General features: G+C 46.2%; 105 protein-coding genes and 1 tRNA gene (2 of these 106 only partly in view). 44 read left to right on the top strand and 62 right to left on the bottom strand.

The genetic code is table 11. The features are described 5' to 3' along the window. Both rdgC and LG272_RS04655 read left to right on the top strand, forming a co-directional pair. Positions 1-751, top strand: the 3' portion of a protein-coding gene (rdgC, locus tag LG272_RS04660) for a recombination-associated protein RdgC (protein WP_404409834.1). 155 nt of this gene lie to the left of the window's left edge; only the last 751 of its 906 coding nucleotides appear in the window; its start codon lies beyond the left edge, outside the window; it ends in the stop codon at positions 749-751. Then, positions 748-2,421: a Zn-dependent hydrolase gene (locus tag LG272_RS04655; protein ID WP_404409833.1), complete on the top strand. Its 1,674-nt coding sequence runs from the start codon at positions 748-750 to the stop codon at positions 2,419-2,421. The genes rdgC and LG272_RS04655 overlap by 4 nt, the downstream gene beginning before the upstream one ends. A gap of 56 nt (positions 2,422-2,477) precedes the next feature. On the opposite strand, the gene LG272_RS04650 is transcribed toward LG272_RS04655, so the two are convergent. Next, positions 2,478-3,188 carry a tRNA1(Val) (adenine(37)-N6)-methyltransferase gene (locus tag LG272_RS04650; protein WP_404409832.1) on the bottom strand — a complete coding sequence of 237 codons (711 nt, stop codon included), beginning with the start codon at positions 3,186-3,188 and terminating at the stop codon, positions 2,478-2,480. A gap of 55 nt (positions 3,189-3,243) precedes the next feature. On the opposite strand from LG272_RS04650, the gene srmB reads away from it, so the two are divergent. Then, positions 3,244-4,461, top strand: coding sequence for an ATP-dependent RNA helicase SrmB (gene srmB, locus LG272_RS04645; protein WP_404409831.1), 1,218 nt, complete (start codon positions 3,244-3,246; stop codon positions 4,459-4,461). Position 4,462: 1 nt separating this feature from the next. On the opposite strand, the gene LG272_RS04640 is transcribed toward srmB, so the two are convergent. Next, on the bottom strand, positions 4,463-4,831 hold the full coding sequence (locus tag LG272_RS04640; protein ID WP_404409830.1) for a VanZ family protein: 369 nt from the start codon (positions 4,829-4,831) through the stop codon (positions 4,463-4,465). Positions 4,832-4,887: 56 nt separating this feature from the next. Next, entirely contained in the window at positions 4,888-6,375 is a 1,488-nt protein-coding gene (thiI, locus tag LG272_RS04635; RefSeq protein ID WP_404409829.1) for a tRNA uracil 4-sulfurtransferase ThiI, read from the bottom strand. A 126-nt stretch (positions 6,376-6,501) separates the two neighbouring features. Here thiI and LG272_RS04630 point away from each other — a divergent pair, with 126 nt between their 5' ends. From LG272_RS04630 to dxs, 3 genes are read left to right on the top strand one after another with little or no spacing between them, the layout of a single operon-like run. Continuing rightward, the gene (locus tag LG272_RS04630; RefSeq protein WP_404409828.1) at positions 6,502-6,738 is read left to right on the top strand and encodes an exodeoxyribonuclease VII small subunit; all 237 of its coding nucleotides are present in this window, start codon (positions 6,502-6,504) and stop codon (positions 6,736-6,738) included. After that, entirely contained in the window at positions 6,735-7,622 is an 888-nt protein-coding gene (ispA, locus tag LG272_RS04625) for a (2E,6E)-farnesyl diphosphate synthase (protein WP_404409827.1), read from the top strand. The genes LG272_RS04630 and ispA overlap by 4 nt, the downstream gene beginning before the upstream one ends. A 3-nt stretch (positions 7,623-7,625) precedes the next feature. After that, entirely contained in the window at positions 7,626-9,506 is a 1,881-nt protein-coding gene (gene dxs / locus LG272_RS04620; RefSeq protein ID WP_126760286.1) for a 1-deoxy-D-xylulose-5-phosphate synthase, read from the top strand. On the opposite strand, the gene LG272_RS04615 is transcribed toward dxs, so the two are convergent. Genes LG272_RS04615 through yajC form a run of 10 tightly spaced genes read right to left on the bottom strand, consistent with a single transcriptional unit; the run spans position 9,468 to position 17,382 of the window. Beyond that, a complete protein-coding gene (locus LG272_RS04615) occupies positions 9,468-9,941 on the bottom strand; it encodes a phosphatidylglycerophosphatase A (protein WP_404409826.1) in 474 nt (157 codons plus the stop codon). The genes dxs and LG272_RS04615 overlap by 39 nt on opposite strands. Positions 9,942-9,944: 3 nt before the next feature. Then, positions 9,945-10,943, bottom strand: coding sequence for a thiamine-phosphate kinase (gene thiL, locus LG272_RS04610; RefSeq protein WP_404409825.1), 999 nt, complete (start codon positions 10,941-10,943; stop codon positions 9,945-9,947). A gap of 11 nt (positions 10,944-10,954) precedes the next feature. Further along, a complete protein-coding gene (nusB, locus tag LG272_RS04605; RefSeq protein ID WP_126760289.1) occupies positions 10,955-11,374 on the bottom strand; it encodes a transcription antitermination factor NusB in 420 nt (139 codons plus the stop codon). 11 nt (positions 11,375-11,385) lie between these two features. Continuing rightward, positions 11,386-11,850 (bottom strand): 6,7-dimethyl-8-ribityllumazine synthase, encoded by a 465-nt coding sequence (ribE, locus tag LG272_RS04600; protein WP_126760290.1) that lies wholly within the window; start codon positions 11,848-11,850, stop codon positions 11,386-11,388. Between the two features lie 50 nt (positions 11,851-11,900). Further along, positions 11,901-12,509 carry a lysophospholipid acyltransferase family protein gene (locus LG272_RS04595; RefSeq protein WP_126760291.1) on the bottom strand — a complete coding sequence of 203 codons (609 nt, stop codon included), beginning with the start codon at positions 12,507-12,509 and terminating at the stop codon, positions 11,901-11,903. 6 nt (positions 12,510-12,515) lie between these two features. Continuing rightward, positions 12,516-13,388 (bottom strand): DUF3014 domain-containing protein, encoded by an 873-nt coding sequence (locus LG272_RS04590; RefSeq protein WP_404409824.1) that lies wholly within the window; start codon positions 13,386-13,388, stop codon positions 12,516-12,518. An 18-nt stretch (positions 13,389-13,406) separates the two neighbouring features. Further along, positions 13,407-14,189 (bottom strand): peroxide stress protein YaaA, encoded by a 783-nt coding sequence (gene yaaA / locus LG272_RS04585; RefSeq protein WP_404409823.1) that lies wholly within the window; start codon positions 14,187-14,189, stop codon positions 13,407-13,409. Positions 14,190-14,219: 30 nt separating this feature from the next. Then, positions 14,220-15,167, bottom strand: a complete 948-nt coding sequence (secF, locus tag LG272_RS04580) for a protein translocase subunit SecF (RefSeq protein WP_404409822.1) — start codon at positions 15,165-15,167, stop codon at positions 14,220-14,222. Between the two features lie 12 nt (positions 15,168-15,179). Continuing rightward, the gene (gene secD / locus LG272_RS04575; RefSeq protein WP_126760295.1) at positions 15,180-17,027 is read right to left on the bottom strand and encodes a protein translocase subunit SecD; all 1,848 of its coding nucleotides are present in this window, start codon (positions 17,025-17,027) and stop codon (positions 15,180-15,182) included. 19 nt (positions 17,028-17,046) lie between these two features. After that, on the bottom strand, positions 17,047-17,382 hold the full coding sequence (yajC, locus tag LG272_RS04570) for a preprotein translocase subunit YajC (RefSeq protein WP_404409821.1): 336 nt from the start codon (positions 17,380-17,382) through the stop codon (positions 17,047-17,049). A gap of 187 nt (positions 17,383-17,569) precedes the next feature. On the opposite strand from yajC, the gene LG272_RS04565 reads away from it, so the two are divergent. Both LG272_RS04565 and LG272_RS04560 read left to right on the top strand, forming a co-directional pair. After that, complete coding sequence (locus LG272_RS04565; RefSeq protein ID WP_126760297.1) at positions 17,570-18,196, top strand: trimeric intracellular cation channel family protein; 627 nt, start codon at positions 17,570-17,572, stop codon at positions 18,194-18,196. A gap of 17 nt (positions 18,197-18,213) precedes the next feature. Beyond that, entirely contained in the window at positions 18,214-21,576 is a 3,363-nt protein-coding gene (locus LG272_RS04560) for a PAS-domain containing protein (protein WP_404409820.1), read from the top strand. On the opposite strand, the gene LG272_RS04555 is transcribed toward LG272_RS04560, so the two are convergent. Both LG272_RS04555 and LG272_RS04550 read right to left on the bottom strand, forming a co-directional pair. Beyond that, positions 21,554-22,252, bottom strand: a complete 699-nt coding sequence (locus LG272_RS04555; protein ID WP_404409819.1) for a response regulator — start codon at positions 22,250-22,252, stop codon at positions 21,554-21,556. The genes LG272_RS04560 and LG272_RS04555 overlap by 23 nt on opposite strands. A 72-nt stretch (positions 22,253-22,324) precedes the next feature. Further along, positions 22,325-24,553, bottom strand: coding sequence for a TonB-dependent receptor (locus LG272_RS04550; protein ID WP_126760299.1), 2,229 nt, complete (start codon positions 24,551-24,553; stop codon positions 22,325-22,327). Between the two features lie 233 nt (positions 24,554-24,786). Between LG272_RS04550 and LG272_RS04545 the strand changes: the two genes are divergently transcribed. Genes LG272_RS04545 through LG272_RS04535 form a run of 3 tightly spaced genes read left to right on the top strand, consistent with a single transcriptional unit; the run spans position 24,787 to position 28,949 of the window. Next, the gene (locus tag LG272_RS04545; RefSeq protein WP_126760300.1) at positions 24,787-26,082 is read left to right on the top strand and encodes a GntP family permease; all 1,296 of its coding nucleotides are present in this window, start codon (positions 24,787-24,789) and stop codon (positions 26,080-26,082) included. Positions 26,083-26,109: 27 nt separating this feature from the next. After that, entirely contained in the window at positions 26,110-27,777 is a 1,668-nt protein-coding gene (locus LG272_RS04540; protein WP_404409818.1) for a long-chain fatty acid--CoA ligase, read from the top strand. Further along, positions 27,774-28,949, top strand: a complete 1,176-nt coding sequence (locus LG272_RS04535; protein WP_126760302.1) for a homoserine O-acetyltransferase — start codon at positions 27,774-27,776, stop codon at positions 28,947-28,949. The genes LG272_RS04540 and LG272_RS04535 overlap by 4 nt, the downstream gene beginning before the upstream one ends. A 52-nt stretch (positions 28,950-29,001) precedes the next feature. Here LG272_RS04535 and LG272_RS04530 read toward each other — a convergent pair whose 3' ends face one another. Both LG272_RS04530 and LG272_RS04525 read right to left on the bottom strand, forming a co-directional pair. Then, entirely contained in the window at positions 29,002-30,786 is a 1,785-nt protein-coding gene (locus tag LG272_RS04530) for a TIGR03545 family protein (protein ID WP_404409817.1), read from the bottom strand. A gap of 6 nt (positions 30,787-30,792) precedes the next feature. After that, positions 30,793-31,299, bottom strand: coding sequence for a TIGR03546 family protein (locus tag LG272_RS04525; RefSeq protein ID WP_404409816.1), 507 nt, complete (start codon positions 31,297-31,299; stop codon positions 30,793-30,795). Positions 31,300-31,484: 185 nt separating this feature from the next. Between LG272_RS04525 and LG272_RS04520 the strand changes: the two genes are divergently transcribed. Beyond that, entirely contained in the window at positions 31,485-32,948 is a 1,464-nt protein-coding gene (locus tag LG272_RS04520; protein ID WP_404409815.1) for a RimK family protein, read from the top strand. Then, positions 32,948-33,439, top strand: coding sequence for a GNAT family N-acetyltransferase (locus LG272_RS04515; protein ID WP_126760306.1), 492 nt, complete (start codon positions 32,948-32,950; stop codon positions 33,437-33,439). The genes LG272_RS04520 and LG272_RS04515 overlap by 1 nt, the downstream gene beginning before the upstream one ends. Here LG272_RS04515 and glpQ read toward each other — a convergent pair. From glpQ to rcsF, 3 genes are read right to left on the bottom strand one after another with little or no spacing between them, the layout of a single operon-like run. Next, a complete protein-coding gene (gene glpQ / locus LG272_RS04510; protein ID WP_404409814.1) occupies positions 33,417-34,481 on the bottom strand; it encodes a glycerophosphodiester phosphodiesterase in 1,065 nt (354 codons plus the stop codon). The genes LG272_RS04515 and glpQ overlap by 23 nt on opposite strands. Beyond that, a complete protein-coding gene (locus tag LG272_RS04505) occupies positions 34,478-35,521 on the bottom strand; it encodes a cysteine synthase A (protein WP_126760307.1) in 1,044 nt (347 codons plus the stop codon). The genes glpQ and LG272_RS04505 overlap by 4 nt, the downstream gene beginning before the upstream one ends. 25 nt (positions 35,522-35,546) lie before the next feature. Then, positions 35,547-35,909, bottom strand: a complete 363-nt coding sequence (gene rcsF, locus LG272_RS04500) for an Rcs stress response system protein RcsF (RefSeq protein WP_404409813.1) — start codon at positions 35,907-35,909, stop codon at positions 35,547-35,549. Positions 35,910-36,232: 323 nt separating this feature from the next. Here rcsF and LG272_RS04495 point away from each other — a divergent pair, with 323 nt between their 5' ends. The 3 genes from LG272_RS04495 to cfa all read left to right on the top strand — a co-directional run bounded on the left by LG272_RS04495 (position 36,233) and on the right by cfa (position 38,937). Next, positions 36,233-36,571, top strand: a complete 339-nt coding sequence (locus tag LG272_RS04495) for a P-II family nitrogen regulator (protein ID WP_126760309.1) — start codon at positions 36,233-36,235, stop codon at positions 36,569-36,571. A gap of 10 nt (positions 36,572-36,581) precedes the next feature. Next, positions 36,582-37,754, top strand: coding sequence for an ammonium transporter (locus tag LG272_RS04490; protein WP_126760310.1), 1,173 nt, complete (start codon positions 36,582-36,584; stop codon positions 37,752-37,754). 73 nt (positions 37,755-37,827) lie between these two features. Continuing rightward, positions 37,828-38,937 carry a cyclopropane fatty acyl phospholipid synthase gene (gene cfa / locus LG272_RS04485; RefSeq protein ID WP_404409812.1) on the top strand — a complete coding sequence of 370 codons (1,110 nt, stop codon included), beginning with the start codon at positions 37,828-37,830 and terminating at the stop codon, positions 38,935-38,937. A gap of 23 nt (positions 38,938-38,960) precedes the next feature. On the opposite strand, the gene LG272_RS04480 is transcribed toward cfa, so the two are convergent. Further along, complete coding sequence (locus tag LG272_RS04480; RefSeq protein ID WP_126760312.1) at positions 38,961-40,001, bottom strand: AI-2E family transporter; 1,041 nt, start codon at positions 39,999-40,001, stop codon at positions 38,961-38,963. A gap of 65 nt (positions 40,002-40,066) precedes the next feature. Here LG272_RS04480 and LG272_RS04475 point away from each other — a divergent pair, with 65 nt between their 5' ends. Continuing rightward, a complete protein-coding gene (locus LG272_RS04475; protein WP_404409811.1) occupies positions 40,067-40,558 on the top strand; it encodes a DUF962 domain-containing protein in 492 nt (163 codons plus the stop codon). Positions 40,559-40,733: 175 nt separating this feature from the next. On the opposite strand, the gene elbB is transcribed toward LG272_RS04475, so the two are convergent. Further along, complete coding sequence (elbB, locus tag LG272_RS04470; RefSeq protein ID WP_404409810.1) at positions 40,734-41,384, bottom strand: isoprenoid biosynthesis glyoxalase ElbB; 651 nt, start codon at positions 41,382-41,384, stop codon at positions 40,734-40,736. 8 nt (positions 41,385-41,392) lie between these two features. Beyond that, positions 41,393-42,400, bottom strand: coding sequence for a hypothetical protein (locus tag LG272_RS04465; RefSeq protein WP_404409809.1), 1,008 nt, complete (start codon positions 42,398-42,400; stop codon positions 41,393-41,395). A 103-nt stretch (positions 42,401-42,503) separates the two neighbouring features. Here LG272_RS04465 and LG272_RS04460 point away from each other — a divergent pair, with 103 nt between their 5' ends. The 4 genes from LG272_RS04460 to LG272_RS04445 all read left to right on the top strand — a co-directional run bounded on the left by LG272_RS04460 (position 42,504) and on the right by LG272_RS04445 (position 45,596). Next, complete coding sequence (locus tag LG272_RS04460) at positions 42,504-43,145, top strand: c-type cytochrome (RefSeq protein WP_404409808.1); 642 nt, start codon at positions 42,504-42,506, stop codon at positions 43,143-43,145. A gap of 20 nt (positions 43,146-43,165) precedes the next feature. Beyond that, positions 43,166-44,167: a c-type cytochrome gene (locus LG272_RS04455; RefSeq protein WP_404409807.1), complete on the top strand. Its 1,002-nt coding sequence runs from the start codon at positions 43,166-43,168 to the stop codon at positions 44,165-44,167. 78 nt (positions 44,168-44,245) lie between these two features. After that, positions 44,246-44,788 carry a DUF3750 domain-containing protein gene (locus LG272_RS04450; RefSeq protein ID WP_404409806.1) on the top strand — a complete coding sequence of 181 codons (543 nt, stop codon included), beginning with the start codon at positions 44,246-44,248 and terminating at the stop codon, positions 44,786-44,788. Positions 44,789-44,936: 148 nt separating this feature from the next. Continuing rightward, positions 44,937-45,596, top strand: a complete 660-nt coding sequence (locus LG272_RS04445) for a LiaF domain-containing protein (protein WP_126760319.1) — start codon at positions 44,937-44,939, stop codon at positions 45,594-45,596. Here the strand turns inward: LG272_RS04445 and LG272_RS04440 are convergent. Next, entirely contained in the window at positions 45,590-45,802 is a 213-nt protein-coding gene (locus tag LG272_RS04440; protein ID WP_126760320.1) for a hypothetical protein, read from the bottom strand. The two genes, LG272_RS04445 and LG272_RS04440, sit on opposite strands and share 7 nt — an antisense overlap. A 107-nt stretch (positions 45,803-45,909) precedes the next feature. On the opposite strand from LG272_RS04440, the gene LG272_RS04435 reads away from it, so the two are divergent. Then, on the top strand, positions 45,910-48,096 hold the full coding sequence (locus LG272_RS04435; protein WP_404409805.1) for an OsmC domain/YcaO domain-containing protein: 2,187 nt from the start codon (positions 45,910-45,912) through the stop codon (positions 48,094-48,096). Positions 48,097-48,156: 60 nt separating this feature from the next. Here the strand turns inward: LG272_RS04435 and LG272_RS04430 are convergent, their stop codons facing one another. After that, entirely contained in the window at positions 48,157-49,074 is a 918-nt protein-coding gene (locus LG272_RS04430) for a tetratricopeptide repeat protein (protein ID WP_404409804.1), read from the bottom strand. 102 nt (positions 49,075-49,176) lie between these two features. Continuing rightward, complete coding sequence (locus LG272_RS04425; RefSeq protein ID WP_404409803.1) at positions 49,177-50,718, bottom strand: S10 family peptidase; 1,542 nt, start codon at positions 50,716-50,718, stop codon at positions 49,177-49,179. A gap of 215 nt (positions 50,719-50,933) precedes the next feature. Here LG272_RS04425 and LG272_RS04420 point away from each other — a divergent pair, with 215 nt between their 5' ends. The 3 genes from LG272_RS04420 to LG272_RS04410 all read left to right on the top strand — a co-directional run bounded on the left by LG272_RS04420 (position 50,934) and on the right by LG272_RS04410 (position 53,601). Next, positions 50,934-51,434, top strand: coding sequence for a DUF4468 domain-containing protein (locus tag LG272_RS04420; RefSeq protein ID WP_404409802.1), 501 nt, complete (start codon positions 50,934-50,936; stop codon positions 51,432-51,434). A 284-nt stretch (positions 51,435-51,718) separates the two neighbouring features. Then, on the top strand, positions 51,719-52,258 hold the full coding sequence (locus LG272_RS04415; protein WP_404409801.1) for a PH domain-containing protein: 540 nt from the start codon (positions 51,719-51,721) through the stop codon (positions 52,256-52,258). A 383-nt stretch (positions 52,259-52,641) separates the two neighbouring features. Then, a complete protein-coding gene (locus LG272_RS04410; protein WP_404409800.1) occupies positions 52,642-53,601 on the top strand; it encodes a hypothetical protein in 960 nt (319 codons plus the stop codon). Between the two features lie 117 nt (positions 53,602-53,718). Here the strand turns inward: LG272_RS04410 and LG272_RS04405 are convergent, their stop codons facing one another. From LG272_RS04405 to rpsU, 10 genes are all read right to left on the bottom strand, one after another. Then, positions 53,719-54,255 (bottom strand): phage integrase N-terminal domain-containing protein, encoded by a 537-nt coding sequence (locus tag LG272_RS04405; protein ID WP_404409799.1) that lies wholly within the window; start codon positions 54,253-54,255, stop codon positions 53,719-53,721. 539 nt (positions 54,256-54,794) lie between these two features. Then, positions 54,795-57,119 (bottom strand): AAA family ATPase, encoded by a 2,325-nt coding sequence (locus LG272_RS04400; protein WP_404409798.1) that lies wholly within the window; start codon positions 57,117-57,119, stop codon positions 54,795-54,797. Then, complete coding sequence (locus LG272_RS04395) at positions 57,100-57,777, bottom strand: ABC-three component system middle component 1 (RefSeq protein ID WP_404409797.1); 678 nt, start codon at positions 57,775-57,777, stop codon at positions 57,100-57,102. Before LG272_RS04395 ends, LG272_RS04400 begins: the two co-directional genes overlap by 20 nt. Beyond that, positions 57,770-59,032 carry an ABC-three component system protein gene (locus tag LG272_RS04390; RefSeq protein ID WP_404409796.1) on the bottom strand — a complete coding sequence of 421 codons (1,263 nt, stop codon included), beginning with the start codon at positions 59,030-59,032 and terminating at the stop codon, positions 57,770-57,772. Before LG272_RS04390 ends, LG272_RS04395 begins: the two co-directional genes overlap by 8 nt. Positions 59,033-59,726: 694 nt before the next feature. Next, positions 59,727-59,802 (bottom strand) — tRNA-Ile (locus tag LG272_RS04385). 93 nt (positions 59,803-59,895) lie between these two features. Next, entirely contained in the window at positions 59,896-60,690 is a 795-nt protein-coding gene (locus LG272_RS04380; protein ID WP_404409795.1) for an amidohydrolase family protein, read from the bottom strand. Between the two features lie 130 nt (positions 60,691-60,820). Continuing rightward, positions 60,821-62,665 carry an RNA polymerase sigma factor RpoD gene (rpoD, locus tag LG272_RS04375; RefSeq protein WP_404409794.1) on the bottom strand — a complete coding sequence of 615 codons (1,845 nt, stop codon included), beginning with the start codon at positions 62,663-62,665 and terminating at the stop codon, positions 60,821-60,823. A gap of 160 nt (positions 62,666-62,825) precedes the next feature. Continuing rightward, complete coding sequence (locus tag LG272_RS04370) at positions 62,826-63,212, bottom strand: DUF3192 domain-containing protein (protein ID WP_126760326.1); 387 nt, start codon at positions 63,210-63,212, stop codon at positions 62,826-62,828. Between the two features lie 171 nt (positions 63,213-63,383). Then, positions 63,384-65,135 carry a DNA primase gene (dnaG, locus tag LG272_RS04365; RefSeq protein WP_404409793.1) on the bottom strand — a complete coding sequence of 584 codons (1,752 nt, stop codon included), beginning with the start codon at positions 65,133-65,135 and terminating at the stop codon, positions 63,384-63,386. A 185-nt stretch (positions 65,136-65,320) separates the two neighbouring features. Then, positions 65,321-65,536 carry a 30S ribosomal protein S21 gene (rpsU, locus tag LG272_RS04360; protein ID WP_034733010.1) on the bottom strand — a complete coding sequence of 72 codons (216 nt, stop codon included), beginning with the start codon at positions 65,534-65,536 and terminating at the stop codon, positions 65,321-65,323. A gap of 398 nt (positions 65,537-65,934) precedes the next feature. Between rpsU and LG272_RS04355 the strand changes: the two genes are divergently transcribed. Next, positions 65,935-66,564 carry a MarC family protein gene (locus tag LG272_RS04355; RefSeq protein ID WP_126760328.1) on the top strand — a complete coding sequence of 210 codons (630 nt, stop codon included), beginning with the start codon at positions 65,935-65,937 and terminating at the stop codon, positions 66,562-66,564. Here LG272_RS04355 and tgt read toward each other — a convergent pair. The 7 genes from tgt to LG272_RS04320 form a co-directional block, all read right to left on the bottom strand. Continuing rightward, entirely contained in the window at positions 66,557-67,672 is a 1,116-nt protein-coding gene (gene tgt, locus LG272_RS04350) for a tRNA guanosine(34) transglycosylase Tgt (RefSeq protein ID WP_404409792.1), read from the bottom strand. The two genes, LG272_RS04355 and tgt, sit on opposite strands and share 8 nt — an antisense overlap. Before the next feature lie 52 nt (positions 67,673-67,724). Beyond that, positions 67,725-68,771 carry a tRNA preQ1(34) S-adenosylmethionine ribosyltransferase-isomerase QueA gene (queA, locus tag LG272_RS04345; RefSeq protein ID WP_404409791.1) on the bottom strand — a complete coding sequence of 349 codons (1,047 nt, stop codon included), beginning with the start codon at positions 68,769-68,771 and terminating at the stop codon, positions 67,725-67,727. Positions 68,772-68,901: 130 nt separating this feature from the next. Further along, the gene (locus LG272_RS04340; RefSeq protein WP_404409790.1) at positions 68,902-69,798 is read right to left on the bottom strand and encodes a hypothetical protein; all 897 of its coding nucleotides are present in this window, start codon (positions 69,796-69,798) and stop codon (positions 68,902-68,904) included. Positions 69,799-69,820: 22 nt separating this feature from the next. Next, a complete protein-coding gene (locus tag LG272_RS04335; RefSeq protein ID WP_404409789.1) occupies positions 69,821-70,384 on the bottom strand; it encodes a hypothetical protein in 564 nt (187 codons plus the stop codon). Beyond that, entirely contained in the window at positions 70,381-70,923 is a 543-nt protein-coding gene (locus tag LG272_RS04330; protein ID WP_404409788.1) for an RNA polymerase sigma factor, read from the bottom strand. Before LG272_RS04330 ends, LG272_RS04335 begins: the two co-directional genes overlap by 4 nt. A gap of 113 nt (positions 70,924-71,036) precedes the next feature. Continuing rightward, positions 71,037-72,305, bottom strand: coding sequence for an inorganic phosphate transporter (locus LG272_RS04325; RefSeq protein WP_404409787.1), 1,269 nt, complete (start codon positions 72,303-72,305; stop codon positions 71,037-71,039). 15 nt (positions 72,306-72,320) lie between these two features. Further along, positions 72,321-73,001 carry a TIGR00153 family protein gene (locus tag LG272_RS04320; RefSeq protein WP_126760332.1) on the bottom strand — a complete coding sequence of 227 codons (681 nt, stop codon included), beginning with the start codon at positions 72,999-73,001 and terminating at the stop codon, positions 72,321-72,323. A gap of 170 nt (positions 73,002-73,171) precedes the next feature. On the opposite strand from LG272_RS04320, the gene LG272_RS04315 reads away from it, so the two are divergent. Beyond that, on the top strand, positions 73,172-73,918 hold the full coding sequence (locus LG272_RS04315; RefSeq protein WP_126760333.1) for a TerC family protein: 747 nt from the start codon (positions 73,172-73,174) through the stop codon (positions 73,916-73,918). Between the two features lie 23 nt (positions 73,919-73,941). Here the strand turns inward: LG272_RS04315 and LG272_RS04310 are convergent, their stop codons facing one another. From LG272_RS04310 to LG272_RS04275, 8 genes are all read right to left on the bottom strand, one after another. Then, entirely contained in the window at positions 73,942-74,736 is a 795-nt protein-coding gene (locus LG272_RS04310) for a YdiY family protein (RefSeq protein ID WP_241968020.1), read from the bottom strand. Positions 74,737-74,827: 91 nt separating this feature from the next. Further along, positions 74,828-75,892: a class II fructose-bisphosphate aldolase gene (fba, locus tag LG272_RS04305; protein ID WP_126760334.1), complete on the bottom strand. Its 1,065-nt coding sequence runs from the start codon at positions 75,890-75,892 to the stop codon at positions 74,828-74,830. Between the two features lie 36 nt (positions 75,893-75,928). After that, positions 75,929-77,113 (bottom strand): phosphoglycerate kinase, encoded by a 1,185-nt coding sequence (locus LG272_RS04300; protein ID WP_126760335.1) that lies wholly within the window; start codon positions 77,111-77,113, stop codon positions 75,929-75,931. 34 nt (positions 77,114-77,147) lie between these two features. Then, positions 77,148-78,173: a glyceraldehyde 3-phosphate dehydrogenase NAD-binding domain-containing protein gene (locus LG272_RS04295; RefSeq protein WP_126760336.1), complete on the bottom strand. Its 1,026-nt coding sequence runs from the start codon at positions 78,171-78,173 to the stop codon at positions 77,148-77,150. Continuing rightward, the gene (tkt, locus tag LG272_RS04290) at positions 78,170-80,182 is read right to left on the bottom strand and encodes a transketolase (RefSeq protein WP_404409786.1); all 2,013 of its coding nucleotides are present in this window, start codon (positions 80,180-80,182) and stop codon (positions 78,170-78,172) included. Before tkt ends, LG272_RS04295 begins: the two co-directional genes overlap by 4 nt. Before the next feature lie 79 nt (positions 80,183-80,261). Continuing rightward, complete coding sequence (gene metK / locus LG272_RS04285) at positions 80,262-81,410, bottom strand: methionine adenosyltransferase (RefSeq protein ID WP_126760338.1); 1,149 nt, start codon at positions 81,408-81,410, stop codon at positions 80,262-80,264. Positions 81,411-81,504: 94 nt separating this feature from the next. Then, entirely contained in the window at positions 81,505-82,560 is a 1,056-nt protein-coding gene (locus tag LG272_RS04280; RefSeq protein ID WP_404409785.1) for an NAD(P)-dependent alcohol dehydrogenase, read from the bottom strand. A 9-nt stretch (positions 82,561-82,569) separates the two neighbouring features. Then, a complete protein-coding gene (locus LG272_RS04275; protein WP_404409784.1) occupies positions 82,570-84,384 on the bottom strand; it encodes a M1 family metallopeptidase in 1,815 nt (604 codons plus the stop codon). 163 nt (positions 84,385-84,547) lie between these two features. On the opposite strand from LG272_RS04275, the gene LG272_RS04270 reads away from it, so the two are divergent. From LG272_RS04270 to ruvX, 4 genes are read left to right on the top strand one after another with little or no spacing between them, the layout of a single operon-like run. Continuing rightward, complete coding sequence (locus tag LG272_RS04270; RefSeq protein ID WP_404409783.1) at positions 84,548-85,285, top strand: 16S rRNA (uracil(1498)-N(3))-methyltransferase; 738 nt, start codon at positions 84,548-84,550, stop codon at positions 85,283-85,285. 37 nt (positions 85,286-85,322) lie between these two features. After that, positions 85,323-86,270: a glutathione synthase gene (gene gshB / locus LG272_RS04265; protein ID WP_404409782.1), complete on the top strand. Its 948-nt coding sequence runs from the start codon at positions 85,323-85,325 to the stop codon at positions 86,268-86,270. Positions 86,271-86,309: 39 nt separating this feature from the next. After that, positions 86,310-86,876: a YqgE/AlgH family protein gene (locus tag LG272_RS04260; RefSeq protein WP_126760343.1), complete on the top strand. Its 567-nt coding sequence runs from the start codon at positions 86,310-86,312 to the stop codon at positions 86,874-86,876. After that, positions 86,873-87,283 (top strand): Holliday junction resolvase RuvX, encoded by a 411-nt coding sequence (gene ruvX / locus LG272_RS04255; protein WP_126760344.1) that lies wholly within the window; start codon positions 86,873-86,875, stop codon positions 87,281-87,283. Before LG272_RS04260 ends, ruvX begins: the two co-directional genes overlap by 4 nt. On the opposite strand, the gene LG272_RS04250 is transcribed toward ruvX, so the two are convergent. After that, the gene (locus tag LG272_RS04250; protein ID WP_404409781.1) at positions 87,280-88,665 is read right to left on the bottom strand and encodes a PhoH family protein; all 1,386 of its coding nucleotides are present in this window, start codon (positions 88,663-88,665) and stop codon (positions 87,280-87,282) included. The genes ruvX and LG272_RS04250 overlap by 4 nt on opposite strands. A gap of 158 nt (positions 88,666-88,823) precedes the next feature. Here LG272_RS04250 and LG272_RS04245 point away from each other — a divergent pair, with 158 nt between their 5' ends. Continuing rightward, positions 88,824-91,502, top strand: coding sequence for a helicase-related protein (locus LG272_RS04245; protein ID WP_404409780.1), 2,679 nt, complete (start codon positions 88,824-88,826; stop codon positions 91,500-91,502). Next, complete coding sequence (locus LG272_RS04240; RefSeq protein WP_404409779.1) at positions 91,499-92,155, top strand: pseudouridine synthase; 657 nt, start codon at positions 91,499-91,501, stop codon at positions 92,153-92,155. Before LG272_RS04245 ends, LG272_RS04240 begins: the two co-directional genes overlap by 4 nt. Here the strand turns inward: LG272_RS04240 and djlA are convergent. The 3 genes from djlA to LG272_RS04225 are packed head-to-tail and all read right to left on the bottom strand — an operon-like array spanning position 92,133 to position 94,596. Continuing rightward, entirely contained in the window at positions 92,133-92,918 is a 786-nt protein-coding gene (gene djlA, locus LG272_RS04235; protein ID WP_126760347.1) for a co-chaperone DjlA, read from the bottom strand. The genes LG272_RS04240 and djlA overlap by 23 nt on opposite strands. Beyond that, entirely contained in the window at positions 92,915-93,583 is a 669-nt protein-coding gene (murU, locus tag LG272_RS04230; RefSeq protein WP_198678617.1) for an N-acetylmuramate alpha-1-phosphate uridylyltransferase MurU, read from the bottom strand. The genes djlA and murU overlap by 4 nt, the downstream gene beginning before the upstream one ends. Before the next feature lie 8 nt (positions 93,584-93,591). After that, positions 93,592-94,596, bottom strand: coding sequence for an aminoglycoside phosphotransferase family protein (locus LG272_RS04225; protein ID WP_126760349.1), 1,005 nt, complete (start codon positions 94,594-94,596; stop codon positions 93,592-93,594). Positions 94,597-94,743: 147 nt separating this feature from the next. Between LG272_RS04225 and LG272_RS04220 the strand changes: the two genes are divergently transcribed. From LG272_RS04220 to LG272_RS04195, 6 genes are read left to right on the top strand one after another with little or no spacing between them, the layout of a single operon-like run. Further along, complete coding sequence (locus LG272_RS04220) at positions 94,744-97,020, top strand: LPS-assembly protein LptD (protein WP_404409778.1); 2,277 nt, start codon at positions 94,744-94,746, stop codon at positions 97,018-97,020. A gap of 9 nt (positions 97,021-97,029) precedes the next feature. Then, positions 97,030-98,316, top strand: coding sequence for a peptidylprolyl isomerase SurA (gene surA, locus LG272_RS04215; protein WP_404409777.1), 1,287 nt, complete (start codon positions 97,030-97,032; stop codon positions 98,314-98,316). Between the two features lie 8 nt (positions 98,317-98,324). Then, complete coding sequence (pdxA, locus tag LG272_RS04210; protein WP_404409776.1) at positions 98,325-99,305, top strand: 4-hydroxythreonine-4-phosphate dehydrogenase PdxA; 981 nt, start codon at positions 98,325-98,327, stop codon at positions 99,303-99,305. Further along, complete coding sequence (rsmA, locus tag LG272_RS04205) at positions 99,302-100,111, top strand: 16S rRNA (adenine(1518)-N(6)/adenine(1519)-N(6))-dimethyltransferase RsmA (RefSeq protein ID WP_126760353.1); 810 nt, start codon at positions 99,302-99,304, stop codon at positions 100,109-100,111. Before pdxA ends, rsmA begins: the two co-directional genes overlap by 4 nt. Next, on the top strand, positions 100,104-100,472 hold the full coding sequence (gene apaG, locus LG272_RS04200) for a Co2+/Mg2+ efflux protein ApaG (protein WP_198678613.1): 369 nt from the start codon (positions 100,104-100,106) through the stop codon (positions 100,470-100,472). The genes rsmA and apaG overlap by 8 nt, the downstream gene beginning before the upstream one ends. Positions 100,473-100,474: 2 nt before the next feature. After that, positions 100,475-101,302 (top strand): symmetrical bis(5'-nucleosyl)-tetraphosphatase, encoded by an 828-nt coding sequence (locus LG272_RS04195; RefSeq protein WP_404409775.1) that lies wholly within the window; start codon positions 100,475-100,477, stop codon positions 101,300-101,302. On the opposite strand, the gene tyrS is transcribed toward LG272_RS04195, so the two are convergent. Then, a complete protein-coding gene (tyrS, locus tag LG272_RS04190) occupies positions 101,299-102,501 on the bottom strand; it encodes a tyrosine--tRNA ligase (RefSeq protein ID WP_126760356.1) in 1,203 nt (400 codons plus the stop codon). The two genes, LG272_RS04195 and tyrS, sit on opposite strands and share 4 nt — an antisense overlap. A gap of 190 nt (positions 102,502-102,691) precedes the next feature. On the opposite strand from tyrS, the gene LG272_RS04185 reads away from it, so the two are divergent. Together LG272_RS04185 and LG272_RS04180 are read left to right on the top strand one after the other, a co-directional pair. Beyond that, positions 102,692-103,999, top strand: coding sequence for a peptidoglycan DD-metalloendopeptidase family protein (locus tag LG272_RS04185; protein ID WP_404409972.1), 1,308 nt, complete (start codon positions 102,692-102,694; stop codon positions 103,997-103,999). Next, a complete protein-coding gene (locus tag LG272_RS04180) occupies positions 103,999-105,123 on the top strand; it encodes an anhydro-N-acetylmuramic acid kinase (protein WP_404409774.1) in 1,125 nt (374 codons plus the stop codon). The genes LG272_RS04185 and LG272_RS04180 overlap by 1 nt, the downstream gene beginning before the upstream one ends. A 14-nt stretch (positions 105,124-105,137) precedes the next feature. On the opposite strand, the gene pepQ is transcribed toward LG272_RS04180, so the two are convergent. From pepQ to LG272_RS04165, 3 genes are read right to left on the bottom strand one after another with little or no spacing between them, the layout of a single operon-like run. Further along, positions 105,138-106,451: a Xaa-Pro dipeptidase gene (gene pepQ / locus LG272_RS04175; RefSeq protein ID WP_404409773.1), complete on the bottom strand. Its 1,314-nt coding sequence runs from the start codon at positions 106,449-106,451 to the stop codon at positions 105,138-105,140. Between the two features lie 59 nt (positions 106,452-106,510). Next, positions 106,511-106,858 carry an iron-sulfur cluster insertion protein ErpA gene (erpA, locus tag LG272_RS04170; protein WP_092858575.1) on the bottom strand — a complete coding sequence of 116 codons (348 nt, stop codon included), beginning with the start codon at positions 106,856-106,858 and terminating at the stop codon, positions 106,511-106,513. A gap of 58 nt (positions 106,859-106,916) precedes the next feature. Next, positions 106,917-107,627: a DUF6776 family protein gene (locus LG272_RS04165; protein WP_126760360.1), complete on the bottom strand. Its 711-nt coding sequence runs from the start codon at positions 107,625-107,627 to the stop codon at positions 106,917-106,919. Between the two features lie 84 nt (positions 107,628-107,711). Here LG272_RS04165 and hemJ point away from each other — a divergent pair, with 84 nt between their 5' ends. The 3 genes from hemJ to hemL all read left to right on the top strand — a co-directional run bounded on the left by hemJ (position 107,712) and on the right by hemL (position 110,544). Next, entirely contained in the window at positions 107,712-108,137 is a 426-nt protein-coding gene (hemJ, locus tag LG272_RS04160; protein WP_126760361.1) for a protoporphyrinogen oxidase HemJ, read from the top strand. Between the two features lie 79 nt (positions 108,138-108,216). After that, complete coding sequence (locus LG272_RS04155; RefSeq protein WP_126760362.1) at positions 108,217-109,233, top strand: aspartate carbamoyltransferase; 1,017 nt, start codon at positions 108,217-108,219, stop codon at positions 109,231-109,233. Positions 109,234-109,260: 27 nt separating this feature from the next. Then, positions 109,261-110,544 carry a glutamate-1-semialdehyde 2,1-aminomutase gene (hemL, locus tag LG272_RS04150; protein WP_404409772.1) on the top strand — a complete coding sequence of 428 codons (1,284 nt, stop codon included), beginning with the start codon at positions 109,261-109,263 and terminating at the stop codon, positions 110,542-110,544. On the opposite strand, the gene mrcB is transcribed toward hemL, so the two are convergent. The 3 genes in view from mrcB to pepB are tightly spaced (at most 4 nt apart) and all read right to left on the bottom strand, a layout consistent with a single transcriptional unit that may run on beyond the window. Beyond that, complete coding sequence (mrcB, locus tag LG272_RS04145; RefSeq protein WP_404409771.1) at positions 110,536-112,821, bottom strand: penicillin-binding protein 1B; 2,286 nt, start codon at positions 112,819-112,821, stop codon at positions 110,536-110,538. The genes hemL and mrcB overlap by 9 nt on opposite strands. After that, on the bottom strand, positions 112,818-115,256 hold the full coding sequence (hrpB, locus tag LG272_RS04140) for an ATP-dependent helicase HrpB (protein ID WP_404409770.1): 2,439 nt from the start codon (positions 115,254-115,256) through the stop codon (positions 112,818-112,820). The genes mrcB and hrpB overlap by 4 nt, the downstream gene beginning before the upstream one ends. Before the next feature lie 4 nt (positions 115,257-115,260). Further along, a protein-coding gene (pepB, locus tag LG272_RS04135) for an aminopeptidase PepB (protein ID WP_126760365.1) crosses the window boundary here: on the bottom strand, positions 115,261-115,343 show its 3' portion. It continues 1,204 nt past the right edge of the window; the window shows 83 of its 1,287 coding nt (coding positions 1,205-1,287); its start codon lies off the right edge, out of view — the gene reads right to left on this strand; it ends in the stop codon at positions 115,261-115,263.

Here is a 115,343-nt window from a genome sequence, read left to right as displayed (position 1 = left end):
AGTTCTATTTCATCAAGTTGGTAACGCTTATTTATTTTGTGCGCGCAAAGAAGAAAAAGTACTGCCCGCCGCCGTGGTAAGCGCTGAACTTGATGAAGCGGTTAATCAGATTGAAGCAGAACAAGGTCGTAAGGTTGCTGGTAAAGAGAAGCAAAATCTTAAAGAAGACATTATTCATCGGTTGTTACCGCAAGCATTTACGCGCTTTCGCCTAACTTGGGGCTTACTCGATACCGATTTGAATATTGTTGTCGTGGATGCATCAGCTGCGAACCGCGCTGAAGACTTCCTTGGCATGCTCAGAAGCAGTTTCGGTTCTCTGCCAGTGAAACCATTATTTAGCGAGAACCCAAGCGAGCTTTATTTCACTCAGTGGTTAAAAGACGGGAAAGCACCGGGCAACTTCGATTTCGGTGATGAAGTTGAATTGCGAGATAATAGTGACGACGGCGGCATTGTCCGTGTGCGTCAACATGCGTTGACAGGTACTGAAATTGAAACTCATCTTGCGCATGGTAAACAAGCGACAAAAATAGGTTTAGACTGGAACGAACGTCTCACTTTTGTGCTAGAACATGATCTAGCAGTAAAACGTTTCAAGCCAACAGACTTATTAGTTGATGAACAAGATAAGCTTGTTGATGCGACCCCTGAACAAAAAATTGATGCTGATTTTGCTCTCTTGGCTGGAGAGATCCGTGCATTTTATCCAGACCTCGTGGGCTTATTTGCCGAAAGGAACGAACAATGATTAAAACAATTCGCTTTCCATTAACTGCTCTGGCAGTGAGTTTAACCCTGTTCGGTTGCAGCCAAGAACCTGCACCAGTAGAGCAAGCGCAATCTGAAGCGCCAGCAGTTGAGTTAGTTGCCGATGCTAAATCACGACTCAATATATACTACCCAATGGATTTGACCGCTGATTTGAGCCACCTGTCTGATCGCCAGCGCCATGTGGTTGAGTTGCTCATTGAAGCCTCCGAAATCATGGACGACTTATTCTGGCAGCAAGCATATGGTGCCAGTGCAAGTAGCCTGCTTGACCGTATTAACGACGAGAGTGTGAAGAACTTTGCGGCAATCAATTACGGCCCATGGGATCGTTTAAATAACGACAAGCCGTTCTTAAGCGGTTTCGGTGAGAAACCAGCAGGCGCCAATTTCTATCCCGCCGATATGACCAAAGAAGAGTTCGAACAAGCCGAGTTTGAGGGCAAAATCGATCTTTACACCCTGGTTCGTCGCAACGATCAAGGTGAGCTGTATGCAGTACCGTACAATGAAGCATATCGTGCACAATTAGAAAAGGCCGCTGATTTATTGCGCGAGGCCGCGGAATTTGCTGAAGACGAAGGCTTCAAAAACTATCTGACGATGCGGGCGGAAGCGTTTTTGAGTAATGAATATCAGCCTTCTGACTTCGCTTGGATGGATATGACCAACAACGATATCGATGTGGTGATTGGTCCGATTGAAAGCTACGAAGATCAGCTCTACGGTTATCGTGCCGCCTTCGAATCTTATGTGTTGATTAAAGATCTCGAGTGGAGTGAAAGATTAGCCGTGTATGCGCAATACTTGCCTGAGCTACAGCAGAACCTTCCAGTGCCAGCTGAGTACAAAGCCGAAGTGCCTGGTGCAGGTGCACAGCTCAATGCTTATGATGTGGTTTATTATGCCGGTCACTCGAATGCCGGAAGTAAGACTATTGCCATCAACTTGCCAAATGACGAAGAAGTGCAGTTACAAAAAGGCACGCGTCGACTGCAGTTGAAAAACGCCATGCGCGCGAAATTCGATGCGATATTGGTGCCGATTGCCGATGAATTGATTGTAGCTGAGCAACGCCAGCACATTACCTTTGATGCGTTCTTCGCTAACACCATGTTCCATGAAGTTGCGCATGGTCTTGGTATCAAAAACCTTGTTCGCCAATCTGGCACGGTACGTGAAGCGCTCAAAGAACATGCTTCAGCGTTAGAAGAAGGCAAAGCCGATATTTTAGGCTTATACATGGTGACCCAGTTGCTTGAAGCTGGCGTGATTACCGAAGGCGCTCTTGAAGACTACTACACCACGTTCTTAGCCGGCATTTTCCGCTCGGTTCGTTTTGGCGCCTCAAGTGCACACGGCAAAGCAAACATGATTCGCTTTAATTACTTTGAACAAGCTGGTGCGTTTTCACGCAACGAGCAAGGTCAGTACTCGGTGAATATGGATGCGATGCGCGCCGCCATGAATAGTTTGTCAGAGAAGATTTTAACCCTTCAAGGTGACGGCGATTACCAAGGTGTTGGCGAACTATTTGATACCATGGGCAACATTAGTCCGCAGTTACAGGCTGATTTAGATCGCTTGTCCGCTGCCGACATTCCGGTGGATATTACTTTCCGCCAAGGTAAGAGTGTACTAGGTCTTTAATGTATTGAAGGGAGCCAAGATATCTGGCTCCCTTTTCCTTCTGAAACGAATTACAACTAAAAGTTTAAATAAAAGTCTTTTGTTATATGTTTAAAGCCCGCCGTGTATTTGCCTGCATCATCACGAATTACTAGTTTTTCGAACTTCGTAGATTCCTCTTTTGAAGCGCTAATAAACTCCAATAAGATTAAATAAGGTGCTTTTTTCGGGGTGCTCTGAACCTTGCATTGGCGCGCCAATTGCAAGTTCATGGAGGCTAATTCAGCAACAATTGAGTCCTGCGCTTGTATTGGTGCAACCACGGCAATTCGGCCGTTTGGTGCAAGTAACTTTGCGGCCCGTTGTAACCACGCTCGCCAAACATTGCCTGTGCCCTGGCGTGCTAACTCACGCTCTTTGCTGGCGCTCGCCAAATGATTGGCGAAGTACGGTGGATTCATGACAATGAGATCATACTGATTCTCTCGATAAGCCGCGGTTGTGACATCACCTTGTGTAATCACAATTTTATCTGGCCATGGCGATGCCAATACATTCTGCTGCGCTTGTGTTGCAGCGTTGGTGTCGAGTTCAATCGCCTCAATTTTTGCTGTTGCCGCGCTTCGCTGCGCCAGCATTAATGCCAGAATGCCACAGCCGGTGCCCATATCCAGTATGCGTTGTGCCATATCTATCTCAACCCAGGCTCCGAACAGCAGGCTATCAGTGCTAACTTTCATCGCACATTGGTCATCTTTCAGGTAAAATTGCCGGCATTGAAAGCCCATAGGCTTCTCCGTAAGAATTTAGCGTACTACTTATCCGTAACGACAGGAACTAAGCATGACACCCGATTGGGAACAATTAGAACTGGATGATGAACTCATCGATGTTCTCAAGGCTGCTGACATTAACAAGCCAGCGAAAGTACAGCAAGCGGTTATTCCGGCAGCTCTGGATGGTCAAGACTTACTAGTCAATTCACCAACAGGTACCGGTAAAACGCTCGCATTTTTGTTGCCGGCTATCCAGCACCTCTTGGACTTCCCTCGTCGCCAACCTGGTTCGGCACGCATTCTTATTTTGGCACCAACTCGCGAACTGGCACAGCAAATTGCTGAACAAGCCGACGCTTTTGGTGAAACCACCGAACTCAAAACGGTACTCATTACCGGCGGCGTAAATTACGGTTCGCAGCATCAACAACTCCAAGCTAGCCACGATATCTTAGTCGCAACGCCAGGACGTTTGCTTGATTTGATTGGCGCTGACCAGTACGAGCTTGAAAACGTCGAGTGGCTGGTTATCGATGAAGCAGATCGTATGCTCGACATGGGCTTTAGTAGTGCCGTAAAGCAGTTGGTTAATGAAGCGCGTCACCTGAAACAAACATTACTGTTTTCTGCCACGCTTGAAAGTGCTGGGGTAAAACGGTTCTCTGCCGAAATTCAAAAAGAGCCGCAACACATTACGGTGGAGCCGCCGAAACGCGAGCGCGGTAAAATCTTACAGCGTTGGTATCAAGCCGATACTGCTGAGCACAAGTTTAAGCTGCTTGAGCGCGTGTTAGCGGAAAATACTGGACGCCGAATTATCTTCGTTCGTACCCGTGAGCGCGTTGAAGAACTATCAGGCAAGTTACAGTCGGCAGGTATTAAAACCCTCACGCTGCGGGGCGATATGCCGCAATCAGACCGTCAGCGCATTATTGCACGCATGGAAAAGTTTGCAGATAGCACCCTAATCGCAACGGATGTAGCTGCTCGCGGTATTGATGTTGAAGATGTCGAACTCGTGGTCAATTACGATTTACCGAAAACGGCTGATGTTTATTTACACCGTATCGGTCGTACGGGTCGCGCTGGCAAATCTGGTTTAGCTATTGCTTTGGTTGAAGCACACGACGCTGAATTGCTTGGCCGCATTGAACGCTATCAGAAAGCCAAACTTGAGCGTCGCGTATTCGACGATTTAAGGCCGCAATATAAATTCCCAACGCCAGGGAAAGCGAAGAAGAAAAAGGCGAAGAAAAAAGAAGCGAATAAAAAGAAAGCGAAGTAATTTACTTCGCTTTCTGCTTTTGACGAGATTGGCTACGGCGAAAGCGCCAGTAAGCCCATGCATAATACGTTGAAGCTCCGGCTGCGTCGGCAATTAAGTCACCGACGCTCGCGCTTCGATACGGCAACATTCCTTGAACCCACTCAATCGCGACGCCGTATAACGTAAGAACAATCAACGCCGCCCAAATTGGCATTGGGAAAGCGCGATGAAACGTCAATGCCAAAACAAAGAACGCTCCAAAATGTACTGCCTTGTCAGCATGCTCAAAGCGCGGAACTTGATTGCTTGATACTTGCATTAAAAATGCAGCGGACAATCCAATCAGTACAATTAAAAATATAAGCCGCGCGATGTTTCTTGACGTCATTCACTATCCTTACTGCTTTATCTAGCTTATTTGGTTCAATTCTGGCTAGCCCTAGCTTACTTCAAAGACGGCTGATATACCGCCACGTTCTCATAGCCTTGCTCTTGTAAATAAAGCGCCTGTAATTTACTCATGACACCTTTCTCACAATACAACAAATAGGTTTTACTATTATCCAGTTCGGCAAACGCTGTCGCCAGTTTAAAAAACGGAATATGTCGGACCACAATATCGTCATTTGGTGCGATAAATGGCTTATTTTCCACTTCATCATGACTGCGAATATCGATGATTTCGTGGGTTGTGCTCGTTACATTCTGCACCGCATCCACTTTTTGCACGCGCTGCTCAGTAGTTTCGCCAATTTGACTCACATCCTCAACACGCGATTGGCGCACTACCTGCTTAATCAGTTCGCTGTCGAGTTGGCTCTCCGCTTCAGCCAACGCATCGCGTTGTGCTTTCACAGTTGGCTTGTTCGAAATCACACCACAGTATTCTGGCATACTTCGCGCAAAGTCGGCGGTACCAATTTGTTGCGCAATGTTAATGATTTCTTGCTTATCCATGGTGATTAACGGGCGCAGCACCAATTTATCGGTGGCCTCATCAATCACACTTAAGTTACTTAAGGTTTGGCTTGAAACCTGACCTAACGCCTCACCCGTTACAATGGCTGCTGTATGTAGATTGTTAGCGACAATCTCAGCGGCTCGCAGCATTTGGCGTTTCAACACCACGCCCATCAAGCCGTTATCAACTTTGGTCAGTATTTCCTCAACCACCGGCGCAAAATCAATGCTAATAAACTTTAACGGATGTGAGCTGGCGTATTGTTGCCATAAATAATAGGCCGTTTGCCGAACACCTGTTTCGTGCTGTGCTCCACCTAAGTTAAAGAAGCAAAAGTGCACACGAGCACCACGGCGAATTAATTGAAAACTCGCCACGCTTGAGTCAAAACCACCAGAGAGCAAGCTCAGCACAGTTTCTTGTGTTGGCAACGGGAAGCCGCCTAATCCTTGCTCTTTGTGGCCAAATACTCGAACCACCTCGTGGTCAATTTCAACGCGAACTTCCACGTCAGGCTTCTTCAAGTTCACCCTACTACCAGCGCAGTGTTTCAATATGGCGCCACCTAAATAACGCTCTAAATCGAGTGAGCGAAACGGATGCTCACCTTTGCGTTTCACCCGAACCGCAAAGCTCTTGCCTGGAATAATATCCTGCCAACACGCCAACACTTCATCCATGATTGGCGTGAAGTCGGTCGGATCGCCCTCTGGCAGCGGTAACTCGTGCGAACGGCTGAACCATGAGATACCCGGTATTTTTTGTAAAATCTCACTGACCTGATTCGCATCTTGCTGTGCGTCATCGGCCACAACGACTTCAATTCTATCCCAACACCAAACCACCTTGGCGTTAACGTCGTTGCGTCGCAAGATACTTTTCAGATTATTTACCAGTACCTTGCCATAGCGTTTCCGAACGCCTTTACTTTTAATGGTGATTTCTGCGTGCAATCGAACTATAAATTTCATGAGATTATTTGATGCCGTTACTGTTACTGAGTGTAAAAAGGCGGCATTATACCTGATTTGACCACACTGCGGAATCAAGGTAACTTGTGCGCCATTACTCCACGTAGCTACTGGATACCAAGCCTTATGAGTGATTTGTCATTTGAACAAGCGATGCAGCAACTTGAAAAAATTGTTGTGCAGTTAGAACAGGGTGAGTTGCCACTTGAACAAGCCTTGGAACAATTCGAGCAAGCGGTGAAGCTATCTCGACTTAGCCAACAAAAATTGCAGCAGGCAGAACAAAAAGTTAGCCAACTACTGCAACAACAAGGGCAAGAAACACTCGCGCCATTTCAATCTGATGCTGAGGATGACGCGTGAATCTAGCGCAACAACTTAGCACAACCAAAGAGCGCATTAACCAATACCTATCTCGCTTGTTACAGGAGCGCACGGTAATAGCTCCGCGCCTGAACGAAGCAATGCATTATGCCTTGGTATTGGGTGGCAAGCGTGTTCGCCCATTCTTAACCCTGCAGGTTGGCGCTTTATGCGGTGCTGATCAGCATAGTTTAGAGCGCGCGGCGGCAGCGGTTGAGTGCGTTCATGCTTATTCATTGGTGCATGACGATTTACCCGCCATGGATAATGATAGCCTGCGGCGTGGGCATCCAACCTGTCACATCGCTTTTGACGAAGCAACGGCTATACTTGCCGGTGATGCATTACAAACTATCGCTTTCGAGTTATTGAGTAGTCCGGATAAAAAATTAAATGCTGCGCGCCAACTTGAAATGATTCATGTATTGGCCGATGCAAGCGGCGATCGCGGTATGTGTGGAGGTCAGGCGCTCGATTTAGCCGCAACTGGCAACGCCGTACCGGAATCTGAATTGGCACAAGTACATATTCATAAAACTGGTGCGCTTATTCGTGCTGCGGTGCAATTAGGCGTTCTCGCCGGTCATGACGATGCGCAACTTTATCGGGCGCATTTTGATGCCTTCGCTCATTACTTAGGGCTTGCCTTTCAGGTTCGCGACGACATTTTGGATGTCATCGGTAATACCGAATCCTTGGGTAAAAACCAAGGCAGTGATATTCAAGCCAATAAATCTACTTACGTTAGTTTGCTTGGCTTGGAAGGCGCACAGCAGCGCTTGCACGATTTACACCACAAAGCGCTTCATGCGCTGGGCAAAATTCCTTACAATACCCAATTATTGGAAGCATTCGCAGATCATCTGCTGAACCGGGATCATTAATACATGTCGTTATCAAGTAGTCACTCAGCCGCTTCAACACCTTTGTTGGACAGCATCAATACACCGGCAGACTTGCGTTTATTGAATGAACGTCAGTTGCCGCAGTTATGTGCAGAAGTGCGCGAGTTTCTATTAAACTCGGTGAGCCAAAGCAGCGGTCACCTTGCTTCAGGCCTAGGTACTGTTGAATTAACCGTGGCACTTCATTACGTCTACTCGACGCCTCATGATCAGCTTGTGTGGGACGTTGGCCATCAAGCCTACCCACATAAAATTTTAACCGGTCGCAAAGACCGCTTACATACCATTCGTCAAAAAGATGGCTTGCACCCGTTTCCCTGGCGTCCTGAAAGTGAATACGACACGCTGAGCGTTGGTCATTCAAGTACATCCATCAGTGCTGCTTTGGGTATGGCAATTGCTGCGCAACGCAATAATACGCAGCAAAAAGTCGTGTCAATTATTGGTGACGGTGCAATCACCGCTGGCATGGCGTTTGAAGCATTAAATCATGCCGGCGACATCAAGCCCGATATGTTGGTGATTCTGAACGACAACGACATGTCAATTTCTGAGAACGTCGGCGCACTGAATAATCATTTGGCACGCGTACTTTCCGGAAAAGTGTATACCTCGATTCGCGAAGGTGGCAAAAAGCTGCTGCAAGGCATGCCTGGTATTTCGCATCTGGCTAGCCGTGCCGAAGAGCACATGAAAGGCATGGTTGCACCAGGTACCATTTTTGAAGAGCTTGGCTTTAATTACATTGGCCCAATTGATGGGCATGATGTGAACTTGTTGGTTGATACATTGCGCAATATGCGCAGTTTGAAAGGCCCGCAATTTTTGCATATCGTCACGCGCAAAGGGAAAGGCTACGCACCGGCTGAAAACGACCCTATCGGTTACCACGGGGTACCGAAATTTGACCCTTCGCAAACCTCTTTGCCAAGCAAGAAAGCGGCAACGCCATCGTATTCTAAGGTGTTTGGCGATTGGCTCTGCGAGATGGCCGCTATCGATGAAAAACTCATGGCCGTGACGCCAGCAATGCGCGAAGGCTCCGGCATGGTTGAGTTTTCACAGAAGTTTCCGCATCAATATTTTGATGTCGCTATTGCCGAGCAGCACGCAGTCACCTTCGGCGCTGGCTTAGCCATTGGCGGCTACAACCCTGTTGTGGCTATCTATTCGACGTTCTTGCAGCGTGGCTATGACCAGTTGATACATGATGTGGCACTGCAGAATTTACCCGTATTGTTTGCTATTGACCGTGCCGGAATTGTGGGGGCTGATGGCCCAACCCATCAAGGTGCATTTGATATCAGCTATATGCGTTGTGTGCCGAACTTAGTCATTATGACACCAAGCGACGAAAATGAATGTCGTAACATGCTATTTACCGGTCATCTGCATCAAGGCCCAGCAGCGGTTCGTTATCCGCGTGGCAATGGTACTGGTATTGCCATGGATGAGCAGATGCAGAAACTCGAAATTGGTAAAGGACGAATGGTTCGCGAAGGCAAGAAAGTTGCGATATTAAACTTCGGGACACTCTTAAGTGAGGTGATGAGCTGTGCCGAAGGCATCGACGCTAGTGTTGCTGATATGCGCTTCGTAAAACCTCTTGATACCGCATTGATCGATGCTTTAGCGGCAGACCATGACTTACTAGTTAGTGTTGAAGAAAACGTCATCGCAGGTGGTGCTGGTAGCGCGGTCAGTGAATATTTAGCGCAACACGGTAAAACGGCGCAAATGCTTCATATCGGCTTACCTGATGAATTTATTAAGCACGGTAGTCAGGAAGAGATTCGTGCCGAACTCATGCTTGATGCAGCAGGCTTAGAGGCTCAAATCAAGCAGCGCATGGACACCATGTAACACAATGGCGCTGGCCGCTCCGGCCAGCAAGTCATCCACCATAATTCCTGCCCCGCCTTTTAAGTTACGATCACACCAACCGATTGGTCCTGGCTTCACGATGTCAAAAAAGCGAAAGAGCACAAACGCGGCTAGCACATTGTACCAAGTGAATGGCAAAGCAATCATCGCGATCATATAGCCAGCTATTTCATCCCAAACAATGGCCGGATGGTCATGAACGCCCAATGTTCTTGCGGTATAACCACAAATCCATAAACCGGCAACCGCTGCGATAATCGTGATCAGGGTGTATGTTAGCAATCCAGTAAACTGCATCGCGAACACGATAGGAATAGCCGCTAGTGTACCAAATGTACCGGGAGCTTTTGCTGCGAGCCCACTACCAAAACCAAAAGCTAAGCAATGAATGGGATGCAACAATAAACGTTTCATGGATTACTCTGCGGAAGTATCTGCTAAGGGACGGAAATGTTCGAATCCGTAGGGGGTGTCAGGTAGTTGCCAAGGTTCGTCATTATGCAACAACTGAACTACTTCGGCTTCATTCGTGATGCGGCCAATACAAACTGGTTTACTTGGGCTATGCGCTGTTACTGTATCAAACAAGCCGCGTTGAGCTTCCGGAACGGTGAAAAGTAACTCATAGTCATCGCCGCTGGTTAACGCGTACGCCAATGCTTGCTCTTCTGAAAGACTCTCAGTTAATGCCAGTGAAAGTGGTACTTCATCCACACTTACCCGAGCGCCGACGTGTGATGCCTTCAGAATATGTCGTAAGTCGGCAAGTAAGCCGTCAGATACATCAATTGCGCTGCTGGCGATGCCACGAAGCGATTGCCCTAAAGCAACGCGAGGAGATGGAAAATAAAGACGCTCAGTGAGTTTACGTTGGTAATCTGGATTCAATTGCTGCCGATGCTGACGCGCAGCTAAAGCCAACCCTGCGTCGCCCAATGTACCGCTCACATAAATCCAATCGCCTGGTTTTGCGCCACTGCGGCGCAATGCTTTACCCGTTGGCACGAATCCATGAGCAGTCACCGTTACTGACAAAGGCCCCTGCGTTGTATCACCACCAATCAATTGGCAGTTGTAATAATCGCAAATTTCGCGCAAACCGTGGGCAAAACCAGCTAACCACTCTTCGTTAATTTCAGGCAAGGTAATGGCAAGACTAATCCAAGCGGGTTCAGCGCCCATTGCGGCTAAATCGCTCAGATTAACTGCCACAACTTTATGACCTAAGGCGCGGGCTGGTGTTTCGCGATCAAAGTGAACGCCTTCAACCATGGTATCGGTGACAATCACTAGCTCACTGTTTTCTGGAACTCGTGCAATTGCACCGTCATCGCCAATACCTAAGTCAACGTCATCACGCTGAGGTAGACGATGCGTGAAATAGGTTTCAATAAGATCAAACTCGCCAAAGGCCATAGTGATAACGCTTACTGTCGTGCAGCACGTAATGAGTCAATGGCTTTATCAAGAACTCCGTTAACAAAACGATGACTGTCATCGGCACCAAACGCTTTCGCCAACTCAATCGCTTCGTTTATCGCCACTTTATAAGGAACATCGAGACGCTCACGTAATTCGTAAGCGGCCAGGCGCAACACCGCTCGCTCAACCTGATCGAGATCTTTTAACGGGCGATCCAAAAATGGTTCAAGAACCTCATCCAACGTTGATGACTGCCCAGCAACACCACGTACTAACGCCAGAAAGTAATCAACGTCCACTTTACTGGTGTCGTTGTCAGTTAAGAACTGGGCTTCGATATCGCTCATGCTGTTCTGCGACAATTGCCATGAGTAAATAGCCTGAACGGCAAGTTTTCTTGCCTTACGGCGTGCAGCTGGTTTCATGAATAACTCTCTTAAATTTGACTCAGAACGTTAACCATTTCGAGTGCACTTAGTGCGGCCTCAGAGCCTTTATTTCCGGCTTTGGTACCGCTACGCTCAATGGCTTGTTCAATGCTGTCGGTAGTAATGATGCCAAATGCCACCGGAACTTCATGCTCTAGCGCAACACGACCTAAGCCACTATTGCTTTCACCTGCAACGAAATCAAAGTGTGGTGTACCGCCACGAATGACCGCACCAATCGCGATAATCGCATCGTATTTACCTGATTTTGCAAGCTTCTTCGCTGTTAACGGTATCTCGTAAGCGCCAGGAACCCGCACCACTGTAATGTCGTCGGCGTTCACTTGACCATAGTGCTTAAGCGTGGTTAAAGCGCCTTCAAGCAGGCTATCAACGACAAAGTGATTAAACCGAGAAACAACAATCGCAAACTTTTTACCTGGGGCGGCAATTCCGCCTTCAATTACGTTCATGGTTGGATCCTTTTCTAAAAATCGGCGGGATAATAGCACAATTTTGCCAATCAGGCATGTTCTGGATATTTTCCTACAGCGTGAGCAACGGCTGCTTTTACTCGCTGTAATTCTTCGTCAATGTTTCCAGTGATCATAAATGCCGGCGTTATTTCGACGACTTTTCTGGAAAAATCGAGTGCGATAGGAACAACAGGTACCTGCGCTGCTTGCGCTATGTGAAGAAAGCCTTTCTTCCACTCGTTTACTTTCTTGCGCGTGCCCTCTGGTGAGAGGGCAAGAATTAATTCATCGCGCTGTTGAAACTGCGCAACCATTTGTTCGACCACACCACTCGCTGCACGTCTATCGACAGGAATACCACCTAACCAGCGCAGTAACCCATTCACCGGAAAACGAAAGATAGTGTGCTTACCGAGGTAACTTAAATTAAGGCCTAGCGCTAACATCGCAAATACCCCAATAAAGAAATCCCAGTTCGACGTGTGCGGTGCCACAGGAATGATGGCTTTCTTAACTTGTGGCAGGTCGCCAACTACGCGCCAGCCACCCAGCAGACGTAAGCCGACTCGTCCTACCCAACGACTAAAGGCATTCCCGCGTAACGGAAATGCCCCTTTTATGTGGTCAGGTATCGACGCTGAATGAGCTGTTGTCATTAGTTGTTACTGAGTTAACGCTTCTTGAATTGCTTCAAGCTTAAGTTTAATTCGACGAATGTTATCTGGACCAGTACGCAACATTTGTTTTTGCGCTGCTGGCAGAGCTTCAAGTGTCGGATCGGCATAACGATACATCACACTATCATCATTTAACTCAATAACCGTTCCAACCGATGGCGTTTCAAGTAACACGTTGATGGCTTCTAACAGCATTTCGTTCGGATCTTGGTCAGGATAACCGATTTCTCCAAGCGCCTGTTTAACGAGCGGCTGATAGCGTTCAAACAGCGACACGAGTACTTCAGTATCGAGACTTACAAACCAATCGACCATAGGGTTGTAGCGATCATAACTACGCGGGTCGATATAAATTTTGCCGTTTTGCTCAAGCACTCGAAACGCTGCCGTCGGACCGGCGATAAGTGCTTTCTCTCGAATCACTAAGCCTTGGCGTAAGTTATCAACAAACACGACTGTATCGCGAATTAGTTGTTGACCAGTAATTGGCTCTACGTTCTGTTCTGCGGCCTTAAGTTCGTCTAACACCGCGCTTGTGCTTTCTGCCATCTCGGGCAACGGTTGTTCTGGCTCAGCTTCTGGCTCAGGCTCTAATTCGACCGTTTCACTAATTTCAGGAATTGGCTCATCTAGTTCCGTTGACTCTTTCGGATCGGGCTCAGGTTGCGCCTCTTTTGATTCCTGAGCCGTTGGTGCAGGTTGTTTGATCTCTGGTTTTTGAGCACTTTCTTGTTGCTTTGCAAGATAGAACACCACCGCAATAGCTATCGCTAGCAAAACAATAACACTGATAATCAGCTTGCCTTTGTGCGTAGACGTTGTCGCTGCTGGTGATGGATCTTGCCCAAAATCTCTCATTGCTTGCCCCTTGCTCGATTATTTTTGATCGCGCTCAGCGCGATAAAAAACCAATTCCGTATCGGTCGACTCATCGGCATTAAAGCGATAGCCTCCTGCATTGAACTGGCGCAATTCAGTCACGGACTTCGGTTGTTCGGTCATAATAAAGCGTGCCATCATGCCTCGCGCTTTCTTAGCCCAGAAACTAATCACCTTAAATTCTCCGTTCTTCTCATCCTTGAAAACAGGCGTTACGACTTGTGCATTTAAGCGTTTTGGTTGCACACTCGAAAAGTATTCTTGTGACGCCAAATTAACCACAAGCTCCGAATCAATGGCTTCCAAATCTTCATTGAGCATGTCAGTAATTTCATCACGCCAAAACTCATACAAATTGTGCCCGCGAGCCGTATCGAGTTTCGTACCCATTTCCAGACGGTAAGGTTGCATTAAGTCCAATGGTCTCAATACACCATATAGACCAGACAATATGCGTAAATGTTCCTGAGCATAGGCAATTGCATCAGCTGATAATTTTTCAGCGGCCAATCCGCTATATACATCACCGTCAAATGCATAAATAGCAGGGCGCGCATTATCTTTAGTAAATGGGGTATGCCACTCGGCAAACCGAGCGGCATTTAACCCCGCCAACTTGTCACTAATTTTCATCAGTTGACTGAGTTGCTGTGGAGACAACGCTTGGCATCGATCGACTAACTCTTGCGCCCGTTCGAGCATACGCGGTTGCGTGTACTCTTCGGTTGGCAATGGGCTGTCGTAATCCAAGTTCTTTGCTGGTGAAATAACTACAAGCATTGTTTTCTCCACGGTTGAGAAGAATTATCCCTATGGTAGTGGGTCTAAATCTTCACCCTCTTTTTCAACTTCTGGTGGCATTAAATCTTCACGACTTACGCCTAACGCTAGCGCAAGTGAGCTGGCAATATACACCGATGAATAAGTACCAATAATCACACCGAATAGTAACGCGGTAGCAAAACCATGAATCAACTGACCGCCTAAGAAAAACAGCGCAATTAAAACAAGGATTGTAGTTAATGACGTGACTACGGTTCGGCTCATGGTATCAGTTAGGGCACCGTCAATCGTTTCCTCTGAGGTGCCTTTATGGTACTTACGAAAGTTTTCCCGAACTCGGTCACAAACAACCACGGTATCGTTAATTGAATAACCAATAACCGCCAACAATGCTGCCAATACCGTTAAATCAAACTCTAGACCAAGAACTGAAAATAGCCCAAGCGTGATAATCACATCGTGTGCAAGAGCGCCAACAGCACCCAAGGCCAAGCGCCATTCAAAGCGCAGAGCAATGTAGATGAGAATACAGATTAACGCTGTTAGCATCGCCAGTCCGCCCTGCTCAGTCAGCTCATCACCTACTTGCGGACCGACAAACTCAATGCGACGCATCTCAACTTGCCCATCAGAGTCCGACTGCAACAAGGCAAGAATTTCGTTTCCTAGCTCCTGCGCTTTAACCCCTTCGCGCGGCTCAATACGAATCAATACGTCTTGCTGGGTACCAAAGTTCTGCACCACCGCACCGCCAAAGCCGTTAGCATCAAGGGTTTTACGAACCGCAGGTAAATCGGCTGCAGTTTCATAACCGACTTCAATAACCGTGCCGCCAGTAAAATCGAGGCCCCAATTAAGCTGGTTGACACTCAAACTAACAATTGAAGCAACAATCAATAAACCACTAATTAGCCACGCAACCATGCGATAGCGCATGAATGGGATGGTTTTATCTGTTTTAATAATTTCGTGCATAGCTGTCCCCTTTTATACCGACAATTTATCGATGCGTTTGCCACCCCACACAGCATTGATAACTGCACGGGTACCGACAATTGCGGTAAACATCGAGGTGATGATGCCTATTGCTAACGTCACTGCGAAACCTTTCACTGGCCCAGTACCGACAGCAAACAAAATAACAGCGACAATTAACGTGGTAATATTCGCATCCATGATGGTTGAGAATGCACTATCGTAACCATGGTGAATGGCTTGCTGCGGGCTACGCTTGGCTTTAATTTCTTCGCGTATTCGCTCGAATATCAGCACGTTTGCATCAACCGCCATACCAACGGTTAAAACAATACCAGCCATACCTGGCAAGGTTAATGTCGCGCCTGGAATCATCGACATGACACCAATGATTAAAACGAGATTGGAAGTCAGTGCAAGATTTGCAACCAAACCAAACTTTTTGTAATACAGCACCATGAAAATTACGACGAGTACGAAGCCCCAAACGATGGCTTGTGTACCCAGTGCAATGTTTTCTTTACCGAGGCTTGGCCCGAGGGTGCGTTCTTCCACTATTTGAATTGGCGCGATCAGGGCACCCGCTCGAAGTAGCAAGGCTAAATTCTGAGCTTCCTGCTGCGAGCTAATTCCTGTAATACGGAAGTTACTGCCCAAGCGCGCTTGAATAGTCGCCACGTTGATAACTTCAGCATGACGCTCAAACACAATACGGTCATTTTCGTCGCGCTCGCCTGTGGCCTTAAACTCGATAAACAAGGTTGCCATTGGTTTACCGACGTTATCACGAGTGGCCAATGACATTTTATCGCCACCTGCACCATCTAACGAAATACTCACTTGCGGACGCTGGTTTTCATCAAAGCCCGAAGTTGCATTCACAATATGGTCACCGGTAAGAATTACGTCTTCGCGTAACAGCGTGTTCCCACCGTTACGGTTTGGAAATAATTCAGAGCCAAATGGGACACGACCCATTTCTGCATCACGAAGACTGTTTTCGTCGTCAACTAAGCGGAATTCTAAGGTTGCTGTTGCGCCCAAAATTTCTTTCGCACGCGCGGTATCTTGAACACCCGGTAGTTGCACTACAATACGTTCAGCGCCTTGACGCTGAACGACTGGCTCTGCAACACCCAGCTCGTTCACACGATTACGCAAAATAGTGACGTTTTGTGAAATGGCATAATCTTGTGTTTCTTTCAGCTTCGCTTCCGTCATACGCAAGCGGAGTGTTTGCGTCGCTTCTTCTTCAATCAGCGTATAACCAGGATAACGGTTATCTAAGTATTGCTCTGCCGCAGCGTAATCTTCTGCTGTACGAAGTTCTATCACCACATCAGAATCTTGACGACGAATACTCGTTGAACGAATGCGCTCTTCACGAAGTTCAGCTCGAACGGTATCTCGCTGTTGATCTTGAATTTTACGCACGGCTTCTTGCATGTCCACTTCCATTAAGAAGTGCACACCACCGCGCAAATCAAGACCTAACTTCATTGGTGTTGCACCAATGCTAGCGAGCCAATCTGGTGTTGCCGGCGCTAGATTCAACGCAACAATGTAATCAGTACCGAGTTCACGTAGTAGCGCATCGCGTGCTTGCAGTTGCTCAACATCAGAATTCACCCGAACAAGAATTTGATCATTCTCGAGTGATACACCTTTCGCGGCGATCTCAAGTTCTTCTAATGTTTGCTCAACACGACCAAGCGTATCGGTATTCACAGTCGCGCTCCGGCTGGCAGAGATTTGTACGGCGTAATCTTCGCCATAAATATTAGGTAGCGCGTACAAGGCAGCTATCGCCAAAATGACGATAACCATCAAGTTTTTCCAGAGCGGAAACTTATTTAACACGTTAAATCCTTATCTCTTATTACAGAGACTTCATCGTACCTTTTGGCAGTACTGCAGTAACCGCTGATTTTTGAACAGTGACTTCCATACCTTCTGCGACGGTGATCACCATAAAGTCTTTATCTTCTGAAATTTTGCTGATACGGCCAACAAAACCGCCGTTCATCAATACTTCGTCACCTTTGCTGATACTTGAAACAAGCTCTTTATGTGCTTTGACGCGTTTTGCTTGCGGACGGTAAATCATGAAGTAAAAAATTAAGCCGAACATGACCAGCATGAAAACAAGTTCCATACCGCCACCTTGTGGTGCTCCAGCTTCTTGTGCGTATGCTGTTGGAATTAAGAAATCCATGAATATCCCCTTACTGTATTTTTAAGTTATTGAGATTAGAGATGGGGCTGAATATATTGCAAACAAGCCCAATTTTCTAATTTTTAATGAATGGCGGGCATTCTAACGAATTTCTGCTTAAATAGGGAGTAAATTGACGTAAACTGCTATTTAAGCCAGTACAAATAATAGGATAAATAAAAACAACATGGATCTCGTCACGCTATTCTATTGGATTGACCACCTTGGTGTCGCCGTTTTCGCGGTCTCGGGCACATTACTGGCGTTTCGTAAAAACATGGACGGCTTTGGCGTGATTGTACTGGCAACTGTGACCGCCATTGGCGGCGGCACCACACGCGACCTTATTCTCGATATGCCGGTATTTTGGGTGTACGACCCCCAATATCTTTATACCGTTGCTCTTGCTGCATTGAGCACGATTCTGTGGTTACGTTACAAAGATTATATTCATCAAAAGACCCTACTTCTAGCCGATGCCGTTGGGGTTGGATTTTTCACTGTGATGGGTGCGCTTAAAGCATCAGAAGCTGGGTTTTCACCACTTATTTGTATCATTATGGGTACCATGACCGCATGTTTCGGCGGCATGCTACGCGATGTCCTTGCTCGCGATGTACCCATGGTATTAAAAGGTGAGCTATACGCTACGACCTGTTTAATAGGCGCCTCCGTATTTGTCTTGATTGAACCCTATTCGCAGTTAGCGGCCATTCTCGTTGGTGGCGCAACAACGCTACTTATTCGTCTTGGTGCCATTCGCTGGCAATGGTCATTGATTGTGTTTCATGAACACCACGACGGGCATCGCTAACCATGCTCAGTACCGGCATGGCAATACTCATTGCGGTTATCTACATCGCTGTTCTATACAGCATAGCCTACCGCGGTGAACGCAAGCCGCCGAATCAGATCAAACCTTATCGCTACGCTCTGGCTCAGGGCATCCACTGCACCACATGGGCGTTCTACGGCACCATTACCCAATCGGCTTATTACGGTTGGTCGGTTGCACCCACCTATGTCGGTGCCATGCTGGTGTTTTTGTTTGCTCATCGCATTCAAATGCGACTTCTACACGTATGTAAGCAGCAGAACCTGACATCTATTGCCGATGTTATTAGCCACCGTTATGGCAAATCACCGACACTCGCTGTCACTGTCGCGTTAATTGCGTTAATTGGCATTGTGCCGTACATCGCATTGCAATTACGCGCTGTAACGGGGAGTTTTGCTGCCGTCACTGGGCTCGCAGATAAACCTTTGCCATGGTTTGGTGATGTGGCTGCCCTCGTTGCGCTTGCCATGATGATGTTTGCTATTTTATTCGGTACCCGTCGAATGAGTTTGGCCGAACAGCATTCGGGCCTAATGGATGCCGTTGCATTCGAATCGGTAGTAAAATTATTAGCGTTCATGGGCGTTGGTGCGTTCGTTAGTTATGCGATGTTCGACGGCCTTGCCGACGTCTTTATACAGGCCTCTCAAACTGCCGAAATCAGTACCATTCTCGCAGGGCGTGAGCAAGGTGCATTTGTTTATGTTACCCACATTTTGCTGGGTGCAATCTCGATGTTCTGTTTACCTCGCCAGTTTCACGTTAGCTATATTGAGAATACTGACCCTGAGGAATTAAGAACCGCACGCTGGGCTTTTCCGCTTTATTTGTTTGCCATCAACTTATTTATTTTACCAATCGCATTAGCTGGCCTTTTGTTAGTACCTGAAGCGGCACAAACTGATACCTTTATGATCACCTTGTTGCTTGAGGCTGATCAGCCCCTTGTGACCACTGTCGCATTTGTTGGTGGCTTAGCATCAGCCACCAGTATGGTCATCATCGCCACGTTAGCGCTCAGTATTATGATGTCGAACGATGTCGTTATGCCATTTTGGCTAAAAGCGACCAAAAGAAAATTACGCAATGTGTCGTTTACGTCGCAACGAATCCTGGCCATACGCCGCACCACCATTGCCATCATTATTATTCTAGCTTTTGGCTTTCATAAACTTACCGAAGCGAATTTGCCGCTGGTTAATGCTGGTCTTCTCTCGTTAGCGCTACTAGCTCAGTTAGCGCCTGCGCTGCTAGGAGGAATTGTTTGGCAACGTGGCAACTATGCTGGTGCCAGTATTGGTATTGCCGCCGGCACCGCTTTGTGGCTGTGGTTATTGTTTTTACCATCAATTCAGTTAAACCGTGGACTTTCTGACACCGAGCTTAGCTTTGGTGTGCTCGTGAGTTTGGGGCTTAATTTGCTCATTTATGTGCTGGCTTCGCTCGGTATTAAATCGAGTGACGTTGAACAACAGCAACGCCGTTTATTTACCGATCCAACCGGCGGACATGCTGAGCTTTATCAACATCAACCTATTTCTTGGGGCCGTTTACGTCAGCTGCTAGCGCGCTTCTTTGATTCGGTTGAGCTCGAACGGTTAAGCGAACGATTAAATCATGATTTAACCATTGACCATGCTGAGGAACTTGTTCCTGGCGTGCTTTTAGCGCGCATTGAGCGCGAATTGTCGGCGGTGATTGGTAGTGCAGCGAGTCGGATTCTATTGGATACCGTGACGCAGCAACCATCAGTGCCCATAGCCCAAGTAGTGACTTGGGCCACTGAAGCTTCACAATTGTACAAGTTTAATCGCGAATTATTGCAAGCCTCTGTTGAGAATATTCCTCAAGGCATTAGCGTTATAGATCAAGATTTAAGATTAGTAGCTTGGAATCATCGCTATGTTGAAGTATTCGATTATCCTCCTGGTTTTTTACAGGCTGGTATGCCGGTAGCCGATTTACTCCGCTATAACGCGAAACGCGGCTTGATTCATACCGGAGCTGATAGCGATCTCGATGATGAAGTTGAAAAACGTTTGAATTATCTTCGTCAAGGCAGTGCCTACCGTTATCAACGTCAGCAAGGCGACCACGTGATCGAGCTACAAGGTGCACCGATGCCAGGTGGCGGTTTTGTTACTACCTACACCGACATCACCGAGCTCGTTGAGGCGCAACGCGCGCTTGAAAAAGTAAATCTTGAATTAGAGCAGCGTGTTGCTGATCGAACCGCTCAGTTGCTTGAAGCAAAGCAAGCGGAAGAACGTGCGCACCAAAGTAAATCACGATTTTTTGCCGCAGTGAGTCACGATTTAATGCAACCATTTAATGCCGCAACATTATTTTGCGACATGCTTACGCAACGCTTAGACGGCGATTCGGCGAAGCTCTCTCGACAGATTCAGCAATCGTTACAAAATGCGGAAGAACTTCTGACCATGCTGCTGGAAATGACGCGACTTGAGGCTGGTAATTTACCAGTTACGAAACAACACATTGCACTTCATGACGTTATTCAGCCCCTGGTGGAAAGCCAGCGCATTATTGCTGCTGAGAAAAACCTCGAAGTTCATTATGTCACGACGCATGCACAGCTATACACTGATCGAAAAATGATTAGTCGCATTATTCAAAACTTACTTTCTAATGCCGTTCGTTACACCGATAAAGGCAAAGTTTTAATTGGCGTAAAACGTTATGGCGATACGGCTCAGTTGAAAATCTTTGATACGGGACGCGGTATACCTGCTGATCAACGAGATAAAATATTCCGTGAGTTTCATCAAGTGAGTCATCACGGTGATAACCCCGGACTCGGCCTTGGGTTAGCCATTGTTGAGCGGATGTGTCGGCTGCTTGGAATTCCTTTATCTCTTGAATCGACGGTGAACAAAGGAACGGTATTCACATTATCTCTCAGTCATGTCACCTGGCAAAAAGCGATACCTTCTGCGCCACGACAGCATGCAACAAGTACCGAACGTTTCTTAGATAACACGGTAGTTTGGTTACTCGACAATGATGCACAAGTACTACAAGCCATGGAGCAACTGTTTTCGCATTGGGGGGCCAATGTATTTGTCGCGACGAACCGTGATCAGTTACCGTGGCAAAGCCATCAACCTGATTTGCTGGTATTTGATTATCACTTAGACAATCAGGATACCGGTATTGCAGTACTTGAAGCTGTTCGCGAGCATTTTGATGATGCTAACATTGCAGCAATTATCAATTCCGCAGACCCTGACGAAACGGTGCGCGAGCAAGTGATTGCTAAATCTGCTTTATTTACACCAAAACCGATAAAAACCGCCGCCTTGAAACGCCTGATTAAACGTCTGATACGTCGCTAAACTCACTCGCATTGAGCATTTGTTTAAAGAGGATGCCTGCTTGTGTACGGTTGATCACGTTGAGCTTTCTCAAGATTGCCGACACGTGTTGTTTGATTGTCGTTTCTTGCACATTCAGCTCAAAGGCTATTTGCTTGTTCAGTAGCCCATCAGCTAGGCACTCCAAAACGCGAAACTGCTGCGGCGTTAGTTGCTCTAATCGTTGTGCGAAATCAACATGTTGCTCAGAAGCTTCAGCTTCTACCGCATCACGCAAATGTTCAGGAAGCCAAGTATCACCAGCTAATACAGTATGAACAGCTTGTTGCAACTCGACGAGAGGCATCGATTTCGGAATATAAGCACTTGCACCAAAGGCCATGGCTTGCCGAATCGTTTGTAATTGTTCATTCGCTGAAACAATCACCACAAGAATATCAGGGTAACGGCTTCGTAGTGAGGTCAGTCCGGTTAAACCGCGATTGCCTGGCATGGTCAAATCCAAAAGCACCAACTCAACTTGCGGTTGCTGTTCTATGGCTTCAAGTAATTGGTCAAACGAGGCAACTTCCAAAATTGGAGCTTCGAGAGTTTCGAGCAGGGCTTGCTTTAAAGCTGCTCGAAATAATGGATGATCATCTGCAATGATTGCTCGCGCCATGGTGAAACCTATGGAATTTTTTACTGATGTAGCCATGCTAGCGCGTCCGCAGAGAAAAGTCAGTGGTTACCTGCCTTATCCTGCAGGTAACCACTGCGTGGGGTTGGATTAAAACTTATACCCCACAGCCAGGGAAACAGTACGTGGATCACCGTAATAACCGACAACAGCATCATCGCCGAAGGTTGGTCCAAAGTTGTAACCACCAACACGATATTCTTCGTCAGTTAAGTTCTTTCCGTGTAAACCAACATTCCAGTTGCCACTATCAGAGTACCAAACCACGCTGGTATTCAATAAACCGTAGCCATCTTGATCAAGCGGTGATGGTGCTTCAAACATCTGCACGTCATCACGATAAGCATAGTTTGCTGACCAAACAATTTCGCCAACCGCTGTTTCAAAGGTTTTATTGAAACCGAGGCTATAAGTTAGCTCAGGTGTATTCTGGAACGACCAAGCGTCGGTAACATCTGTGGTTTCACCGGTTGCCGGCTCTTCATAAACCACCGAGTCGAATTCGGCGTCGATATAACCAAGCATCGCGGTGAAGTTTAAGGTGTCGGTTGCCGCAAATACGGATTCAACTTCAAAACCTTTTACCGTTGATTCACCAGCGTTTAATACTTGTGACGAAATACCTGCCGGCACAACACGTTGCACGGTAACTTGCATGTCTTGATAATCAGAATAGAAGATAGCGCTGTTCAAACGCATACGACCGTCTAATAATTCAGACTTCACACCGAATTCAACAGTATCAACAATTTCAGGATCATACGGTTCGTTGATGGTTGGGTTTAATGATTGATCGGCACGCATATCCACGCCACCAGATTTGAAACCATTACTGTAACTACCATATACCATCACATCGTCAGAAACTTTATAGTTCAAGGCAACATGTGGTGAGAACCGGCTCCAATCGGCTTTGGTGGTGAACTCTGAGTTCACAGCAAATGGGTCGCCAAAGCTATCAGCTGGATCACGGTTGATGAAGTGCACACCCAAATAGGTGTAACGGTATACGTCCGCTTCTTTTTCATCTTTGGTGTAACGACCGCCAACCGTCAACGTCAGGTCATCGGTCATTTGATAGTTACCTTGGCCAAACACAGCAAAACTATCGGTTTGAACGCAGCCGCCGTTATCAACCGTCACCCCGCCTAAAGCTTCTAGGTACATTGGTAATACGGTACCGAACACACCGCAAGCTTCGCCATCATAGAAATACACCCCACCGACAAAATCGAAGTTGTCGTTGTTGGTGTAGCTTACTTGGAATTCTTGGGTAAATTGCTCGTCTTCATAAATGGCCGGAACCATGAAAATAGGCTCACCAGTCGAGTTAAAATCGATGTTGGTATTGGTGTAACCTTCGCGACCAGCAGTAACCGATTTGAAGCCCCACTCTGCATTGATATCCCAGTTATAAATCAACGACCAGCCTTCAGTTTCCACTAGGTTATCGACCGGCATAGCAGTGTTCGAATCGTACACATTATCCAGTGGCTCTTGACCAGTCACAGTACTTGTCAGTAAGCGATGTGCACCCTTCGAATTCGATTCATCTTCTGTGTTGTCGTACGAGAATTTCAAATCCATGGTCTCGTTGATCAACCATTTCGCAGATAATCGATAGGTCAGTAAGTCTTTGTTGTAGTTCTCGTCGCCGGTATTTAAATACGTACCAAAACCGTCGCGTTGCAATGATGCAATGGCACCACCAACAAAGAAGTTATCAGTGAGAGCCGTCTGACCTGAGATTTTTAGATCGCGCTGGTTATAGCTGCCAATGGCACCCTGTACCGACAACTCGTTATAACCCGTTAATTCCTTGGTGACATATTTTAACGCGCCACCAATGGTATTTTTTCCATACAGCGTACCCTGCGGACCACGCAATACTTCAATACGCTCAATATCAAACACTTCAAGCACCGCACCCTGAGGACGGGCAATATAAACATCATCAATGTATACCCCAACGCCTGGCTCAAAGCCCCATAACGGATCTTGCTGACCGACGCCACGAATGTAGGCGGTAAGCGTTGAATTCGTACCGCGGCTGACCTGAATTGTGGCATTTGGAATGCGCTGTTGGAGTTCGGTGATATCTTCAACACCGATTTCTTCAAGGTCACCAGCACCAAATGAAGATACCGATACCGGAACTTCTTGCAGACTTTCAGTTTTACGACGCGCAGTTACTTCAATGCGTTCAAGGCCTTGCATTTCGTCTTCATTGGCCTGTTCTTGCTGCGCATAGGCTGGCATCGCCATTACCGAAGCAATGGTCATCGCAAGTAATGAGCGGCGAAAAATGGGTTGACTCATGATGTCGTTCTCCCGGATTGTTAAGTTGTTTTGTATGCTGTTTGTTTTAATAATTTTCAGTGCAACGAAAGCTAACTGTTGTCATGGCCTATGTACCCTAGCCTAAAGTTTTGCTTTTGTATTCTGTACGTTAGTACTATGTAAAAAAAAGTGCGCTTGCAGCATGATACGTCACATCAATGCAGCAGTTCAGGTCATGGCACTCCTGAAACCAACCTTTAAAGAGGTAATGCATGTTAAGCATGATAGGACTAGTTGGGGGCTTAACCCTGCTCATCATTCTGACTTTGCGAGGAATGAACTTATTTATTAGCGCACCACTTTGCGCTGTGCTTGTTGCGCTTTGTAGCAACGTGCCCTTATTTCAGGGCGATTTAAATTTCGTGAGCGCTTATATGAGCGGCTTTTCAGGCTTTGTGGCCTCTTGGTTTTTCATGTTTTTGCTGGGGTCTATTTTCGGCAAGTTTATGGAAGATACCGGTGCTGCCGACAGCGTGGCCAAATGGATCATTGATAAACTTGGTCGCAAGCAGGCCATGCTAGCGGTTGTACTTGCCTGTGCCATTTTGACTTACGGTGGCGTGAGTGTGTTTGTGGTCGCCTTTTCTGTCTACCCAATGGCTCTTTCGTTATTTAAAGATGCCAACTTACCGCGGCGCTTTATTCCTGCTGCATTAGCTTTTGGTTCAGTAACGTTTACCATGACCTCAGCTGGCTCGCCAGAAATTCAAAACTGGATTCCGATTGAGTTTTTAGGCACCTCGCCCTATGCCGCGTGGGAAGTTAGTTTATTCGTTGCAATTTTGATGGCATTGTTTGGGTACTGGTGGCTGAATAAACTGATTCGCCGCGCCGTGGCAAATGGCGAGTGTTTTGAGGCACGCCATGATGATCCGAAGAATCTCGAGCGCAAGTTACCTAGTCCTATCAGTGGGTTGGTGCCTTTAATAGTGGTACTCGCTTTGAGCTTTATGTTTCACGAAGAACTGAAACAAAATGCATTGATTATTGCGCTTTCAGGTGGCGTGCTCGCCATCGCCATTATCAACCATAAGTACTTCCAGAATATTTCCCAAGCGCTCACTGAGGCTTCAACCGGTGCTTTAGTTGCAATCGGTAATACGGCAGCAGTTGTTGGCTTTGGTAGCATCGCAAAAGTGACGCCAGCCTTTGAACAAGCGGTTGCCATGATGACGAGCCTGCCCGGTAATGAGCTTGTCGGTGCAGCGGTTGCCGTGAGTGTAATTGCCGGCTTAACCGGTTCTGCCTCTGGTGGTCAAGCCATTGCTCTGCCGGTACTTGGTCCGCATTATATTGATGCTGGCGTGAATCCTGACCAATTGCACCGCATTGTCGCGATCTCTTCCGGCGCGCTCGATTCGCTGCCGCACAACGGTTACGTCGTCACCACCATTCGCGGTATCTGTAAAGAAACCCATCAAGCCGCCTATTGGCCGGTCGCCGCAGTGACCGTCGTGGTTCCGTTTGTCGGGTTAGCGGTCGCTATTGGTCTGTTCATATGGTTCTAATAAACTCGTTCATCACTGAGGCTTGTTATGTTTGAAGTATCGACCAGCACCGCTTCTCATTTACATGGTGACGTTCAACATAGTCAGTTAATGATCATTGACTTGCTACGTCATGCCATACGTCGCCACCCACAACAAGAGATTGTGTCGCGGCGCCTTGAAGGTGACATTCATCGCTACACTTATCATGATTGTTATAAACGAACCTGCCAGCTTGCGCATGCGCTGAAAGGTCTTGAGATAGAAGCGGGCGATCGTGTTGCGACACTGGCTTGGAATACCTATCGACATGTTGAGTTGTATTATGCGGTGAGCGGTATTGGCGCAGTGATACATACCGTGAATCCGCGACTCATTGCCGAGCAGATTAAATGGATTTTGGATGATGCCGAAGCGAGTTGGCTATTCGTTGATTCAAGCTTTGTCCCCTTGCTTGACGAGTTTGCCAACGACCTTAAAACCGTTAAAGGTGTTGTGATTCTTAGCGATGCAGAGCGGCAACCGCAGCTCGATCATATTTGGCTACCGGTTCACAATTACGAAAACTTGTTAGCAAACCAAACTTCGCAGTTTGATTGGCCTGTTTTTTCGGAAAATACCGCAGCGCTGCTGTGTTATACCTCGGGCACCACGGGCAATCCGAAAGGCGTTTTAACCTCGCATCGCTCGACCGTTTTACATGCACAAGCAACGATGAGCGCTGAGCTCTTAGACCTGCGAACCGACACAGTATTGATGCCAATGGTGTCGATGTATCACGTTGGCGCTTGGGGTGCCCCTTACGCCGCGCCATTAGCCGGGTGTAAATTGGTGCTTCCGGGCGCCGGCATGAGCGGTGCCGACATGCATGAACTCATCAGCAAAGAAAAAGTCACTGTTGGTTTGGGCGTGCCGACTATTTGGTTAACGCTTCATAACTTCCTGAGCGAACACCAGCTTGATGTTCCTTCACTTGAGCGGGTTTGTGTGGGCGGTGCTGCGTCCCCCCTAGGTCTAGTGAAAACCTACGACGAAAAATACGATGTGTATTGGCAACCCATTTGGGGCATGACCGAAACCGGACCGCTTGCCTGTTCAGCGCCGCCTACGGCTGAATTGAAGGCGCTACCGGCTAGCGAGCGTTATACCATTCAAACCACCGCCGGACGCGCTTGCTTTGGCGTGGATATGGAAATATTTGATGCGGCAGGTCAACCGCTTCCACACGATGGCGTGGCGTCTGGGGAGTTGAAAGTTCGCGGCCCCTGGATTGCCAGCAGCTACTACCGTCGTGATGACCCAGAGGTATTTGCTGACGGATGGCTTGCTACCGGCGATATCGCCGTCATTGACGCTCACGGCTACATGAAAGTGGTTGACCGGAAAAAAGATGTGATAAAGAGCGGTGGTGAATGGATTAGCTCACTTGATATCGAGAATATTGCCAGCCAACACGCCGCTATCAATGAGAGTTGTGTGATTGGGGTCAAGCACCCCAAATGGGACGAGCGCCCGTTGTTACTCGTAGTACCCAACAAGGGCCACGACATTGACAAGCAAGATATCTATAAGTTTTTAGAAGGCAAAATTGCCAAGTGGTGGATGCCTGATGACATTGTTGTTGTCGAGAGTTTACCGCACACCGGAACAGGTAAACTCATAAAAAATGAACTGCGCAAGCAGTATCTCAACTATTTACTGGAGCAATCAGCATGATTCGGTTGATTACACTGATTTTAATCGTTGCGGTTTCTTCAATGAGCTCAGCTCATTCGAGTGAACTTTTAGTGCAGAAGAAAAGCTTTACGACAAAAGATTTTGCCACAGTTAGCGGTGAGGTTATTCCTGAAGTAACCGTTGGTTGGGAAGCCTACGGCGAACTCAACGAAGCAAAAGATAACGTGATTCTGATTACTCATTTTTTCTCGGGTAACAGTCATGCGGCCGGCAAATATACCCCCGACGATCCGCAGCCTGGTTATTGGGACGCTATTATTGGTCCCGGGAAAGCCATCGATACCGATAAATATTATGTGCTTAGCTCTGACACCTTAGTCAATGCATTCCCGCACTTGCCTCACGTAACTACTACCGGCCCTGCCTCAATTAATCCCGAGACAGGTAAACCTTATGGGTTAGATTTTCCAGTGGTCACGATTCGTGATTTTGTCAATGTCCAACATGCGCTGCTCACAAGTTTAGGCATTGAAAAACTGCATGCAGTAGTTGGCGCTTCGATGGGCTCGCTACAGGCACTTGAATGGGCGGCGGCGTATCCAGACATGGTAGAACGGATGGTTTCTGTGATTGGTGCCGGCGCGATGGATGCGTGGACTATTACTGCCTTGGAGCATTGGGCTCGCCCCATCAAACTCGACCCGCACTGGAATAACGGCAACTATTACGAGGGTGAAGCACCATTGCAAGGCTTAGCCAATACGCTCACGATGATCACTCAGCAAGCCATGCATCCGGTTGCGTTCAATCAATCATCACCGAAACAAGATACACTTCCTGCAGCTGCACTCGAAAGCGTAACCAATGGCTTACCGGCAACCGATTTTTGGTTTGGGGCCGCAGCTAAAAATGCACCGCTAGCCGATGCGAATCACATTTTGTATCTGGTTAGAGCCAACCAGCTTTTTGTCGCTGGTCATGAAGAAGATCTTGCTAAAGGTTTAAGCAAAGTGCGCGCCAAGACATTATTTCTGCCAGCTAAGAATGACTTGTTACTGCAGCCATACCTAGCGAAACAGGCGGTAGAAACACTTAAAGAGCAAGGCAAATCACCGCAGTATGCGGAAATTGATGGCAATTTTGGTCACCTAGACGGTGTCTACAATATTCAGTCCAAAGCCACTGAACTTGCCGACTTTATAAATAATTAAGTTGTTAGAAAAAAACACCGGCTGCAGCCGGTGTTTTTTCTGGTGTTTTTGATTAACCGCCCAAGACGCCTTTTAAGCGGTCTTTGAGTTTATCTTCTAGCTGATTTTCAAATTTCGCTTTCAACATTTCTTGTAATTTCGCATCACGCTGGTTGGCATCACCCAGTACCGACGATAAATTCTCTAAAACATCTTGGTTTTCGCCAAGGAAGCCACCAGATTGCTCCTGCAACTTAGACTTTAACCCTGCTAACTCGGTTTTACCTGCATCAACAGCTGCGGCTTGCAGAGCACTACCTAGTTGACGATCAAGATCAGAACTGAACAAGAGCTCAGGGGCGTTTAGTGAGCCCTGAATATCAGCGTTGATATCCAAGCGATTCAACTGCCGAAGTGCCGAAGCGATGACTTCAGTCCAGCGGTTTTGTGCTTTCGCTTCCACTTGCATATTCGCAAGACGAACCGTGGCGCCACCATCAAACAGATTATCTCGCAGCGATACTTCACCTTCCGAATCAAGCAAAGCCGCCGCTAAGGTGGCAATAAATTCAGCTTGCTCGCTAAGTTTCAGATTATCAAGTTGAATGCCTTTTACTTGCCACTGCTGTTTAGCGTCAATACCTGCTGCAGTCAGCGCCAGCTCTCCGTTTAAATTCAAGGCTTGCCATAAACTAGAATTGTCTGCGCGTGCCATAAATGTTGTTGGCTGGCCAAGTTGTTCATGCTGATGGGTAATATTCGCCCAATTCACATCAAGTACGGTTTCGCCCCAAGCAAACTCTGTTTTTGCTTTTTTAATCAAAAACGACGGCGGCTCGTTGGCATCACTAAACTCAAACCAGATACCTTCACCACGTTGCGGCTTTACCAGAGTCTCATCAGCTGAACGCGCTAGCATTGGCGCCAACTGTTCATATGCCAGCAACATGTATTGACTCCACTGGCGCATCTGTTCGCCAAACAACACAGCAGTAATTTCACTTAGGCCTTCGCTATTTAACTGCATCAGTTGCTGAGCTCGCTCTAAATCTTGCTGCGGCGCATTTTTGACAGTCTCAAAATCGGCTTTCAAGGTATCAAGCGCTGTCGAGGCGCGCGCTTTAATCTCTTTCACTCGAGCTCTGTCGGCTTCAAATTTTTCTTTTAGAGCGTTGAACTCTTCCCGCTTTTCTTGGAACTGCTGCGGCGTTTTTATTTCAGCTTCAGTGATTTTTTTCAATTCAGCTTCATAGGCTTTTAAGTCTTCCGCACTGGGTAAGCTATTCCGAGCCTCCTCTAACACCGCTTTTTGTTCAGCAATGCTTGCTTTTGCCTGATCAATTGCAGCAGGGGTTTGCAGATCAATGCGCGCAATAATGTCGTCAACATTTGGCATTGATAGATTCAATTTAGCTAAGCCACCTTTGGTCCAATCTTTAACATCTTGCTTGTCGGGTAGCTGATAAACTTCACCCGGCGTCGAACGTTGTTGATGAACGCGAATACCGCTACTGACAACATTTTCAAAATGGAAACGACCAAGCAGTAATTGTTCGACGTTTATCTCGCCAGTGACATCGCCGATTACCAAACGGTTAAACTCTGGTTCTGCAGGATCTGTTACCTGAATACCGGTAATTTTCAAACCCAGCGGGCTCCAGCGATGTTCAACTTGACTAATGTTTACTTCCGCACCGTTTAATGTGCCAATAGAGCGCTCTAAGGTCCATTTGATAATGGTATCGAGCAGAAGCCAGGAGAACGCCATTAACAATGCGCAAATAATGATAAAAGCACTTAGCCCAGTCCAGCGAATGGCACTCGGACGAACTGTATTCTTCTGTGTTTTTGTAGGCATACCAGCTTACCCCCGCAAATCTGAGTAAATGGCCCAAAAACGGTTCGCTTTTAGCATTTGCACCAGCTTCAATTTATTAAACCAAGTTTGGATGCGCGAACGATACTGGGTGATGATGAAGAAACTCGTAATCAATAGAAATGGCGCAAAGGCAAGGCTGATAATAAAGCTGCCCAAGGTTATGCTGTGATGGAATTGCAGCACGCGCCAAAACGCTGACTGATACATGGATTGCCACAGCGGTTGCCAACTCTCGCTGGAGAGCAAGTAAAAACCGAATTGGTGGAACCAAGGATCAAGTAAATACGCAATTCCTGAACAAATGACAAAACTTAAAATAAATCCGGTAAGGTTAATGCGAAACAGTAATGCAATAAGCAGTATTGCTAGATTATGCAGGCGCCAAAGTGGCGTAAAGCCCATCATCATACCGAGGACAAAGGCAAAAGCTAATGCCCAAGCTCCGGACTCAGAGTTGAGCGCCTTTAAAAATTTTGCCAGTAATGTAAGCATAACAACATACTCCGAACTATATTTGTAAGCACAAGAATAGCTTACCTAAATTAATTCGGCTATTTTTCAACGTCTTTTTTACAAAAAAAGAGATGGAAAAAATTACAAAAATATATCTCTCGAAACTATTGTAATTTGCTCAAAATAGGCATAAAAATGCGCGGCAATTTCGCTCTGGAGCCACTATGCAAAACGCAGCTTTAATCATTCTTGACGATATCACCGATTGGCAACCGTACTACCCGAGCCAAGCTACGGTTACCGCAAGTGAATACTTACTACAGTCATCTAGCAAAAGTCGCACACAAATTTTAAATTTGTGCGGTGATTTAAGTTATTTGTCGACCGGCTATTACGTCAGTTTGTTAGCTGAGGCGCGAGGCCAGCGAGTTCTGCCGTCTGTAACAACCATCAACGACTTAGCGAACTTCAGCCACTACCAGTTGTTGCTTGCGAATTCGGATAAGCAGCTGAATAAATTTTTAACGAATGCTGACAAATCATTACCTGTACGCATTCTTATTTGCTTTGGTCAAACCGAAGAACCTCTTTTAAGCAGTTTTGCGCGCCAAATGTTTGACCGTTATCCGTGTCCGATAATGTGGGTTGAGTTCAGCTATCAAGGCCGTTGGTTCATCAATCAGTTAGTTGCCGGTGCACTACCTGAGTTGTCCGATGCGCAACAGACGTTTTTTGGTGATGCACTCGATAACTTCAGCAAACGAGTATGGCGCAAGGCTCGAGCACCGAAAGAATACCGTTACGATTTAGCGATATTGCATGACCCAGACGAGCCGATTCCGACCAGTGACAAAAAAGCGCTGCAGAAATTTATCAAGGCAGCCAAAGAGGCTGACATTGATGCCGAATTGATTACTGCGGATGATTACAACCGTTTGTTAGAGTTTGACGCGCTATTCATTCGTGAAACAACACGCATTAACCATTACACCTATCACTTTGCCAAAAAGGCAGAAGCAAACGGCATGGTAGTTATTGATGCGCCACACTCGATTCTACAGTGCGCGAATAAAGTCTTTCTGAAAGAGTTACTTGATAAACACGGTATTCCAACGCCACGTACTGAGTTGTTATTAAGTCAGCAAGACATTGATTACGGCGATATCGGTAAACGCCTCGGTTATCCGGTTGTATTGAAAATTCCAGATGGCTCGTTCTCTATTGGTGTAGAAAAAGCAGAATCAGAAGAAGAATTGAAAAAAGTTGCAGCAGAGCTATTTAACAAATCGACGATTTTGTTAGCCCAAGAATTCGTTAAAACAGATTTTGACTGGCGCATTGGCATATTGAATAACCGCCCTATTTACGCCTGTAAGTACTTCATGGCGCGTAATCATTGGCAGATTTACAATCATGCGAGCACCACCAGTCGTGCGAAGTCCGGTGGCTTTGAAACGGTTGGCGTGCATCAAGTACCAAAAGATGTTGTGAAAACCGCCTTGCAGGCAACACGTTTAATTGGTGATGGGTTATATGGTGTTGATATGAAAGTCACAGACAAAGGCCCAGTCATCATCGAAATTAACGATAATCCATCGATTGATTCAGGCGTTGAAGACTTATTATTAGGCGATGAGCTTTACCACATCATTATGCGAGATTTTGCGCGCCGACTGGATGAAAAATAATGAGCGACACAGGCCCTCGTTGGCACATTCGCGCGGCAACTTTAGATGATGTTCAGAGCCTTGTTGGATTAGAAGAGCGCTGCTTTGATTACAGTCGAATGGGCGCTCGGAGCTTTCGGCGTCTGCTGAAGGGAACGAGTGCGCATATTTACGTTTGCACTAGCGAAAATGGCCAACTGATTGGTTATTACCTCCTTCTAACCCGCAAAAACAGCCGTCGATGGCGGCTCTATTCAATTGCGGCGGCGCCTGAGGCACGTGGTTCAGGGCTTGGTCGCGTGCTGTTGGAGCATGCGATTCACACTGCGCAAAAACACGGTGCGATAAGTCTGGGCCTCGAAGTTAAGGTGGATAATAGTGCCGCGATACGGCTGTACGAGAAATTAAACTTTGCCGTAATTGATTTGCTGCCGGGGTATTATGACGATGGCACCGACGGTTATCGAATGCGCGTGAGCTTTACCGACGCTACAAATCAGGAAAATCGGTAAAAACGCCATCAACGCCTAAGTCGGTTAACCACTGTTTTAGTTGCTGATAACTTTCGACACCTTCAGGTAAGTCGTCAGCACGCAAGGTATACACGTGAACCTTTAACCCTGCCTCTTGGGCATGCTGAACAACATTTGAGAATTTAGGCTCGCCCTGTTCATCAAGCCCTAAGTAAATGTGATTTAGCCATATGCCAACGCCATCAGCATAGCTTCGCAGCGTTTCCAATCCGGCCGCTGTGAGCATGGTGTTGTAATCAATATCACTCTCGTTCCAGCTATTCTCGGCAACCAACTGTATCAGCGGCAACGTCGTCATAAACTCACGTTTCAAACGACGTAACACTTCGGGATCAAAGCTTTGAAGAAAAATAGGTGCAGGGGGAATAGCTTCATTGAATCCATAGCGAGCCAAAAGACCTAAGGTAGCTTGAACCACGTCATAATCTTGGTCTTTGTGCCACCGCGCCGCTTTAAATTCGACGTAGAGCCCCGTATTCATATTTCGCGTTCGGTTTAAACCCAGAATTAATTCAATTTGTTGTGCCAACGACATAATTCGAAAATCACCGCTATTCATTGCGAAACGCTGCGGATAACGTTGCTCACCATCCTTGTTCTTACGCTCAGTCAGCTTCAGTTTCTGTAGCTCAGAAAAGGTAAAATCAACCACATAGTAGTGGCCATTTGGACGGTGCTTTTCTGGATAAACTTCTTTGACGTTGGTGACTTTATCTAAAATGATATCGTGCAATACAACGGGAATATGGTCACGCGTTAACACGACATCTTGCTCTATGTAGTTCGCATTCTGTGCATGAGCTAAAGCAACTGCAACGGCTGAATGTTCAGGAGCATAAGCCGATGCCCCACGGTGAGCGATAATGAGCGGTGATTTGGTTGGGTCTTCAGTGGCAATTGCTTCGCTGAGCGGTTGCTCTGGCATTTCATTTTGCGCAGATGAATCTTGTTGTGCCCAACCAACTGAGCTCAATAATCCACCGCAGATAACTAAAACGCCGAAGCCTGTACTAATTTTCATGGTGCGCGATACCAAACCTTGTCGCCTTGATTCTGATAACGGCGGAGTAATTCAGATATCGCTTCGGGTTCGGTACGAACGCCACGCTGCTGCAAATAATCTTCGTTGTACAACTTGCTGGCCGAACGCTCGCCGAGGTCACAAGCAAACGTCACAATTGATTTACCGGGCCCTTGTAGAACCGCGGCCTGCAATGCGCCAGCCACGTTTAAGCATGAGCTGCTCCCAAGTACTAAGCCCTCATGATTTACTAAATAGCGAGATAACGTTACTAAATCGTCGTCTGGTAAGTTTACCGCCGCATCAATACGTGCCTGTTTAAAGTTCTCAACCAACCGCATAATACCAATGCCTTCGGTAAATGAGCTACCGTGACTCACGTATTCTCCAGTTTTCAGATAGCTGTATATACCTGAGCCATCTGGATCTGTTAACCAAACTTGAATGTCAGGGTTCTGTTCTTTCAGAAACATTGAGCACCCAGCAATGGTACCCCCTGTACCGGCAACGGAAACAAGAATATCGACGTTGCCGTTGGTTTGCTGCCAAATCTCAGGACCCGTTGTAAGGTAATGTGCCCGCGCATTGCTGGTGTTTTCAAATTGATTCGCCCACCAATACTCGTCATTTTGTTCAGCCAATCGCCGCGCGGTATGATAGAAGTGGTTTTCGTTTTTAAACGGAACTGGGTCGACCGTCTTTAGTTGCGCACCATGCAGTGTAATCATGCGCTCTTTTTCTTTGCTTTGGTCATTCGGCATCACCGCCAGCATATTCAAACCAAACGAACGCGCCACAACAGCTAAGCCAATACCTGTATTTCCAGCTGTCCCCTCAACAATGGTCATGCCAGGCTTAAGCTCACCTTTGTCCATGGCATCTTTTATCATTTGCAGTGCCGCACGATCTTTTATTGAACCACCAGGGTTCTGCGACTCCAGTTTTACCCAGATATCACATCCGGTTAGCTCTGAAAGTGAATTTAATCGCAATAAATCTGTTTGCCCGATTAGTTCTGCAGAACGCTTAGCAACTTGCATGACGACTCCTTCTACAATAATTCACTTAATGTAACGGCTGTGATTGATGTGCGTCACCAGTGCAAATCCAGCGAGCACGGCACTCATCGGTTTGGTCTTGTTGGCAGCGACGTAGAATCACACGATTTGCGCCGAGCTCTGCCGCAGCGACTTTCATGCGCAATAATGCCTCTTGTTGGGTTGGCTTGCTCGAGAAAACATTGGCTTGGCATGATTCGCCTTGCACTCGGCCCAAACTGACAAAGCTTACATCGTTACGGGACAGCTCATAGGGACGCATAAACTCCACCGTTTCTGCCGCAGCAATATCCACTTCATTCACTGGTGACTGATTTGTCGCACAACCAGCGATAATAAACAGGACTGCGACTAAGGATAGAGATTTCATAACGATACCTTTGTTTTCTTTTGCTTAACATTACGGAGCTTACAGCCTCTTGTAAAGATTCAATCATTATATGTTATCCCCGCATAAACCGCATGCGTCAGAGCTTCCCCCCAAGTCATCGCGGCTCAATGCCTACTAACAGTGCAAGATTTAGCCTACTGATAGAAAACTGCACCAATGTAGTGCAAAAATCCTGCATTTTCACTGATGTTAGCGTCTTAATTAACGAATTTCTTGGCATGGCATTTGCTTATTTTTAAAGAGACGTTGACCAACAGACTACTAACGACCAAATCAGGTCATCTTTCGATCAAGGAGCAACCATGCAACTAGTTATCGCCATAATTAAACCAGCCAAGCTCAATGATGTGCGTGAAGCACTAGAGCAAATTGGCTGCCAGGGCATGACCATCACCGAAGTTCGTGGCTTCGGTCGTCAAAAAGGCCATACCGAACTTTATCGAGGTGCCGAGTACCGCATCGATTTCCTTCCCAAAATACGCATTGATATTGCTGTTACCGATGAACAACGAGAAGCGGCAATTGATGCTATCCGTGATGCCGCCCATACCGGCAATACCGGCGACGGAAAAATCTTCGTAACACCACTTTCAACGGTAATTCGAATTCGTACCGGTGAAGTTGATCAATTCGCGATATAAGGAGTTAGAAATGACAATTACCGAATTGGGTTATGCTTTAGATACATTATTTATTTTACTAAGTGCGGCGCTAGTCATGTGGATGGCAGCAGGATTTTCTATGCTGGAAGCTGGACTCGTCCGCACCAAGAATACGACCGAAATACTCGTTAAAAATATCTTACTGTACGCGCTTGCGTGCCTTTGTTACTTATTCATTGGTTATCACCTAATGTATGGTCAAGCTGAAACTACCGACTATTCCTCTAATGCCTTCTTGTTTTTTCAAATGGTGTTTGTTGCAACGGCTATGTCAATAGTATCTGGTGCTGTCGCTGAGCGAATGAAATTATCTATGTTTCTGGTTTTCACCGTGGTTCTGACAAGTATCATTTATCCGCTTGTTGGCAACTGGACTTGGGGCGGTGGATTTTTAAACGCCATGGGATTTACCGATTTCGCCGGTTCAGGTGTGGTGCACATGGCAGGCGCATCGGCGGCCCTCGCCGGGGTAATTATTCTCGGACCTCGCAAAGGTAAATATGGTCATAGCGGCGCTATTTACCCAATTCCCGGCGCCAATATGCCGCTGGCAGCACTCGGCACGCTTATTCTTTGGTTTGGCTGGCTCGGTTTTAATGGTGGCTCACTCCTGAGTATTCATAATGCCGAGAATGCAGACACTGTTGCCAACATCTTTCTCAACACCAATTTGTCGGCTGCTTCAGGAGCCGTTTGTGCCTTCATTATTACTCGTCTAGTTTGGCGCAAAGCCGACCTCACCATGATATTGAACGGCGTTCTGGCAGGGCTTGTTGCCATTACTGCAGAACCAGCAGCGGCAACCACAATAAGTTCTGTACTGATTGGGGGCGGCGCTGGAGCCATTGTGGTTATATCCATTGTGTTGCTCGATCGTTTAAAGATTGATGATCCAGTAGGTGCCATTTCTGTTCATGGCATAGCGGGACTTTATGGCCTGCTATGTGCAAGTTTTACATCAGCAACCGCAACCTTATCTATTCAGTTACTTGGCGCCGTTATTATTTTTCTCTGGGTGTTTATTACTAGTTTAGTGTTGTGGTGGTTGTTGGCGCGAGCATTCGGTATTCGTCTCGAAATGGAGCATGAATATATCGGCGCTGATATTTCTGAATGCGGCGTTGAAGCCTATCCAGAATTTGTCGCATCCAAGTCTCGCTAAGGCTACGCCGTCCATCGTGCAAAAGCAGTGATCTTGACTACACTTGTGCATAAATCGTGTTACTGGAGGTAGCATGGCGAACGCACAAATGTTTGTTAGCGATTTACTAGCCTTGGCCGATATCCAAATTAACGGGAATCGGCCTTGGGATATGCAGTTGCGCGACGCTTCTTTTTTTGAGGACGTGTTAACACGTGGCAATCTCGCCCTTGGTGAAGCCTACATGGCAGGCGATTGGGAGTGCGAGCAGTTGGATGTGTTTTTTTGTCGGTTGCTCGCGAGCCGCATTCACGATCGTGTTCGACCCTCCCGGCTTATTTGGCACTACCTCAAAAACCGAATACTGAACTTACAATCCCCCCAACGTTCATGGTTGGTTGGTCAGCATCATTATGATCTCGGTAACACGTTGTACCAAGCCATGTTAGATAAACGCATGGTTTATACATGTGGCTATTGGGAAAATGCGCAATCTCTCGAGCAAGCGCAAATTGATAAGCTCGAGCTGGTTTGTAAAAAGCTACAATTAAAGCCAGGCATGCGCATTCTCGATATTGGCTGTGGCTGGGGTAGCTTCATGAAATATGCCGCTGAGAATTACGGCGTTGAATGTGTCGGAGTAACAGTTTCTAAGGAGCAAGTAGCACTTGGCAAGCAACTTTGTGAGAATTTGCCGATAGAGTTTCGATTGCAGGACTATCGCACGCTCAACGAATCGTTTGACGCCATTGTTAGCCTAGGAATGTTTGAGCATGTTGGCCACAAAAACTATCGCCGCTACATGGAGGTTGTAGCAAATTGCCTTCAACCTAGCGGCCTATTTTTATTGCACACTATTGGTCGCAATCGCGATGTGCGTGGCACTGATCCTTGGATAGCTAAGTATATTTTCCCGAATGGCGAGCTACCGTGCTTAAGTCACATCGACACTGCCTCTCGCGATCTTCTCTGTGCCGAGGACATCCATAATTTCGGCGCTGACTACGACCCCACTTTGATGGCCTGGCACGAAAACTTCGAACGCGCTTGGCCAGATCTCAGCGAACATTACGACAACACATTTTATCGCATGTGGCGATACTATTTGTTGTCTTGCGCAGGCGCTTTTCGCGCCCGCGACTTACAGGTTTGGCAATGGGTGTTTAGCAAACCCAATCTGATTGGTGGTTATCGACGTCCATAAGCGCACGAGGTTGACTCGTTTTGTTAATGATTAAAGTCGGTCATAAATATTTGCCAGACCGCCATGAACAGTGCGGCTACTAGTGGTCCAATTACAAATCCGTTTATACCAAAAAGGGAAATACCACCAATTGTCGAGAACAGCACAATGTAATCAGGTAGCTTCGTATCTCGCCCCACTAAGATTGGACGCAATACATTATCTGCTAAGCCAATAATGATAGCTCCGTAAGCCATTAAGATCGTTGCGCTAATCCATTCTCCAGTTGCATACAAATAAAGCCCCGCAGGAAACCAAACCAGTGCCGCGCCAACAGCTGGAATCAGCGACAAAAACGCCATAATCACACCCCACAATAACGGGGCTGGAATATCTAATATCCAGAAAATAAAGCCACCAAGCGCGCCTTGCACAATCGCGACAACCAAGTTGCCTTTCACTGTCGCTCGAGTCACTTCAACAAATTTTTTAAACAACGCATGTTCTCGTTCATCGCCGATAGGAAGCGCCTTAATCAGTAAATCACGCAAGTGTGAACCATCACGCAACAGGAAAAATGTGAGATACATCATCAAGGCGAGGCTCACTAAAAAGCCAAACGTATTCTGGCCAATGGTCAGTGTTTCTCTGGCTAAAAACTTTGAAGCACCCTGCACGGCGCTTATCACTTGCTCACGAATATCGTTGGGATTGACGCCAAACTCCTGAAGAAGCTGATCGACGATAGGAAACGCGTCGCGCAATTTTATTAACATTGCGCGCGGATCAATGTCACCGGAATCGAGACGTTGATAAAACTGAATGCCTTCTTGTACAAATGCTGTTGCGATAAACATGACTGGAATTACAACCACCAGCATACACACGAGCAGTGTAATCAATGCATTCAGATTAGGGTGTTCCCCCCACTTCCGCTGTAGCAATTGTTGCAGCGGAAAAAAGATAACCGAAACCGCACAGGCCCAAAAAATAGCTGACCAAAATGGCTCAAGTATAAAACCAAAAGCAATGGTCACCGCTGCCAGTAGAATTAGAAAAGCACGACGTTCGAGTTGTTCCCGCATGGGTTGTCCTTGTTCTTTATTAGAATCAGGTTAATATTGGCAATAAAACAATAGGTGAGCAAGCCATGAAAACAATTACAGAACATTTAGCTGGATACGCCGCATATCATCGCGACCGCCGAAATATTATGACCCACCTCGTGGGCATTCCTCTTATAGTGATTGCGATTGAAATTCTATTATCACGACCGACTTGGTTTGTTGCAGAATTTATGCTCTCACCGGCAATTATTGTGAGCGCAATTGCCGCATTGTTTTACCTCAAACTTGACTTGGTCTTAGGTATCTTAATGACCCTGTTACTCGGATTGGCGGTGTGGCTTGGTAGCCATGTCGCGATGTTCGAAACCGCTGTTTGGCTTAGCTGGGGTATCGGACTATTTGTGGTCGGTTGGATCTTTCAATTTATCGGTCACTATTTCGAAGGTCGCAAACCCGCTTTTGTTGATGACATCATGGGTCTCGCTATCGGTCCATTATTTGTCGTTGCCGAAGTTGTGTTCATGCTCGGGGGTAAAAAGAAATTGCACCAAGCCATCGAAGCAAAATTTAAATAAGAAAACACCCTCACAAACTTGCAAATGAGAACCATTCTCATTAATATGCTTATTAAGTTTGTGGGGGTGTCTTCATGCGACGAGCAAAAATTAAATTAACTTTATTCTTTTTAATGGCGCTGCCATTACTATTTAACTTACTTTTAGTTACCGGCAGCTTATTGCTCGGCGCCGGTTAAACCATCGCGAGTACGCGCTCTACCAGCTTGCTGATACCTTTCTCTGCGGCAGCTAACGATTTAGCTAACATGTAGGCAGGTGTAGTGACCACGCGATGATTCTCGTCGACAACAATGTCATCAACTGCGCAATCGACATGCTCACCACCAAGTTTTTCAATGGCTGCCGCAGTTTCTGCATCATTGCCGACAGTGACGCGTACGCCCTTGCCATAAATCATAGGCACCATCACTGGCGCGATACACATGTAACCAGCCGGTTTATTTGCATCTTTAAACGCTGAGCAAGCAACTTTCACATCATTATTCAACTTAGCGCTTGCGCCATTCACAGCAAAATCACACAAGTTTTTTGCGGCGCCAAAGCCACCCGGTAAAATCAATGCATCAAAATCAGCAGCATTGAGTTCCGCTAGCGGTTTAATTTCACCACGAGCAATACGCGCAGCTTCAACCAGCGTATTTCTCGATTCATTACTCACCTCACCGGTAAGGTGGTTGATAACATGGTGTTGCTCAACATTTGGCGCAAAACATTGATAACTCGCGCCAGCTTTTGAAAGATGCAATAACGTTAATACTGCTTCATTGATTTCGGCACCGTCGTAGACACCACTACCGGATAAAATAACCGCAACTTTTTTCATGATTCCTCCTAGAAATTCCACATCGTCCAAATGCCAATTTCGTTTTGCTCTTGCTCAATCACAAGACTATCAACGTGACTTTGTTTTGCAACGAAGGCAATTGTTAGGAAGTTGGTCGCATTCCAGTCTAAACCAACTTGAAAGTAGTCACGTTCTAGGTCAGGACTTAAACGACGACTTGGATGTACCCAATCATAGCGCACAAATACTGAGTAGTCTGGCAGTAAGCGGTTACTCGCCCAGATACTCCAGCCATCGCTGGCATCTTCTTCCATTTTGTTCACTTGCATCCAATTATCATTGTAAGCGTATTCAATGCCAACTCGCGTGCCTTTTAATTGGTAGCTTAGTGCAATATTCCAACGTTGAGCGACATGATACTTGGGGTTCTCATCTTTATCTTGAGTTCGTGTGCCTTCATACCAGCCTGTTGCAAGATCAACCGCATTCGAGATATGCCATACAGCAGCCAGCTCAATATCTACTTGATCACCAACTCGAGGTTTTTGAAAACCACCACCAGTAATTGCTGAAACCGCAAAAGAAAAATCTTGATTAGTGAAGCCATAGTGAAGCCCAAGATCAGTTGGTGCGGCTAGTTTATTCTTTGGGTTTAGGCTCGGATCGATATAACGATAACCAACGCGGCGAGCTGCATAATCTATCCACGGCAGTTCGGCAACACCCAATTTAAACTGATTGTGTTTGTCCATTTGATAAGCGATATAAGCGTGGCGAAACCAAACGTCGGTTGGATCTTGCTGGCGATGCCATTGCACATCGGTTGTGACTTTTAACTTCCACTGATCACTCCAGCCGTGATCGAGATCAAGATAGAAGCGTTTTAAATCAGGCTGCCACCCTTCTGTAGCTGCTTGATGGTCATCGATTTGGAGATTGCTGAAGTTAACAAAAATTTGGCTCGAAAGCTTTGTATTATTGGCGACTGCAACGCTAGGCATACCCCATAATAAACTTGCAACCAGTACACATTGACAGGCGAAAGCTCGTTTCATCACATCTCCTTGAAGATATTTCCTTACATTTATTATGGATTATATATTAGAATGTTCTAAAATATTATCTGCTTCGTCAATTTAATGGAAATAAGGATTCGCCATGAAGCTCAAACCAATTGTAATGATTGTTGCATCATCACTTCTCATTCCGTCTGTGTTCGCGGCAAGTGATGCTCAGCGCGGACAGCAACTCGCCATGCAAGGTGATGGTAGTGGTGCGCCATGTTTAGCTTGTCATGGCGCGAACGGTGAAGGCAATGCAGCAGGTGCGTTTCCGATGCTAGCTGGACTCGATGAAGGATACTTGTTCCGTACCATGAAAGCTTATCAAGATGGTACTCGCGTGAATCCAGTAATGAGCATGAACATTGATAACTTTAAAGAGCAAGACTTACGCGACCTTGCCGCTTATTTCTCTCAGCTTTCAGTACCAAAACCTTCGGCTCCATCAGCGACAACTGAACTTCTCGAAGCCGGCGAGAAGCTTGCAACACTCGGTAATTGGGATGCCTATATTCCGCCGTGCAGCAGTTGCCATGGTCCAAACAATCAAGGCGTGGATGAGAATTTTCCTCGTATTGCCGGTCAGCACGCTAGCTACATTGAACAGCAGCTAAAAGCGTGGCAGCAAGGTCAACGCACGTCTGACCCAGTGCAGCTCATGGAAGCAATTGCTAAGCGCCTGAGTGACGAGCAAATTAAAGCGGTTGCAGCATACCTCGCCAGTCAGCCGGCGCAGTAGTTAAGACAAGGAGACGACTGATGACAACGTTATCGAAAATCACATTTGGCATGGCCGCTTTATTTACCGCGAGTTTCTCGGTTGCTGTAATTGGTGCGCAGTCTAAAGCACCGGAGGAAATTAAACTACCAACACCAAAACCGGGACAGTATGAGCATAAGGCACCTACTCTAGCGGATATTCAAAACGACAAAGACCTTCACCCAGAACTACGTAAAGTTATTTTGAAGGGTCGTGACTTATTTATGAATACCCAACAACTGCGTGGCGAGTACGTCTTCAACGATATGAATTGTAAATCGTGCCACATGGGTGAAGGCCGAATGGCTTGGTCCGGTCCAATTTGGCCAGCCGCAACAACGTTACCTGACTTTCGCGGCAAAAATGGTCATGTGAATTCACTTGAAGAGCGCATCGCTGGATGTTTTTCATTTTCAATGAACGGCACACCTCCTGCATACGGTAGTGACACCATGTTAGCGCTGTCGGCTTATCATCAGTACATGGCCAAAGGCGCAAAAATGTATGACAAAAACATTGCTGGTCGCGGTTTTGGGCATTTAGGCAAAGACATACCTGAAGCAACGACATATGCCAATGGCGAGAAGGTTTATCAAGCAAACTGTGCGGTCTGTCATGGCTCAGATGGGGCAGGTAAAAAATTTGCGGGTGAAATCGTCTATCCACCGCTTTGGGGTGACGGCTCTTATAACTGGGGCGCAGGTATGACTCGAATCTTCACTGCCGCCTCATTTATCCAAAACAATATGCCACTGGGTCAACCAGGTCGTTTAACCGACCAAGAAGCTTGGGACGTTGCGCTATTTATCAATTCTCAAGAACGTCCGCAAGATCCTCGCTATACAGGTGATGCAAAGGAGACACGTGAGAAATTCATGAATTTCCATAACGCAACGGTTTACGGTACTGAGGTTAACGGGAAAATTTTGGGGCAACACGACAACACTGGCGAGAAGCCTTTCTTGAAGCCTGAAGCGTTGAAGCCTCGCACATTCAAGTAATCTAACTGCTCGATTTTGACGTATTAGAAGCCTGTGTTAAAACTGCACAGGCTTTTTTAATTTTCTAACGAGACAACTATGTACAGAACACTTGTTGTTACTTTGATTACTGCGTTACTCATTGGTTGCTCATCAGGCGATTGGCGAACTGCCTCTCGCGAACCTGCAGGTATAGCACCTAGCCCAGCTATTGAAACCCAACCGGTGATTGAAGTTTATGCGGCCGATGCATTTGGTTGGCGCGGCTGGTTCGCGGTACACACCTGGATTGCGGTAAAACCAGCTAACGCCAAGGAATATACGGTATATGAAGTGGTGGGTTGGCGCTTAAATCGTGGCCAGCCAGCGCTACACAACTATAAAACAGCGGCACCTGACCGTTACTGGTACGGTGCTAAACCGGAAAAAGTGTTATCTATGGTTGGCGATAAAGCTGGTGAACTGATTCCTCAGATTATCGACGCGGCGGAGCGCTATCCGTGGGCGAACGAGTATGAAGCCGTTCCTGGCCCCAACAGTAATACATTCCCAGCGTGGGTAGGTCTTCAAGTGCCGGAGCTTGGGCTTGATCTGCCCTTCAGTGCGATTGGTAGTGGTTATGCGGAGAATGACCAAAATTAAGGGAATTCTACGAATTAATTGTCAAATTGATAACTAATGCTTGGCTAATTGAAAATTAACGCCTTGATTAATAAGGATTTAGTATTATTGGTCTAGATATTGCATGATTTTTGACTATAGTAATTAAAGTCATGACAAGGAACCAACCATGCCAGTAAAACTTGAAGACCGACCAATCGAGCAGGTTCGCGAAGAAACCGTCGATAAACTCATCGTTAATTATAGCCACGCGATTATTTCTTCCGAGGCATTTGAACGCCGACTTGATGAAGCCATGGCAACGGATTCTCATCAGCAATTAGTGGCCTTAGTTGAAGACCTGCCGTTAGAAGCTGACGCCAGTTACGACGCCAAAAAAGAGCGTTCGTTTACGCCTAATTATGGTGCTGGAGAGGCCTCTCAAGATGACAGGCTTGTCAGTATTTTGGGTTCAAGTGTTCGTGAAGGTCAGTGGGTTGTACCAAAGAAAATTAATGTCATTGATGTTTTAGGCTCAACCAAAATTGACTTCACTGATGCTATTTTCCAACATCAAAACATTGAAGTAAACGTAGCGAATGTTTTGGGTAGCCTCGAAATCTTTGTTCCTGAAAGTGTGAATGTCACCATTCGCATGTACGATATTGTTGGCTCATCCGAGAACAAAGCACCATCAATGGCCGGTCGCCAAGCACCACAAATAACCATTACGGGCTATAGCGTTTTGGGGTCGGTCGAAGTTTCAGTAAAACAAACCATGAAGGAAAAATTCGTCGCATTTGCGAATAGCATGCGCCAGGCTCTCGGTATTTCTAAAAATACCTACTGATTATTAATCACTTCTTGTCGTTCGCGCATGTACTCATCGTAAGATTTGTTCGTGCGCTCAAGACACTCATGGTATGGAATGCCTTGTTCTTCAACGCATTGGCGTAATTGCTCGCGTTGCATTTCTTGGTAAGCGCCACGATATGTACAGCCATTTATCAACAAGCTCAAACAAACCACGCTAAGTGTCACTCTTAATCCGGTCATACTGGCGCTGCCCCTATCGCAGGTTAAAATTTGAATTCACCAAGACAATTTAACCTAAAAACGGGATAATAGCCGACGAATTCTTAATTTGTGGTTTAGATGAGCTCATGGAAATCAAAGTAAACTTTTTAGATAACTTGCGTCTTGAAGCCAAGTTCGATGACTTCACAGTCGTCACAGACCAACCCATTCGTTATAAAGGGGATGGCTCCGCACCAAGTCCGTTCGACTATTTCCTAGCATCATCGGCCATGTGTGCGGCGTATTTCGTGAAGGTTTACTGTCTTTCGCGCAATATCCCGACGGACAATATACGTCTATCACAGAATAATATTGTTGACCCCGAGAATCGTTATAACCAAATATTTAAAATTCAGGTCGAGTTACCTGAAGATATTTCTGAGAAAGACCGTCAAGGCATTCTGCGTTCTATCGACCGTTGTACCGTTAAAAAAGTGGTACAAACCGGCCCCGAGTTCCAAATTGAAGTGGTTGAGAATCTCGATGAAGATGCGCAAGCGCTATTGATGGGGCAGCCAGAAGGCAGTTCTCTCACCTACATTGAAGGCAAAGATTTGCCACTAGAGCAAACCATCGCCAATATGACGCAAATTCTTGCCGACCTTGGCATGAAGATCGAAATCGCTTCATGGCGTAATATTGTGCCACATGTATGGTCATTGCATATTCGCGACGCCGCCTCGCCGATGTGTTTTACCAACGGCAAAGGCGCAACCAAAGAAGCGGCATTGGCTTCAGCATTAGGCGAATTCATTGAACGACTCAACTGCAATTTTTTCTATAACGACCAGTATTTCGGAGAGGAAATTGCGCATGCTGACTTCGTTCACTACCCAAATGAAAAGTGGTTCCCGCTGACCGAAAATGACGCCATTCCTGATGGGTTACTGGATGATTATTGTTTGGATATTTATAACCCAGACAACGAATTGCAAGGGTCTCATTTAATCGATACCAACTCCGGTCGTGCTGATCGTGGTATTTGCGCGCTACCGTTTCAGCGTCACTCCGATGGCGAAACTATTTATTTTCCATCGAACCTAATTGAAAACCTCTACTTGAGTAACGGTATGAGTGCCGGCAATACCTTGCCAGAGGCACAAGTACAGTGCCTATCGGAGATTTTCGAGCGCGCCGTTAAAAAACAAATTATCGAACATGAAATTGCGTTACCGGATGTGCCGGCCGAGGTGCTCGCCAAGTACCCTGATATTGTTGAGGCCATTCAAGCACTCGAGGCACAAGGGTATCCAATACTTGTGAAAGATGCCTCATTAGGCGGACGCTTCCCAGTTGCTTGTGTCACCTTAATGAACCCGCGCACTGGCGGCGTGTTTGCTTCGTTTGGTGCGCATCCAAGTTTCCATGTAGCGCTGGAGCGCAGTCTTACGGAGTTGATGCAGGGCCGTAGCTTCGAAGGTTTGAATGACTTTTTACCGCCAACTTTTAATAGCATGGCCGTGACTGAGCCAAACAACTTTGTCGAGCATTTTATCGATTCTTCCGGTCTCGTATCATGGCGATTCTTCAGTTCGCGCAGTGACTATGAGTTTTGCGAATGGGACTTCTCCGGCACCAACCAAGAAGAAGCAGAAAATCTTTTTGGTATTCTTGAAGGCATGGAGCTTGAGGCTTACATGGCGGTTTATACTGAGCTTGGTGCACCTGTATGTCGAATTTTGGTACCAGGTTACTCCGAAGTTTATCCAATTGAAGACTTAGTTTGGGACAATACCAACAAAGCGCTCGATTACCGTGAAGATATTCTTAATCTGCACCGTCTTACTGACGAACAGCTTGAAGATTTAGTTGAACGCCTCGAAGACAGCCAATTGGACAACTACATCGATATCATCACACTCATTGGTATCGAGTTCGACGAAAACACCGTGTGGGGCCAATTAACCATTCTTGAGCTCAAGATTCTTATCTATCTTGCCTTAGGCCGTCACGAAGATGCTTACGATTTAGTTGAAGCCTTTCTTCAGTACAACGACAACACAGTTGCACGCACCTTGTTCTACCGTGCGGTGAGCGCGGTTTTAGAAATTGCATTAGACGACGATATGGCATTGGAAGATTACCTACCAAACTTCAAACGTATGTTCGGTGAGCAAACAATGGTAGACGTAGTAGGTGCGGTGGAAGGCTCGGTGCGTTTCCCAGGTTTAACTCCAACCAATACACAGTTAGAGGGGCTTGATCGCCATCTACGCTTAATTGAAAGCTACAAAAAATTACACGCCGCTCGAGCTGCAAAAGCTCAAGGCTAAGAATTTACCAGCGGTACGCGTTGTTGCTATGCGCATCACGGTACCGCTGGTCATTTATAATTAGTTGCCTTGCCCGCCTGAAAGCACATCTCTTAAGCTGCCCTGACCTTTCTCAGGTTTGTTGACGGCACAAACACTGCCGGTATCGGCACAGCCGACGCCTTGTATGCGCGACCCTACCGAACGGTTGTCGAAACTTCCTGAGGCATCAATCTGGTCTATCAAGCGACCCAGTTGGCTACGGAAATGATTGGCATCGGCCGTTACTGTTATGCGTTCCATACCCGCTTCAGCTGCTTGCAAGCGTTTCGCTTCTTCGGTGTTACTCATGCCGGCTTGTGCGAGTTGTTGATTGATCCGTCGTAACTGCGTTTGGGCATCAGCATGACCAGTACGCGCGAGCTTAGCATAGAGCGCGCCAGCCGCGGTTAAGTCTTGTTCCATTAATGTGCCAGTTTGCTTAAAGCGCGCTATCACATATATTGCGCTTACGAGGTTGGTATCAGCTGCGGCTTGTACCAACTGAACGCCTTCTTGTTGCGTCTCTGGGTCAGTTGCTGCGAGCAACTGCATGCCACGTTGGTACTGCGCTGGGGCGTAGCCTAAATCAACGGCTCGCTGAAGCCATTGCTGTGCCTTTTCGTCACTTTGCTCTACCACAAAGCCGCGACTGTGCCAGTCCGATAACACGAACATCGCCATCGCATTACGACGACGAGCGCCTTGTTCAATAAATTCTTTGGCTTTTTCGAGATCTTGTTCGACACCATCGCCGCTAGCGTATGCCATTGCCACAACGGCGGCCGCATCACCACTGCCTTTGCGCGCAAACCGTTCCAACTCTGCCAAGTCACGACCACAATCACCTTGCTGACAGATGGTGACATTTTGTGTGGCATCGGCATGCACTGGCAAAATTGTGCCAATGGCAGCTAAGAGACCGAGAATAACTAGAGATTTATTTAAAGAGAAAAACATTTGAGCTCTCACAACAACGTTATCGAGAGCTCAAATTTAGCAGTTACAGCACCTCAACGACAGGTTGACGTCGTAAGCAATTGTTTCCGCAGTTACATTTTTTTAATTCGATTTACCAATCTGCGAGCGAATAAAATCACGCGTATCTTTCAGTAATGCTTGGCGCGCAGGTTCATGCACGTACATCATATGACCGCCGTGATAATAACGATAGATGATGTCATCACTCGCAATGCCATGACGATTCAAGGTGTACTCGGCGTCGAAAAACGGCGTGATCAGGTCATAATAGCCAGAGCCAACCATAACTTTTAGCATTGGGTTGCTACGCAGCACAGAGGCTAAGTCAGGTGCCGTATTCACATAATGTGGTTCCCATGAGCGCCCTTCAGGCAGCGGGCTCCAGCGCCATTTACCAGATAGCTCTGGATCGGCCGGATTCAAGTATTTCCGACTCCAATCGATCCCCAAATCATTACGCATGTAGTGCATGAGTGATGCTTTATACGCTGGCGAAATTGCTCGTGCTGCATCAGATTCTGGGCGGGCTGCGACATCGTCGCGCTCATCGTTAATATATCGGCTATCGAGTAAACCGACGGCAACGCCTTCGTCACGGCGTAATTCCTTCGCAAAACGGAACGCGTTAATTCGTAAATCCACTTGCTCGATATATTCTTTACTAAGGCCAGTGAAGCGCTGAAGCTGGCTCACCAAGCGCGCCCGCTCGTCTGAACTAAGTAAGTTACCTTGAAACAGTGCTGGTAACAGTTCTTGTGATGCAAAGTCACGGCTCTGCTGAATGAAGGTTTCAAAATCACCTGAGTTATCAACCTTGCCGTGATACCACGCGGTCGCGGCCATGGTCGGAATATAGGTAATGTACGAAATGATGTTGTCATCCACATACGGCGTTGAGCCTTGATAATCGAGTGCCTGTGACACAAAAACAATACCGTTCACATTAATCACGTAATCATCGAGTAATACCTTGGCTACCGCGGCAGCTCGCGTCGTACCGAAGCTTTCGCCAAGTAAGAACACTGGCGAGTTCCAACGATTGTTCTTGGTTAGCCATTCAGCAATAAACGCGGCCATTGACTTCGCATCTTCGGTTAAGCCCCAAAAGTCTTCTTTCTTACCCTTGCCAATTGCTCGTGAAAAGCCGGTGCCTACCGGGTCAACGAACACCATATCGGTAACATCAAGAATGGTTTCCGGTGCATCTTTCATGGTGTATGGCGCAGCGCCCGGATGCTCCGCATCACTTGGAACCACAATGCGTTTCGGGCCATAGCCGCCCATGTGTAACCAGTTTGACGACGAACCTGGGCCACCATTCCAAATAAACGTGACCGGTCGGTTTTGTTTGCTTCCCACCACATAATCGAACGAGAAAATCGCCGCAGTTGGGTCGCCTTCGTTATTCCGAATATAGGTTTCACCAGCATCCACGGTGTACGTTAACCGAGTACCGTTAAATGTGCCTTTGTGCTGCGAACGGAAATTGGTTGGTTCTGGAACGGGTTCCGCTGTTGCTGCACTCTCTTGTTTAGCTTCTGTATCTTGCGCATTGATTGCCGCTGACAACATCATTGCTGTGAAAAGAGATAAGCAAACTAAGTAGTTTTTTAATGGTTTCACGTTGTTACTTCCTATCTGAGTGTTGTCAGCAGATTACCACAAAGATTAAGAGTAATTCGATTGAGTTTATTCAGAAGTTTATTTTATCTAGGTCAAATTTAGCGTCGTCATATCGCTCCAATCTTCTATGAATTTGCTAAGAGGTTTACAAACCAATGTCTGTTCCTGTATGTTCATTGAAACACAAATTTAACATTCATTTGCAAGGATCGAAAATGAAACAGCTATCGATTATTCTTTTATCCATCGTATTAACCATACTCAGCGGTTGTGCTTCTACGACAAACAATACTCCTCTCGTTGAATATCAAGAAATTATCGAATTTGATAAAGATATCGATAAATCGATTTTGTTTGATCGCACTCGACTTTGGCTCGCTGAGGCATTTGTCGATTCAGAGGAAGTAATTGAGCTTGCTGACAAAGAAACCGGTGTCATTGTTGGTAACGGAGGAATGAAATACACGTTCCCGTTAATAGCCCCAATGCCCGGACGTTTTTCGCTTCGTATTGACGTTAAAGACGGACGATTAAGAACGACTTATAGCAATTTCAAAATATATTTTAGCGGTTCTCAATATTCATCTGGTGGTTGGACTGATATTCGTGAGGGAACACAGAGTGGGTATCCGGAACAATCTATAACCGCAGCAAAGAAGCTAAACGACGATTTAAAGAACTTTATCAAACAAATTGATGCAGATAGCAGCTGGTAAAGATAAACCGCGTCTAGCCAGGGTTTGATTTTTCATTTGTAAATATTCTTCACCGTAAATTTTATTAACTGCAAGTTCATGCTTGCTATCCAAAGTTGTAACGAAGAAAGGAGGTAGTCCGCCCAAACACTAAAAGTAGGCCGTTCATTAATTTTACGATTAACTGCTACTTTAATTGGGGGGATTACAAAAGTTGCTCACTAATTTTCTCTTCTTATGTAAAAAGAATAGAGTAATCTATGCTGTCAGCATAGATTACTACTTTGGAAATTCACGGAGGATTTATGGCTCAAAATCTTGATAATGTTATGGCTCGTATCAAAGAGCTTGAAATACATATGCTTATTTTTGCCAATAAAGAGTTAAAGGTTCTAGCTGAAATTCTTAGAGAAGACGAGATGTTAGAGTATGTAGCGCAAGGTCTATATAAAAATGGACTTGGCTTGTTATGCGCAACCTCAAAAAGACTGTTATTCATTGATAAAGGATTTTTCAGTCTGAAAATGGAAGAATTCCCATTGAAATCAGTCTCTTCAGTGAGTTTTGAGAGTGGAATGATGTATGGCAAAATTAAAATTTATGCATCCGGTAACAACGCCGAAATATCCAACATAGACAAAGGCTCTGCAGAGGTGTTCGCAGATATAGCTCGTAACCTTATTGACGGACGAGACGTTCCTAAAAATACAATTCAATCTGAAAAGAATTCCGATAAAGAAGTTGATGTTTACGAGCAGTTAGAGAAACTAGCTGCTCTCAAAGACAAGAAAATAATCACAGAGGCTGAATTTCAGGCTAAAAAAACTCAGTTGTTAGGTCTATAGCAAATCAGTAGCGATTCAGTTGACACAGACCGTGCAAAATTTATTGTGTTTGACAACGTATTAACTTCCGGATCTCACTTTAAAGTTGTTAAAAATATCATACTTGAACACTATCCTAATGCTGAAATTCGAGGACTATTTCTTGCTCGCAGTGTCGCTCCAGAAATTGATATCAATGATCTTTTGGGCCTCTGATAGTTAGACTCTAATGTGTTCAAATCAGGGCGGGGACTTCTTGTATAGTAAATCAACTCCTCCACCTCGGAAGCCCTTTTATGAGGCTATAAAAGTACGATTCTTAAGCAAAATTCTTGTGGGTGAAATGTGGGCCAATGATTTAATTAGTATGATTGATTTAACAACCAACCGAATGGGTATCCAACATGAATAAAAGTGCCTCCATAGTAGAGAGAATTCCCCAGTTGATCTCTGGATTACTCATTGTGAGCGTGGTCTCGGGCTCGCTATACTCTGTCTTCTATTGGAAGGCTTTTGGTATAAACCCGTTTCAGTATGCTGAGATAAGTTTAATTGGCTCTAGTGCAATCTTAGGGTTAATACCTATAGCTATTCAAGGTCTAATCTTATCAATTATGTTTTTGACAGTTTTCAAAAGCGGATTTGTGAATTCAATACGAGCCTTCGAGCAAGGAGAGGATAAGCTCATTTCTTACAAAGAAAGCTTATCAAAAACGGATGTAGAAATTGAAACTTTAACTAACGAGCAAAATAGACTTGGTTCTGAATTCCCAGATGATCTCAAAGAACGTCTTCTACGAGTAAAAATTGATCACGACTCCCATAAAAAAGAATGCTCTCAAATCGAAGAAGAATGGGAAGATAACAAAAGGGTTTTGACGGAGCTCAGGCAGGAATACCGAAAAGCTTTTTTCTGGTGGTCGTTGGTTTCGTTAATGGCAGCCATAGCGTTATTCTTGGCAGAAGTGATATTTCCAACTTTCAATCCTTTCGAATTATTACCCCTACCGATCCTAACGTTCGCAACCCTAGTTGGTTTTTTGATCGTCAGCGAAGGCTCGAAATCTCGAATTCTAAATAAAGGCTTAATTATAGAGTCATGGGTGGTAGGAACAATTATATTGAGCTTTATCATAGCTAGCTCCGTGGCCGGATATGCAAAAGCCTATGATGTATACAAAGAGGAAGGAAAAAAGTTCATCTATACAGATTCTATGAAGCGCGAATACATTTATCTCGGAACACTTGGTACAAAAATAATGCTTTACGATCCATGCTTAAAATCTACACATATTAAAAGCGATAGTTCATTAGTGGAGTTTGATTTAGTAAAAGCAAGAGTATCAAACTCTTGCAAAGGCTAATGTTACCAACGGAGTAAAATTGATCCAAACTGAGGGTGCGGCCAAAAACTTGGACTACTTTGGAGGTAGTCTGATGTTTTCATATGAAGATCGAATTAGAGCAGTAAATCTCTACATTCAAATGGGAATTTCTCGATACTTGCCACCTTTGGCCCAAGTACCCTTTATTCTCAGTGTTTGAGCGTCTTTCATCGCATAAGATAAGCTGAACTTCATACACTCTTCCTTACGCAGCCCAAACTCCTGTTGCAAGCGCAGAGAAAGCTTGATCAAATCGCTTTTGATTTTCGAATGTTTGTCCATATCGAGTGTTTTTGACTTACCAATGGGATTATTGCGTACTCGCGGAATGCCGTAGTCATCATTTCCACGTAAGCAAATGTTGGGCTTGCCGATTTTTTCCGCGACCCAACGAAGTGCAGCCATTCTATTTTTAATCGTTTTTGCTGCGAGTCCCTCATCTTGCCAGCGCTGCACAAGATAATTCACATGTTTGGTTTTCATACCTGATGGATCTTTTAACCTGTAACCGTTTTTCAATAGTTGATTGGCGGCAAGGTTTAAAACTTTGCTGCGGGTAGCGCGGGTGCTAAAACTACTTTCTCGATGTGTGTTGTTCACCATTTGATGAAGACGATATCCTAATTGGCTCATTTCACGTTCCTCATAAATTTAAAATTGAATTTGAAAATATGGAGAAAATCACCAAACCGAAGACCAGGGGGCGAAACGCCAAAATAGGTAAGTCTTAAAGCCATATGAGCGGTACGTAACCGAACATATTGTCCCAAGACATAAAGGCTAACTGGTCTAAAGCAACAAAGCTGAGCCGCATGATTTCTGTTGAAATACAGCACGGACTACTGTGGTTATGCAGGTGTTTATAGTGGGATGGTCGATTGACCCATCATGCTGCGAGTGCAGCTCCTCAGGAACGTGTTACGGGCAGTGAATACGCCCTTTTTTTGATGCTCATTTCGAGCTATCTTGCGTTTAAAATTACCACAATGATCAAAGATTACAACCGCTTTTTTCACTCCCCAAATCTTCATCCCTCTTCTGGCCCTAAAGATTTTTTAGGCGGATTGGGGGTCGAGGCATCATGAGCAGCGGCCTCGACGGGCGACTCTGCGAGTCGTCTCTACCTCATTCGGGTAGGGACGACTCGTCGCCAATCCGCCTTCAAGAGCAACCTAAGTATGCCTATCCCGATGCCTTTTTAAGAGATTTATTTTTTGATGTGGCAAACCAGCTTTACCGTAACGATAAGCTAAATAATTGGCTACATCTTGCTCATGCGTCGATATAATGACTTGTCGGTCCCTAAGTTCTACTCTAAGCAAGTCACTCAATGAAGCAATATTAACCTCATCCATACATTGCGTTGGGTCATCAATAAAGACAAAAGCGGTTTCCGCATATTTTTTGTTAAGTGATAGAAATAGAGCTAACGCGAGTGCACTTATTTGTCCACTACTCATTGAAAGAGCCGCATCATGCTCATTGCCTCGCGTCGTTTTAAACTGCAAAGGGGTATCTTTTTGTGCTCCCTCTGCTCGTTCTAAAAATATTCCTAAGCCAGTTTGCATATTTTGCAATAAACGCCCACTGTAGATATGAAAAAGTAACTCGACTTCACCAAGTGTCTGGTTTATGTATGTATTACGAGCCAGATTGAGCTGTTGTTCGGTAGCTTTTAGTTTATTTTCTATTTTGCTAATGGCTTCTAATCTAGCTAGGGATTTACTAAATGCTTCTAACTTCTCCTGATACGAATTACTAACTAGGTTGTTATACTCGCCGGTCAGATAAGTAATTTTGTCCTCAATGGCTTCCCAGTTAACATTTTTGAGATCATCTGGACTCTTAAATGCACTATAGTAAAGAGCTAATGCCTGTTCTGACAGAAGATCATTTTCTTGCTCAAAGGAGCTTTGTATCTGCTGTCGAATAGCCTCTACCTGTTGAATCTGTCTCTCAGTCGTTTCTGCGTATTCAGTAGGAAGTATGATATTAAGTTGTCGCACCCGCTCTGCAATTTTTAGCAATCGACTTGTTTGGTGCTCGTGAGCTTCCAGCTCTTTTAATAGACTTTCGTTGAACTTTTCATCTAGTTCTTTAAGCTCATATTGCAGACTCAATAGCAGCGTCTGTAATGTTTGACTTATTTTTTGTGTAAGCTCCGCGATTTTTCTCTCATTCTCATCCAGCTCTTTTTCTACTTGTTGGGTTCGTGCCTCTATTGCGTCAATTAGAAGCTGGTGATCTTCGTAATCAAAACCGCACAGAGGGCATTTATTTTCATCCTCATTGATTGTTTTTATAAGCCTATTACGTAACTCCACAGCTCTAGTTTTGGCATCACCGACTGTATTTTGATAGGCCTGAAGTTTGATTTTCTGCCGAACAAGAGTAGCAAACTTATCAAAATCATCAGATAAGGCATGTTTCAGTGGAGACAAATCAGCTTCTTTTAAATCTGTTGCATTCTTTTTTGCAACAGATATTGCTTGCACTAGTGGTTTCCTCTGCCCTCGCAATTCTCTCAAAGGCTTTAGCTTGTCGACGTGATTGGCAAGGCGCACTGCCAAAGCAAATTCATCCGTCTGTAGAAAAGCACTTTTCTTTCTGTTGCGTTCACGCAGTGCCACTTCATCAGCGTGGTTCACAAGCTCTTTAACCAAGTTAACCGAATCAATATGACTTGGATAATCACCTAAACGCTCTGCTGTTAACGGTTTTTCCGAATCCCAAACTGGAACTGAATCTGTTGTTGTCAGTCGGCCGTATCGAGTTATTTTACTTGGAGCTGATAATTGGTGTTTAAGCTTATCAATTTCACCTTTTAACATATCGCGAATTTTTACTTCTTGCGTATAAGCTGTTTTTCGAGCATCTTTCAGCTTTTTGAGGTTATCCAACCGAGCATTTAGCTCATCCAGATTAATAAGGTGCTCAATTTGCTTAGTTCTCGTAGTATCTTCACAACAACCATCTGGAATAATCAACGCTTTACTATCTTGCTGTAGGTAGTTCAGCACATCGAAATTTTTTTGGAAATTACTTCCTAGGTGTTTTTGCCAGAACGCATCTTCGTTAGAAATTGCTGTCGCAGATGAGCAATCATCGAAACTCTCTGACTGATATAACTTAAAAATCGAGAACTCACTGGGTTTATTGTTTTTTGCCTTCATCTCCTTGGCATCAGCTTTACGCATAATATTAATCGTCTGACGACCATTCGTCAGCTCAGCGACGATGCTAATATCACCATCGTAACCATCGTGACGATAGAGATTGCTTCTAAAGCTATGTTTATTGGGAGTAACGGGTTTTAGGCGAGCGGCAATTCGGGGTAGCTGCCCGCGAAAAAGTAACTGTTTAGCGTCAAACAACGAAGTTTTACCGAATCCATTAGGGCCATCATAGATGATGAGACTGTTGTTATACTTCTCTTCAAAAGAAGAGAATATCTTAAAGCCATTTATTTTCAGTCTACTAATCCGCCATTTGTTCACTGACTAACTCCTCCATGACTTCGTGATATGTTTGTCCGTTATCTAACTTCATCTCTATTGAATTGAAAAAGGAAAAAAGCTGTTGCTCATTTAGCAGTGTATCTGCGAGTTGGTTTGCACTCGTCAACGTGGCTTCTAGTGCAGGGACTGATAAAAATGGAAGCTTGACATAAAGACGACAAGCAAGACTAAAAGCAGTTTCTTCAGTAGGGTTAAGTTTATAGTGGTTGAAGAATTCAGGGTCAGTGAGTACTTCCTCCAAACTCCTACCAAGGTTCAGCTGCTGATTAAGCTCATCTAACTCAGTAGGAGTATAGTAGAGAACATGCTTTTTCAGACTGTACGCGTTTTCTTCAATATCAAAAATACTGTCCTCATATTTCCCAAGTTCCGTTAAGCTATCTAATCTAAATAGAAGAACTAAATCAGTATTTTTAGCAAAAGATGGCGTACTCAGAAGATTAGGAGGTGTGCTGGCCTGGACCTTATCATTCAACTCAGACGGCGTACTTATTTTATCAGTTTCAACAATAACGAGAAAACGTTCGTGGTTTGGATGACTTGCTTTGTAAAATGTAAGTTCTTCAAACTGGCTATCCAGTTGTTGGAATTGACAAGGTGAACTTTCCGCTACATGCCGAATAATCTGTTTAATCATTTAGTTCCTCCTGTGCATCTTTTGCAGAGATAAATCTCACGTTATGAATTTTAGTGAGACGACCGTTCCCTAAATGATCTTGTTCTGACACGTCCATGAACTTGCCTGTTAATTTTGATGCTTCACTAAGTGGGAAAGCGGGATGCTCCATGTCAACTATTAAGTTGTTGTATTCGTATAACACATCCTGAATTGTTGAATTTTCTCGTAATGCTTCAACATTGTCTTGTATTTCCGATAGGGACAGCTTTTCATTGACCTTTGTTAGCCGGATTGCGGTTGGTAGATATGTGCCGAACTGTGTTTGGTAATAATGAGGAAGGTCAGGCAGAGTTACTAACTTTTTAATCAAGGCGATGATATTCAAATAGTTCTCCACGCTATCATTGCTAAAGCCGTCAATGATTACTGCGGCTAGATTAGGCTTTTTTGCGTAGTAGAGTCTTTTCAACGTTTGTGTATTCATATGAGCAACAGCACTCCGACAAGCTAAGACATCGACAATAGATATCTGAGAGGAGGTTTTATTACTTTCGATAAGTTTATCCGTTCTCTCCAATATATTGCGTCTAAACCGATTTAAAACCATATGCTCGTCGGTATCATCCAGCACTTCTGCTGTTAGGCATGCCTCAACCTCAGTAAATAAGATTGGAGTTTGATTTGCTGCGTCAAACTTTAATTCACCCTCATTGTGAATCTTGGCATGAGCAGATATAACTTTCGTATCCAACAGTGTATACAGAAGGCCGAGTTTGTACTGAATTAATAATGGAGAGTTACTTAGTCCAGATTTTGTTAAATAATCCGAAGTTATTTTCTCAAGTTCGGCATTTACAAGGTCCAACTGAAGGTACTGCTTACCATCGCTGTAGCAGTAAAATTCTACTTTGCTTTGTTTTTTGTTGGCAGGAGTGTATGGAGCGAAATCATCCAGCTCACGAGCAACATGAAACCAGCGCTTAGTATGTTTATCAATGCCATATGCTACAACCTCTGCCGCCTGTTTAATAGCTGCGTTGTATGCAGAGCGTTTACAATCGACCTTGGCTTTTACCTGATGAAGGCTTAAAGCCGTACCTTTCGCATCGTAAATAACAAAATCATCAAGAGACTCTACTTTTAAGCGGTTCGACTTGCATCCTTCATTGATGAGTAATTTAATACAGTGATAAAGGGCTATTTTCCCTTGATATATAAAACCACTCCATGATGCTATAGCACTACTGTCTTTTACCTTTTTTGGAATATCCATATATAAAATATCTGCTAAAAAGCAGTAAGCTTCTCCACTCAATTAGTTAAATAACAGTAGCATAACCAATCAATACACTGAACTGCTCGTATCTACCAAAATAACATAATATGATCTTTATACTATTTTCTAAATTTATTCATTCAAATCATTTCGAGGTGCAAGTCGGCACCCACCGAGCGATTCCTCTTCTCTGTGGATTCAGTATTGCCCATTTGGCAAGGCTACCTTTAGGTGCCAACTATGAATTTTGCTGATACTGTAAGATCGGTGCAACTATTGAACGTGTAACATATAGAAGCGTCAGTGCTAACGACCATTATTAGCTGATTAGGCAACTCCAATTCTGGATTACTGGTGATGATTCCTTACGGTCTGTGACTGTCTCTTTGCACTCACCACCTTGTGTTTTTACTGATGCAGACCATTTGCTATGTCTCTCATTAACAAGCTGCCCAGTAAAAGATTTAACAGTTTTAGATTTTTTAATTTCTTTCCTGGGAGTAAATGAGTTACATAGCCCATGGACACCTTGCAGCGCTTGCTATTGCTGACATGGTGAAAGATAAAATAACAGTAAACCCAAAATGTTGGACGTAGATTCCAAGATCATTTGTGTTATTCTAAAAAGTAGCACAGAGGTAGCACCAACTAATTTGTGTTAGTGACAATTAACACTGAAAGCCTTTAAAAGTGGTGGCCCCTCCCAGATTTGAACTGGGGACCAACCGATTATGAGTCGGCTGCTCTAACCACTGAGCTAAGGGGCCATTACAGGTAGGTGGTTAATCCCGTGGGATTAACAAAGCGGGCGCAAGTATATGAAATTTCGACCCGCTTGTCATGACCCCGAATGGGGTTTTTTATAGGTTTATGTGATAGAAATCGGCGGCGTTGCCAGCGAAAACTTTATCAATGGCTTTGTCATCGCCGAGTGCTTCGCACACGGTTTCAATATCACGCACATTAAATGGACGCTCGGCGCGTGTTGAAGGCAAGTCAGTGCCAAACATCAAGCTTTCAGGGTTAATCGCATAAATCGCTTTCACCGCTTTGGCAACATCTACTTCGGTACGTCCGAAACCGGATGCTTTAATGTGAACGCCGTTGTCTGCCAGTTTCTGAATTTGCGATAGGCCAGAGCGTGCCATACCTAAATGGTCAACCGATACCTTTGGCAGTTTCAGTAGCTTCGGCATCACCTCATCCAGCTCACGGCTGTCGACGTAAATCTCTAAATGCCAGCCGGCTAAATCCCAAATGCGTTGGCCAAAATCGACTAAGTTATCAAGACCACTCACCACACCGCGTTTCAAGTTCACGCGAATACCACGAATACGGTGGTCACGAAGTTTTAATATTTCTTCATCAGAGACACTACTTGGCAAGTTAGTGATGCCAACAAATTGATCACCCATATCTGCCAAGGCTGCTTTTAAGTAGCTTTGATCAAACCCCTGCACAGAGCCCGACACAATCACGCCGCCACGAATATTAAAATCCTTGGTACGATGACGATAGTCTTCAATGGAAAACGGCTTCGGTAAAAAACCCTGATTCTCTATCAACGGAAATGAATCGTTGTAGATATGAAAGTGGGCATCGATAATTCGACGCGGTTGCTGTATTTCGGTGTTGTTCTGATCAACTGCGATCATATTTCATCCTTTTCAGCGAAGTTAGGCACATTTTAACAAATTTCGCCCTAAAAATAAAAAAGCCCTAGCCACAAGGGCTAGAGCTTCTTAAGACGTTTTTTACGTTAAATCGTTCAGATTAAATCTGAACTTACTCGTCCAAGAACGATTTTAACTGCTCAGAACGACTTGGATGACGTAGCTTGCGTAACGCTTTGGCTTCAATCTGACGAATCCGCTCACGGGTAACGTCAAACTGTTTACCAACTTCTTCCAACGTATGGTCGGTATTCATATCAATACCAAAGCGCATACGAAGTACTTTCGCTTCACGTTGCGTCAACCCACCTAACACTTCGCGAACCGCGTTGCGTAGGCTTTCTGAAGTTGCTGAGTCCACCGGAAGATCCAACGTGGTGTCCTCAATAAAGTCGCCAAGATGCGAATCTTCATCGTCACCAATTGGAGTCTCCATCGAAATGGGCTCTTTAGCGATTTTCAGCACTTTGCGGATTTTGTCTTCTGGCATGACCATGCGCTCGGCCAATTCTTCTGGTGTCGGTTCACGACCCATTTCCTGAAGCATTTGACGCGAGATACGGTTCAATTTATTGATGGTTTCAATCATGTGAACCGGAATACGAATGGTACGCGCCTGGTCCGCAATTGAACGCGTAATGGCCTGACGAATCCACCATGTTGCATAAGTTGAGAACTTATAGCCACGACGATATTCGAACTTATCTACGGCTTTCATCAAGCCGATGTTACCTTCTTGAATTAAATCCAAGAACTGTAAACCACGGTTGGTGTATTTTTTCGCAATAGAGATAACCAAACGCAAGTTCGCTTCAACCATCTCTTTCTTCGCACGGCGAGCTTTCGCTTCACCAATTGACATGCGACGGTTGATATCTTTGACTTTAGCAATGGTTAAGCCAGTTTCCACTTCCACTTCTGCAAGCTTGTGAATACAACGCTCCAACTCTGGTTGCAGCGTTGATAGCGACTCGGAATACGCTTCACCATAGTCAATGGCTTTCGCCAACCACGCGGTGCTATTCTCGTTACCCGCAAACAGCTTCATGAATGCGCGTTTCGGCATACCCGCCTGTTCAACACACATTTTCATGATTAAACGTTCTTGTACACGCACGCGGTGCATCATGTCACGCATGTCTTTAACTAAGCGATCAAACTGCTTTGGTACCAGACGGAATTGCTTAAACAATTCGCTTAGCGCTTCAATTTCTTTGCGCGCTTTTGCGTTATCACGACCATGCTTGCTAATTGCGGCACGGGTTTTCTCGTATTGGTCACGAAGTTCAGCGAATTTCTGACGCGCGAATTCAGGATCGATACCGCTATCTGAGCTGTCATCATCACTGTCATCGTCGTCGTCATCAACGTCTTCATCTTCGTCTTCAAGCTGGTCTTCGCTCAGTTCAGAACCAATGTGCGTTGCAGCGACAGGCGCTTCATCCACTTCATTCGGGTCAATAAAACCAGAAATAATGTCGGTTAAACGCATTTCTTCCGCTTCGCATGAATCCCACTGATCCAACAAGAAGTTGATGGCTTCAGGATATTCAGCAACGGAACATTGAACTTGGTTAATACCATCTTCAATGCGTTTTGCGATGTCGATCTCGCCTTCGCGAGTTAACAATTCAACTGTGCCCATTTCACGCATGTACATGCGCACAGGGTCAGTGGTGCGACCCAACTCACCATCCACGCTTGCTAATGCTTGCGCGGCGGCTTCAGCTGCGTCTTCATCAGCGGTGTCTTCGCTCATCATCAATTCATCGGCATCGGGTGCGTTTTCAAACACCTGAATACCCATGTCATTGATCATGCCGATGATGTCTTCGATTTGATCCGAATCAACGATCTCAGAAGGTAGGTGATCGTTCACTTCTGAAAAAGTGAGATAACCTTGCTCCTTACCTTTGGCAATAAGAAGCCTGAGCTGTGATTGACGACTCTGCTGCATACAGATCTACCACCTGTTATTAATATAGAAAAGTAACCGGTCTTAAACTTACGGCGACTCAAAAAGGTACGATTATGTACTCTAATTAGATGAGTGCGTGAGGTATAAAATTCAAGACCGGAAATTGTAGCAGATACTGTCGTTTTCAGCCAGAATTTAATCAGTTATTCTCAGGAATTCGTGTCAATGCTAACTCACCGGTACCAATTAAATTGCCGTCGGCAAACACAATTGGGGTGCATTCATCGCGAGTGGTGTTGCCGTCAGCGTGCACACGTTGGGTACGATAATACAGTACGCGATAACGTACATTATCAACCGTCCATAAATCAGAAAATTCCGGCGTGCCTAATTCTCGTTGCACGGCGTCAACGGACATTCCATTAGTAAATGACGCGATGGCTGTGCGATTACGTTTCTCTTTTTTGGTCACACTATCACTCGAGCTATAGTGCTCACCATCGCCGTTCACAGCAATTACACAGCCTTGCAAACCTGCAGATAAGATAACAACAGCACCAACCATGGCTAACTTTGGAAACTTCATGTTTTACTCCTCATTTTTATTCTATTTAAGTACAAATTTATGGTTTACACCTAATTGTGTATGCAAAATTAATGCCACAAACTTATACTATTGTTTTTAATGTGTTTTTTATAACGAACGATGCAAAACATTGGTGTGGAACGCGAATGTTTTAGTAAAACCGAACGCAAATTAGCGTTTTTCACGATCTTTCAAATACTGCAACAAGGTGAGGTATTCTTGTTTTTCTGCTTTATTCAACGGCGCAGTACGCTCTTTCTCCAGCAACTCATTCGCTCGCTGTTCAACAAACAAATCAATGAAAAAGGCAAAAATATCGAAGAATTCCTGCGCTGCCTTTTCGGCATCAAGATGATGCTCCCAACGAGCCAACTGGCGTAACGCTTTTTCTTCGGGCTCGCCACGCCATAATTCTAATATTTGTGCCGAGGTTAACGACTGTAAGTGAGTCTGTTCGTGCAATTTCAACAACAAATCGATACCTGGTTGTTTCAACCCACTTAATTCAGTGTGTAGCGGAATTTCGCGACCGATTTCTGGGTGTTGCACCAACAAGCCGATTGCGCGACGCATTGGGGTCAGTTTTAGAGCCGACTGTTCGGGCTTTGTCCGTGCAGGCGCTTTGATTTGTGCTTCTAACTGTGATGTCTCCCGACGGAGCAGTCGCGCCAAACGCTCCATTAGAGTTTCACGGTAAAAGTCACTCGCGATGCGCTCAATAAGTGGTTTTGCCTGCTTCAATAGCAATGATTTGCCGGCATCCGATTGCACGTCAATGGTTTCGGTGAGGTGGGCAAAAAAGTAATCGGTAAAGCTTTGCGCTTTTTGCAGTCGCTGAGTAAAGGCTTCTGCCCCCTCTTTGCGCACTAACGTATCTGGATCTTCGCCATCAGGTAAGAATAAGAAACTCAATTCAATGCCATCATTGAGCAATGGCAAGGCATTTTCTAATGCTCGCCAAGCAGCGTCACGGCCTGCCCGATCGCCATCGTAGCAACACACCACTTTGCGCGTGGCGCGAAACAACATCTGCAATTGGTCCGTTGTCGTTGCGGTTCCAAGTGATGCCACCGCATAACTGATACCGGCTTGTGCCAACGCAACAACATCCATGTAGCCTTCAACAATCACAACCTGTTCGAGTTCACGGTTTGCTTGTCGCGCTTCGTAAAAACCATAGAGTTCACGGCCTTTGTGGAAGATTCGAGTTTCTGGTGAGTTCAAATACTTCGGACCGTCCCCCTCGAGTACACGCCCGCCAAAGCCAACCACGCGCCCACGTCGATCACGTATCGGAAACATCACACGGTCGCGGAAGAAGTCGTAATAGCGGCCTTGCTCGTTTTGATTCACGAGTTTCAGATCAACCAGTTGTTGCTTGGATCGTTGATCTGATCCTAAGGCATTCAAAACGCCGTCCCAACCGTCAGGGGCATAGCCAATTTGAAACTGCTTTACGATGTCGCCACTTAAACCACGCCCTTTTAAATAGTCGATAACACGTTTTGAGTTGGCATGATGACGTAATTGGTGCGCAAAGAACTTGGTTGCGCGTTCCATTTGCTCGTAATCGCTGGACTCTTGCGCGCGCTTGCGCGCATCGGCCGCTGGATTTGTTGAGGTCTCCCGCGGCACTTCAAGACCGAGCATGTGAGCTAACTCTTCCACTGCCTCGGGAAACTCAAGACCATCAAATTTCATCAAGAAATCAAGCGCATTGCCATGCTCACCACAACCAAAACAATGATAAAATTGTTTGTCGGGCGCTACAGTAAAACTCGGTGATTTTTCGTTATGAAACGGACAACAGGCTTGGTAGTTTCGCCCTGCCTTTTTCAGCGGTACACGGCTATCGACAATCTCTACGACATCAGCTCGTTCAATGAGATCGTGAATAAAGCTTTTAGGAATTAAACCTGCCATGGCCTGCCTGTGCACGTAATTATAATGGAATTGCGAAGCGAGAATTGTGTCTTAGATTGTACTCTGACTTGAGTTTGGTGCAAGCCAGATATGAAAAAGCCGGACTGAGTCTAACTCATTCCGGCTCTTCGAGGTCTGTGCTGTAGTGACACCGCTATCGGCTGTGCCGCTACGGTACCAGTTTCTTAGTACAGACGAGTGCGACGTGCATTTTCACGCGACAATTTTTTCGCGTGACGCTTAACCGCAGCTGCTTTCTTGCGCTTACGCTCAGAAGTTGGCTTCTCGTAGAATTCACGACGACGAACTTCTGATAATACACCTGCTTTCTCGCAAGAGCGCTTAAAGCGACGCAGAGCTACGTCAAACGGCTCGTTTTCTTTTACTTTAACAACTGGCATTAAAATCTCACCTCAATGAAAATTCTGTTGTTGAATTAGTTGAATCAACTGTGGATGAATAAATCTGGTTAAAAAATAACCACCACGATTAAATTTGGTGCTGAATTGTAGCGAGTTCAGATCCTGATGTAAAGCCTAAGATCAATTTAAATGAGTATGTTTTGGGGAAGGAAGTGTCACCACTGTGAGACAGGCTGAACAGGCTCACATTGGGGTGTGGCGACACTTCCAATAGCGTTATGAACCAACGTAACGTGCCAGCTCGCCTAGCATTCTCGCACAACTATGCGACGATAACTGACGCATAACTTTAGTTTTATCTAAAATAATTTAAAAATCATGCAGTTCTGCCGATTAGTTTGTAAACTATACGTTCTTACTTTTGCCTGGAGCATGTCATGTTGGATACCTTTCTATTTCAATTCACTTCTTTATTCACCATGATCAACCCCATTGCTGCGGTACCGATTTATATTGCACTCACTGAAGCGATGGCACCAAAGGCAGCGCGTTGGGTTGCGATGCGGGCGGCAATTACCGCTTGTATTGCTCTTTGTGTATTTGCATTAGTAGGCGAAGCAATTTTTAGCTTCTTTAATATTTCAGTGAACGGGTTACGGGTTGCCGGTGGTATTTTATTCTTCGTGATGGGGTTTGAGATGCTACGCGGTCGCACTGTGCCAAAACGAGTTGATGGCGAGACCGAAAGTGATTTTGGCTCGGATGTCGCAGTCACCCCAATTGGTATTCCGATGGTTGCAGGGCCTGGTGCCATCACCATGGTAATCTTGTTTATTCAAGAAAGCCCAGCAACATCAAATACCATTAGCTTATTCGCAGCAATCATCGCGGTATGTATTCTCACGGCTTTTGTATTAGCAACTGGTCGTCAGTTGATGGCAAAGCTTGGCCGCAGTGGTAGTAAGATTTTAATGCGATTGATGGGCCTAATTGTGATGTTGATTGCCGTCGAGTTTTTCTTCGCCGGCATCAAGCCATATATTATCGATATTGCCCGCGCTATATAAGCGCGGGTACTTCCATGCCGCGTTTGGCATAAAACTCTGCGACATGTTGTTCTAAGCGATCTTCATCAATGGCGTCGCGCAAGTCTTGCATGACCTTCTGATAAAAATGCAGATTGTGGATGGTATTCAAGCGACCACCGAGCATCTCGTTAGAACGGTCTAAGTGATGCAAATACGCGCGAGAATAATTTTTACAGGTGTAGCAATCACATTCAGGATCAAGTGGCCCGGTATCGGTACGATGAACCGCATTACGGATTTTCACCACACCATTACTAACAAACAAATGACCATTACGGGCGTTTCGCGTTGGCATCACGCAGTCAAACATATCCACGCCACGACGTACGGCTTCCACTAAATCTTCTGGTTTACCGACACCCATCAGGTAGCGCGGTTTATCAATTGGCATTTCTGGCGCGATATGATCCAAAATTCGCATCATATCTTCTTTTGGCTCACCAACTGACAGGCCACCAATGGCATAACCATCAAAGCCAATATCTGTGAGTCCTTCCAACGAAATAGTACGTAACTCTTCGTACATACCGCCTTGAATAATCCCGAATAATGCCGATGGATTATCGCCGTGTGCGGTTTTAGAACGTTCCGCCCAGCGCAATGACAACTCCATTGACGAGCGCGCTTCGGCTTGTGTTGCAGGATACGGCGTGCACTCGTCGAAAATCATGACAATGTCTGAGCCAAGGTCGCGTTGCACTTCCATCGACTTCTCAGGGGTGAGAAGAATTTTCTCGCCGTTAATTGGCGAGCGGAAAGTTACACCTTCTTCGGTAATTTTACGTAGCTCGCCCAAACTAAAAACTTGGAAGCCACCTGAATCGGTCAGAATTGGTTTGTCCCAATTCATAAAGTCATGCAGATCACCGTGTTGCTTAATAATCGACGTACCTGGACGTAGCATAAGGTGGAAGGTGTTACCCAAACAAATTTGAGCACCTGTTGCTTTAACTTCTTCTGGCGTCATGCCTTTTACGGTACCTGCGGTACCTACTGGCATAAAAGCAGGTGTTTCAACGACACCGCGATCAAAAACCATACGGCCTCGGCGCGCTTTGCCCGAGGTTTTCAATAATTCAAATTTCATTTTTTCACCGATAAATTATCACGGAAAAACAGTCCGAGGCGCTTAGTATACCTTAGCGCTCAGTTCGGGTCACAAACATTGCATCGCCATAACTAAAGAACCGGTAACGTTCATGCACGGCTTCACTGTATGCATTAAGCACATGCTCGCGTCCGGCAAAAGCCGACACCAACATAATCAGCGTCGATTCTGGCAAATGAAAGTTGGTGATCATGGCGTCCACAACTTGGAATTCATACCCTGGGTAAATAAAGATATCGGTATCAGAAAAGAATGGCTGTAATGCTTCACCCTTTTGCTTCGCGGCTTGTGCTGCCGATTCGAGCGAACGAACCGATGTTGTGCCGACTGCAATCACGCGACCACCGCGCTGACGCGTTGCTGCAATTGCGTTGATGGTTTCTTCTGGTACTTCAGCATATTCACTATGCATGTGATGTTCTTCGATATTATCAACACGCACCGGCTGGAATGTTCCTGCGCCTACGTGTAGCGTCACATAGGCAAACTCCGCGCCCTTTTCACGTAATTGTGCCAATATTGCATCGTCAAAATGAAGTCCCGCTGTGGGTGCGGCTACTGCTCCTGGCTTTTTGTTGTAGACGGTTTGATAGCGCTCGCGATCGCTGTCCTCATCCGGACGGTCGATATAAGGTGGTAATGGCATATGTCCATATTGCTCAAGCACATTTAGTACCGGCTCTTGGGTATTGAACTGCAACTCAAACAACGCATCTTGGCGACCGACCATTTCGACTTCCACTGCGCCTTCTAAAATCATTTTTGCGCCAGGCTTCGGCGAGCGATTGCTACGCAAATGCGCAAGCACGCGGTGTTCGTCGATAATCCGCTCAACCAACACTTCAACTTTACCGCCAGATACCTTTTCACCCAACATTCGCGCCGGTATCACTCGGGTATCGTTAAAAATAAGCAGATCACCCGCTTGTATGTGGTCCACAATATTTTTGAAGGTTTGGTGTGTCACCGCACCAGTTGTGCCGTTCAGGCACAATAAACGACTGGAACTGCGCTCCGGTTGCGGATAACGCGCAATCAATTCATCAGGTAATTCAAAGCTAAAATCTTTAACATTCATGGCGGTTTCATCACAAATTCAATTGGCGCGTACTTTACCGTTTTTACGGCTTGAAAAAAAGTGAAGGTAAAAAAAAGCGCGCCGTAGGAGGCGCGCTAAAAACGAGATGACAACCGATCGTGGAGACCGGTCAAAATGAATACGTCACAGCCTTTGATAAAAGATCACTTGAACTATTATTATTTTGGCAGTCAACAAGCATCTGCTTATCAAATATATACACCTTGTCATTTCCACCGGAATCTTTATCGCCGGCGCCTTGCAATACAAAGCTGATGTTTTCATTACTCGGTAATGATTTCAGTGTTGCACCATAAGTGCATAGCGTCTCAGCTAACGTTTGCTCAAATGCCAGTACTTCCTGATGCAGTCGTTCAGTTCGAGCCTCTAGGCGTTGTTGTTGTTTGGCTTGAACTTCAGAGCTCGCGGCTCTCAGTTGTTGCCGTTGTTTATCTAAGGTGGCTCTAACGGTTGCTAGTTCTTCCCGCGCTTCTGCTAGTTCTTTTTCTATCTGCTTACGACCATCGCCTTCAGCGCTATTCATGGCAAACTCTAAATCTCGTACTTGCCGGCGTTGTTCCTGCAATTCACGCACGAGCTCACCAACCGCTAAACCAGCCTCAGTCACATTTCGGTAAGTTTTTTCTATTTCTTCGCTACCATTATTAACCACTCGCTTCCCGATAATTATTTCGGGTAATGGTGCATCTGGCGGCATTGGTGCGCCGAAATCAAAATCGAAGTCAAAATTAAAATGGCGCTCAAAGTTAACGTGATAAACCACCCCCTGCCCCGCTAAATAATCGAAACTTAATCGTTGCGAGCGGAAATGTTTAGGACGCTCCCCATCCCCCTCGTCACGACGTTGCGATAACTTTGTTTCAAAAATGCTATTCATAACTTCCAGTTCTTGTTTCAACGCATCGCGCTGAGACAGATTGCTTTGCTGAGCCTGCGCGGCAACAGTCGCGCAACCAGCCGCCGACATAACGACAAATGATAAAGTGAGTACTTGCTGACGTAACATAAATAGCTCCTATTTAAAGCTGTTATTGGTTGCTGTAACCAACTTGTTGTACCCAACCATCCGCATATTGCTGCAACTGATTGGCAAAATAATATTGGTCATCTTGACGCTGCTCATTCACGTAGCGAATCAGGTCAGTAAGATCGTTCTCGCGTTCTTGCCTGTTGACTGCCAACATATAATCAGCGAGTTGTTGATTAGCTTGTGCCATCTCTGTACGAAAATCTTCTCGAAAATCTTTACGCAACGTATTTGCATAGTTCGCTAATACAACCTGTTGTTGTGCTCCGTATTGATTTAAGCGTTCGGCAATCAGTGCCTCTAATTTAGCTTCATCAGCACCACCAAAACTTATTGAAAAGCCATGCTGGTTGGTTTCAATTTGCATCTGGCCGAGCACCAACACTACGGCAAATATTGATGCGGCTAACGACGTCATCGGTAACCACGGTTTCTGCCACCACCGTTTTACCTCAACATAGTTTGGACGAAACGTACTTTCACGAGGCCAGTGCGGAACCGGCTCATCTTCTAGGTTTGCAGCAGTTTCACTTAACCATTGCTCGAAATCTTGTGGCTTACTCATACAGCCTCCACCCATTCTTGTAATTTACTTACTGCACCATATAATCGCGACTTCACCGTGTTTAAGGGAACATTCAGTTGACCTGCAATATCGGCGAGTTGCATATGTTGGAAAAACTTCAATTCAACCACCATGCGTTGCTCTAACGGTAGCTTCTGCATCGCCAGAAATAGTTGTTGGCCGCGCTGTTGTCCGACATAAACTTGCTCAGGACTATGCCATTCATCGTCGCTCGCGTAATTCGCTATTTCACTATCATCGGTAGTCGGCTTGCGACGTCGGTAATGTTCAATACAACGATGGTGGGCAATGGTCATTAACCAATTCTTGAATGAACTCTCGCCGCGCCAAGTTGCTAGATTTCGAAAAACCGATAGAAACACCTCTTGCATCAAATCTAGCGCGTCTTCACGATTTCCGACCATACGTAGCGCATAGTTAAAGACTAACCCTTCGTAGCGACTAATCAGCTGCAACCAAGCTTGCTTATTGTTTAATAACGCCTGTTTAACTAAACGTTTGTCCGACGGTGCAAACACAGTGATTGATTCCTTTTAACTTGTTGCTCATATAGTCGCACAGGAATTCTAAAAAGTTTTTCATAGACAAAAAAAAGAGCACCGAAGTGCTCTTTTTCTCATTTCGATAGTCATTAAACGCCAAAAGCGGCCTTAATGATAAAGAAGAAAATAATCGACATGATAGCGCCGGCAGGGAGTGTGACGACCCATGACACCACGATATTACGCACAACACCAAGGTTTAATGCTGCGATACCCCGAGCCATCCCAACACCTAATACCGCACCAACCAACGTTTGTGTGGTTGAAATTGGTAAGCCTGTACCTGATGCGATAACAACCGTAGTCGCTGCAGCCAACTCAGCAGCAAAACCGCGGCTTGGTGTTAAGTGTGTGATGCCTTTACCAATGGTTGCAATAACACGACGGCCCAGCATTGCCAAACCGAGCACAATACCAAATGCACCAACCGGAAGTACCCACCAAGCAAGCTTCGCTTTCGAGGCAATTTCACCGCCACTTTCTACCACACTGACAACAGCGGCTAATGGACCGATTGCATTAGCTACGTCGTTTGAACCGTGTGCGAATGCCATAGCACAAGCCGTTACAATCATCAGAACAGCAAAGACTTTTTCTACGTTGGTGTAGTGCATGTCTTTGTCAGCGGCAGGATCAAACTTCAAACGTGAAATGAGGATTTTACCCAAAATACCGACAACAACGGCAATACTGATTGCAAGTGAATATCCTTCAACACTGCTTAACTCGATACCAACGTGCTTTAAGCCTTTCTTGATAGTTACAAGCGAAATCATGAAGCCTGTCAGTGCCATGTAAAAAGGCACATAACGCTTCGCCATGTTCAATGGGTTTTCGCTGTCAAAAATAAGCTTTTGGGCACTTAAGAATACGAAGTAGGCGATAATACCTGCAATCATCGGCGTTACTATCCAGCTACCGATAATGCCGACTACCGAGCCCCAATTGACTGATTCAACTCCAACGCCAACGGCCGAGAAGCCTACAATCGCGCCAATGATTGAATGCGTCGTTGATACTGGCCAACCTGCCCAAGACGCGATCAACAACCAAGTTCCAGCGGCGAGCAATGAACCAATCATGCCAAACACCAACAATTCTGGTGTATCAACAAAATAGGCTGACTCAATAATGCCTTTTCGTATGGTTGAGGTGACTTCACCACCCGCCAAATAGGCGCCAGCAAATTCAAAAATCATCGCAACAACAATGGCTTGCTTAATTGTAAGGGCTTTGGAACCAACAGATGTTCCCATCGCATTGGCAACGTCGTTCGCACCAATGCCCCATGCCATAAACAAACCAAATACAGCCGCTAGCACGATCAATGTCATGCTATAAGTGCTTAAAATATCCATCTAAATTACCCCGACTTAGACTCGTGCAAGCATGAGCTCAAAACGTGCACCCACGCGCTCGGCTAGGTCGGCCAAATCACCAACCCAATCTAAAATTTGATACAAGAACATGGCGTCAAGCGGATTCATATCCTGCTCAAGGGCACGCAATTGACGACGCAATTTTACTTGAAGTGCATCGGTGTCTTGCTCAATTTCATCCAGTTCAGAAATCATCTTATCAACGATGGTTCGTTCACGACCTTTGAAGCCAACCTCAAGCAGATCATCAAACTCACCAATTGTTTCTTTAGCTTTATCGGTAGCATCTAGGCAACGCGATAAATAAGCATCGAAACCTTCAACCATTGAGGCAGGGATTTGCATTTCACGGCCAGTCATCAAGCCTGAAATATCCTTTGCTTTATTGGCAATACGATCTTGCTGCGATACCAATTCTAATAAATCAGTCCGCTCAACTGGCATAAACAATCCGCCAGGAAGATTCAATCGAATTTCGCGTTTAAGGTCGTCAGCTGCTTTTTCTTTTTTGACGATCTCTTTTCGGTGGATTTCAGCTTCTTCCCAGTCACCTGCATAGACGGCTTGGAAAAAAGGTTTTAAGGTCATCGCACAATCGTGCACTTGATCAATATGCTCGATCATCGGTTTGATCGGTGACTTGGCAAATACACCAAGAAACGAGTTTGCAGACATAAAAGTTCGCCTTTGTTGCTGCGGAAATATACGTTAGTTATACCTGATTTCAGGTGCGCGAATACTAACGAAGATTAATAAGTCACGCAAAGAATAATTTAACTATTGTGCTTAAACAATAACCTATTTATTGTGAAAAAGTCACATCACAGCTTGGAGTATTAAGGAAAATGTTCGAGTGGATCATGATGCCAGAAGCTTGGCTTGCGTTATTGACCCTAACGCTACTAGAGATTGTTCTGGGCATAGACAATATCATCTTTATTTCAATTTTAGTGGGCCGCTTGCCTGCGGAGCAACGTCACAAAGCGAGACAGATCGGTTTGATGCTTGCAATGGGCATGCGTATTGCGCTGCTATTAGCGATTGTTTGGGTCATGGGCCTCACCAAGCCACTCTTCTCGGTACTGGAATACTCGTTTTCAGGTCGAGATTTGATTTTGCTAGGCGGTGGCTTATTTTTGCTGGCAAAAAGCACACTTGAAATACATCATTCTTTGGAAGGTGCCGAGTCTCATAAGTCGGCAGGTAAGGCTGCGACATTTGGGGCAATTATCGCGCAGATTGCTGTTATCGATATCGTTTTTTCGCTCGATTCAGTGATTACCGCAGTTGGATTAGTGGATCATGTCAGTGTGATGATTATCGCGGTTGTTGTTGCTGTGTTGGTGATGTTAGTTGCGGCAAAATCAATTGGCGATTTTGTTGATGCGCACCCGACTATAAAAATGCTGGCATTGAGCTTCTTAATACTTATCGGATTTACTTTGGTTGGAGAAGGTTTAGGCTTCCACGTTCCGAAAGGCTACGTATATTTTGCGATGGCATTTAGTCTGGGCGTCGAGCTACTGAACTTGCGCGTCCGGAAGCATCGAGAGCCTGTTCATTTGAAGAAACGTATTGGCGACGGACAATAGTCCGTCGCAATACTTACAACAGGTTAGAAAGAGTAAACCAGCGTTACTGCTGTTTCGGTGTCGAGCTTTTCTTTGCTCTCATCTTCTAAATAAGAGTTGTGAGAGCCAGCCACCGAGAATTTCAGCGCAAGTGAACTGTTCACATTTGCAGAAATCGAAACTTCAGCACGGGTCTTAGTATTCTCTTCACCAACTTCGGTAGACGCTAACGCGTTGAATTTCGAGTTTTTCGAGATATCCCAAACAAGGTTACCCGCTAAACGCAGAATCGCGCTGCTCTCTTGTTCTTGCGGAACACCACCAACAATCGGCTTGTTAATTGAGTAACCAGGACCCACTTCGTAATCAGCATACAGCGCTTCGCTATAACGATAACGCGCACCATAACCTACTGCGAACGTGCCTTGATACTCGTAACCGCTGAATTTATCTTCCTCATATGAGCCGAATACAAAAACTGATGAACGGCTTTCAGGCGAGAACTTATAGTTACTCTGAGCAGATAAAAACGTTTTGTCACCCGTTAAGATGGTATCGCCTGTCGCTTGGTCTTTTTGTTCTGAACGATAGTAATCAATAACACCTTTATGACGCCAATTTTCAACGTCGCGTGCAAGGTTCAGCTTGGCCTTAAAAGTCTCTGTGTCAGTGTTACCCGACGTGAACAGCAAGCCTATTTCCGCACTAGCGTCCCATTCCGATTTGGTCTCGGTATCTAGATCACTGGCATCGTCATACATAAAAATACTTGCAGAAGCAGTCGGGCTAGCGAACCCAACGACTGTAACTAGGGCTAATGATAATAATGTTAAGCGCACATGGACCCCCTTTCCTTTCTTTTTTATTCGCAATTCCAGCGAAACCTCACCCTTCATTATACAGATTAAGGTTTCGCTCGCTAAGGGTGATTTAGTTCACTTTAGCGTCTAATTCGCCCCGTTCGTAGCGCTTAAACATTTCCTCAAGCGATATCACTTTAATTTTGCTGGCTTGGCCTGCACAACCAAACGCCTCGTAACGCGCCTTGCAAATTTCGTACATGGCGTCAGTTGAAGCCTTCAAATATTTACGCGGATCGAAGTTGCTGGTGTTTTGTGCCAAGTGACGACGTATCGCACCCGTTGAGGCTAAACGCAAGTCGGTATCAATGTTAACTTTACGCACGCCATGTTTGATGCCCTCTGCAATTTGCTCTACTGGCACGCCGTAGGTTTCTGGAATCTCACCGCCAAATTCGTTGATTACTTTTAACCACTCTTGCGGCACTGACGATGAACCATGCATTACTAGATGCGTGTTTGGAATGCGCTTGTGGATTTCTTTAATGCGATCAATCGCTAAAATATCACCGGTTGGTGGACGCGAAAACTTATAGGCACCATGCGAGGTTCCGCAAGCGATAGCTAATGCGTCAACATTGGTTGCACGAACAAACTGTGCGGCTTCTTCTGGGTCCGTTAACAATTGGTCATGCGTTAATTTACCTTCTGCACCAACGCCGTCTTCTTCGCCTGCTTCACCTGTTTCAAGCGAGCCTAAAACACCCAGCTCACCTTCAACGGATACACCGCAAGCATGCGCCATGGCGACAGCTTCTTGCGTTACTTTCACGTTGTAATCATAGTCTGCTGGTGTTTTACCATCTTCTTTTAACGAACCATCCATCATTACTGAGCTAAAGCCAAGTTGAATTGAACGCTGACAAATGGCTGGTGATGTACCATGATCTTGGTGCATAACCACAGGAATATGTGGCCATTCTTCAATTGCTGCCAAAATTAAGTGACGCAAAAACGGGGCACCAGCATAGCTACGCGCACCCGCTGAAGCTTGAACGATAACTGGGCTATCGGTTGCATCTGCAGCTTCCATTATGGCGCGCATTTGCTCAAGATTGTTTACATTAAATGCCGGTACGCCGTAATTATTTTCAGCTGCGTGATCAAGCAACTGACGTAATGAAATCAATGCCATGTAATATTCTCCTAATTTCCTATTTGGTTTGGCGTATTAGCCATTTAACGCGCGTTCTTCCAGAATCGCGACAGCAGGTAATTTCTTACCTTCTAAGAATTCTAAAAATGCACCGCCGCCGGTTGAGATATAACTAATTTTATCAGCGATGCCGTACTTATCAATTGCCGCCAGTGTATCGCCACCGCCAGCAATCGAAAATGCTTTACTGTTTGCAATAGCATGCGCGAGAGCTTTAGTACCTTCACCAAACTGATCAAATTCAAATACGCCCACTGGACCATTCCACACAATGGTGCCGGCTTGTTCAAGAATCTTTGCAAAAGCTTCTGCTGTATCAGGGCCGATATCGAACACCATGTCATCTGCAGTAATACTGTCGACTGATTTAGTCTCTGCTTTCGCATCTGCACTGAATTCTTTACCGGTAACCACGTCAGAAGGTAACGGAATGTCACCACCTTTTGCTTGTGCCGCCGCTACAAGACGTTTGGCTTCATCGATTAAATCTTCTTCGTACAATGATTTACCAACGTTATGACCGGCCGCAGCAATGAACGTATTCGCAATACCACCACCAACAATCAATTGGTCAACTACGCTTGATAGCGACTCTAAAACCGTCAGCTTGGTTGAAACTTTTGAGCCACCTACTATAGCTACGAGCGGACGCGCCGGGTTTGCAAGCGCTTTACCTAAAGCATCTAGCTCGGCAGCCAGTAACGGCCCAGCACACGCCACATCCGCAAACTTAGCAACACCATGTGTTGATGCCTGTGCACGGTGTGCGGTACCAAAGGCATCCATCACAAATACATCGCATAACGCCGCTAATTTTTGTGCCAACGTATCGTCGTTTTTCTTTTCGCCTTTATTAAAGCGAATGTTTTCAAACACAACCACTTCGTTGCTATTTACTTCAACACCGTCAAGGTAATCTTTGGCGAGGCGAACTGGAACATCTAATGCATCGTTTAAGTAGTCAACAACGGGTTGCATGGAAAATTCAGCGTCGTAAACGCCCTCTTCCGGACGGCCCAAGTGTGACATCACCATCACTTTTGCACCAGCCGCGAGTGCGGCTTGGATAGTCGGCATCGCTGCACGTAAGCGCGCATCAGAAGTGACCTTGCCATCTTTAATAGGTACGTTCAAATCTTCGCGAATGAGAACTCGCAATCCTTCAAGATCTAAATCCGCCATGGTAATTACAGCTGACATATCTTTGCCTCGTCTATTCATTTCAAATCAGTAATTAATTCCGTGCAAGCATCACTTGCGCGGTATCTAACATGCGGTTTGCAAATCCCCACTCGTTATCGCACCAGCACAACACTTTAATTAATCGCTTATCTGCTACACGTGTTTGGGTGCCATCAACAATGCTTGAGCGTGGGTCATGGTTAAAATCTATCGATACTAACGGTTCATCAACAAAACCTAAAATGCTTGCCATTGGCCCGCGCGCAGCATCAGACAGCACCTCATTGACATGCGTCACAGTCACTGGCGTATTTACCGTGACGCTTAAATCCATTGCCGTGACATTCGTTGTTGGCACGCGTACTTGGATTGCTTCAAAGCGTCCAGCGAACTTCGGTAGAATTCGCTCGATACCTCGAGCTAAGCGCGTATCGACCGGAATAATAGAGCGCCCAGCAGCACGTGCTAAACGCGGATCAGTGTGATAGGCATCAATGACTTGTTGATCATGCATGGCGGCGTGAATGGTTGTAATGGCGCCACTATCGATACCAAAGGCTTCATCAAGTACTTTGATAACTGGCACGATGCAGTTTGTGGTACACGAGCCATTCGAGACCCATTTGTGGTGAGCCTCAATAGCATCCGAATTTACGCCATAGATTGCGGTGAAATCTAAATCTGCACTGCCTGGTTGCGAAAACAAAACCTTTGGAACGCCGACTTTTTCATAGGCGGCGCCATGCTCAGGATCACCATGAACACCGGTGCAATCTAACACCAAATCAAGCGCCAGATCACGCCAGTTCAAATCTCGAATTTCGCTTTCCGCTGACACCACAATGCGATCACCGCCAACCTCAAGATGATGTTCATCGCGAACAGCAACTGGGCTTTGAAATCGACCATGACTGGTGTCGTATTTTAGTAAATGAGCCATCGCCTCAACGGGCGCCAGCTCATTAATCGCAACAACTTCAATATGGTTGCGATAACCGCGCTCGTAGAGTGAGCGCAGTACACTGCGCCCAATACGTCCAAATCCATTGATACCAATACGAGCTGGTTTTACACTCATGCGTTTAATAGTTCCTGTGCGGTCGCAATGACATTTTCAGTGGTGAAACCAAAGTGCTTAAATAAATCACCTGCAGGCGCTGACTCCCCAAAGCTGGTCATACCGATAATACGACCATTTAGGCCCACATATTTGTACCAATAATCGGCAATACCAGCCTCAACCGCAATGCGCTTCGTGACAGCACTTGGTAATACGTGCTCACGATAGGCTGCATCTTGCTGCTCAAACACATCAGTTGCTGGCATTGAAACAACGCGCACTTGATGTCCTGACGCTTGCAACGTTTTCGCTGCACTCACAGCAAGCGCAACTTCAGAGCCTGTTGCAATGAGAATCAATTCAGGTGGTTGCTCGCAATCAAGTAAAACATAGCCACCACGTTCGATGTTTTTCAGTTGGTCATTATTGCGCTGTTGTTGTGCAAGATTTTGACGACTGAAAATTAGTGACGTCGGTCCGTTCTTGCGCATTAATGCGTATTTCCAAGCAACAGCAGACTCAACTTGGTCACACGGACGCCATGTACTCATATTCGGTGTCATACGCAAACTAGCAATTTGTTCAACCGGCTGATGGGTAGGTCCGTCTTCACCAAGACCAATTGAATCGTGAGTGTAGACGAAAATACTTTGCTGCTTCATCAGCGCAGCCATACGAACCGCGTTGCGCGCGTACTCCATGAACATCAAAAAGGTGGCGCCGTATGGTGTAAACCCACCATGCAAGGCAATGCCGTTCATGATGGCCGACATGCCGAATTCGCGAACACCGTAGAATACGTAATTACCACTGGCATCATCTTTGCTAATACCTTTGGAGCCGCGCCACAGTGTTAGGTTCGACCCTGCTAAGTCAGCCGAGCCACCGAGCAGCTCTGGCAATAACGGACCATAGGTATTCAGTGCGTTCTGCGATGCTTTGCGGCTCGCAATATCCGCTGGTTCGGCTTGAAGCTTGGCAATATAGGCATCAGCTTGTGCCACGAAATCATTTGGTAAATCGCCGGATAAACGGCGCTTTAATTCAGCGGCCAACTCTGGATATTCCTGCGCGTAGCTGTTGAAGCGCTGTTGCCAGTTGGCTTCAGCTTTGGCTCCGGCTTCTTTAGCAGACCAAGCAGCATAAACGTCGTCAGGTATTTCAAATGGTCCGTGCTGCCAGCCTAACTGCTCACGCGCAGCAACAATCTCATCGGCACCTAATGGCGCACCATGGCAACTTTCTGTGCCTTGTTTGTTCGGAGCGCCGAAACCAATTATGGTTTTGCAAATGATTAACGTTGGTTTACTCGTTTCAGCGCGTGCGGCTTCCACTGCGGCTTTTACTGCGTTGGCGTCATGCCCATCAACGTCGGCAATAACATGCCAATTATAAGCTTCAAAGCGTTTCGCCGTATCATCGGTAAACCAGCCCTCAACCTCACCATCAATTGAAATGCCGTTATCGTCATAAAATGCGATTAACTTTCCGAGGCCTAACGTTCCTGCTAGTGAACAGGCTTCATGAGAAATACCTTCCATCAAACAGCCGTCACCAAGAAAGGTGTAGGTGTAGTGATCAACCACGTCATGACCCGGACGGTTGAATTGTGCCGCCAAAGTTTTTTCTGCTAGTGCCATACCAACGGCGTTAGTGACGCCTTGCCCAAGCGGGCCCGTGGTGGTTTCTATTCCCGGTGCATAGCCATATTCTGGATGACCTGGTGTTTTTGAATGCAATTGGCGGAAGTTTTTTAGCTCACTCAGATCAAGTTCGTAACCTGTGAGGTGCAACAGTGAGTAAATTAACATCGAACCATGACCATTTGATAAAACAAACCGGTCACGGTCGGCCCAATTCGGGTTGGCAGGGTTATGCTTTAAGAAGTCGCGCCACAGTACTTCGGCGATATCCGCCATGCCCATAGGCGCGCCTGGATGCCCAGAATTCGCTTGTTGCACGGCATCCATGCTCAGCGCACGAATAGCATTGGCTAGGTATTTTCGCTCAGTTACTGCTGTTGTCATAACAAACCCCGAATTTTAGCGTAAGGAAAAATGCACAAATGGTGCGCGTATTCTCCACAATTCGGGGCTTTGACGCAAATTAGATATCAGCTCGGAGTGCTTCAACCTTGTCCGTTTTTTCCCACGGGAACTCATCACGACCAAAGTGACCATAAGCCGCTGTTGGTTGATAAATTGGGCGCTCGAGGTCAAGCATTTGAATTAAACCGTATGGGCGTAGGTCAAAATGCTTGCGAACTAAAGCAATCAATTTTTCTTCGCTGTGCTCACTAGTACCGAAGGTTTCAATGCTAATTGACGTTGGCTCCGCAACACCTATCGCGTAAGACACCTGAATCTCAAGGCGCTCTGCAAGGCCGGCTGCTACTAAATTCTTCGCCACGTAACGTGCGGCATAAGCGGCACTGCGATCCACTTTCGACGGATCTTTACCAGAGAATGCGCCGCCGCCGTGACGTGCCATACCGCCGTATGTATCGACGATAATTTTACGACCAGTTAGCCCGCAGTCACCCATTGGCCCGCCAATAACAAACTTACCAGTTGGATTGATAAAAATGCGCTCTTGGCTTTTCGGAAACCATTCTTCTGGTAATACCGGCTTGATAATCGTTTCAATCACCGCTTCGCGTAGGTCTTTTTGACTGATATCTTGGTGGTGCTGGGTCGACAAAACCACGGCATCGATACCTACCGGACGGCCATCTTCATAAATAAAGGTTAACTGAGATTTTGCATCGGGGCGCAACCACGGTAGTGTGCCATTCTTGCGCACTTCCGCTTGACGCTGCACTAAACGATGCGCGTAGGTAATTGGTGCTGGCATCAGCACGTCAGTTTCGTTCGAGGCGTAGCCAAACATCAAACCTTGGTCGCCAGCACCTTGCTCTTCTAAACTACCGCGATCAACCCCTTGATTGATATCAGGTGATTGCTTACCAATAGCATTTAGTACCGCGCATGAGTCGGCATCGAATCCCATATCTGAGTGCACATAACCAATATTACGAACTGTATTACGGGTTATTTCTTCAATGTCCACCCAAGCGTTGGTGTTAATTTCGCCGCCGACAAGCACCATGCCGGTTTTCACATAGGTCTCACAGGCGACGCGTGCGCGCGAATCTTGTGTGAGTATCGCATCAAGTACCGCGTCAGAAATTTGGTCGGCAATTTTGTCCGGATGACCTTCTGATACGGATTCAGAAGTGAATAAATGCTGTGCCATGCTTTGCAATCTCTAATCAAAGTTGGGAAGAAAAAAGTGGGCGTAGTTTAACTGAACCACACCCACTTTTCTACATTTAGACGTCTAAAAGTCTTTATTTCTGTTTTAATGTCGCCATATCAATAACAAAGCGATATTTCACATCACTTTTGAGCATCCGCTCATATGCTTCGTTAATGTCGTCCATGGCAATCATCTCAATATCTGAAGTGATGCCATGTTCAGCACAGAAATCCAGCATTTCTTGAGTTTCTGCGATACCACCAATTAACGAGCCGGCTAAGCTGCGTCGTTTTGCAATTAAGTTGTATACCGCAGGTGACGGATGCGATTCAGCGGGTACGCCGACTAATGTCATGGTGCCATTCAAGCGCAGTAGCGTCAGGTAAGCATCCAGGTCGTGTGGCGCTGCAACCGTGTTAAGAATGAAATCAAGGCGATTACGCCATGCTTTCATTTGCTCTTCGTCTTTTGAAATGACCACATGGTCAGCGCCAAGACGTTTAGCATCCTCAACTTTGCTTGGCGATGTCGTAAACAGTACTACTTCAGCACCCATGGCCTTGGCTAATTTAACCGCCATGTGACCAAGTCCGCCCAAGCCAACCACACCGACTTTATGACCGTCACGCACACCCCAATGACGTAATGGTGAATAAGTGGTGATACCAGCACAAAGTAGCGGGGCAACGCCGGCTAGATCGAGCTTGTCTGATACTTTCAAAACGAAATCTTGGTCAACAGTGATACGATTTGAGTAACCACCGAAGGTCACCCCACCAGAGTGTTTATCTTCACCATTATAGGTTCCAACAAAACCATTATCGCAATACTGCTCGTAGCCATCTTCACAGTTAGCACAGGTGCGACACGAATCCACCATACAACCAACACCAACGGTATCGCCAACTTGATATTTGGTGACCTTTTTACCAACGCGCGTGACTTTACCGACAATTTCATGGCCTGGCACACATGGAAACACAGTACCGCCCCATTCATTACGAGCCTGATGCAGATCAGAGTGACAAACGCCGCAGTAGGCTATCTCTATTTCAACATCGTTTTCGGTGGGGTCACGACGTTCGAACTCGAAATATTCAAGCGGCTTATCGGCTGCTTGAGCCGCAAATCCTAATGCTTTTGGCATGGTTACTCCTTAATTGTCACCGTATAACAACGCTTCATTCACGGTTTGAGTTAATGGGTGATAGCCTGGTTTTGCTTGCTGATAGACTTCACGTGCCCATTTTAAATTATCGGAAGTTTTCGCTAGTTCACGGTAAAGTGGACTAACCAGCTTATTCCGACCGATCGTTAGCAAATAACTACGCAATCTTTCGCGCGCTGGTTCATATTTTTTCACAATCGCCAGTTTTAACCAGGCATGTGCAATTTCACTATTCTGAATGTTCGTTAAATTAAACTCGCGATCGAGTCGCGCCATGTTGTTGGCAGAGATATCTAAAGGCAGATTGTTGATAAAGTGCAACCATTCGTGCGTTGTCCATTTATCAGTTTGTAACTGACCGCCTTTCAACCACCGCTGCATCTGTTGTTCTACTTGAGTAAATGCATCTGACGTCGGCTTTGGTGCATCTTCTGGTAAACCTGGCTCATGCAACCACTCGTTGATTTTACTCATGGTGACGGTGTCTGGCTGTTTATCGAGAAGTTGACGCTTTAGGTATTTTTTGAATTGCTCCGTTGAAATACTTTGAAACGCGAAATCTTCAAAGTACTGACGCAAAAACTTGTCAAACATGTCGCGACCAAATTTTTGCTCAAGGTAAACCAAGAACAATTGGCCCTTTACATAAGGTACTTGGGAGAAAACATCATCAGGATGTCGCGTGCCTAAATCGATATTGAGCACGGTATCCTGCGGTTTTAAACGCTCCATGTCATCTAATAAGTCCTGGTACCCTAGTGCTAGCTCCATGTTCGCGCGGCGCTCACCAAACAAAGCTTCCATGATGCGGTTTTCAACGTAGCTCGTGAAGCCTTCGTTTATCCACAAATCGCGCCAGCTTGCATTTGTGACAAGATTACCTGACCAACTATGTGCAAGTTCATGTGCAATAAGGTTTACTAAACTCCGATCGCCGGAAACAACAGTTGGCGTGATAAAAGACAACCGTGGATTCTCCATACCACCAAACGGAAAGCTCGGCGGCAGAATGAGTAAATCGTAGCGATCCCAGCGGTATGGCCCATACATTGCTTCGGTGGTTTCAATCATGGCTGGGGTATCCGCAAATTCCCAAGCGGCGTCTTCTAAAATGTACTGTTCTGCAAACACCGCAACATTTTCACTAATTGACTTAACCGCTAAATCACCTGCGGCAATCGCAATCAAGTAAGGGGGAATCGGTTGGGGCATGGCGAATTCATAGGTTCCAGGACGCTCATCACTTAAGCTGTTATCGGCGCTCATCACTGCCAATAGGCCTTTTGGTGTGGTGATGGTGGCGTTGTAGGTTAATCGTAATGCTGGGCTGTCTTGAATTGGAATCCAGCTACGCGAATGTATTGGTTGGGATTGGCTAAACATAAACGGATGCTTTTTGCCCGCTGTCTGCTCTGGCGTTAACCATTGCAAACCACTTGCTGTTGGTGCGGTTTGGTAATGAATACGCACTTGCTTGGCCACGCTACCAATATCAACAATTAATTCGCGGCCTAGGCTTGGGTGAACATCGCCTAAAGTAAACTTCGTTGGCTGCCACTGGTCATCGATTAACAATTCTGCACGTTCGATAGTTAAATCACTGGTGTCGAGATAAAGCTGCGTGGTTTTATCATGACGAGCCAAGGTATAGGTTGCATGACCTTTTAATTGACGCGCTTCAAAATCGACCGTTAAGTTCAGTTCAAGGTGCGGCGTCGACACTTGATTCAAACGTGCGTAACTGTGGACATCTTCTGCTTGAGCAGGTTGACCCGCCACCAAAGCAACAATAGAACTCAACATTATTACGAATCGCGACAGATACATGTAATTCATCTCCTAGGTAATCACGCTTGAGCCATGATCGGTCGGATGACTAACAAAATCAAATTTTTTCAAGCTGTCAAACTTTCCGCTGAATGATAAGATGCAATCAAATCTGGCTACTCAGAAGGGTTTACCTTTCATGCGAATTCCACGCATTTATCAGACTGCTTCAAGCCCCTGGAGCATTGGTGAAATGATTGAGCTTGAAGCCGATGCAGCGAATCATGTTGGTCGAGTTTTACGAATGAACACGGGGCAGCAACTTGAACTTTTTAATGGTGACGGCAGTAATTACGCTGCGACAATTATTGAATCGTCAAAACGCTCGGTTACTGTGCAAATCGACCATATTGAAGCAAATGCAACGGAGTCTGCTGTGCACATTCATCTCGCGCAAGGCATATCGCGCGGTGACCGTATGGATTTTGTTTTGCAAAAATCAGTGGAATTAGGTGTGACAGAAATTACACCTCTGTTCACGGAGCGTTGTGGCGTTAAGTTGAATGGAGAGCGGCTGTTGAAAAAACAGCAGCAATGGCAAAAAATAGTTATAGCCGCTTGTGAACAAAGTGGCCGTAGCAAGGTTCCAACAGTACATACGCCGGTGTCATTTAACCAGTGGTTGACGCAATTACCGGAAGGGCTTCGTTTAACTCTCGACCCCTATGCTGAAAAGCCATTGCGAGATCTCGCCGAACATCCGGATAAGTTGACCCTTTTTATTGGCCCAGAAGGCGGTCTTAGTGACCAAGAAGTGACAAGCGCCAGTGAGCATGGTTTTTTGCCAGTTCGTCTTGGCCCTCGTATTCTGCGTACCGAAACGGCCGCACTGACGGCATTAAGTATTATTCAATATCAATTTGGCGACCTAGCCTAACTGATGGCTTAACGAATAGCCTAATTAAGGAATTCTAATGAAACTTGCGATGATTATGGACCCGATTGAATCGGTTAAAACCTACAAAGACACAAGTTTTCGTTTGCTGCTTGAGGCTCAGGCCCGAGACTACGAAATCTACTATCTCACCATGAATGATTTGTCGCTCATTGAAGGTGAGCCGATGGGTAACGCCCGTTCACTGCAAGTTGTCGACCAACCGACCGATTTTTATACATTAGGCGAGCCGACAGAGATGAATTTGGGTAGTTTTGATGTCATTTTAATGCGCAAAGACCCGCCGTTTGATACCGAGTTTGTTTACGCGACGTACTTACTTGAGCTAGCCGAGCGTCGCGGTGCTCTGGTGGTGAATAAACCACAAAGCTTGCGAGATTGTAATGAGAAACTCTTCACCGCTTGGTTCTCTGATCTCACACCGCCAACGATTGTTACCCGTCGTGCCGAACAGATCCGTGCGTTCCACGAGCAGCATCGCGACATTATTCTAAAACCATTGGACGGCATGGGTGGTGCTTCAATTTTCCGTGTTCGTGATGATGGTACTAATTTAGGTGTGATTATTGAAACCCTAACCAACCATGGTCAGCAGTTCGCCATGGTACAAAAATACCTACCAGAAATTAAAGACGGCGATAAACGTATTCTGATTATTGATGGTGAGCCAATGCCATATGCCCTTGCTCGCGTTCCATCAGCAGGTGAAACTCGCGGCAATTTAGCCGCGGGTGGCAGCGGCCGCCCGCAGCCACTTAGCGAATCGGACTGGGAAGTTGCGCGCCAAGTTGGCCCAGAATTAAAACGTCGTGGTTTAACCATCGTCGGCTTAGATGTGATTGGCGACCGCGTGACAGAAATAAATGTCACCAGTCCTACTTGTATGCGCGAAATTGAGGCCGCATATGATATCAATATCGCCGCCAAAGTTTTTGAGGCCATTGAACGCCAGCTTGGCTTGTGTTGATTGTTGTAAAAATCATGCTGTTGTGGAGAAGTTGAATAGATGGAAACCTTACAAAGCCTGCAAAATCACTTTTTGATCGCTATGCCCAGCATGGATGATCCGTATTTTGCGCGCACAGTCACTTATATTTGTGAACACAATGCGGAAGGCGCTATGGGGCTCATCATTAATCAACCGGTGGAGCTAAGCGTCGAAGATTTGTTGGAAAAGTTGGAAATTGTGATTCCAGAGCATAACCAACGATTGGATGGTCCTGTTTATTCAGGCGGCCCACTTGCTCGCGACCGTGGTTTCGTATTGCACTCAGCCGATCAAAATTGGCGTAGCTCAGTACAACTTAGCGATGATGTTGTGATTACCACGTCGAAAGATATTCTTGAGGCGATGGGTAAAGGCAATATGCCAAGTGACTACTTACTCACCTTGGGCTATGCGGGCTGGGAAGCAGGCCAACTTGAACGCGAATTAGCCGAGAATAGTTGGCTGACCATTCCTGCTGATAACGACATTTTGTTTCACACGCCAAGCAAAGAGCGTTGGCAAAAGGCGGTGAAAAAGTTGGGTATTCAAACATGGCAGCTTGGTCCTGACGTGGGGCATGCATGAGCCAAGTCATCGGCTTCGATTTTGGTACACACAGTATTGGTGTCGCCGTTGGTCAAACGATTACCGGTACTGCCTCACCACTTGCGGCGCTGAAAGCTAAAGATGGCCAACCGAGCTGGGATGCTGTCGAGAAGTTGATTAAGGAATGGCAACCGGAGTTTCTTGTGGTTGGTTTGCCGCTGAATATGGATGGCACTGAGCAACCGCTTACCGATCTTGCTCGCAAGTTTGCGAATCGACTGCATGGTCGCTTCGGCATTCAAGTGGTATTGCAAGATGAGCGCTTAACCACGGTAGCTGCAAAAGAAACCCTATTTGGCCGCGGCGGCTATAAACAATTGCAAAAAGGCAAAGTTGATAGCGCCGCTGCTCAGTTGATACTTGAAGATTACTTTAACCAGAATTAAAGATTTTCTTCTGCGTATTGTGCCAACGAACTACGTACGACACCGTTGAGGTTCACCGTTGCACTGCCTGGGTAGTCTTTGAACCGCTCCACTATGTAGGTTAAACCTGACGTTACTGCAGTTAAATAGTAACTATCAATCTGCGCTAAGTTCCCCGAACAAATAATTTTTGTGCCGGTACCACAACGGGTAATAATGGTTTTCAATTGAGATGCGGTTAGGTTTTGCGATTCGTCTAACAGTACAATTGCGTTTTGAATACTGCGACCTCGCATAAAATTCAACGATTTAAACTGAATATTCGCCTTGTTCATGATGTAGTTTAGGCTCGATTCCATGCTCTCATCGTGTTTATGCAATACCTCGAGTGAATCGGTGATTGCCGCCAGCCAAGGCGCCATTTTTTCTTCTTCAGTACCGGGCAAATAACCAATCGACTCAGCAATTTCTGGGGTATTTCGTGTAACGATGATTTTCTCGTAAATACCCTGTTCAACCACCAATTCGAGTGCTGAAGCTAAAGCTAGTAGTGTTTTACCGCTACCCGCAGGCCCCGTCAAAATAACAAGATCAATTGCTGGGTCGAGTAAAGCGTTCATTGCCATAGCCTGATAAATGTTCTTGGGCTGAATGCCCCAAGCCCGATAGCTCATCATACGCTCAAACCCAATGTCATGAAGGCGCACGTGTTGGTTATCGTAACCAACGACCTTTGCAGCAAAGTGTTCAGTTTGGTCAATAATGTATTGATTACGAAAAACCGTAGGCAATACTTCGCGCTCCACTTCGTGAAACGTTTCACGCCCCTCTTGCGCACTGGTTACCTCCCCCACGTGCTCCCAAAAGTCACCTTCAATTTCAACAAAGCCTTTTGAAAGAAATCGAATATCATCAATTAATTGGTCGGTGCGGTAATCTTCAACATGCTTCACACCGGCTCCCTTGGCCTTTAAACGCATGTTGATATCTTTCGTAACCAGAACCACTTTCGTATCAGGATGTTGATGTTGAATGGCCAGCGCCGATTGAATAATTCGGTGATCATTCTCGGACAGGTTTAGCACGGCATCCTGCTGTTTTAACTGGTAATCTGGAAATATTGCTAAGGTACCTTGAGCTTGGTGAGCACCTTGCATATTGCTTAACGGAACGCCGGCAATAATTTGTTCTGGTGTGGCATCCTTCAATGCATTTTCCAGTGAACGAATTGCCGTTCGCGCTTCGCGGCTAACGTCTTTATGACGGTCTTTAATGTTATCAAGCTCTTCTAACACCACCATCGGAATCACAACGTGGTGTTCATCAAAATTCAAAAACGCGAGGGGTTCATGGAGGAGAATATTGGTATCAAGCAGGTAATACTTTGGAACGGTTTCAGTCATAACGGACCTCAAGCTACGTTGATATTTTAGTGATTGTGATAACGTGCCTTTCATTTCTAAGACTAGCCTAACTTTTATGAAAATGGTGTGAATATTGAAATAATTTTCGCTACCATGTGCGCCCTTTTTATCGACTATGCTGTATAGGTCATTTATTCATGGTAGCGAACGCAACATCAATGCAATTTATTCCAGGTCAACGCTGGCTCAGCGAAACCGAAATGGAGCAAGGCTTGGGTATGGTAAGCCAGCTTCAAGGACGCATGGTCACGGTGTTATTTCCCGTTACCGGCGAGTTTCGCCATTACGCAATGAATGAAGCGCCACTCGCTCGTTATCGATTGCTGGTTGATGAACAAGGGCACCATGGTGATGGCTGGTCTTTTCGTGTAACTCAAGTTGAAGAGCACGAAGGGCTTCTAACCTATCACGGCATGCGTGAAGACAACGATGAAGCCGTTGTCGTGCCCGAGGCACAGCTTGCGGCACAAGTAGCCACCAACCATCCGCTGACGCGGATTCTTGCCGGCAAAGTCGATCGCCTCGATATGTATCAATTGCGCCAGCAAGCACAGCAACATTTACAGAGATGGCAAAGCAGCTCGGCTGCTGGTTTGATCGGGGCGCGAGCCGACTTATTACCACATCAGCTGTATGTTGCTGGACAGATAGCCGATCGTCATCACCCGCGCGTATTACTCGCCGATGAAGTTGGTCTTGGTAAAACCATTGAAGCTGGGTTGATTCTGCAGCGCCGACTGCTAACTGGGCGCAGTGAACGTATCTTGATTGTGGTGCCAGACAGTCTTGCTCATCAATGGTTAGTCGAGCTACTGAGGCGATTTAACTTAGGCTTTAGCCTATTTGATGTTGAACGATGTGAGCAAGCGGCCCTTGATGGCGATGCCATTTTTGCCAGTGAACAACTCGTTTTAGTTCCGCAATCGTTGCTTGCAAACCCTATTTGGTCTGGCGAGTTGTTTGAAGTGAGTTGGGACTTACTTATTGTCGATGAAGCGCATCAACTCGCCCCAGCTGAAATATGCTTTGCGCTACTACAACAACTTTCCCAGCACGTTCCAAGTGTACTGCTGTTGACCGCAACACCGGAACAGGCGGGGTTAGAAGCCCATTTCGCGCGCTTACAATTGTTAGACCCTGATCGGTTTAATAACTTCGAGGCTTTTGTTGAAGAACAAGAGAGTTATCAAGCCTTGGTACCAAAAGCTGAAGCGTTAGCTAACAGCGGGCAGTTGGAAGCGCTTGATGAGCTCTTAGACAGTTATGGTACTGGCCGAGTGATGTTTCGAAATAGCCGTCGTCACATCGGTGGCTTCCCGACACGTCATCTGCAAGTTACCGAGTTGGACGCGGGCGATGCTCTGCTCCAACGCTTTGAATGGTTAGTTGCCCTGCTCAAAGCCCATAAGAATGAGAAATTTGTACTCATATGTCGCAGCAGCGAATTGGTCTTGGCGTTGCACGAAATGCTGCGTGTACAACAAGGCATTCATGCCGCAGTATTCCATGAGGGACTGAGCTTAGTTGAACGCGACCGCGCTGCCGCCTACTTTGCCAGCCCTGAAGATGGGTGTCAGTTACTCTTATGTTCCGAAATTGGTAGTGAGGGACGCAACTTCCAGTTCGCCCAACATTTAATTCTGTTCGACCTGCCGCGACACCCTGACTTATTAGAGCAACGTATAGGTCGACTTGACCGTCTTGGGCAACGAGAAGACATCTATATTCATGTGCCAGTGGTTGACAATAGCGCCGAACAAATTCTGTTTGCTTGGTATGAAGCAATGAATGCCTTTACCCAAACCAACGCTATTGGTGCCATCTTGTATCGCCACTTTGCACCAGCGCTCGAGCAACTCATTGATCACCAAACAAATGGCGATTTCGATGAGGACTTGTTAAGTATAACGCTACAAGAAACTCGCGATATGGCGGCAAAAATGCGTGTCGCGGCAGATGCCGGACGCGATCGCTTACAAGAGCTCAATGCCTTTCGTCCTCATCAAATAAACGAGCTACTCAACGCTATTGAAGCCATTCAACAACCTGCAGAACTCGAGCGATTCATGTTGTCGTTTTGGGATCGCTTTGGCCTCGAGTTCGATCGCCTGAATGACGATAGCGGCTGGTTATACCCAACTGAACAAATGCGTATACCTCTGGCAGGGCTACCAGAAGAAGGTTTGACGGTGACATTCTCACGTGCTTATGCGTTAGCACACGAAGACGTGACGTTTTTGAGTTGGGATCATCCATTAGTGCAACAAGCGCTTGAACTATTGACGCGTGATACGTTTGGTAGCACAGCCGTTGCATTACTTCAAAATCGAGCTTTGCCTGCTGGTGCATGGTTTATTGAACTACAATTCAGTAGCGTTGTGCTAGCACCGAAACAGCTAGCCGTGCAGGAGTTTTATCCACATCATAGTTTCCGCGTTTTACTCGATGGTCAAATGCGCGACCTCACTAATAAAGTGGCTCCGGGCGCACTTGATAAACAATTGCAGTTTGTGGATAAGAAACAAGCTCGGCTATTACTCAAACAACTACGAACAGAATGCCAAACAGCCATACAGGCCGCTTGGAAGCCAGCCGAAGAGCAACAACATAAGGCACTTGCAAGCGCCAGCGAACAGGTTACTGAAGTGCTCAATCACGAGTTGGCACGTTTAATTAAGCTAAAACAATCGAACCCGTTGGTGCGCGATAGTGAGCTAAACGCTATTTCACAGCGTCGCGATGCGCTTCTGGCTGCATTCGAGCAACCATTGCTGCAACTCGATTCGGTTCGTATCATGGTGAATATGCCAGCATGACGCTATTGCACTATTCACCTCCAACAACGCCATACTTGGATATTGTCTATAGTGACGATGACGTGGTGGTTATTAATAAGCCGAGCGGTTTGCTTAGTGTTCCCGGCAAGGCTCCCGAACATCGCGACTCAGCTTGGTTTCGTCTAGAGCGAAGCTGTCCGCAAGTGCGCGTTATCCACCGTTTAGATATGGCCACATCAGGATTGTTGGTCTTTGCTCGAAATAAAGTGGCACAGGCATCGTTACAACGTCAGTTTGAACGGCGTACTGTCAGTAAATGCTATCGAGCACAGGTATGGGGGCATTTACCTGCACAACGTGGCGCAATTGACTTGGCACTGCGCTGTGATTGGCCAAATCGACCACGGCAGATGGTTGATTTGGTTCTTGGCAAGCCTGCACTCACCTTTTATCAGGTGATTGGAAAGCATGTACATGGTGATATCGTGGCGCTCACGCCTTATACAGGTCGCTCACATCAGTTGCGTGTTCACATGCAGGCGCTTGGTACGCCAATAATTGGTGACAAATTTTATGCATCCAGTGAGGGATACGCTGCTGCAGCGCGGCTATTATTACACGCTGAACACTTGGCGTTTGATCAGCCCACAAGCGGTGAGCGTTTGATCTTTAATTGCCCTGCCGACTTTTAATTAATTCATAAGCCGCTTGAATTTGTTGTGCTTTCGCTCGCGCTGATTCGCGCATTTCCGGCGGTAAGCCCTGTGCGGCAAGCTTATCGGGGTGATGCTTGTTCATCAATTTACGATAGGCCTTCTTGACCTCAGAAAAGCTCGCTGAGCGACTCACACCGAGCACGGCATAGGCATCATCAAGTTGATTCGCCGTGGTTTGCTGGCTGTACTGCTGCGAACTTCCGCCGGTGCCGAATCGCTGCCCAGCTTGTGCCATTTGCAATAAGATATCCAATTGTGCGCGACGAAACCCAAGTGCTTGCGTTACCTTCAGTAAAACCTCGTATTCGGCTTGCTCAAGCTGTCCATCGTGCAGTGCAATTGTTAGTAATTGCTCAAGGAAAAACTGCAGCAGATCTCGCCGCCAAGCAAGTTGAGTTCGAAGTTGCTGAACGCGCTGAGTGAGCGGGAAATCAGATTGTTTACCTTCGCGAAAGCTCTCTTGAGCATCAATACGCGCTTCTTCTGAAAGCTGGAGGTGATCCATTAAGCGCGTGACGTAATCTATGTCTTGTTCGGTCACGCGGCCTTTTGATTTTGCTAAGTGCCCTAAAACGGCAAACAAAGTACTCACGAATTGCTGGGGTTGAGTGCTGTTTTGCTGCATTGCGCGGGTTAGTGATTTATCAAACCAGTGACCAATCATTAGTCCCAACAGTAGACCGATGAATCGCGCAAATAAAAAACCAAAAAAGCCGCCGAGAATTTTACCCCAGATCATGGGTACTCCTGTAATTGTGCTAGTCGCTTGGGAGTGCCGACATCAGTCCACTCCGCGGAAATAATCGATGCTGCGATTTGTTCGTTTTCAATACCACTGTCTAATAATGGCCGCAGTCGAATAAACTGTTCACTACCAGATTGGTAATCGCTAAATAACTGCGGCGAAAATAGCCCCATCCCGGTATAGGTATAAGTTTGCTTACTTCCCGTTGCCGCTTGTAACATGCCGCTTTGCACAGCGAAGTCGCCGTGGGCGTTATGCGGCGGGTTGTTCGCCAGCAATAGATGGGCAACAATACCAGCAGGAAGTTCACGAGGTAATGCACTGAAATCTAATGTGGTGAAAATATCGCCGTTGATTACCCAAAATGGCTCGTCGCCAAGCATTGGTAACGCTCGAATAATACCCCCAGCGGTTTCTAATCCCCCCTCAGGCTCGGGTGAAAATAGAATTTCCAATCCAAACTGCTTGCCATTACCCAGAGCTTGCACCAATTGTTCGCCCAACCACGCATGGTTTATCACCACTTGTTTGATGCCTTGTGCGGCAAGTTTTTCCAAATGGTATTCAATGAGGGGCTTACCGCGCACCCGCAACAACGGCTTCGGCGTCGTATCGGTGAGTGGTCGCATGCGCTCGCCTCGACCAGCCGCCAGTATCATTGCTCGCACTAGATGCGCTCCTGCAGTGCCGGCTGAATATGTTCTGCTAGCCAGCGCCGATAGTCGGCAAATTCTGGGTAGAGCCCAGCGACATCGTATAAATAGCCGACCGTTCTCGGAATATCCTGCAAATAGCCCGCCTTACCATCGCGGTGATAAAGCCGTGCAAAAATACCCGCAGCCTTGGTATGGCGTTGCATTCCCATTAAATCAAACCAACGTTGCCACTGCGATTGTTCCACTGTACTAGGAAGGAGTTGTTGCTCTTGCAATCGTTCAAATAGTTCATTGCTCAGTTCAATCACTTGCTGTTGCGGCCAACGCACATAACAGTCTCGCAATAAGCTGACGGCATCATAAGTAATTGGCCCTTTCACCGCATCTTGAAAGTCAATATAGGCTAGTTCGCCATTCCCTTGCACCATGATATTACGCGCGTGGAAATCGCGGTGAACGCCAACCTGTGGTTGCTGTAGAGCGTTTTCTATCAATACGTCTGTAACTCGTCGCCACATCGCTTGGTGCTCACCAGTCAAGTCTAAACCAAGATGCTCAACCACCAGCCAATCATGGAATAAGTCGATTTCACGGCGCAGAAGTGCCGTATCATAAGGAGGCAATTCACCGAGTTCGGTGCTTGTTACTGGCATGATGTCACATAAATCGCGTAATGCTTTACGATACCAGTCTAACATTGACGAGTCGGTCAATTCACTGAGCAACAGGGTCGAACCTAAGTCACTCAATAACATAAAGCCTTGCTTTTCGTCTGACGCGATAACCGAAGGAACCAAGACACCAGCTTCGGCATATGCTTGCGCGATAGCTATAAATGGTTGCAATGACTCCTGTGGTGGCGGCGCATCAACGGCAATAAGACTGCGATGACCATCAGAGCAGCGAAAATAACGACGAAAACTCGCATCTCCGGAAACTGGCTGCAATTGCTGTTGATGATACCCGGTGACTGCTTCGCACCAAGCTTGCAGTTTCAGTTCTCGTTGTTCGTTCACATCACCCTCACATTGCGTCAATATTCGCCAACTCGTTCTACTTTCGTAAGATTCTAAAAAAACCACAGTGTAGCAAATGGCGAGAGAATAAAAATTGCTTTATCATACCCTGCACATTGTGAAGGACAACCCAGGGTAAACCGCTCTATGCAAAAAATTTTTCAGACGTCATTTTGGACAGTCGCGCTAAGTGTTAGTTGTGCCACTGTTCATGCACAGCAGTCTTCGTCTGCGGTGCTGTCTGAAGTTTGCCCGTTACCTGCGCCACTATTTAAGACGCCGATACAACCTATCGAGAACTTGCAACCCGGTGCCATCGGCGTACGCGCAGATCGCGCCGATATCGATTCTCAATCTCAAGTTGCATCGTTCTTCGGTAACGTTGAAGTTCAGTTTGATCAGCAACAATTGAGAACTCAACAAGCACAGATTGATCAACTAAGCGGTAATATCAACGCCAGTGGCGCAACGCTATTTACAGACGGTTACGTTCAAGTGTCATCGGAAAACTTTCGCTTAAATTCGGGCGAAAATCGGGCTTTTTTGAGCGGTGCTGAATATCAACTAACTGAAACCGGAGCCCATGGTAAAGCCGATATTTTATCGTTATCACCACAGCAAGTTTTGCTTGAAGGCTCAACATTTACAACCTGCCCGAGTGATAGCCCAGTTTGGCAAATGAGCGCTCAAGAAATATCGTTAAACGAAGACGAAGAATGGGGTGAAGCTTGGCATGCCAAATTTGAATTGTTCGGCTTACCAGTGCTGTATCTGCCATATATAAACTTTCCCGTTACCGATGCTCGCAAATCAGGTTTTTTATTTCCGACTTTTGGATCGTCACAAAAAAATGGTTTTGAGGTTGAAGTTCCTTATTACTTCAATATCGCACCGAATATGGATGCCACAATTGCGCCACGTTATATGGCCGAGCGCGGCACACAAATTCAGGCTGAATTTCGAACACTAAGCGAAACCGGTAATGGCCAATATAATGTTGCTTATCTTGAGCAAGACAAAAGCACCGACGACAACGCTGCTCGTTATTTGTGGCGTATTGAGCAAAATCAACGTTGGGGCGAACACTGGCGCGGATATATCAACGGCACATTTATTAGCGATGATGATTACTTAAACGATTTAGGCAGCGATTTTGCAGGCCGAGCTGATGCGCAACTATATCGACACGCTCAACTTGATTACCTCAACGAGAACTGGCAAGTGACCATGCGCGCTGAGGATTTTGAATTGCTTGGCTCGTATCGTTCGCCTTATCGAACCATGCCGCAAATTAAAAGCTATTACGCCGCCAACGCCGGCTTTGATGTTGATTTTGCGTTATTTGCTGAAATGTCCCACTTCCAAAATCAGGACTTGAGCCAGGACACGGCGACTCGAATGCATATTGAGCCACAGTTGAGTTATCACTTAGAACAACCGGGTTACGATTGGTTAGCGGAACTCAGCTATGCCTACACTTATTACAATCAAGACGCAGATTTTGAGAATAATCGCTCGGAGAACCCTTCGCGTAGTCTTCCGACATTTCGCTGGCGTGGGCGAGTGAATCTAGAACGCAACATCGACATTAAACAACGCAATTATACCCACACGTTACAACCCCAAATTCAGTATTTGTATACGCCGTATCGTGACCAATCAGGTATTGGAATCTACGATTCGACCTTAATGCAAGACGATTACCAAGGGTTGTTTCGGGCTCGTCGATTTTCAGGCTTAGACCGTATAGCAGATGCCAATCAGGTTACGATAGGTGCCTCTTCAAGCTTGTTCGATCAACAAGCAAGAGAGATTGCGCGGGTGAGCTTTGGTCAGATCTATTATTTTGAAAATAGCCAAACTCAACTATTTGATACGAGTACTGAAACGTCAGAGAGTCGTTCTGATCTGGCGCTAGAAACACGCTTTCGAATCAATGACAACATGTTCTTCAATAGCTCAATTCAATACAACCTAGAGCTAAATAGCACACGTAAAAGTCAAACGACTTTGGAATATCGTCTCAACGAGTTTAATTTAGTTCAGTTGAGCCACCGTACGGTAACGAATCTACTTGAGAATGACGTGGAACAAGTTGGCATGTTGGGTGTCGTAGAACTCAGCCCCCGTTGGCAACTTGCATCAAATTGGTACTACGATTTGCAAAACAGTCGTACCAACGATGCTTTCATTGCGTTACAGTACAGCGATTGTTGTTGGGCTATGCGAATAAGTGGTTATCGACGCATTAACCGCAATTTAGAAATAAATACCGGCGTCCCCGATTTAGGTGCGCCGGAGTTTGATAACGGAATTAGTGTACAATTCATTATAAAAGGTTTGGGCAGCGATAATCGCAGCTTACTTGATATGCTTGAACAAAGCTTGTTTGGCTATCGTCACCCGTTCCACTTAAGCAACTAGGTAGTATTCATGGGTAAAATTGTAAAGGTTTTCGTTGCAGCAATGCTGCTTTCATCAAGCGCTTCAGCATGGAGTCAACAACTACTTGACCGTGTCGCCGTTGTTGTCAACGAGGGCGTTGTTCTTCAAAGCGAAGTCGAACAATTGCTTCAACAAGTAAAACGAAATGCGCAGCAAAAAGGTACCGACCTGCCATCCGATCGCGTGTTGCGTATTCAAGCCATGGATCGTTTGATATTAGCTGAATTGCAGTTACAAATGGCTGAGCGCATGGGTATTACTATCTCCGATACGCAACTCCAACAAGCGTTAGAGGCTATTGCGCAAGATCAAAATATGTCAATGGATGAATTGCGTTCAACGACTGAAGCGAGCGGTACCAACTGGGATAACTATCGCGAAACAGTTCGTAAAGAAATGATCATTACCGAGACCCAACGCGCTACCGTTAGACGTCGTGTTTATGTATCGCCACAAGAAATCGAAAACCTTGTGAACGCGATGAAAGAAATGACCGAACAGGAAGTGGAATATCGCTTGAGCCATATCTTAGTTGGTTTTCGCGAGGGCGCCGATGCGGACGAGGTGCAAGCAACGCGCGAGCGCGCAGAGAAATTGTTAGAACGCTTACGTGACGGCGCAGATTTTTCGCAGGCGGCAATCACGTCATCGTCAGGTCCCCGAGCTCTTGAAGGTGGTGACCTTGGCTGGATGAATATTAATGCGATGCCGACGTTATTTGCTGATGCGGTTCGTGATAAGGGTAAAGGCGAGTTTATTGGTCCACTGCGTAGCGGTGTTGGTTTTCACATTTTGAAAGTCAGCGATGTTCGCGGTATTGAACAAGTACAAGTGGACGAAGTGAAAGCGCGTCATATTCTTATCAAACCATCAATTATTCTTTCTGAGCGTAAAGCGCAAGAGAAGCTTGCTGGCATTCGCGAGCGTATTCTAGCTGGCGAAGTCGAGTTTGCTGATGCCGCGCGCGAGCATTCTGCCGATCCTGGCTCTGCCGCTGCGGGGGGCGACCTTGGTTGGGCAGAACCGAATATTTATGCCGAAGAATTTAAGCGTAAAGTTGAGCGGTTACCAGTTGGTGAGTTAAGTGAACCATTTGAAACTCAATTTGGCTGGCACATTGTGGAAGTCATGGAGCGTCGTCAATTAGATGCCACTAAGCGCAGTCAGCAAAATCGCGCATACCAGCTATTATTTAGCCGGAAGTATCAAGAAGAGCTTGAAAACTGGCAGCAAGAATTACGTGATCAAGCATACATTGAAACATTGATTCAATAAGGCAAACGATGACGGTTGCGCGAATTGCATTTACCCCAGGTGAACCGGCTGGTATCGGACCTGATTTAATTGTCAAACTCGCGCAACACGCTTGGCCAATTGAGCTTGTTGTGATTGCTGATGCAACATTGCTCGCACAGCGTGCAGCGCAATTAAAGCTCCCTTTAACTATTCGCCAATATACCCCTGATAAACCTGCTGTTGCTCAGGCTGCGGGTTCATTAACCGTGTGTCATATTCCCCTTGCTGAAGATGTCATTGTGCAGCAGCTCAATAGCAACAATGCCAAATACGTTTTGGCGACTCTTGAGCGTGCCAGTCAAGGTTGCCTAAGTCATGAATTTGCTGCCGTGGTTACAGGACCGGTTCACAAAGGTGTGATCAATCAGGCTGGAATTCCCTTTAGCGGCCATACCGAGTTTTTCGCGCAACATAGTAAAACAGCTCGTGTTGTCATGATGTTAGCGACTGAAGGCTTACGGGTAGCGTTAGTGACAACTCATTTACCGCTAAAAGATGTTGCAGCGGCAATTACTCGGGCTGCGGTTGAAGAAACGTTGCAAATTCTGCATGCTGATTTAGCTAAAAAATGGGGAATCGCAGCGCCTCGAATTTTAGTCTGCGGATTGAATCCCCACGCTGGTGAGCAAGGACATTTGGGTCGCGAAGAGATTGACCATATTATTCCTGCAATTCAAAGCATGCAAAGACAAGGATTCAAGGTGAGTGGCCCGTATCCAGCCGACACCGTGTTTCAGCCACATTATTTAGCCGAAGCTGACGCCATTGTCGCAATGTATCATGACCAAGGTTTACCTGTGTTAAAATACAAAGGGTTTGGCAATGCCATCAATATAACCTTGGGATTGCCATTTATTCGCACTTCAGTCGACCATGGTACCGCTTTGGATCGCGCTGGCACACACAACATAGATGACAGTAGTGCATTACTCGCTTTGCGCACTGCAATCGACATGGTAAATCGATGACAAAAACACATTTGGGTCACCGCGCAAGAAAGCGTTTTGGACAAAACTTCCTCCATGATCAATTCGTCATCAACGATATTGTTGACGCAATTAATCCGCAACCCAGCGATAACCTCGTTGAAATTGGTCCCGGATTAGCAGCTCTCACTGAGCCGGTCGTGGACCGCGCCGGTAAACTCACGGTGGTTGAGTTAGATCGCGATCTCGCTGATCGCCTCGAGCAGCATCCATTTTTAAAAAGTAAGTTAACCGTGTTTCGCGGCGACGCACTAAAAACAGATTTTCGGCAATTTGCCAGCGAGCAGCCGATTCGCGTTTTCGGTAACCTGCCCTACAACATTTCCACGCCACTTATATTCCATTTGTTGGAACATTTGGACGTTGTAGAAGATATGCACTTTATGCTGCAGAAAGAGGTTGTCGAGCGTTTAGCAGCAGAGCCAAACAGTAAAGCCTATGGGCGGATTAGCGTTGCCGTACAACAAGCATGTGCCGTTGAACCAGTACTTATGGTGCCACCGGGTGCATTTACTCCGCCGCCCAAAGTGGAGTCAGCTGTCGTGCGCTTGGTACCGCACAAAACATCGCCTTACCCAGTCAACGACCGAAAAGCGTTACATAAAATTTGTTTGATTGCTTTTAATCAACGCCGTAAAACAATTCGTAATAACCTCAAGCAAATTATGAACGACGAGCAGCTTGAGGCTCTAGGAATTGATCCAGGTGCTCGTCCAGAAACATTATCTGTAGCTGATTATTGCCGACTGGCGAACTGGTACAGTGAGCAGCAAGGTGACCATGCATAATATCGACATTCAAGTGAAAACTCATTTTATTGCTTCGCATTCAAATGAAAGCGCGAATGAATATGCATTCGCTTATACCATCACCATTACCAACCATTCCGACGTGACCGTTCAGTTACTGAAGCGCGCTTGGAAGATAACTGACGCCGATCATAAAATTACTCGCGTTGCCGGCGACGGTGTCGTGGGTGAACAACCACAGATTGCCCCCGGCGAGAGCTATAGCTATACCAGCGGCACGGTGCTCGCTACGCCAATTGGCACCATGGAAGGCTTCTACACAATGGTTGCAACATCAGGCGAGCATTTTGATGTTGAAATCCCTTCGTTTCGACTCGCTATTCCAAACATCATTCATTAGTCATGGCGCGTTATCTCGTTGGTGACATACAAGGCTGTGCCGCGCCACTAAAACAAGCGCTCAAACAAATCAATTTTGATGCCAAGTTTGATGAGCTTTGGTGCGTTGGCGACATCATCGGTCGCGGCCCTAGCCCACTCGAATGTCTCGAGTTGATACGCGACATGGGAACTGCCACCAAGATGGTTCTTGGTAATCATGATTTAAACCTGTTAGCGGTATTAAGCGGTGTCCGTGAAGCCAACCCCAACGATCGATTAGATACAGTCGTTAACTTACCAGAAAGCGAAAAGCGCGAATGGATAGATTGGTTAGTACAACACCCGCTATTAATACGTAGCGAAGATAATTTAATAATGACCCACGCTGGTATTTATCCGTGGTGGAGTGTATCTGAGGCAGAGTCATACGCTAAAGAAGTGTCTGAAGCACTCCAACAGGCATGGCGCTCAAACAAGCTCGACAAATTCTTAGTGGCTATGTACGGCAATGAACCAACGCAATGGTCAACCGCGCTCGAAGGAATGGACCGTATTCGGTTCTTTATAAATGTATTTACCCGCATGCGTTTCTGCGACCTCAGTGGCCATTTGAATTTTTCAGTCAAACAATCGCCTGACGATTGCAACGTCCCTGCACATCTCAAGCCTTGGTTTGAATTGTGGGATGTATCCGAGCACACCTTAGTATTCGGGCACTGGGCAGCATTGATGGGTAAAACATTACGCGATGATGTAATTGGCATAGATACGGGCTGTGTTTGGGGCGAGTATTTAACCGTGATGCGATGGCCGGACGGCCATCGCATCAAAGTAAGAGCTACTGGTTAGCTCAAAGTGATTCGAGCAAACTTGCGTTTCCCAACTTGATAAACAGCAGTGGTTCCCGCCGTTAACGTTAGCTTGGTATCGCTAACTTTTTCTCCGTCGATTTTCACTGCACCTTGTTTGATCATTCGCATTGCTTCAGAAGTCGAAGCAACAAGCTCTGCGTCGCGCAATAAATTACCAATGGCCAATTCGCCATTATCACTGGTAATTGTGAGCTCTGGCATTTCATCAGGAATAGCGTTTTTACTGAAACGCTGAACAAAATCTTGTTCTGCAGCGTTCGCTGCCGCTTCATCATGGAAGCGCGCGATAATTTCTTTTGCTAATAATACTTTATAATCACGCGGGTTAGCGCCATCAGCCACTGCCTGTTTGAAGCTCTTGATTTCATCTAATGGACGGAAACTCAATAACTCGTAGTAGCGCCACATCAATTCATCAGAGACCGACATGACTTTGCCGAACATGTCATTTGCGGGCTCGGTAATACCAATATAGTTACCGAGTGATTTTGACATTTTCTGCACGCCGTCTAAGCCTTCGAGCAACGGCACCATAATGACCGTTTGTGGCTTCTGACCTTCATCTTTTTGCAGCTCGCGTCCCATCAATAGGTTAAAGCGCTGATCGGTTCCACCTAACTCAACGTCCGCTTTCAATGCAACCGAATCCCAGCCCTGCACCAACGGATACAAAAATTCATGGATCGCAATTGGCTGACCTGAACCATAGCGCTTCTTGAAGTCATCGCGCTCAAGCATGCGCGCTACCGTCTGACGCGCGGCTAACTTGATCATGCCAGCCGCACCCAACTCATTCATCCATTCAGAGTTAAATCGAATTTTGGTTTTCGCCGGGTCCAAAATTTTAAATACTTGCTCTTTGTAAGTTTGCGCATTCGCTAGCACATCTTCTCGCGACAATGGCTTACGGGTGACATTTTTACCAGTTGGATCACCAATCATGCCGGTAAAATCACCAATTAAAAATATGATTTCATGACCTAGATCTTGAAATACGCGCATTTTGTTAATGAGAACGGTGTGGCCCAAGTGTAAATCCGGTGCAGTTGGGTCAAAACCGGCCTTAATGACAAGTGGTTTGCCACTTGCTAGCTTCTCTTTAAGCTCTTCTGCTAAAAGAATTTCTTCGGTACCACGCGCAATTTCCGCAAACGCATCCGCAGCTGACAAGGTCATATTCGGCTTTCTCCCTACGCAATTCAATTTGGCCACAAACCCCGCATTGTATGCTATTTCCTTAACTCTTTTAAGCGCAATTAATAGTAAATTGACTGGAAAATCGCCATGCTTCATATTATTCTGCAGTCTGACTTAAAAAAATAATGCGCTAACACATCGGAAGGTTATGAAGTCGATTCCTAAATATATGACAAGATTCATCGCCGCTTTACCGCGTCGACATCAAGTACTGCTCAGCTCTGTCTGCGCGGTAACACTCCTTGTTGTGTTGCTTCCATCCGAATCTGCGACAGCATCTAAGCACGTTTCTGAACCACAATTAGGCCAAGCCGAATTAATCCTTGGACAACGCTATCAACTGCAGATTAATGTCGAAAACCCGCAATCAAATGCTTCGGGTCAGCAAGACACAACTGTACGTTGGAGCGGCTATGAAGTTCGTTCGGGTGACTCGTTAGCGCGTATTTTTGACCAAATGGGGTTCACCCCGCAGCAGCTCTATCGCGTTACTCAAGACGCTCAGGCAGATAAACTCCTGCGCAAGATTCACCCAGGTGATACCTTACGCTTTGCCAAAGACGAACACGATGATTTGATTCAAATTGCTTATCAAATCAATCCAACTGATACGTTAATTGTTAGCAAATCGGAAAACGGTTTCGTTAGTGAAATTGAATCAAAAACAGTTGAAGTAAGAACTGAAACTGCGCACGCACGAATCACTTCGAGTTTTTGGAATGCGGGTATTGATGCCGGTTTGACTGAAGGTCAAATCATGAGCATTGCAGATATTTTTGGTTGGGATATCGATTTCGCGCTCGACTTACGTGAAGGTGATGAGTTTAGCGTCATGTTCGAGAAAGAGTATGCTGATGGCGAGTTCGTTGGTTATGGCCGTGTTCTCGCTGCTGAATTTGTAAACCGCGGCGAACACTACCAAGCCTTTTTACATGAAAACGGTGATTTTTATAATGCCGAAGGTCGAGCAATGCGGAAATCATTCCTGCGTTCACCGGTTAAGTTCACCTATATCAGTTCAAGTTTCAACCCGCGTCGCTTGCACCCTGTAACTGGTCAAGTTCGACCGCATAATGGTATCGACTACGCTGCTCAAACTGGCACACCAGTGATGTCCTCTGGTGCAGGAAAAGTGATTGCTAGCGCCTATAACAACCTAAATGGTCACTACGTGTTTATTCAACATGGTGAGCGTTATGTAACGAAGTATCTGCATTTGAGTAAGCGCCTTGTCAAGAAAGGGCAACGGGTGAAGCAAGGTGAACTGATTGGCCGCGTCGGCGCGACGGGTCGTGTTACTGGCGCGCACCTGCATTATGAGTTTTTAGTTGATGGCGTACATCGTAATCCACGCACAGTTAAGTTCCCACAAGCCGAATCACTGGTCGCTGCGGAACTACCGGTATTCAAAGAGATAGCGCAACAGCGTCTCGCAGTTTTGAATGATAGTAAGCGGTTGTATTTGGCGATGCGCTGATGCCTCAACGTGAGCTCTTCCTCGGCCTCATGTCCGGTACTAGTATGGACGGGCTTGATGTGGTTCTCGTAGAGTTCGATGCAGCGCAACCAGAGCTTCTGCAACATCGTCAGTATCCGCTCGATGACGAGCTTCTAGAGCAACTACATATCCTTTGTCACGAATCAACAGGCGAACTTCACTTATGGGGTTGTGCCGATCGACGTTTCGCCGAGTTTTGTGCCGAATCGGTGAATCACTTTCTAACCTATTTCGATATTTCACCGAGTGCCATTAAAGCGATTGGGAGTCATGGACAAACGGTTCGTCATCAACCCGATCAGTCTCCAGCCTATACACTTCAGCTCGGTGATCCGAACACGCTCGCTGCGTTAACAGGAATACCTGTCGTCGCCGATTTTCGGCGCAAGGATATCGCCTTAGGAGGGCAAGGCGCCCCACTGGTTCCAGCATTTCATCAGGCTATTTTTAGTAGCTTTGACGAATCACGGGTTATTCTAAATCTTGGTGGTATTGCGAATATTACGTGGCTTCCAGGTACGCCGGCAGGGGTGACGGGATTTGATACTGGACCTGCAAATACACTACTAGACCGATGGTTCACAGCCTGTCATCCCAACCATGAAGATGATTTTGACCGACACGGTGCATTTGCCGCTCATGGGCAAGTTCTTGATGATGTTCTAGCGAAGCTTCTTGATGATGATTATTTCAAACGTCCTCCACCTAAGAGTACTGGTCGTGACGATTTCAATTTAAAGTGGCTTGAAAAGTACCTTGGCGATTTATCGAAATTTAAAGCAGAAGATTTACAAGCGACCCTAGTCGAACTGACAGCTTGCACCGTAGCTCAAGCCATCAAAGACTGGTTGCCAGAGCGCCCCGAGACAATTTTTGTTGCGGGGGGTGGTGCTTACAACCCAATTTTAATGAGTGCTCTGAAGGCGAAGTTGCCACATTGCGGGTGGCATGCAACATCGGTGCTTGGCGTTGCGCCTCAACACGTAGAAGCCATGGCATTTGCCTGGCTTGCACGTTGCTATATGCATCGTGTGCCAGGCAATTTACCGGCTGTTACCGGAGCAAGCCGCCCAACTATACTCGGCGGCTTGTACTTACCGTAGTAAAACGTTGTCGTTTAACTTCCTAACTCAGCAAAAGCATCGCGAGTCAGATTCTCGTTGTTACCATCTGTTCCAACAACAATACTATCTTCAATGCGAATGCCGCCATATGGACGTAACTCGGCAATCTTATCCCAATTGAAGTCTTTGTTACCGGCATGTTCTTCGAGTAACTGATCAACAACGTAGAGGCCTGGCTCAATAGTGAACACTTGTCCTACTTCAACATCACGGAGTAAACGCAAGAATGGATGACGTGGATCGCGAGCAATGGTGTCACCACGATCATTCGCCAAGAATCCACCCACATCATGCACTTGCAAACCAATGAAGTGACCCAAGCCATGTGGGAAGAAGGCGCTGCTGTATCCTTGTTCGTAAATACTTTCAGCAGTTCCCTTAACAAAGCCAAACTCACCAAGAATTTTTGCAATTTTAAGGTGCTGACTAACATGCAGCTCGTAATAATTGATGCCTGGTTTAATTTCGCTTAACAAGCTTTGTTGCGCATCATCCATCGCCTCGATGAGATCCGCAAAGAAGCCCTCTTCACGTGCGTAAGTACGGGTGATATCCGCACAGTAACCGCGATACAATGCACCAGCATCAATCAGGAATGAACGTGATTGCTCAGGAGCGCTAGTTTCATATACATCGTAATGCAGTACCGCACCGTGTTCATTCAATGCCACAATGCTGTTATATGGTACTTGGCTTTCACGAAAATTAATGGCGGCAAGGTAAGCGTGATGAATTTCTAACTCACTAGCGCCAGCCATGAATGCATCACGAGCGGCAAGATGCGCCTTAGCCGCCAATTTATTCGCCTGCCGCATGTTTTCTACTTCCCACGCCGTTTTGATTGCGCGATGGAAGTGCAAATGATCGATTAAATTTGCTGGATTACGTGCCTTTACTGGCCAGCTCGCCACTGGCTCGGCAAAATCTTCGCCAATGAAAGCAGCGGATTTGATCTTGTCACCGAGCCAATCCGTCATTTTTTCTTGGTTATCAATAACGATCAGCTCAACGTGTTGCTGCCATTCTTCTGCGGGAATCTTCACTTCGGCGTGCCAGAAATCGCGAGGTTTGAACAAGAACACGACTGGCTTTTGCCCTGGCTGGTAAAAAATGGCACTCTTCGGGCTTTCGATGACAGGAACCCAATACTTAAACAGTGGATTCACTTTATAGGGAGCTGGATTATCGTCCAAGAAGGCGACGCGTGGTTGCCCTGCATAGATAAGAACAGAATCGAAACCAGTTGCGGTAAGAGCTTCGTCAAATCTGGCTTTAACTGTGGCGATATGGTCTGCGTATGCGCTCATAAATACCTCGGTTAGAATGTTTGGCAACATTCTAACCGAAACAACGCATTAACTCATCTCTAGATGGCGAAGCTTGACCCACAGCCACAGGTAGTCGTCGCATTCGGGTTATCTACAAAAAAACGTGCGCCTTGCAACCCTTCTTCGTAATTTACCGTGCCGCCAACCAAATATTGCAGACTCATTGGATCAACCACCAATGTCACACCGTTTTTCTCGATTTCCATATCACCAGGGTTGGTCTTTTCATCGAAGGTAAAACCATACTGGAAACCTGAGCAGCCGCCGCCTGTCACATACACACGCAGTTTCAACGCCGGATTTTCTTCTTCAGCGATAAGTTTTTTAACTTTGTTAGCTGCGGATTCAGTAAACTGAATAGGCATGGCTTGTGCAACATCTGACATAGTCTTTCGGTACCTCTTGAAAATTCTGGTGCTATTTTCTCTTACCTGACTAAAAGGGTCAAGTATTGCCTTGCAGAAGTTGGCTCCAATAGAAGCTTCGTGTCAGCGATTGATTCGAACCATCTATCTTCACTTCAACATCAATACGCTCCGGTAAAAAGTCTTCCGGTAGCACAAAATCACCCGCTTGGACGGTAAAGTATCGCATACTAAATTGACGATCTTTCGCTTCAATATTTGCCAGTGCCATTAAGTCAAAACTCGCCGACTTGCCGTCCTTTCGACCATGCAAACGCATGGTTAACGTCCCCTTAGTGAGGTTACGCAGACGTTCCATTTGCACCACTGCAATACGAAAATGATAATGGTCGGCGGCAATGTTCTGCTGTAACTCAAGCGAATCAATAACAACGCCACTGGCTTCCATTTCTGGCGCCATAATTTTTTGGTAAAACGTCAATTCACGACGCAAGGCAAAGTTCTCGTCCTGCGCCATCAGGAGCTCTTGCTGCAAACTTTGACTGGCAGCGCGTTCTATCCCTAATTCAACGGTCGCAATGTGCTGCTGATAATCAAAGGTTTCAGCTCGCTCATAAAGTTGCTCAATTGTCGCCTCTTGTTGAGCAACTTTATCGATAAGCTTTAAAACATGCCAATGACCACCCCAATAGCCAGCTAATGCACCGATAGCGATTGCTAGTGCAATGACACCCCAGCCACCAAAGCGGTGAACTAATGCTGCTGTTATGATATTTTGCTTCTCTTTCATGGGCTCACTTCTTATCATGAATTAGCGCCATGCTACGCAGGCACTGGTTAGGACGCAACTAAAAATAAACACATGGGCTTTCAGATGATTCTTTGGTTAAAAGCGTTTCACGTTATTTTTATGGTGGCTTGGTTTGCCGGCATCTTCTACTTACCGCGATTATTCGTGTACCACGCGCAGAACCAAAACGACGCTGTTCACGAGCAGTTCAAAGTTATGGAGCGCCGTTTACTCTACTTTGTAACGCCATTTGCCATCTTGACGTTGGTTTTTGGTCTCGCATTAATGTGGATTTATGGCAGCGCTTGGCTAAAAGCCAGCGGTTGGCTGCATGTAAAACTTGTCATCGTTACATTGCTCTACGTTTATCATGGCTATTGCTTTAAGCTTTTGGCCGATTTCAAACATAATCGAAACACCCGCAGTCATAGATTTTACCGCGTTTTTAACGAGATTCCGGTGCTTGCATTATTTGCCATCATCATTTTAGCCGTGGTCAAACCGTTTTAGCGGTTTGATCATTCTTTTTAAGCGCAGTTTCTGTTAAAGTACTGGCCCAGTGTGTGCAATCACTGCAGGGCCTTTCATCATGAATTTTACCGGTTCAAATATCCTTTCTGTTGAGCAATTCGATATCGACAGTATTCAGACTATTTTTGCTATTGCCGACCGCATGCAACCTTATGCTCGCAGGCAAAAACGTACCAAAGTGCTCGATGGTGCCATTCTAGGTAATTTGTTTTTTGAACCGTCTACCCGAACCCGTGTTAGCTTTGGCACCGCGTTTAATTTACTTGGCGGCGAGGTACGTGAAACAACCGGTATGGAGAGTTCCGCGCTAGCTAAAGGCGAATCACTCTACGACACGGCGCGCGTGCTCAGTAGCTACAGTGATGTGATAGCGATGCGTCATCCAAAATCTGGCTCAGTAGCCGAATTTGCCGAAGGTAGTCGCGTACCTGTTATCAATGGCGGTGACGGTGCGAACGAGCACCCAACTCAAGCACTACTTGATTTATACACCATCAAAAAAGAATTGGCTTATCACGGCCACGACGTTGATGGTATGCACATTTGCATGATCGGTGATTTAAAATTTGGTCGAACTGTGCACTCACTGTCGCGCTTACTCGCTATGTACAAGGATATTCGCTTCACTCTGATTTCGCCGCGAGAGCTGGCAATGCCTGATAGTGTACTTGAGGTGCTTGATAAGGCTGGCCATCGGGTTACCATTACCGATCAGGTTAGCGGAAGTTCGGATGCCGACATTGTCTATCAAACTCGCATTCAACAAGAGCGCTTTACAACGCCACAAGAAGCAGACATGTACCGTGGTAAATTCCGCCTCAACAGTGAAATTTATACGAAACACTACAAGCCGAACACCGTGATTATGCACCCGCTGCCGCGTGACTCACGCGCTGAAGCAAATGAATTAGATAACGATTTGAACCAAAACCCGAATTTAGCCATATTCCGTCAAGCAGATAATGGTGTTCTCATTCGGATGGCACTCTTTGCGCTCACTTTAGGTGTGGCCGATCAAATTGAAAAATACGAGTGCGACGTCAACTGGTATAGCGAAAAGCGCACCAGTTATTAAGTAACTTAAACGATTACGAGGAAACGAATGTCACGTTCTGACGAATTATTCGCACAAGCTCAACACAGCATTCCCGGTGGTGTGAACTCTCCGGTGCGCGCTTTCAACGGCGTTGGTGGCTCACCAATTTTTATCGAAAGCGCAGATGGTGCCTATATGTTTGATGCCGACGGTAAACGTTACATCGACTACGTTGGTTCTTGGGGCCCAATGATTCTTGGCCATAACAACCCAGCCATTCGCGAAGCAACCCATAAAGCAGTAGACCGTGGCTTGAGTTTTGGTACGCCAACGGCAAATGAAATCACCATGGCTGAGAAAATCAAAGCACTGGTGCCGTCAATTGAGAAAGTGCGGATGGTCAATTCGGGTACCGAAGCAACCATGACTGCAATTCGTTTGGCGCGCGGTTATACCGGTCGTGACAAAATTTTAAAATTTGAAGGCTGCTATCACGGTCATGCTGATGCGTTATTGGTAAAAGCTGGATCGGGTGCGTTGACGCTTGGCGTGCCAAATTCGCCAGGTATTCCAGAAGATTTTGCAAAGCATACGCTCACTGTAACCTTCAATGATATTGAATCAGTTCGTCAGATTTTCGCCGAAGTTGGCGACGAAATCGCGACTATTATTGTTGAACCTGTTGCTGGAAACATGAACTGCATTCCACCTGCTCCTGGCTTCTTAGAAGGCTTGCGCGAAATTTGTGATGAATACGGTAGCGTATTGATTTTCGATGAGGTAATGACTGGTTTTCGTGTTGCTCGCGGTGGCGCTCAAGAACGTTACCAAGTCACCCCTGACCTAACCACGCTCGGCAAGGTCATTGGTGGCGGCATGCCTGTTGGTGCTTTCGGCGGTAAGCGCGAAATTATGGATTACATTGCGCCGGTAGGCCCTGTTTATCAAGCCGGTACATTATCAGGTAACCCCGTTGCGATGGCAGCAGGTCTTGCCGCATTAACCCAGCTTGATGACGAGCAGTTATATCCAAGCTTATATGCCAAGGTTGATCGCTTAGTTGATGGATTACAGGCACTTGCCGATGAGGCTGGTATTCCATTCACCACGAACCGTGCTGGTTCAATGTTTGGCTTCTTCTTTAGCTCGGATGGCCCAATCACCAGCTATGCACAAGCAACGCAGTGCAATATGGAGCACTTCCGTAGCTTCTATCACAGCATGCTAAAACAAGGTGTGTACTTAGCGCCATCAGCGTTTGAAGCTGGCTTTATGTCGGCTGCACATACGGATGCTGACATTGACGCCACATTAGCTGCTGCGAAGGTTGCATTTGCAGCGCTAAAATAAGCGCTGCCACCACGACTTCTCTTCAATATTGCCCGAGCACCCAAGGTCCTCGGGCAATTTTTTTTGTCGGGCCGGTAATAGTCGAGCATTATTACAGTCCACTGGAATACGCACGCCGAGCTGCGGATGAAAGCCCGCCGCTTCAACATCGGTTGGTGAGTTTAATTGCAACGGTACAATTGGTATCTGCTCAAGTACTTGCTGCACTACCTTTAGTGCACCACTGCTGCCGGTGAGTTGCACCGGTTGATTATCGTCTCGCCCCAACCAAACGGTAACCACATGCTGATTGTCATACGCCACGAACCAGCTATCACGATAATCATTAGTGGTACCACTCTTACCAGCTAGTTTGTTAACGCCAAAAGCATCCGCTAGCTTGCTCCCGGTACCTTCATTGATAACCCCACGCAAACCAAAGTTCACCAAAAAGCCTGAAGCCTCACTAAAGAGTCGTTGCTGTTGGGAGACGTTGCGCTCGTAAACCGTTAACCCTTCATGATTGGTCACCGCACGTATACTTTGTAGTGGGCGATAACCGCCATGCTGTGCCAGCATGGTATATATCTCAGTAATAGCCATAGGGGAAAGTGGCACAGCGCCAAGAGTAATAGCTGGAACACTTGTAATTGGCGAATCGACGCCGCTCATCTGTAGCAGTTCGGCTAAGCGTTCAATACCGACTTCAACGCCGAGACGAACAGCTGGCACATTTCGCGACTGTGCGAGCGCATCATAAGCCAACATTTCGCCTTCGAATTTTTTGTCGAAATTCTGCGGTATCCATATTGGTTGGTTCGACTGTGCTAGTTGAAATGGTTCATCAGAAACTAAAGAGCCTAATTCAAAATCTGGTAGAGACTGGAAAGCCTCCGCATAAATGAGTGGCTTAATCAGCGAGCCAACCGGTCTCATCGCTGCAACAGCTCGGTTAAACCCAACTTGGCGTGGATTCTTATCACCAACAACTGCAGTAACGCCCGCCTCTTGATGGTTGGCAATAACAATCGCACCTTGTAATTCATCATCGTCGCTCACGCGAGGTAATTCGGTAACAATTGCTGCTTCAGCTGCGTTCTGGGTCACTGGATCAAAATAAGTAAAAACCCGCAAACCTTCTTGCTGCCAATTCACTGGAAGGTTTAAGCGTCCCAGCTCAAACTTCACCAACTCCATATAATGCGGTAGGTTCTCAGTAACTAACCGCCCCGTACCTGCTGGTAGTACAGGCTGACTCACGCTAGCAACATATTGCGTTTTATTCATAAGGTTTTGCGCAAACATGAGTTGCAATATGAGGTCGCGACGCTCTTGCGCACGTTCTGGGTAGCGACGTGGGTCATAATACGAAGGACCTTTGATAATGCCGACTAGCAGCGCAATATCGGCGGCATTAAGTTCTTCAACTTGCTTTCCAAAATACAGACGGCTCGCCAAGCCGACACCGTGTATTGCCGAGCCTCGATCTTGACCGAAATACACTTCATTCAAGTAGGTTTCTAGGATCTCGTTTTTGCTAAATCGATAATCGAGCACGATTGCCATTAAAGCTTCGTTCATTTTTCGCCACAATGACCGCTCGCGCGTTAAATAAAGGTTTTTAACCAACTGTTGGGTCAAGGTACTGCCACCCTGCACCGTGCGCATGGCAGATAAATTGGCAAGCGCAGCACGACCAATCGACGTTAGAGAGATACCTGAGTGATGATAAAAATCGCGGTCTTCTACCAACAACAAGGTTTCGATAAGAAGACTCGGAACGCGCTCAAGACCAACCAGCAACCGATCTTCATCGTTGCCACCGGATAATCGACCTAAGTAAGGTGGTTCCAATTGAATTCGATTTAACGTACGGCCATCAGGTAAACTCAAAATTGCTTGTACACGATTACCGGCAAAATTTACTTGCACACGCTTCGCCATTTGTGGGCCGTTAGCAAAATCGAATGGTCGCCGATAAAACTCAACGCCATACTCGGTCAAGCGGTACTGACCTGAATCTTTGACGGCATCAACCGCACGATAATTAAGGCGGCGCAATTCACTAATTAATGTTGATTTATTAACTGTTGCTTGTGGTTCTAGGGTAAGACTACGGCCATAAATTAACGCCGGCGCTTGATATCGACTCGAGCTAAAGCGCTCGGTAAATGTCGCATCGAGATAGATAAGATACCCAACAAGTACCACAATGCCGACAATCGACAGCTTCAATCCGAGCATGACAATGCGTCGAATAAAAGATGGCTTCGGCGTCGACTTTTTCTTTCGGGTCATTTTAATTGTCTCTTCGTCTTATGCGTTGCTTGCGCTTGTAACGGATCATCAGGCCAAGGGTGCTTTGGATAACGCCCTTTCATCTCTTTTTTGACGTGTTGATAAGCATTTTTCCAAAAGCTAGCTAAATCGGCGGTGCGTTGCAACAAACGCCCCGCTGGAGAAAGTAAATCTATGGTAATACTTTGTCTGCCGTTACAAATGGTTGGCGACACTGGCTCGCCGAAAAGCTCCTGCAACTTAGCAGAAATTGTCGGTTTTTCAGCACAATAGTCAATTGCAACAAGCCGGCCACTCGGGATAGCGAGAGCCGCTGGACATGCTTCATCAAGTTGCTGTTGTTGTTGAAACGTCAATCGTGCTTGAAGTGCGGGTAGCGGGTCCCATGCATGCAACTTGCTGAGGCTATCAATGGATAGCCAATACGGCTCAGCCCATTGCTCAATGCTATCGACTAATACCTCAATCGCAATTGACGGCCACTCGGTGGGTTGCTGAAGTTTCTCATACAGACGAACTCGCGCCAGCCACTGCTGCGTTGCTGGGCTCAGTTGAAATAGCTCTAGCCCCCGCTCACGCATCTGCGCTTTGACATAATTACCCAGTGCATGCAGCCGCTGTTCAGAGCTAATTTTATCGGGTTGCGGAATCTCGCGCAGTACGATTGCACCTATTGCATCAACCTCTAAAGCTTGCAAACGTTGCTGTGGCCCCTGCCAACGAACCTCGACACGGCGTTCTCGTATTATCGCTAGATGCTCAAGATCGGTGTTATTTAGCGGAATCGCTGTACGAATAATCGCGTCACGGTGATGCTCAGATAGAGTCATATCAACCACCAATAACCAGTCATCGCGGCTTCGGGTGTCTTGTTGATGGAGCATCGCGCCAGCGCCGTTACTCAACAAATAGCGGTCTGAGTTTGCGCGCAGTTTAGCAACACGATCGGGGAATCCCCACAGTAACACCTCACTGCATAAGCTTGCATCGACTCTCGGTTGCGTCAGTTCCAATTGCTTACACCAATATTGATAACGTTGACGCATGGTTTGCGTCAAACGCTCAACTGGCAGCGGAAATTGGTTTGCCTCAACATTGTGCTCAAGCTGGGCGACTAACCAAGCCGCTGTGGCGGCGTGTGTTGCTGATGTCGTTTTTGCACGAACTAAGAGCGTGGCCAATCGTGGCTCGGTGCCGAGGTCGGCAACTTGATGACCAAGTGCTGTCAGCATGCCTTGCTCATTACATAATTCGAGCGCCTTTAACACCGAGTTTGCTTGCGCTAAGTTTCCCCGATTCGGCAAACTGAAAAACTTTAATTGCTCAGGACTAGAGCCCCAACGTCGGCACTCAAGTAGAAAGCTAGTCAAGTCAGCGGTTTCCAGCTCAGGTGCTTGATAATCACGCAAACCATGCTCGTCGGCCTGTGCCCATAATCGAAAACAGTGTCCCAGACCAAGACGCCCAGCGCGTCCAGCACGTTGCGTTGCCGACGCCTTGCTGATACGGCTTGTGACGAGTTTGGTGATGCCATGTTGTGGATAAAACTGAGCCTGTCGCTCTCGCCCACTATCTACCACCACATCAATGTTTGGAATGGTCACACTGGTTTCAGCGATATTTGTTGAAATGACGAGGCGCCGACGCGTGTCGCGTTCGTCTAATACTTGCTTTTGCTGGGCTAACGGAATTTGTCGGTGCAGTGGCATCACGAGCCACTCGGAATTCCCTTCGAACATGGCGCTCAGTTGATCGATCTCACGCTTGCCCGGTACGAATACCAGAACACCCTTTGATGCCAAGCGCATAGCTTCACGGATGACCGCCGGCATGGCTTGCAGCCAAGTTTGATTTGCTGGCACTGGTTGATACTGAATATTAATTGGATACTGTCGCCCTTCACTTTGCAGCACATGCGCATCGCCAAGCCAATTTGCAATTGTTTGTGCTGGCAACGTTGCCGACATAATCAGTAACTGAAGGTCGTCACGTAAACTGGCGCTCTCTAATGCCATTGCCAAACCTAAATCAGTGGCAAGATTACGCTCGTGAAATTCATCAAAGATAATTAAGCCAGTACCAAGCAGCTCAGGGTCTCGCTGGATATATTGAGTAAACATCCCTTCGGTAACTACCAACAGCCGTGTTTGCGCATTGAATTTTGCTTCACCGCGAATGTGATAGCCCACCGATTCACCAACCGCTTCTCCAAGCTGTTCGGCAAGAAAATGGGCAATTGAGAGAGCCGCCATACGCCGCGGCTGGAGAAGGAGAATTCGTTGCTGTTGAAAAAGTTCGCTTTGCATGAGCGCAAGCGGTAATGCCGTCGATTTCCCTGCTCCGGGCGGCGCTTCTAGCACCACAGGTGCACTCGGTAGTAACCGAATCACATCATCGATGAGTGCTGTTACTGGCAGCACCTGTGGTGTCGTCATAAGGTTATTTCAATAACGTGGCTGCAATGGTGCGGAACCCAAGCGCTGTTGCCCCAGCTGGCCACATTGCGTTGGCACTGCCGTTAT

It is taken from the genome of Pseudidiomarina marina, from assembly GCF_044807045.1.
Taxonomy (GTDB): Bacteria; Pseudomonadota; Gammaproteobacteria; order Enterobacterales; family Alteromonadaceae; genus Pseudidiomarina; species Pseudidiomarina marina.
This window is presented reverse-complemented; position numbering and strand designations above follow the sequence as displayed.

What these genes read in the sequence shown, in the direction of transcription:
- LG272_RS04655 (WP_404409833.1), top strand. Translation starts at nt 748, where the DNA reads ATGATTAAAACAATTCGCTTTCCATTAACTGCTCTGGCAGTGAGTTTA.
- LG272_RS04650 (WP_404409832.1), bottom strand. Translation starts at nt 3,188, where the DNA reads ATGGGCTTTCAATGCCGGCAATTTTACCTGAAAGATGACCAATGTGCG.
- srmB (WP_404409831.1), top strand. Translation starts at nt 3,244, where the DNA reads ATGACACCCGATTGGGAACAATTAGAACTGGATGATGAACTCATCGAT.
- LG272_RS04640 (WP_404409830.1), bottom strand. Translation starts at nt 4,831, where the DNA reads ATGACGTCAAGAAACATCGCGCGGCTTATATTTTTAATTGTACTGATT.
- thiI (WP_404409829.1), bottom strand. Translation starts at nt 6,375, where the DNA reads ATGAAATTTATAGTTCGATTGCACGCAGAAATCACCATTAAAAGTAAA.
- LG272_RS04630 (WP_404409828.1), top strand. Translation starts at nt 6,502, where the DNA reads ATGAGTGATTTGTCATTTGAACAAGCGATGCAGCAACTTGAAAAAATT.
- dxs (WP_126760286.1), top strand. Translation starts at nt 7,626, where the DNA reads ATGTCGTTATCAAGTAGTCACTCAGCCGCTTCAACACCTTTGTTGGAC.
- LG272_RS04615 (WP_404409826.1), bottom strand. Translation starts at nt 9,941, where the DNA reads ATGAAACGTTTATTGTTGCATCCCATTCATTGCTTAGCTTTTGGTTTT.
- thiL (WP_404409825.1), bottom strand. Translation starts at nt 10,943, where the DNA reads ATGGCCTTTGGCGAGTTTGATCTTATTGAAACCTATTTCACGCATCGT.
- nusB (WP_126760289.1), bottom strand. Translation starts at nt 11,374, where the DNA reads ATGAAACCAGCTGCACGCCGTAAGGCAAGAAAACTTGCCGTTCAGGCT.
- ribE (WP_126760290.1), bottom strand. Translation starts at nt 11,850, where the DNA reads ATGAACGTAATTGAAGGCGGAATTGCCGCCCCAGGTAAAAAGTTTGCG.
- LG272_RS04595 (WP_126760291.1), bottom strand. Translation starts at nt 12,509, where the DNA reads ATGACAACAGCTCATTCAGCGTCGATACCTGACCACATAAAAGGGGCA.
- LG272_RS04590 (WP_404409824.1), bottom strand. Translation starts at nt 13,388, where the DNA reads ATGAGAGATTTTGGGCAAGATCCATCACCAGCAGCGACAACGTCTACG.
- yaaA (WP_404409823.1), bottom strand. Translation starts at nt 14,189, where the DNA reads ATGCTTGTAGTTATTTCACCAGCAAAGAACTTGGATTACGACAGCCCA.
- secF (WP_404409822.1), bottom strand. Translation starts at nt 15,167, where the DNA reads ATGCACGAAATTATTAAAACAGATAAAACCATCCCATTCATGCGCTAT.
- yajC (WP_404409821.1), bottom strand. Translation starts at nt 17,382, where the DNA reads ATGGATTTCTTAATTCCAACAGCATACGCACAAGAAGCTGGAGCACCA.
- LG272_RS04565 (WP_126760297.1), top strand. Translation starts at nt 17,570, where the DNA reads ATGGATCTCGTCACGCTATTCTATTGGATTGACCACCTTGGTGTCGCC.
- LG272_RS04560 (WP_404409820.1), top strand. Translation starts at nt 18,214, where the DNA reads ATGGCAATACTCATTGCGGTTATCTACATCGCTGTTCTATACAGCATA.
- LG272_RS04555 (WP_404409819.1), bottom strand. Translation starts at nt 22,252, where the DNA reads ATGGCTACATCAGTAAAAAATTCCATAGGTTTCACCATGGCGCGAGCA.
- LG272_RS04550 (WP_126760299.1), bottom strand. Translation starts at nt 24,553, where the DNA reads ATGAGTCAACCCATTTTTCGCCGCTCATTACTTGCGATGACCATTGCT.
- LG272_RS04545 (WP_126760300.1), top strand. Translation starts at nt 24,787, where the DNA reads ATGTTAAGCATGATAGGACTAGTTGGGGGCTTAACCCTGCTCATCATT.
- LG272_RS04540 (WP_404409818.1), top strand. Translation starts at nt 26,110, where the DNA reads ATGTTTGAAGTATCGACCAGCACCGCTTCTCATTTACATGGTGACGTT.
- LG272_RS04535 (WP_126760302.1), top strand. Translation starts at nt 27,774, where the DNA reads ATGATTCGGTTGATTACACTGATTTTAATCGTTGCGGTTTCTTCAATG.
- LG272_RS04530 (WP_404409817.1), bottom strand. Translation starts at nt 30,786, where the DNA reads ATGCCTACAAAAACACAGAAGAATACAGTTCGTCCGAGTGCCATTCGC.
- LG272_RS04525 (WP_404409816.1), bottom strand. Translation starts at nt 31,299, where the DNA reads ATGCTTACATTACTGGCAAAATTTTTAAAGGCGCTCAACTCTGAGTCC.
- LG272_RS04520 (WP_404409815.1), top strand. Translation starts at nt 31,485, where the DNA reads ATGCAAAACGCAGCTTTAATCATTCTTGACGATATCACCGATTGGCAA.
- LG272_RS04515 (WP_126760306.1), top strand. Translation starts at nt 32,948, where the DNA reads ATGAGCGACACAGGCCCTCGTTGGCACATTCGCGCGGCAACTTTAGAT.
- glpQ (WP_404409814.1), bottom strand. Translation starts at nt 34,481, where the DNA reads ATGAAAATTAGTACAGGCTTCGGCGTTTTAGTTATCTGCGGTGGATTA.
- LG272_RS04505 (WP_126760307.1), bottom strand. Translation starts at nt 35,521, where the DNA reads ATGCAAGTTGCTAAGCGTTCTGCAGAACTAATCGGGCAAACAGATTTA.
- rcsF (WP_404409813.1), bottom strand. Translation starts at nt 35,909, where the DNA reads ATGAAATCTCTATCCTTAGTCGCAGTCCTGTTTATTATCGCTGGTTGT.
- LG272_RS04495 (WP_126760309.1), top strand. Translation starts at nt 36,233, where the DNA reads ATGCAACTAGTTATCGCCATAATTAAACCAGCCAAGCTCAATGATGTG.
- LG272_RS04490 (WP_126760310.1), top strand. Translation starts at nt 36,582, where the DNA reads ATGACAATTACCGAATTGGGTTATGCTTTAGATACATTATTTATTTTA.
- cfa (WP_404409812.1), top strand. Translation starts at nt 37,828, where the DNA reads ATGGCGAACGCACAAATGTTTGTTAGCGATTTACTAGCCTTGGCCGAT.
- LG272_RS04480 (WP_126760312.1), bottom strand. Translation starts at nt 40,001, where the DNA reads ATGCGGGAACAACTCGAACGTCGTGCTTTTCTAATTCTACTGGCAGCG.
- LG272_RS04475 (WP_404409811.1), top strand. Translation starts at nt 40,067, where the DNA reads ATGAAAACAATTACAGAACATTTAGCTGGATACGCCGCATATCATCGC.
- elbB (WP_404409810.1), bottom strand. Translation starts at nt 41,384, where the DNA reads ATGAAAAAAGTTGCGGTTATTTTATCCGGTAGTGGTGTCTACGACGGT.
- LG272_RS04465 (WP_404409809.1), bottom strand. Translation starts at nt 42,400, where the DNA reads ATGAAACGAGCTTTCGCCTGTCAATGTGTACTGGTTGCAAGTTTATTA.
- LG272_RS04460 (WP_404409808.1), top strand. Translation starts at nt 42,504, where the DNA reads ATGAAGCTCAAACCAATTGTAATGATTGTTGCATCATCACTTCTCATT.
- LG272_RS04455 (WP_404409807.1), top strand. Translation starts at nt 43,166, where the DNA reads ATGACAACGTTATCGAAAATCACATTTGGCATGGCCGCTTTATTTACC.
- LG272_RS04450 (WP_404409806.1), top strand. Translation starts at nt 44,246, where the DNA reads ATGTACAGAACACTTGTTGTTACTTTGATTACTGCGTTACTCATTGGT.
- LG272_RS04445 (WP_126760319.1), top strand. Translation starts at nt 44,937, where the DNA reads ATGCCAGTAAAACTTGAAGACCGACCAATCGAGCAGGTTCGCGAAGAA.
- LG272_RS04440 (WP_126760320.1), bottom strand. Translation starts at nt 45,802, where the DNA reads ATGACCGGATTAAGAGTGACACTTAGCGTGGTTTGTTTGAGCTTGTTG.
- LG272_RS04435 (WP_404409805.1), top strand. Translation starts at nt 45,910, where the DNA reads ATGGAAATCAAAGTAAACTTTTTAGATAACTTGCGTCTTGAAGCCAAG.
- LG272_RS04430 (WP_404409804.1), bottom strand. Translation starts at nt 49,074, where the DNA reads ATGTTTTTCTCTTTAAATAAATCTCTAGTTATTCTCGGTCTCTTAGCT.
- LG272_RS04420 (WP_404409802.1), top strand. Translation starts at nt 50,934, where the DNA reads ATGAAACAGCTATCGATTATTCTTTTATCCATCGTATTAACCATACTC.
- LG272_RS04415 (WP_404409801.1), top strand. Translation starts at nt 51,719, where the DNA reads ATGGCTCAAAATCTTGATAATGTTATGGCTCGTATCAAAGAGCTTGAA.
- LG272_RS04410 (WP_404409800.1), top strand. Translation starts at nt 52,642, where the DNA reads ATGAATAAAAGTGCCTCCATAGTAGAGAGAATTCCCCAGTTGATCTCT.
- LG272_RS04405 (WP_404409799.1), bottom strand. Translation starts at nt 54,255, where the DNA reads ATGAGCCAATTAGGATATCGTCTTCATCAAATGGTGAACAACACACAT.
- LG272_RS04395 (WP_404409797.1), bottom strand. Translation starts at nt 57,777, where the DNA reads ATGATTAAACAGATTATTCGGCATGTAGCGGAAAGTTCACCTTGTCAA.
- LG272_RS04390 (WP_404409796.1), bottom strand. Translation starts at nt 59,032, where the DNA reads ATGGATATTCCAAAAAAGGTAAAAGACAGTAGTGCTATAGCATCATGG.
- LG272_RS04380 (WP_404409795.1), bottom strand. Translation starts at nt 60,690, where the DNA reads ATGATCGCAGTTGATCAGAACAACACCGAAATACAGCAACCGCGTCGA.
- rpoD (WP_404409794.1), bottom strand. Translation starts at nt 62,665, where the DNA reads ATGCAGCAGAGTCGTCAATCACAGCTCAGGCTTCTTATTGCCAAAGGT.
- LG272_RS04370 (WP_126760326.1), bottom strand. Translation starts at nt 63,212, where the DNA reads ATGAAGTTTCCAAAGTTAGCCATGGTTGGTGCTGTTGTTATCTTATCT.
- dnaG (WP_404409793.1), bottom strand. Translation starts at nt 65,135, where the DNA reads ATGGCAGGTTTAATTCCTAAAAGCTTTATTCACGATCTCATTGAACGA.
- rpsU (WP_034733010.1), bottom strand. Translation starts at nt 65,536, where the DNA reads ATGCCAGTTGTTAAAGTAAAAGAAAACGAGCCGTTTGACGTAGCTCTG.
- LG272_RS04355 (WP_126760328.1), top strand. Translation starts at nt 65,935, where the DNA reads ATGTTGGATACCTTTCTATTTCAATTCACTTCTTTATTCACCATGATC.
- tgt (WP_404409792.1), bottom strand. Translation starts at nt 67,672, where the DNA reads ATGAAATTTGAATTATTGAAAACCTCGGGCAAAGCGCGCCGAGGCCGT.
- queA (WP_404409791.1), bottom strand. Translation starts at nt 68,771, where the DNA reads ATGAATGTTAAAGATTTTAGCTTTGAATTACCTGATGAATTGATTGCG.
- LG272_RS04340 (WP_404409790.1), bottom strand. Translation starts at nt 69,798, where the DNA reads ATGTTACGTCAGCAAGTACTCACTTTATCATTTGTCGTTATGTCGGCG.
- LG272_RS04335 (WP_404409789.1), bottom strand. Translation starts at nt 70,384, where the DNA reads ATGAGTAAGCCACAAGATTTCGAGCAATGGTTAAGTGAAACTGCTGCA.
- LG272_RS04325 (WP_404409787.1), bottom strand. Translation starts at nt 72,305, where the DNA reads ATGGATATTTTAAGCACTTATAGCATGACATTGATCGTGCTAGCGGCT.
- LG272_RS04320 (WP_126760332.1), bottom strand. Translation starts at nt 73,001, where the DNA reads ATGTCTGCAAACTCGTTTCTTGGTGTATTTGCCAAGTCACCGATCAAA.
- LG272_RS04315 (WP_126760333.1), top strand. Translation starts at nt 73,172, where the DNA reads ATGTTCGAGTGGATCATGATGCCAGAAGCTTGGCTTGCGTTATTGACC.
- fba (WP_126760334.1), bottom strand. Translation starts at nt 75,892, where the DNA reads ATGGCATTGATTTCATTACGTCAGTTGCTTGATCACGCAGCTGAAAAT.
- LG272_RS04300 (WP_126760335.1), bottom strand. Translation starts at nt 77,113, where the DNA reads ATGTCAGCTGTAATTACCATGGCGGATTTAGATCTTGAAGGATTGCGA.
- LG272_RS04295 (WP_126760336.1), bottom strand. Translation starts at nt 78,173, where the DNA reads ATGAGTGTAAAACCAGCTCGTATTGGTATCAATGGATTTGGACGTATT.
- tkt (WP_404409786.1), bottom strand. Translation starts at nt 80,182, where the DNA reads ATGACAACAGCAGTAACTGAGCGAAAATACCTAGCCAATGCTATTCGT.
- metK (WP_126760338.1), bottom strand. Translation starts at nt 81,410, where the DNA reads ATGGCACAGCATTTATTCACTTCTGAATCCGTATCAGAAGGTCATCCG.
- LG272_RS04280 (WP_404409785.1), bottom strand. Translation starts at nt 82,560, where the DNA reads ATGCCAAAAGCATTAGGATTTGCGGCTCAAGCAGCCGATAAGCCGCTT.
- LG272_RS04275 (WP_404409784.1), bottom strand. Translation starts at nt 84,384, where the DNA reads ATGTTGAGTTCTATTGTTGCTTTGGTGGCGGGTCAACCTGCTCAAGCA.
- LG272_RS04270 (WP_404409783.1), top strand. Translation starts at nt 84,548, where the DNA reads ATGCGAATTCCACGCATTTATCAGACTGCTTCAAGCCCCTGGAGCATT.
- gshB (WP_404409782.1), top strand. Translation starts at nt 85,323, where the DNA reads ATGAAACTTGCGATGATTATGGACCCGATTGAATCGGTTAAAACCTAC.
- LG272_RS04260 (WP_126760343.1), top strand. Translation starts at nt 86,310, where the DNA reads ATGGAAACCTTACAAAGCCTGCAAAATCACTTTTTGATCGCTATGCCC.
- ruvX (WP_126760344.1), top strand. Translation starts at nt 86,873, where the DNA reads ATGAGCCAAGTCATCGGCTTCGATTTTGGTACACACAGTATTGGTGTC.
- LG272_RS04250 (WP_404409781.1), bottom strand. Translation starts at nt 88,665, where the DNA reads ATGACTGAAACCGTTCCAAAGTATTACCTGCTTGATACCAATATTCTC.
- LG272_RS04245 (WP_404409780.1), top strand. Translation starts at nt 88,824, where the DNA reads ATGGTAGCGAACGCAACATCAATGCAATTTATTCCAGGTCAACGCTGG.
- LG272_RS04240 (WP_404409779.1), top strand. Translation starts at nt 91,499, where the DNA reads ATGACGCTATTGCACTATTCACCTCCAACAACGCCATACTTGGATATT.
- djlA (WP_126760347.1), bottom strand. Translation starts at nt 92,918, where the DNA reads ATGATCTGGGGTAAAATTCTCGGCGGCTTTTTTGGTTTTTTATTTGCG.
- murU (WP_198678617.1), bottom strand. Translation starts at nt 93,583, where the DNA reads ATGATACTGGCGGCTGGTCGAGGCGAGCGCATGCGACCACTCACCGAT.
- LG272_RS04220 (WP_404409778.1), top strand. Translation starts at nt 94,744, where the DNA reads ATGCAAAAAATTTTTCAGACGTCATTTTGGACAGTCGCGCTAAGTGTT.
- surA (WP_404409777.1), top strand. Translation starts at nt 97,030, where the DNA reads ATGGGTAAAATTGTAAAGGTTTTCGTTGCAGCAATGCTGCTTTCATCA.
- pdxA (WP_404409776.1), top strand. Translation starts at nt 98,325, where the DNA reads ATGACGGTTGCGCGAATTGCATTTACCCCAGGTGAACCGGCTGGTATC.
- rsmA (WP_126760353.1), top strand. Translation starts at nt 99,302, where the DNA reads ATGACAAAAACACATTTGGGTCACCGCGCAAGAAAGCGTTTTGGACAA.
- apaG (WP_198678613.1), top strand. Translation starts at nt 100,104, where the DNA reads ATGCATAATATCGACATTCAAGTGAAAACTCATTTTATTGCTTCGCAT.
- LG272_RS04195 (WP_404409775.1), top strand. Translation starts at nt 100,475, where the DNA reads ATGGCGCGTTATCTCGTTGGTGACATACAAGGCTGTGCCGCGCCACTA.
- tyrS (WP_126760356.1), bottom strand. Translation starts at nt 102,501, where the DNA reads ATGACCTTGTCAGCTGCGGATGCGTTTGCGGAAATTGCGCGTGGTACC.
- LG272_RS04185 (WP_404409972.1), top strand. Translation starts at nt 102,692, where the DNA reads ATGACAAGATTCATCGCCGCTTTACCGCGTCGACATCAAGTACTGCTC.
- LG272_RS04180 (WP_404409774.1), top strand. Translation starts at nt 103,999, where the DNA reads ATGCCTCAACGTGAGCTCTTCCTCGGCCTCATGTCCGGTACTAGTATG.
- pepQ (WP_404409773.1), bottom strand. Translation starts at nt 106,451, where the DNA reads ATGAGCGCATACGCAGACCATATCGCCACAGTTAAAGCCAGATTTGAC.
- erpA (WP_092858575.1), bottom strand. Translation starts at nt 106,858, where the DNA reads ATGTCAGATGTTGCACAAGCCATGCCTATTCAGTTTACTGAATCCGCA.
- LG272_RS04165 (WP_126760360.1), bottom strand. Translation starts at nt 107,627, where the DNA reads ATGAAAGAGAAGCAAAATATCATAACAGCAGCATTAGTTCACCGCTTT.
- hemJ (WP_126760361.1), top strand. Translation starts at nt 107,712, where the DNA reads ATGATTCTTTGGTTAAAAGCGTTTCACGTTATTTTTATGGTGGCTTGG.
- LG272_RS04155 (WP_126760362.1), top strand. Translation starts at nt 108,217, where the DNA reads ATGAATTTTACCGGTTCAAATATCCTTTCTGTTGAGCAATTCGATATC.
- hemL (WP_404409772.1), top strand. Translation starts at nt 109,261, where the DNA reads ATGTCACGTTCTGACGAATTATTCGCACAAGCTCAACACAGCATTCCC.
- mrcB (WP_404409771.1), bottom strand. Translation starts at nt 112,821, where the DNA reads ATGACCCGAAAGAAAAAGTCGACGCCGAAGCCATCTTTTATTCGACGC.
- hrpB (WP_404409770.1), bottom strand. Translation starts at nt 115,256, where the DNA reads ATGACGACACCACAGGTGCTGCCAGTAACAGCACTCATCGATGATGTG.